General features: G+C 49.0%; 91 protein-coding genes and 1 pseudogene (2 of these 92 running past the window's edge). 57 read left to right on the top strand and 35 right to left on the bottom strand.

Going from position 1 to position 115343, the window contains the following annotated elements:
* Positions 1 to 861 carry the start of a T9SS type A sorting domain-containing protein gene (locus H6629_03135; protein ID MCB9066793.1) on the bottom strand. Its footprint begins 1569 nt before the window's first position, so the window shows 861 of its 2430 coding nt (coding positions 1–861); it begins with the start codon at positions 859 to 861; the stop codon falls past the left edge of the window.
* A 159-nt stretch (positions 862 to 1020) separates the two neighbouring features.
* On the opposite strand from H6629_03135, the gene H6629_03130 reads away from it, so the two are divergent.
* The 20 genes from H6629_03130 (at position 1021) to H6629_03035 (ending at position 24755) form a co-directional block, all read left to right on the top strand.
* The gene (locus H6629_03130; protein MCB9066792.1) at positions 1021 to 1482 is read left to right on the top strand and encodes a hypothetical protein; all 462 of its coding nucleotides are present in this window, start codon (positions 1021 to 1023) and stop codon (positions 1480 to 1482) included.
* A gap of 81 nt (positions 1483 to 1563) precedes the next feature.
* Positions 1564 to 2325 (top strand): MBL fold metallo-hydrolase, encoded by a 762-nt coding sequence (locus H6629_03125; protein ID MCB9066791.1) that lies wholly within the window; start codon positions 1564 to 1566, stop codon positions 2323 to 2325.
* Positions 2326 to 2337: 12 nt separating this feature from the next.
* Positions 2338 to 3810, top strand: coding sequence for an oligosaccharide flippase family protein (locus tag H6629_03120; protein MCB9066790.1), 1473 nt, complete (start codon positions 2338 to 2340; stop codon positions 3808 to 3810).
* 19 nt (positions 3811 to 3829) lie between these two features.
* Positions 3830 to 5977 (top strand): hypothetical protein, encoded by a 2148-nt coding sequence (locus H6629_03115; GenBank protein ID MCB9066789.1) that lies wholly within the window; start codon positions 3830 to 3832, stop codon positions 5975 to 5977.
* Between the two features lie 12 nt (positions 5978 to 5989).
* Complete coding sequence (locus tag H6629_03110; GenBank protein ID MCB9066788.1) at positions 5990 to 6493, top strand: hypothetical protein; 504 nt, start codon at positions 5990 to 5992, stop codon at positions 6491 to 6493.
* 28 nt (positions 6494 to 6521) lie between these two features.
* On the top strand, positions 6522 to 7460 hold the full coding sequence (locus tag H6629_03105) for a DUF2156 domain-containing protein (protein ID MCB9066787.1): 939 nt from the start codon (positions 6522 to 6524) through the stop codon (positions 7458 to 7460).
* Positions 7461 to 7550: 90 nt separating this feature from the next.
* A complete protein-coding gene (locus H6629_03100; protein ID MCB9066786.1) occupies positions 7551 to 7883 on the top strand; it encodes a DUF983 domain-containing protein in 333 nt (110 codons plus the stop codon).
* A gap of 47 nt (positions 7884 to 7930) precedes the next feature.
* Positions 7931 to 9076, top strand: coding sequence for an alanine--glyoxylate aminotransferase family protein (locus tag H6629_03095; GenBank protein ID MCB9066785.1), 1146 nt, complete (start codon positions 7931 to 7933; stop codon positions 9074 to 9076).
* Positions 9077 to 9275: 199 nt separating this feature from the next.
* The gene (locus H6629_03090; protein ID MCB9066784.1) at positions 9276 to 10808 is read left to right on the top strand and encodes a Ppx/GppA family phosphatase; all 1533 of its coding nucleotides are present in this window, start codon (positions 9276 to 9278) and stop codon (positions 10806 to 10808) included.
* A gap of 142 nt (positions 10809 to 10950) precedes the next feature.
* The gene (locus tag H6629_03085; GenBank protein ID MCB9066783.1) at positions 10951 to 11277 is read left to right on the top strand and encodes a gliding motility protein GldC; all 327 of its coding nucleotides are present in this window, start codon (positions 10951 to 10953) and stop codon (positions 11275 to 11277) included.
* A 300-nt stretch (positions 11278 to 11577) separates the two neighbouring features.
* Positions 11578 to 13158, top strand: coding sequence for a DEAD/DEAH box helicase (locus tag H6629_03080; protein ID MCB9066782.1), 1581 nt, complete (start codon positions 11578 to 11580; stop codon positions 13156 to 13158).
* A gap of 155 nt (positions 13159 to 13313) precedes the next feature.
* Positions 13314 to 14921 (top strand): M28 family peptidase, encoded by a 1608-nt coding sequence (locus tag H6629_03075; GenBank protein MCB9066781.1) that lies wholly within the window; start codon positions 13314 to 13316, stop codon positions 14919 to 14921.
* A gap of 355 nt (positions 14922 to 15276) precedes the next feature.
* Positions 15277 to 18216, top strand: a complete 2940-nt coding sequence (locus H6629_03070) for an FAD-binding protein (protein ID MCB9066780.1) — start codon at positions 15277 to 15279, stop codon at positions 18214 to 18216.
* A 159-nt stretch (positions 18217 to 18375) separates the two neighbouring features.
* The gene (locus H6629_03065) at positions 18376 to 20769 is read left to right on the top strand and encodes a PQQ-binding-like beta-propeller repeat protein (protein MCB9066779.1); all 2394 of its coding nucleotides are present in this window, start codon (positions 18376 to 18378) and stop codon (positions 20767 to 20769) included.
* A 157-nt stretch (positions 20770 to 20926) separates the two neighbouring features.
* Positions 20927 to 21613, top strand: a complete 687-nt coding sequence (tsaB, locus tag H6629_03060) for a tRNA (adenosine(37)-N6)-threonylcarbamoyltransferase complex dimerization subunit type 1 TsaB (GenBank protein MCB9066778.1) — start codon at positions 20927 to 20929, stop codon at positions 21611 to 21613.
* A complete protein-coding gene (rimI, locus tag H6629_03055; protein MCB9066777.1) occupies positions 21610 to 22050 on the top strand; it encodes a ribosomal protein S18-alanine N-acetyltransferase in 441 nt (146 codons plus the stop codon). The genes tsaB and rimI overlap by 4 nt, the downstream gene beginning before the upstream one ends.
* A 143-nt stretch (positions 22051 to 22193) precedes the next feature.
* The gene (locus H6629_03050; GenBank protein ID MCB9066776.1) at positions 22194 to 22643 is read left to right on the top strand and encodes a hypothetical protein; all 450 of its coding nucleotides are present in this window, start codon (positions 22194 to 22196) and stop codon (positions 22641 to 22643) included.
* Between the two features lie 78 nt (positions 22644 to 22721).
* The gene (locus H6629_03045; protein ID MCB9066775.1) at positions 22722 to 23927 is read left to right on the top strand and encodes a molybdopterin molybdotransferase MoeA; all 1206 of its coding nucleotides are present in this window, start codon (positions 22722 to 22724) and stop codon (positions 23925 to 23927) included.
* A gap of 14 nt (positions 23928 to 23941) precedes the next feature.
* Positions 23942 to 24151: a DUF1232 domain-containing protein gene (locus H6629_03040; GenBank protein MCB9066774.1), complete on the top strand. Its 210-nt coding sequence runs from the start codon at positions 23942 to 23944 to the stop codon at positions 24149 to 24151.
* Positions 24152 to 24374: 223 nt separating this feature from the next.
* A complete protein-coding gene (locus H6629_03035) occupies positions 24375 to 24755 on the top strand; it encodes a hypothetical protein (GenBank protein MCB9066773.1) in 381 nt (126 codons plus the stop codon).
* A 116-nt stretch (positions 24756 to 24871) separates the two neighbouring features.
* Here the strand turns inward: H6629_03035 and H6629_03030 are convergent, their stop codons facing one another.
* The 4 genes from H6629_03030 to H6629_03015 all read right to left on the bottom strand — a co-directional run bounded on the left by H6629_03030 (position 24872) and on the right by H6629_03015 (position 28347).
* Positions 24872 to 25426 (bottom strand): HDIG domain-containing protein, encoded by a 555-nt coding sequence (locus H6629_03030; GenBank protein ID MCB9066772.1) that lies wholly within the window; start codon positions 25424 to 25426, stop codon positions 24872 to 24874.
* A gap of 122 nt (positions 25427 to 25548) precedes the next feature.
* A complete protein-coding gene (locus H6629_03025) occupies positions 25549 to 26529 on the bottom strand; it encodes a hypothetical protein (protein MCB9066771.1) in 981 nt (326 codons plus the stop codon).
* Positions 26530 to 26611: 82 nt separating this feature from the next.
* Entirely contained in the window at positions 26612 to 27433 is an 822-nt protein-coding gene (locus H6629_03020) for an ABC transporter permease subunit (protein MCB9066770.1), read from the bottom strand.
* Positions 27430 to 28347: an ABC transporter ATP-binding protein gene (locus tag H6629_03015; GenBank protein ID MCB9066769.1), complete on the bottom strand. Its 918-nt coding sequence runs from the start codon at positions 28345 to 28347 to the stop codon at positions 27430 to 27432. The genes H6629_03020 and H6629_03015 overlap by 4 nt, the downstream gene beginning before the upstream one ends.
* Positions 28348 to 28674: 327 nt before the next feature.
* On the opposite strand from H6629_03015, the gene H6629_03010 reads away from it, so the two are divergent.
* From H6629_03010 to H6629_02965, 10 genes are all read left to right on the top strand, one after another.
* On the top strand, positions 28675 to 30006 hold the full coding sequence (locus H6629_03010; GenBank protein MCB9066768.1) for a sigma-54-dependent Fis family transcriptional regulator: 1332 nt from the start codon (positions 28675 to 28677) through the stop codon (positions 30004 to 30006).
* Positions 30007 to 30457: 451 nt separating this feature from the next.
* Positions 30458 to 32074: a malate synthase A gene (gene aceB, locus H6629_03005; protein ID MCB9066767.1), complete on the top strand. Its 1617-nt coding sequence runs from the start codon at positions 30458 to 30460 to the stop codon at positions 32072 to 32074.
* Between the two features lie 60 nt (positions 32075 to 32134).
* On the top strand, positions 32135 to 34390 hold the full coding sequence (locus H6629_03000; protein MCB9066766.1) for an isocitrate lyase family protein: 2256 nt from the start codon (positions 32135 to 32137) through the stop codon (positions 34388 to 34390).
* A 480-nt stretch (positions 34391 to 34870) separates the two neighbouring features.
* The gene (locus tag H6629_02995) at positions 34871 to 36085 is read left to right on the top strand and encodes a hypothetical protein (protein ID MCB9066765.1); all 1215 of its coding nucleotides are present in this window, start codon (positions 34871 to 34873) and stop codon (positions 36083 to 36085) included.
* Positions 36086 to 36214: 129 nt separating this feature from the next.
* A complete protein-coding gene (locus H6629_02990) occupies positions 36215 to 36472 on the top strand; it encodes a DUF4212 domain-containing protein (GenBank protein MCB9066764.1) in 258 nt (85 codons plus the stop codon).
* Between the two features lie 66 nt (positions 36473 to 36538).
* A complete protein-coding gene (locus H6629_02985; GenBank protein ID MCB9066763.1) occupies positions 36539 to 38278 on the top strand; it encodes a cation acetate symporter in 1740 nt (579 codons plus the stop codon).
* Positions 38279 to 38357: 79 nt separating this feature from the next.
* On the top strand, positions 38358 to 40283 hold the full coding sequence (gene acs / locus H6629_02980; protein ID MCB9066762.1) for an acetate--CoA ligase: 1926 nt from the start codon (positions 38358 to 38360) through the stop codon (positions 40281 to 40283).
* 272 nt (positions 40284 to 40555) lie between these two features.
* Positions 40556 to 42460: a propionyl-CoA synthetase gene (locus tag H6629_02975; protein MCB9066761.1), complete on the top strand. Its 1905-nt coding sequence runs from the start codon at positions 40556 to 40558 to the stop codon at positions 42458 to 42460.
* A gap of 685 nt (positions 42461 to 43145) precedes the next feature.
* A complete protein-coding gene (locus tag H6629_02970; GenBank protein ID MCB9066760.1) occupies positions 43146 to 43841 on the top strand; it encodes an adenylate kinase in 696 nt (231 codons plus the stop codon).
* 408 nt (positions 43842 to 44249) lie between these two features.
* Positions 44250 to 45440 carry a thiolase family protein gene (locus H6629_02965; GenBank protein ID MCB9066759.1) on the top strand — a complete coding sequence of 397 codons (1191 nt, stop codon included), beginning with the start codon at positions 44250 to 44252 and terminating at the stop codon, positions 45438 to 45440.
* A gap of 43 nt (positions 45441 to 45483) precedes the next feature.
* On the opposite strand, the gene H6629_02960 is transcribed toward H6629_02965, so the two are convergent.
* The gene (locus H6629_02960; protein MCB9066758.1) at positions 45484 to 45651 is read right to left on the bottom strand and encodes a hypothetical protein; all 168 of its coding nucleotides are present in this window, start codon (positions 45649 to 45651) and stop codon (positions 45484 to 45486) included.
* 55 nt (positions 45652 to 45706) lie between these two features.
* Between H6629_02960 and H6629_02955 the strand changes: the two genes are divergently transcribed.
* Positions 45707 to 47608, top strand: a complete 1902-nt coding sequence (locus tag H6629_02955; GenBank protein MCB9066757.1) for a cyclic nucleotide-binding/CBS domain-containing protein — start codon at positions 45707 to 45709, stop codon at positions 47606 to 47608.
* Between the two features lie 145 nt (positions 47609 to 47753).
* Positions 47754 to 48365 carry an inorganic pyrophosphatase gene (locus tag H6629_02950; protein MCB9066756.1) on the top strand — a complete coding sequence of 204 codons (612 nt, stop codon included), beginning with the start codon at positions 47754 to 47756 and terminating at the stop codon, positions 48363 to 48365.
* A 3-nt stretch (positions 48366 to 48368) separates the two neighbouring features.
* On the opposite strand, the gene H6629_02945 is transcribed toward H6629_02950, so the two are convergent.
* The 3 genes from H6629_02945 to H6629_02935 form a co-directional block, all read right to left on the bottom strand.
* Complete coding sequence (locus tag H6629_02945) at positions 48369 to 50519, bottom strand: DNA polymerase III subunit epsilon (protein ID MCB9066755.1); 2151 nt, start codon at positions 50517 to 50519, stop codon at positions 48369 to 48371.
* A gap of 21 nt (positions 50520 to 50540) precedes the next feature.
* Entirely contained in the window at positions 50541 to 50912 is a 372-nt protein-coding gene (locus tag H6629_02940; GenBank protein MCB9066754.1) for a response regulator, read from the bottom strand.
* A 98-nt stretch (positions 50913 to 51010) separates the two neighbouring features.
* The gene (locus tag H6629_02935; GenBank protein ID MCB9066753.1) at positions 51011 to 53791 is read right to left on the bottom strand and encodes a histidine kinase; all 2781 of its coding nucleotides are present in this window, start codon (positions 53789 to 53791) and stop codon (positions 51011 to 51013) included.
* Between the two features lie 282 nt (positions 53792 to 54073).
* Between H6629_02935 and H6629_02930 the strand changes: the two genes are divergently transcribed.
* From H6629_02930 to H6629_02890, 9 genes are all read left to right on the top strand, one after another.
* Entirely contained in the window at positions 54074 to 54292 is a 219-nt protein-coding gene (locus H6629_02930; protein MCB9066752.1) for a hypothetical protein, read from the top strand.
* A gap of 138 nt (positions 54293 to 54430) precedes the next feature.
* Complete coding sequence (locus H6629_02925) at positions 54431 to 55000, top strand: hypothetical protein (GenBank protein ID MCB9066751.1); 570 nt, start codon at positions 54431 to 54433, stop codon at positions 54998 to 55000.
* Positions 54978 to 55535, top strand: a complete 558-nt coding sequence (locus H6629_02920) for a hypothetical protein (protein ID MCB9066750.1) — start codon at positions 54978 to 54980, stop codon at positions 55533 to 55535. The genes H6629_02925 and H6629_02920 overlap by 23 nt, the downstream gene beginning before the upstream one ends.
* 35 nt (positions 55536 to 55570) lie before the next feature.
* Positions 55571 to 56125 (top strand): hypothetical protein, encoded by a 555-nt coding sequence (locus tag H6629_02915; GenBank protein ID MCB9066749.1) that lies wholly within the window; start codon positions 55571 to 55573, stop codon positions 56123 to 56125.
* A 72-nt stretch (positions 56126 to 56197) separates the two neighbouring features.
* Positions 56198 to 58477, top strand: a complete 2280-nt coding sequence (locus H6629_02910) for a hypothetical protein (GenBank protein ID MCB9066748.1) — start codon at positions 56198 to 56200, stop codon at positions 58475 to 58477.
* Positions 58478 to 58604: 127 nt separating this feature from the next.
* A complete protein-coding gene (locus H6629_02905; GenBank protein MCB9066747.1) occupies positions 58605 to 58817 on the top strand; it encodes a DUF4266 domain-containing protein in 213 nt (70 codons plus the stop codon).
* A gap of 276 nt (positions 58818 to 59093) precedes the next feature.
* Positions 59094 to 60215 (top strand): DUF3570 domain-containing protein, encoded by a 1122-nt coding sequence (locus H6629_02900; GenBank protein ID MCB9066746.1) that lies wholly within the window; start codon positions 59094 to 59096, stop codon positions 60213 to 60215.
* A 154-nt stretch (positions 60216 to 60369) separates the two neighbouring features.
* A complete protein-coding gene (locus H6629_02895; GenBank protein MCB9066745.1) occupies positions 60370 to 62793 on the top strand; it encodes a T9SS type A sorting domain-containing protein in 2424 nt (807 codons plus the stop codon).
* Positions 62794 to 63345: 552 nt separating this feature from the next.
* The gene (locus H6629_02890) at positions 63346 to 65454 is read left to right on the top strand and encodes a T9SS type A sorting domain-containing protein (protein ID MCB9066744.1); all 2109 of its coding nucleotides are present in this window, start codon (positions 63346 to 63348) and stop codon (positions 65452 to 65454) included.
* Between the two features lie 304 nt (positions 65455 to 65758).
* On the opposite strand, the gene H6629_02885 is transcribed toward H6629_02890, so the two are convergent.
* The 3 genes from H6629_02885 to H6629_02875 form a co-directional block, all read right to left on the bottom strand.
* Positions 65759 to 67210 carry a glycogen synthase gene (locus tag H6629_02885; GenBank protein ID MCB9066743.1) on the bottom strand — a complete coding sequence of 484 codons (1452 nt, stop codon included), beginning with the start codon at positions 67208 to 67210 and terminating at the stop codon, positions 65759 to 65761.
* A gap of 111 nt (positions 67211 to 67321) precedes the next feature.
* Positions 67322 to 68620 (bottom strand): fumarylacetoacetase, encoded by a 1299-nt coding sequence (fahA, locus tag H6629_02880; GenBank protein MCB9066742.1) that lies wholly within the window; start codon positions 68618 to 68620, stop codon positions 67322 to 67324.
* Positions 68621 to 68706: 86 nt separating this feature from the next.
* Positions 68707 to 69702: a hypothetical protein gene (locus H6629_02875; GenBank protein ID MCB9066741.1), complete on the bottom strand. Its 996-nt coding sequence runs from the start codon at positions 69700 to 69702 to the stop codon at positions 68707 to 68709.
* Between the two features lie 410 nt (positions 69703 to 70112).
* Between H6629_02875 and H6629_02870 the strand changes: the two are divergent.
* Positions 70113 to 71438: pseudogene (locus tag H6629_02870) on the top strand (lysine 2,3-aminomutase).
* Between the two features lie 274 nt (positions 71439 to 71712).
* Positions 71713 to 72579, top strand: a complete 867-nt coding sequence (locus H6629_02865; protein MCB9066740.1) for an HDOD domain-containing protein — start codon at positions 71713 to 71715, stop codon at positions 72577 to 72579.
* 11 nt (positions 72580 to 72590) lie between these two features.
* Here the strand turns inward: H6629_02865 and H6629_02860 are convergent, their stop codons facing one another.
* The 5 genes from H6629_02860 to H6629_02840 form a co-directional block, all read right to left on the bottom strand.
* On the bottom strand, positions 72591 to 73004 hold the full coding sequence (locus H6629_02860; GenBank protein ID MCB9066739.1) for a dTDP-4-dehydrorhamnose 3,5-epimerase family protein: 414 nt from the start codon (positions 73002 to 73004) through the stop codon (positions 72591 to 72593).
* A gap of 6 nt (positions 73005 to 73010) precedes the next feature.
* The gene (locus H6629_02855; GenBank protein MCB9066738.1) at positions 73011 to 73967 is read right to left on the bottom strand and encodes an SDR family oxidoreductase; all 957 of its coding nucleotides are present in this window, start codon (positions 73965 to 73967) and stop codon (positions 73011 to 73013) included.
* A 348-nt stretch (positions 73968 to 74315) separates the two neighbouring features.
* Positions 74316 to 75002, bottom strand: coding sequence for an ABC transporter ATP-binding protein (locus H6629_02850; GenBank protein ID MCB9066737.1), 687 nt, complete (start codon positions 75000 to 75002; stop codon positions 74316 to 74318).
* A gap of 73 nt (positions 75003 to 75075) precedes the next feature.
* Positions 75076 to 75765 carry an ABC transporter ATP-binding protein gene (locus H6629_02845; protein MCB9066736.1) on the bottom strand — a complete coding sequence of 230 codons (690 nt, stop codon included), beginning with the start codon at positions 75763 to 75765 and terminating at the stop codon, positions 75076 to 75078.
* A gap of 21 nt (positions 75766 to 75786) precedes the next feature.
* Entirely contained in the window at positions 75787 to 77040 is a 1254-nt protein-coding gene (locus tag H6629_02840) for an efflux RND transporter periplasmic adaptor subunit (GenBank protein ID MCB9066735.1), read from the bottom strand.
* A 301-nt stretch (positions 77041 to 77341) separates the two neighbouring features.
* On the opposite strand from H6629_02840, the gene H6629_02835 reads away from it, so the two are divergent.
* The 9 genes from H6629_02835 to H6629_02795 all read left to right on the top strand — a co-directional run bounded on the left by H6629_02835 (position 77342) and on the right by H6629_02795 (position 88449).
* Complete coding sequence (locus H6629_02835) at positions 77342 to 77803, top strand: MarR family transcriptional regulator (GenBank protein ID MCB9066734.1); 462 nt, start codon at positions 77342 to 77344, stop codon at positions 77801 to 77803.
* Positions 77804 to 77975: 172 nt separating this feature from the next.
* Complete coding sequence (locus tag H6629_02830) at positions 77976 to 79124, top strand: efflux RND transporter periplasmic adaptor subunit (protein ID MCB9066733.1); 1149 nt, start codon at positions 77976 to 77978, stop codon at positions 79122 to 79124.
* The gene (locus H6629_02825; GenBank protein ID MCB9066732.1) at positions 79121 to 82282 is read left to right on the top strand and encodes an efflux RND transporter permease subunit; all 3162 of its coding nucleotides are present in this window, start codon (positions 79121 to 79123) and stop codon (positions 82280 to 82282) included. Before H6629_02830 ends, H6629_02825 begins: the two co-directional genes overlap by 4 nt.
* Positions 82283 to 82307: 25 nt before the next feature.
* Entirely contained in the window at positions 82308 to 83639 is a 1332-nt protein-coding gene (locus H6629_02820) for a TolC family protein (protein MCB9066731.1), read from the top strand.
* Between the two features lie 3 nt (positions 83640 to 83642).
* Positions 83643 to 84023 carry a fluoride efflux transporter CrcB gene (gene crcB, locus H6629_02815; protein ID MCB9066730.1) on the top strand — a complete coding sequence of 127 codons (381 nt, stop codon included), beginning with the start codon at positions 83643 to 83645 and terminating at the stop codon, positions 84021 to 84023.
* A 162-nt stretch (positions 84024 to 84185) separates the two neighbouring features.
* On the top strand, positions 84186 to 86582 hold the full coding sequence (locus H6629_02810; protein MCB9066729.1) for an alpha-glucosidase C-terminal domain-containing protein: 2397 nt from the start codon (positions 84186 to 84188) through the stop codon (positions 86580 to 86582).
* A 272-nt stretch (positions 86583 to 86854) separates the two neighbouring features.
* A complete protein-coding gene (locus H6629_02805) occupies positions 86855 to 87061 on the top strand; it encodes a hypothetical protein (protein MCB9066728.1) in 207 nt (68 codons plus the stop codon).
* Between the two features lie 265 nt (positions 87062 to 87326).
* Positions 87327 to 87929, top strand: a complete 603-nt coding sequence (locus H6629_02800) for an ISAs1 family transposase (GenBank protein ID MCB9066727.1) — start codon at positions 87327 to 87329, stop codon at positions 87927 to 87929.
* Entirely contained in the window at positions 87880 to 88449 is a 570-nt protein-coding gene (locus H6629_02795) for an ISAs1 family transposase (protein MCB9066726.1), read from the top strand. Before H6629_02800 ends, H6629_02795 begins: the two co-directional genes overlap by 50 nt.
* Before the next feature lie 25 nt (positions 88450 to 88474).
* Here H6629_02795 and H6629_02790 read toward each other — a convergent pair whose 3' ends face one another.
* The 4 genes from H6629_02790 to H6629_02775 form a co-directional block, all read right to left on the bottom strand.
* A complete protein-coding gene (locus tag H6629_02790; GenBank protein MCB9066725.1) occupies positions 88475 to 90952 on the bottom strand; it encodes a PIG-L family deacetylase in 2478 nt (825 codons plus the stop codon).
* A 150-nt stretch (positions 90953 to 91102) separates the two neighbouring features.
* On the bottom strand, positions 91103 to 91927 hold the full coding sequence (locus tag H6629_02785) for a segregation/condensation protein A (protein MCB9066724.1): 825 nt from the start codon (positions 91925 to 91927) through the stop codon (positions 91103 to 91105).
* Positions 91920 to 92912, bottom strand: coding sequence for a tryptophan--tRNA ligase (trpS, locus tag H6629_02780; protein MCB9066723.1), 993 nt, complete (start codon positions 92910 to 92912; stop codon positions 91920 to 91922). Before trpS ends, H6629_02785 begins: the two co-directional genes overlap by 8 nt.
* A 175-nt stretch (positions 92913 to 93087) precedes the next feature.
* Entirely contained in the window at positions 93088 to 93594 is a 507-nt protein-coding gene (locus H6629_02775) for an HNH endonuclease (protein ID MCB9066722.1), read from the bottom strand.
* A gap of 348 nt (positions 93595 to 93942) precedes the next feature.
* Between H6629_02775 and H6629_02770 the strand changes: the two genes are divergently transcribed.
* Together H6629_02770 and H6629_02765 are read left to right on the top strand one after the other, a co-directional pair.
* Complete coding sequence (locus H6629_02770) at positions 93943 to 95376, top strand: sigma-54-dependent Fis family transcriptional regulator (GenBank protein ID MCB9066721.1); 1434 nt, start codon at positions 93943 to 93945, stop codon at positions 95374 to 95376.
* 297 nt (positions 95377 to 95673) lie between these two features.
* A complete protein-coding gene (locus H6629_02765; protein ID MCB9066720.1) occupies positions 95674 to 96381 on the top strand; it encodes a LysM peptidoglycan-binding domain-containing protein in 708 nt (235 codons plus the stop codon).
* A gap of 353 nt (positions 96382 to 96734) precedes the next feature.
* On the opposite strand, the gene H6629_02760 is transcribed toward H6629_02765, so the two are convergent.
* From H6629_02760 to H6629_02715, 10 genes are all read right to left on the bottom strand, one after another.
* Positions 96735 to 97526: an enoyl-CoA hydratase gene (locus tag H6629_02760; protein ID MCB9066719.1), complete on the bottom strand. Its 792-nt coding sequence runs from the start codon at positions 97524 to 97526 to the stop codon at positions 96735 to 96737.
* Positions 97527 to 97603: 77 nt separating this feature from the next.
* On the bottom strand, positions 97604 to 98281 hold the full coding sequence (locus H6629_02755) for a metal-dependent hydrolase (GenBank protein ID MCB9066718.1): 678 nt from the start codon (positions 98279 to 98281) through the stop codon (positions 97604 to 97606).
* A gap of 145 nt (positions 98282 to 98426) precedes the next feature.
* Entirely contained in the window at positions 98427 to 98684 is a 258-nt protein-coding gene (gene rpmA, locus H6629_02750; GenBank protein MCB9066717.1) for a 50S ribosomal protein L27, read from the bottom strand.
* Positions 98685 to 98699: 15 nt separating this feature from the next.
* Positions 98700 to 99011, bottom strand: coding sequence for a 50S ribosomal protein L21 (rplU, locus tag H6629_02745; protein ID MCB9066716.1), 312 nt, complete (start codon positions 99009 to 99011; stop codon positions 98700 to 98702).
* A 200-nt stretch (positions 99012 to 99211) separates the two neighbouring features.
* On the bottom strand, positions 99212 to 99568 hold the full coding sequence (locus H6629_02740) for an Hpt domain-containing protein (protein ID MCB9066715.1): 357 nt from the start codon (positions 99566 to 99568) through the stop codon (positions 99212 to 99214).
* A gap of 104 nt (positions 99569 to 99672) precedes the next feature.
* Positions 99673 to 100161, bottom strand: coding sequence for a response regulator (locus H6629_02735; protein MCB9066714.1), 489 nt, complete (start codon positions 100159 to 100161; stop codon positions 99673 to 99675).
* A gap of 1 nt (position 100162) precedes the next feature.
* Positions 100163 to 100873, bottom strand: a complete 711-nt coding sequence (locus tag H6629_02730; protein MCB9066713.1) for a response regulator — start codon at positions 100871 to 100873, stop codon at positions 100163 to 100165.
* Positions 100874 to 101003: 130 nt separating this feature from the next.
* On the bottom strand, positions 101004 to 102923 hold the full coding sequence (locus H6629_02725) for a PAS domain-containing protein (protein ID MCB9066712.1): 1920 nt from the start codon (positions 102921 to 102923) through the stop codon (positions 101004 to 101006).
* Between the two features lie 5 nt (positions 102924 to 102928).
* Positions 102929 to 105010 carry a PAS domain S-box protein gene (locus H6629_02720; protein MCB9066711.1) on the bottom strand — a complete coding sequence of 694 codons (2082 nt, stop codon included), beginning with the start codon at positions 105008 to 105010 and terminating at the stop codon, positions 102929 to 102931.
* Positions 105011 to 105083: 73 nt separating this feature from the next.
* On the bottom strand, positions 105084 to 106826 hold the full coding sequence (locus H6629_02715; GenBank protein MCB9066710.1) for an EAL domain-containing protein: 1743 nt from the start codon (positions 106824 to 106826) through the stop codon (positions 105084 to 105086).
* Positions 106827 to 106978: 152 nt separating this feature from the next.
* On the opposite strand from H6629_02715, the gene H6629_02710 reads away from it, so the two are divergent.
* A complete protein-coding gene (locus H6629_02710; protein ID MCB9066709.1) occupies positions 106979 to 107359 on the top strand; it encodes a DUF309 domain-containing protein in 381 nt (126 codons plus the stop codon).
* 131 nt (positions 107360 to 107490) lie between these two features.
* Here H6629_02710 and H6629_02705 read toward each other — a convergent pair whose 3' ends face one another.
* From H6629_02705 to H6629_02695, 3 genes are all read right to left on the bottom strand, one after another.
* On the bottom strand, positions 107491 to 108696 hold the full coding sequence (locus H6629_02705; protein MCB9066708.1) for an MFS transporter: 1206 nt from the start codon (positions 108694 to 108696) through the stop codon (positions 107491 to 107493).
* 21 nt (positions 108697 to 108717) lie between these two features.
* Complete coding sequence (locus H6629_02700; protein MCB9066707.1) at positions 108718 to 109716, bottom strand: EamA family transporter; 999 nt, start codon at positions 109714 to 109716, stop codon at positions 108718 to 108720.
* Positions 109717 to 109787: 71 nt separating this feature from the next.
* On the bottom strand, positions 109788 to 110375 hold the full coding sequence (locus tag H6629_02695; GenBank protein MCB9066706.1) for a pyridoxamine 5'-phosphate oxidase family protein: 588 nt from the start codon (positions 110373 to 110375) through the stop codon (positions 109788 to 109790).
* Between the two features lie 215 nt (positions 110376 to 110590).
* Between H6629_02695 and H6629_02690 the strand changes: the two genes are divergently transcribed.
* The gene (locus H6629_02690) at positions 110591 to 112078 is read left to right on the top strand and encodes a PLP-dependent aminotransferase family protein (protein MCB9066705.1); all 1488 of its coding nucleotides are present in this window, start codon (positions 110591 to 110593) and stop codon (positions 112076 to 112078) included.
* Between the two features lie 174 nt (positions 112079 to 112252).
* Here the strand turns inward: H6629_02690 and H6629_02685 are convergent, their stop codons facing one another.
* Complete coding sequence (locus tag H6629_02685) at positions 112253 to 113923, bottom strand: phosphodiester glycosidase family protein (protein MCB9066704.1); 1671 nt, start codon at positions 113921 to 113923, stop codon at positions 112253 to 112255.
* 184 nt (positions 113924 to 114107) lie between these two features.
* Between H6629_02685 and H6629_02680 the strand changes: the two genes are divergently transcribed.
* Positions 114108 to 115343 carry the 5' portion of an alpha-glucosidase C-terminal domain-containing protein gene (locus H6629_02680; protein MCB9066703.1) on the top strand. 648 nt of this gene lie beyond the right edge of the window, so only the first 1236 of its 1884 coding nucleotides appear in the window; the start codon lies at positions 114108 to 114110; the stop codon falls past the right edge of the window.

Raw genomic sequence — 115343 nt, 5'->3', positions numbered from 1 at the left:
GCCGCCAAAAGGAACACGCAGTGTATCCCAGCTTGCACCGTTGTTATCGGAAAATGCAACCCGCTTAAAATGATTGGGCTCAACGCCGGTGCGCCCACCGATATACAACCGCCCGTCCGGTGCAATGCCGAAAGATCGGTAATTGTCTGCAACACCCAGTCCTGTGGTATCAAGTTCGGTAAAAAGGGAGGCGCTAGTCAAACTGTTGTAAGTTGTGTTCGAACAAAAAATTTGAGACGGGGAGCCTTCGAGAAACACGTAAATGCTGTCGTTCGCTGGATTTACGCGAACAGCTGTGTTCTGCTGAGGTGGTGTTGAAAATGAGCTGGCAATCGAAATCGGGCTATCCGAGTGTTCAGAAAACACGCCGGAGGCCGGGTTAATAGCGCCAAAATGGAGCTCCAATCCACCACCTATTTCTTTCACGAAATACAAATTACCGTCGTACGTTTCAATTGCCAAAACACTGTTGTTCAGCATTGAAAGCGAGCCGGCAGTTGTTGAAACGGAATAAATATTGCGTTGATGGGTAAAAAATATTTGCCCGGATGCGCCATCTGCGCGAACAGATTCGATATTTTTGCCAAATCCATCGTTGGTGTCAACATCGGCAATGGTCGTAAATGCACCAAAAACCGGTGTGCCGCTGGAATGGTCAACATCTGCATAAAACATCGAATTTGCGCTTTCTGTGGTGATAAAAATCCGCGAAGTTACCGGATTGAGCGCGACAACTTCGATATCCGTGATTCGTCCGCCGTAAACTTCCTCTACTTGCGGTAATCCGAGCTGTGCGTTAATCGGGAAAAATAGTGCGGAAATGATTAAAATTGTGAAAATTAAATGGAAGCGATTCTTCATAAAACCTCCGTGTTGTGAAGAATTAACGGGTTTAACTTTGCTAATAATGTATTTTCGGCAGAAGAATTCAGATGTAAATTAATTAGTGCCCGATTTTTTTGACAATTTGAAATTTCTGAATAGGGTTTATAAAAAAATTATGACCAAATGGAGCAGAAAATGTTGAAAGCCATTCCAAAACATGCTTTTTCCGGTGATTTTCATATTTTTCGTGAAGATGGCAGCGAGATCGCGTTTTTGGATATCGCCACATTTAAAGAAGCAGCGGATCTGATTATCGAGGGTGAAACCTACCGTTTCGAGCGGGAAAAAATGTTGAAAGGTGCATTTTTGCTAAAAATGGGCGATGAAGTTTTCATTAAAGCAGAAAAACCGAGCGCTTTTCGCAATCAATTTGAGTTAACCATTCACGGTGATGCATATTTGCTAAAACGCGTGTCCGTATGGAAACGGGAATATGTTCTCGAAAAAGATGGCGAAATAATCGGCAATATTCGCCCAACGGGTGCGTTTTCGCGAAAATCGGAAATCGATTTGCCGGAAAATTGGCCGGTAGTTGTGCAAATTTTTATTTTCTGGTTGGTGCTGATCATCTGGAACCGGGAAGCGGCAGCAAGTTAATCATCGCCCGATCTGAAAAGCAGTTGTGAATACACCCAAAGCGGTTTAAATTTTGGCTTTTCGGGAAAATACAGGAAAATCATGAAAATAGAAATTTTGGGCAGTGGCACTTCGATGGGCGTTCCGATGGCTGGTTGCGATTGCCGGGTATGCCAATCGCAAAATTCCAAAGATAAACGATTGCGAACTTCCTGTTATATCCAAACCGGCGACCGGGAAATTTTGATCGACACCTCCGCTGATTACCGTCAGCAAATGATTCGGTCTGGCATTAAACGACTGGATGCCGTGCTTTACACCCATCATCATGTGGATCACGTTTTGGGGATGGACGACCTGCGGAGCTTCAATTTACTGAACAAAATGAGCATTCCTTTATATGGCATGAGCGAAACAATCGCGAATATCCAGCGCATATTCCGCTACGCATTTGAGGTTCACGAATATGTTTCCAGCCTGCCGCGCTTAACTGTAAATATTATTGATGAACAACCGTTTTCAGTAGCCGGTGTGCCGGTAATTCCCGTGCCGTTACTGCACGGACGGCTTCCGGTGTTGGGCTTTCGTTTTGGCGATTTTGCATATTGCACAGATGTCAGCGAAATTCCAGAAGCATCTTATGTGCTGTTGAAAGGATTGAAAATATTGATTTTAGGTGCGCTGCGCCATAAGCCGCACCCGACCCATTTTACCATTGATCAGGCGATAGTGGAAGCGCAAAAAATCGGTGCCGAACAGACGTATTTCACTCATCTTTCCCACGCCATTTTGCACGACGAAACCGAAGCCGAGCTGCCGCCAAATATCCATTTGGCGTATGACGGTCTGAAATTTGAGCTGTAAGGATCGCACTGAATGAGCCTCCGTCGCCAGATTTCCAACCTCGCCCGCCATTCGGCAATTTATGCCATCAGCACCGCCATGCAGCGATTGCCCGGGTTGCTGCTGATCCCCATTTACACCAATTTCGATTATATCCCGTCCACATCAGATTTTAGTAATTATGTGCTGGTTTATACCTTCATCGCGTTCATGAATTTTTTCTATTTGTTGGGACTGGATTCCGCGATGATGCGCTATTTTTTTCTCGATAATCAGGATCGTAAATCGGTGTTTTCCGCAACATTCTGGATGCTGTTGGTCACTTGCTCCGCGATGAGCGCAGTGATCTGGCTGATGGATGAACAGCTCGCCGCATTGCTGATGGACGACCCGACACAGGTTGGATTGATTCACATTGCTGCAATTATTCCGTTGGTGGATGCTTATGCGAATCTGGCGTACAACGTGCTCCGCGCAGAAGAAAAATCCATTCAATTTACATTGTTCAAAAGCCTGCGATTTTTGCTGGAATTAGGGCTTAATGTGTTGTTTGTTGTGGTTTTAAAATATGGCGTACCGGGCATTTTTTACACCAGTTTGGGCGCTGCGCTGATTAATTTGCTGGTGATGCTGCCGGTGTTATTTCGCTACCTTCGCCCGAAAATTGATTGGCAATTGGCAAAATCGCTGCTGGCTTTCGGGCTGCCGCTGCTGCCCAACGGTATTGCGTTTATGACCATCGAACTGGTGGATAATTTTCTGGTAAAATCGCTGCTCAGCAAAGAGGCTGTTGCTGTTTATCGCGCGAATTACCGTTTCGGTGCCATTTTGCTGATGCTGGTAACCGCGTTTCGCAATGCCTGGCAGCCGTTTTTTCTCAAAATTGCCAACAAACCGGATGCCCGGGATGTTTACGCGCGGGTGTTCACCTATTATGTGACCAGTATTGGGTTGTTTACGTTGGTCGTAAGCTTTTTTATCGGCGATTTACTGACGTTCCCATTTTTTGGGGAATACTATATTTTGAGCGAAAAAGCTTATTGGGCAGGCACGCCAATTATTCCGATCATTTTGTTATCCTATTATTTTTTCGGGATTTATGTGATTCTGACACCCGGATTTTATATTCGCAAAAAAACCCAATACATGATCATTTTTACCGGAACCGGTGCGGCTGTCAATATTTTGGCGAACCTTTGGTTGTTGCCGTTGCTGAACAGTTTTTGGGGAGCGGCGTGGTCTACTTTATTCAGTTATCTGGCAATGACGATCGCAATCTATCTGTTTGCCAACCGGATTTATCCGCTAAAAATTGAATGGGGGCGGGTTTCCCGGATGCTGTTGCTGATCGCCGCAGCTTTTGCGATATTTTATTTGTTGCAACCGGGATTTGGCTGGCGGATTCTGTTGATGACTGTCGCCGTTTTTTATTGTATATTTGGAATACTCAATCACCGGGAACGCCAACTCGCTGTCGGATTTTTGAAACGTCAGCGCTCATCTTAGCTTTCGGAAAATTATTGTTATGGCAAACCATCCGTTGCAAATTGCCTTTTTGTGGCATTTTCACCAACCGTATTATAAAAATTCGCAGGGTGTTTTTCAAATGCCCTGGGTGCGATTTCACGCCACCCGGGATTATCTGGATATCCTTTTGATTGCCGAAAAATTTCCGGAAATTCGCCAAACGTTTAACATTTTACCGTCACTTGCACAGCAAATTCTAGATTACGCACATAACAATACCCGCGATCTTGTGTGGGATTTGAGCGAACCTTCTCCGGAAAAACTCGATGATTCTCAACGATTACAGATGTTGAGCACATTTTTCCTGGCGTATGAACCGTATATGATCGATCCATATCCGCGATACCGCGAGCTGTGTGACCGCTATCGATCCACCGAAGCCACAGATGCCGCAAGGTTGGCTGCGTTTTCTGTGCAGGATATTCGCGATTTGCAGGTGTGGTATAACCTCTGCTGGATGGGGCCGATCAGTCGGGAGCGACCGGCAATCCAACAATTGTTCGAGAAAGGCAGTCAATTTAGCGAAAGCGATAAAGCGCTGTTATTTAACGAAATACGCACGATACTGCAGGAAATTGTGCCGCGATATCGGGCGGCGTGGTTGGAAAAACGAATCGAGTTGGTAGCCGCACCTTTTTATCATCCCATATTGCCGCTGCTGATCGACAGTGGCATTGCCAACGCATCCGGACAGGAAATTGAGCTGCCCGATCCGCCGTTTCGTCATCCGGAAGACGCGCGGGCGCAAATTCAAATGTCACTCTCATTTTTTGAGCAACATTTTGGCAAAAAACCGACCGGGTTGCTCCCGCCGGAAGGCGCGCTTTCTGCGGATACCATCAAATTAATCGCTCGTCAGGGCATTAAATGGGTGGCGACAGACGAAAGTATTTTTGTTCGAAGCACTTTTGGAAACGCGCCGGAGCATCAGTTGCACCAACCGCATTGGCACGATAAAACCGGCGATTCCATCAAAATATTTTTCCGCGATGCATATTTGTCAGACGCCATCAGTTTTGTTTATGGCAACTGGGATGCGGACGATGCGGCAACCGATTTTTGCCAGCGCCTGCACACCATCCGGCAGGAAATTATCCACACCGCCGGCGAGGCGCAATTGCCGGATCATCTCGTTAGCATCATTTGCGATGGCGAGAACAGTTGGGAATATTACAGCGACGGCGGACGCACTTTTCTGGAATCACTGTTCGCAAAAATCAGCGCCGATCCCTTGCTGAAAACCCTTACCCACAGCGATTTTTTGGCAACCGCACCGCAAAGCCAAAAGCTGGAGCAATTGCATCCCGGCAGTCGGCTGAACGCCAATTTTAACATCTGGATTGCCGGGGAAGAGGACCGGAAAGCCTGGCAATTGTTAAAAGAAGCCCGCGATTTTTTGGTGATGCGCGAGTCCAAAGGCGTGCTTTCCGGCGAAACCAGCGCAGCGGCGTGGGAGCAGATTTACATCGCCGAAGGCTCCGACTGGTGCTGGTGGTATGGCGACGAACATGCATCATCGCAGGATATGGAATTTGACCGGCTGTTTCGCGAACATTTGATGAATGTTTACAAACTGGCGGGTGGCGAAGTGCCTGCAGCGCTGTATCAAACCATAAAACGTACCCATTTTGACCGGTTTGCCGCGGTTCATCCGCTGTCGCAAATTCAACCGAAAATTGATGGCGAAGTGCACGATGTGCAGGAATGGAGCGGCGCAGCGGTTTACGACAGCGATCATGTGCATGCCGCAAATTTACCGCGTGCGCAACGGGTGATTCGCAAATTATTAGTGGGATACAATGACACGCAATTTTTTTTCCGCATCGATTTTTTTCAAATGCCGGACCCGTTTTACGAATTTCTGGTATCGATAAAAATGCCCCAAAATTTCAACCTGCTATTTTCGCCGTTGCGCGGAATTTTAGAGAAGCTTGAACCGCGCACCCGCCAAACCAAAAGGGAATTGCTCGAGCCAAAATTCCGCATGAAATCGGTTTTTGAAGCGGCAATTTCGTTTGCGGATTTACAAATAAATCCCGGTGAAACCCTCGGATTTCAGATTCAGGTGCGCCAGTACGGCAAAAATCGCGAGGTGTTTCCGCCTGCGCAGCTCATCGAAGTGCCAATTCCCAAAATAGCCAAATAACAGGACATTATATTGCCAGAAAAAACATCGCTAAATATTAACAAAAGCACGATTTACGGAATTGTGATCACCACCTTTTTATGGGTGGCATATCTGCTGTTTTTCCCCGAACGTTCCGTTGAAAATTTAACCCAAATGGTGTTGACCGACGCCAAAATTGAGCAGGAAGGCGTGAGCCCGACGCTGACCATCAGCGGTGAAAAAATTGGCGGCGATATCGTGTTGATCGAATCGGGGAGAGGCTATCATTTTCCGCCAAAATTGTGGCAAAATTACATCAGCGCGGACTCGCTGTTGAGCGCGCTCCGGCAATCGGACAACATTCAGATTTGGCTCCCCCGCCCGGAAAGCCCCAACGTGCTCGGACTTCGCGCCGGCAACGTTTTTCTGTCCCCGGAAATCGGCGTAAACGATCTCAACCAGATTCGTCGCTGGTTTGGCTATCTGGTAATTTTTCTCTACGCCGCGATTGCGCTGGATTTGCTGCGCCGCTGGTTGGTAACATTTATCCGGTGAGCGGTTTCCCGCCATATTTTTTCTGCAAATGCCACAATTAAACCAAAATTACCCCGAAAACGAACTGCCGTTGAGCTGGCTGCGGCAACCGGTTGCACAACCGGATGTGCGGGAATTGCAATTGCGATTTTCCTGCTACCGCTGGCTGTTTTTCGCTAATTTACCGGACGGACAAACGTTTCGCGAATTTTACCGGACGCAGCTTGAGCATCGCGAAAAAATATATTTGCGTGGCTGCCCACCGCAAATTGCAGATTTTTTGGCGAAAATGAAATGGCAAACGCTGCCCAATGGCAGCGAAGCGCTGTTAAATTTGCGCGGTAATCACTTCGATAAACGATCATTACGTGATTTGGTGCGCCGGGGGAACCGCTGGGGAAGCGCCGCCGAAGTTGCAATTTCAACCGAAAATGCCGGAAAATTCGCGGCGTTGCAGGTGCACTCCCGGCACGGGTTGGAACCACAATTGCGTTATTTATTTCGCAGCGATTTGTTATCCGGGCAACGGTGTTTTGTGTTTCAAACGCAGCAAAAACAATGGCTTGGCGCTGTGCTGCTCACAGCATCCGCTCCGGGTAACTGGCACACGGAACTCATTTTGAAAGCCAGAAAATCACCGGCCGGAATTATGGAAGCGTTGTTTGCGGCCATTTTTGAGCAACTTCGGGATGAGGGACATTTTCGCTGGAGCCTTGGCGAAGCGCCGTTTTTTTACACCGCGCCGCCAATGTGCCGGACAGCAAAATTGGTAAAATTTGCCGGTCAAACGGTGCGCTTTGCGTACGATTATCGCGGTTTATATCGCTTCAAAAATAAATTTTTGCCGGAATGGCGACCGGTTTTTTTGTGCGGAAAACCGGAAATTCCTGTTACTTTGCTCGCAGATGTGTTCATGCAAACCCGTTTGTTGCAACTGGTTGCATTTGCCGCCGGGCGGCGACTGGTGCTGCCGTTTCGGAAAACCTAACTCGTGCATTTGTTCACTTTTCTAAAAAAAGCTTTTTTCAATCCAGCCAAATACGCTTAAATTGAACGATAAAAAAACAGAGTTTGCGAAATGAACATTTTTGGATTATTGACCCGCCGTTGCCCAAAATGCCGGAAAGGCAAGCTGTTCAGCGGCATTTTTCGGATGAATGACCACTGCATTAATTGCGATATGAAATTTGATCGCGAGCAGGGATATTACACCGGCGCAATGGTGATCAACTGGCTGTTTTCCGTTTTTCTGATCACGCCAATTTGGGTGACGCTGCTGTTCAAAGGCGTTCCGATCGGCACAAATCTGGCAATTGTTGCAGCAATTTTAGTGATTTGCGTGCCGGTGTTTTTCCAGTATTCCCGCACCATCTGGCTGTATATCGATTTTACCTATTTTCATCCCGAATAAATGTTTGAAAAATATATCGACAAATTTGCATTGAAGGGGGAAAAACCATGGCAAATTTACCCATCAACGACACACACCGGCTGAAAGCCAAACAACTGGACATCACGCCGCGATATTTGTTCGGTCCGGGACCGTCCAATGCGCATCCGCGTATTTTGCAGGCGATCGGCACGCGGCAGGTCGGGCATCTCGATCCGCAATTTTTGAGCCTGATGGACGAGGTGCAGGAATTGCTGCGATACACATTTCAGACAGATAACACATTTACCATTCCCGTGAGCGGCACCGGCAGCGCCGCAATGGAAGCCAGCATTGCCAATTTGATTGAACCGGGCGACAAAATGCTGGTTGCGGTGAACGGTTATTTTGGGCTGCGGATGATTGACATGGCATCGCGATACAACGCGGAAGTGGTGCGCATCGACAAACCGTGGGGCGAAGTGTTTTCCGTCGAAGAAATTGAAGCTGCGCTGAAAGAACACCGTCCGGCGGTGATGGGCATCGTTCATGCGGAAACCTCCACCGGCGCCCGCCAGCCGATGGAAAAGCTCGGCGAATTGTGTCGCCAATACGACTGTTTGCTGCTCGCGGATACCGTCACCAGTCTCGGCGGTGTGCCGCTGTTTATCGATGCCTGGAAAATTGACGCTGCATACAGCGGCAGCCAGAAATGCCTCAACTGCCCGCCCGGCATCGCGCCGCTGACGTTCAACGAGCGCGCGGTCAACAAATTGCGCAATCGCAAAACGCGGGTTGCCAACTGGTATCTGGATATGACGATGCTGATGAACTACTGGGGCGGCAGCCGAACCTACCATCACACTGCGCCGATCAACATGAATTACGCCCTCCGCGAAGCGCTGAGCGTGGTTGCGGAAGAAGGGTTGGAAGCCCGTTGGCAACGCCACCGCGAAACGGCAGAGCAATTCTGGAGCGGATTGGAAGAGATGGGACTGCACTGCCACGTTGCACCGGAAAACCGGCTCGCCAGCCTCACGACCGTAAAAATTCCCGATGGCGTTAACGGAAAAGATGTGCAACGCCGGCTGCTCGAAGAATTCAATATCGAGATTGCCGGAGGATTGGGCGAACTCGGCGGCAAAGTGTGGCGCGTCGGGTTGATGGGCTACAACTCCCGCCCGGAAAATGTGATGATGTTGCTCAGTGCACTGAAAATTGTGCTGGCGAAGTAAACAAGTGTCGTAAAATTAATTATTTATGGGGCGAACATTTGTTCGCCCTTTTTTGTTTGCGCGGAATAGAATCTTTACAGAAAGATTGATTCCAGCGGATCGTCTGCGTAAGCTTATCCATTCGCAACTTTTTGCCGAATGTGGTAACGGGCGGTATTGCAATCGTTCGCAGACCAAAACTTGGGAGAGCAACGGGTTTATGAAATTGGCAGCCATCGACATCGGTTCAAATTCCATCCATATGGTGATCGCCGAAGCCACCGCGCAGGGCGGTCTGGAAATCATCGATCGCGAAAAAGAAATGGTGAAGCTGGGCGCGGGCGTTTTTCGCACCCACCAACTCAGCGAACGCGCGTTCGAAGCGGGTGTGCAGGCGGTGCGCAAATATGTGAAGCTGGCGGACAGCCACGATGTCGATGAAATTTTAGCCGTCGCCACCAGCGCCACCCGCGAAGCCCAAAACGGCGGGCGTTTTCTGGATCAGATTGTGCAGGAAACTGGCATCGAGCCGCGAATTATTCCCGGTTCGGAAGAATCGGAGCTGATTTTTCTGGCGGTTCAGCAGGCCATCAATCTGCAAAATGAGAATGCGTTGGTGATCGATATCGGCGGCGGCAGTGTAGAATTTGCCGTCGGCAATCGCAAAGAATTGCTGATGGGCGAGAGCACAAAACTGGGCGTTCAGCGATTGCTGGATTTGGTAACCCACGACGGGGCGTTAAATGCAGATGTTCGCAAAATTCTCGAAGGGCACATCAAAGCGATGGCCGGCGATATTTTGAAACGCGCCCAAAAGGTAGGATTTACAAAAATTATCGGGACATCCGGCACGATCCGTACTCTCGGCGAAGCCACGTTGCGGATGACCGGCCGGGACAATGTGATTTCCGTAAACGCGGAAGTAATCCACACCAAAGATTTGCGCAAACTGGTCGGCAAGCTGGCGAAGTTGAAACCGGCCGATCGCACCAAATTTTCGCCAATCGGCATCGAGCGGACGGACACAATTCACCTCGGCGGCGTGCTGCTCACCCAATTGCTGAAATCGATCAAAGCCGAGCAGATGACGCTTTGCGACGCATCGCTGCGCGAAGGTGTGATTCTGGATTATCTGAAACGGCATCCCAAAATTGATATTTTTCCGTCGATCGCCAATGTGCGCCACCGCAGCGTGGTGCAACTCGCCCGCAAATACGAGCGCAACGGCCAACGGGAAAAACACATCGCCGGAATGGCGCTGGAAATATTCGACCAAACTCAAAAATTACACGGACTTGGCACACCGGAACGCAGCCTGCTCAATTATGCGGCGCTGCTGCACAGCATCGGGCAATACATCAATTTTAAATCGTATCACCGGCATTCGAAATACATAATTTCGCATGCGCAACTGCGCGGATTTACCGATGAAGAGGTACTGCTCATCGGCAATATCGTCCGGTTTCACCGGAAATCCGAGCCGCAAAAAAGCGACGAAATAAAGGAATTTAGCAAAAATCAACGCCGAATTTTGCAAATTCTTGCGGCAATGTTGCGGGTTGCCGTGGGGCTGGATCGCGGGCAAACGCAATCGGTCAAACAATTGGCGCTGGAAATTGAGGATAAACAAATTCACATTTTTATCAGCGGAAAAGGCGATCTGGAACTGGATTTGTGGGGCGCGCGCCGGTTGGTCGAACCATTGGAACGGGCGTTAGAGCGCAAAATTGTCATCGAAAAAGCGGGGGATTAGCGGTCAGTTTTCAGCCGATTACATTTTCTCCTTTATCCTTTATCCCTTATCCTTTCACTGAAGTAATTGGAAATCCGTTTGCAGCATTGCCGTTCGCGAATTACATTGGGTGCAAAAAAATGAACCAAAAAGAAGATGAGCGATGAGCCAAAAAGAGATCAAATTCAAAATTACGCTGGATGAAAATAAAATGCCCGCCCAAATTGAATGGAGCGCAGATGACGCCGATTTTGAAGGCGAAAAAGCGGTTCAGGCAATGATGATTCACCTGTGGGATAAAGATGCCAAAAGCAGCCTGAATTTCGAATTGTGGACGAAAGATATGCTCATGCAACACATGACTGTCCATTATTTTTACAGCCTGATGAGCATGGCCGATACGTATGAACGCGCCACCCGCAACAAAACCGCTGCAGATATGCTTCGCCAGTTTGCCCACCAATTTGCTCAGGCCACAAAAGAAAAATAGAATACAGCCAGGGTGCCGGCTGTTTTTTGGTAACAAACACCGAAAATTCTGAAATTAGCTGTCATTTCGCCATGTTTTTTATTAAACATGCAGAAATCTTTCAAAAGTTATGTAACTTGCGCAGCTATTGTTTGAGGCAATGGTTAGACGGCAACGCCTGAATAGCGTAGAGTAAAGAGCATCGATTAAAGATTTGACAATTCAATAATTCCTACCTCGTTTTTCTCTGCGAAATCAGCGCCCGCTGCGGTTAACAACCGTTACCTTTTTGTAAGATTTATTTTAGAAGATTGGACGTAAATGGAAAATTTTGACGGATTTGCAAAGTTCCGGTTATCAACAGAAATGTTGAGCGCCTTAAAGAACAAAGGATTTGAAATTCCCACTCCCATTCAGGAAAAAACAATTCCCCTTATTTTGGACGAAAATCGTGATTTTGTCGGTATGGCACAAACCGGAACCGGCAAAACCGCCGCGTTCGGTATCCCGATTATCGATAAAATCAGCGAGCGGAGCAACTTCCCGCAGGTGTTGGTGCTGGCGCCAACCCGCGAGCTGGCCATCCAGGTTTCGGAAGAATTGAATTCGCTGCGTGGCAGAAAACGGTTGAGTATCGTGCCGATTTACGGCGGACAATCCATGGGATTGCAACTGAAACACCTGCATCGCGGGGTGGATATTGTGGTGGGCACGCCCGGACGGATCATGGATCACATGCGCCGCGGCAGCCTCATTCTTAACCAGGTAAAATATGTGGTTTTGGACGAAGCGGACGAAATGCTCAACATGGGCTTTATCGACGATGTGAAAACGATTCTCACCGAAACCAACCCGGATCGCACAACGCTGTTGTTTTCGGCAACCATTCCGCCGGAAATTCGCGAAATCGCCCGGAAATTCATGAGAAACCATGAAATTATCCGCACGGAAGAGCAGAAAATTACCACCGATCTGACCGATCAGATTTATTTTGAAGTGTCGGAATCGGACAAATTTGAGGCACTTTGCCGCATCATCGACATCGAAGAGGCGTTTTACGGGCTGATTTTTTGCCGCACCAAAAACGATGTGGATAAAATTGCCGCGCATATGATCGATCGCGGATACGATGCAGAAGCGCTGCACGGCGATGTATCGCAAACGCAGCGGGAAAAAATTCTCGAGCGGTTTAAAAAACAGCACATCACCATTTTGGTGGCGACAGACGTTGCCGCTCGCGGAATCGATGTGCAAAACCTGACACACGTGATCAATTACGCGCTGCCGCAAGATCCGCAATCGTATGTTCACCGCATCGGGCGAACCGGACGCGCGGGCAACGAAGGCACGGCAATCACGTTTATCACACCGCAGGAATACCGCCGGCTGATGTTCATCCAAAAAGCTGCAAAAACGGATATTCGTAAAGAGAAATTGCCCAAAATTCAGGAAATTATCGATGTAAAAAAATCCCGGATTCGCTCGGAAGTGGATCGTTTGTCCCAATCGGACATTCCGGAAAATATTTACAATCTCGCCCGGGAAATTCTCGAAGAAAGCACGCCGGAAAAAGCGCTTGCCGCTCTGTTGATGCACTCTTTTGCGGATGAACTGAACCCGGAAAATTATAACGAAATTCGCGATGTGTATCCGAAAATTCAGGGCAAAACGCGGCTGTTTATCGGCATCGGGAAAAAGGATAACATCAGCAAACGCAAGTTGGTGAACTTTATCCGCACCCGTGCACAAATCGACGATCGCAAAATTGACAACGTGCAAGTGCTTGATAATTATTCGTTTATCACGGTCCCTTTCCGGGAAGCCGAACGCATTTTGCAGACGTTCCAAAAGGAAAATCGCGGAAAACGCCGCTTTGTCGAAGTTGCCGGCGGAAAAAATTAACCGGTAACCAAAACAGATGTTTTTTCAAAAGGGAATGCGAATGGGTATTCCCTTTTTTTGTTTTAACGAAAAAATCCGTTTGAAAAAAAATGGAATTCCCGTACAATCGGTAGCCAAATTAACCTGTGTTAAAATTTTTAGCGTTGGAGACAGAAATGAAGTTCACCGGAAACAATTTTATCAAAATATACCGGTTTGTATTAATTGGTGTGCTGTTGGCAGGCGCAGGTTTTGCGCAGTCGGGCGGCGGTGTTGCGTCGATTACCGAACATGAAATTTCAGCGCATATCAACTATCTCGCATCCGATTTGCTGGAAGGGCGGGAAGCCGGTGAAAAAAGCAGTGATTACGCTGCCGCATACATCGCCGCGCAGTTCGCGGACGCCGGATTGCAGCCGGTTGGCGATGACAACAGCTATTTTCAGAATTTCCAGCTCACTTACAGCGATCTCGGCGAAGCCAATTTCATCGAACTGAGCAGCAATAATAACGGTGCGAACATCACCCGTTTTTTTCAAATGAATGACGATTTTTTCATCTTTCCATTCTCCGCCAGCCAAAAAGTGGTTGCGCCGCTGGCATTTGCCGGATACGGTATCACCGCGCCGGAATTGGGCTATGATGATTACAAAAATATCGATGTTCGCGGCAAAATTGTGCTGGTGATGCGCCACGAACCGCAGGAACGGGACAGCACCAGCGTGTTCGACGGCAGGGCGTTCACCAAATATGCCGGATTTGAGGAAAAAGCGAAAACTGCCCAAAAACACGGCGCTGTGGGCATGTTGTTGGTCAACGATACCGGCAATCATCGCGATGATCGGATTCCCGGCTGGCTGAAATCCTGGCCAAAATTATCGGATGAGAAAATGGACATCCCCTGCGCATGGATTACCGGCGAACTTGCCAATACGATACTTTCCGGCAGCGGCAAAACAGTCGATGAATGGCAAATGGAAATCGACAGAACCGTAAAGCCTAAGTCGTTTATTATCAACAATCAAACGGTAACGTTTCAGACGCAATTGACCGAGAAAAAAGTGGATGTGAAAAACGTGGTCGGATTGCTGAAAGGCGAAACCGACGAAACCGTTGTGGTTGGCGCACATTACGATCACGAAGGTCGCCGGGACGAAGATATTTACAACGGCGCGGATGACAATGCTTCCGGCACCACCGGTTTGCTGGAACTCGCGGAAGCCTTTGGCAACGGCACGAAACCGCAGCGCAGCATGTTGTTTATCGCGTTTACCGCCGAGGAAAAAGGGCTGATCGGCTCGCGGTATTATGTAGCACATCCGCTGGTACCGCTGAAAAATACCAAAGCGATGGTCAATCTGGATATGATCGGCAGGAACGAAGATACGGCATCCATGAGCGAACGCGCCCGACGCGGATTCCGGACGGTGACTGCGGAGGAAAGCAAAAATTCGCTGTATGTGATCGGCACCAGCCGCAGCGCAGGCATGAAGAGCGTCGCGGATAACGCCAATAAAAACTACGGGTTGGAGCTGCTGTATGATTATGACGATGCACAGGGCGTTATCCGTCGCAGCGACCAGTACCCGTTTATCGAAAAGGGGATTCCGGCGCTGTTTTTCTCCACCGGTGCGCACCCGGATTACCACAAACCGACCGACACGGCTGATAAAATTGACATCCCGAAGATGACTAAAGTGGTGCAACTGGTGTATGAAACCACCAACGCGCTGGCCAACGATGCCGATATTCCCGTGCTGGATGAACCGCTTTCGACGAAATAATAGTTGCAACAATTTTGTTTAATTTTAAAGCCCTGTGTAAGCGGGGCTTTTTTTGTAAAAACAGATTCAAAAACCGCTTGCAAAATATTGCTTTTCGCCAAATTTTGAATTGGTCTGTTCGCGGAAAACTGTTAATTTTCTGCCTGTTATGGGTAACCGCAGAGATCGCAACGAACGCAGAGAAAAAACGGTGATGAATTTTTGATCGAAATTGGATGCAATTGATACTCTCAAATCCACGTTATTTTTGGGGTTTTCTCAATAATTTTTCTCTGAAACCTCTGGGCACTCCGCGACCTCTGCGGTAAAAAAAGATTCTGCACCGTTACAAAACAGGAAACAAAAGGCAAAACCAATGAAGCCCGCACCATCTGCACTTCCCGATTTTTTGAATGAACTTCGCCCGCGTATCAGTGGCGATTTGCGCACGGACGATTACAACAAAGTGTTGTACAGCACCGATTCCAGCATATTTCAGGTGATGCCCTTCGGTGTGCTGATGCCCAAAACCATGGAAGATGTGCACGCGGCGGTGGAGCTTGCCGCCAAATACCGCATCCCGTTGTTGCCGCGAACCGGCGGCAGCAGCCTGGCCGGACAGGCGGTAAACGCCGCGCTGGTCGTCGATTTCACCAAACACCTCGATGATATTCTGGAAATCAATCCCGAAGAACAATGGGTGCGGGTGCAGCCCGGACGTGTACTGGACGAGCTGAATATCGAACTTGCGCCGCACGGATTGCAGTTCGGTCCCGATCCGGCCAGCGGGCAACGCGCGGCAATGGCCGGCATCGTTTCTAACAATTCCACCGGCGCGCACTCCATTTTATACGGGATGACCGTTGAGCATGTGTTGGAAATAAAGGGGTTTTTGAGCGACGGCAGCCCCTTCCATTTTCGTCCGATGGACGACGGCATGTTTGCCCAAATGCAACAGCGCAGCGGGCTGGAAGGGCAAATTTACCGGGAAATCGGCGATATCATCACCAACCACAAATCGACGATACAGACAGCCACGCCGCGACACTGGCGACGCACCGGCGGCTACGGGCTGGACCGTTTGGTGGACGGCGTTTCCCATCGCTGGACGCGCGATTCGCAAATCAATCTGGCAAAGCTGCTTTCCGGCGCGGAAGGCTCGCTGGCGGTAATTTCAGAAATCAAATTGAATCTGGTGCCCAAACCGAAAATGACGGCGCTGGCGCTGGTGCAATTTCCCAATCTGCATTTGGCGCTGTCCAGTGTTCCGACGATGCTCACCGCTGACCCGTCTGCCATCGAACTGCTGGATAATCTGGCACTTACGCTCTGCAAAAATGTGCCGGAATACGCCCGTTTGCTGAAAACCTTTGCGCACGGCGATCCGAACTGCATTTTGATCACCGAATTTTACGGTGAAAGCGAAGCTGAACTGAAAAGCAAAATCGCCCGATTGGAAGAGATTCTTCGCCAAAACAAAATCGACTGCGTTAACGTTCCGGCGTATGATCCGCGCATGCAAAATAATGTGTGGACAGTGCGAAAAGTGGGACTCGGGTTGCTGATGAGCATCAAAGGTGACCAAAAGCCGCTGCCGTTCATCGAAGATGCGGCGGTGCCGCCGGAGCATCTCGCGGAATACATCGACCGGCTGGAGCGCTTTTGCGCGGACATCGGCACGAAGGTCGCGTATTATGCCCACGCCAGCGCCGGTTGTTTGCACGTTCGCCCGGTGATCGACGCGAAAGTTGCCGGCGATCTCGAAAAATTGCCGAAAATCGCCACTTTTTCCGCGGAACTGGTCGGGCATTACGGCGGCTGCATCAGCAGCGAACACGGCGACGGTCGCACCCGCAGTTGGCTGCTGGAAAAATTTTACGGCGAGGAAATGTTCAACCTGTTCCGTCGGGTGAAAAATGCGTTCGATCCGCACAATTTGCTCAATCCCGGCAACATTGTCGATCAGGATTTTATCACCGAAAATTTGCGCTACGGCGCGGATTACCGCGTTCCCGAAATCAAAACGCACATCGATTTTACACCGGATCAGGGATTTGAACGCGCGGTGGAATTGTGCAACGGTGCGGGCGTTTGCCGCAAACGCACTGTCGGCACAATGTGCCCCAGTTTCATGGTTACCCGCGAGGAAGAGCACAGCACGCGCGGTCGCGCGAATGCGCTGCGGGCGGCGATGTCCGGCAAATTGCCCGCGGGCGAACTGACCAGCAAACGCATGTACGAGGTGATGGAGCTGTGCATTTCCTGCAAAGCCTGCAAAGCGGAATGCCCGTCATCAGTGGATATGGCGAAAATCAAGTTTGAATTTCTGGCGCAATATTACGACGCCAACGGCACGCCGCTGCGCGCGAAATTGTTCGCCAACATCCCCAAAATCAATCGGCTGATGACCAAATTACCGGGTTTCGTGCGGTCTTTTATCAACTGGAAAATGGGTTTGGCGCCGGTTCGCTGGTTCAACGAAAAGCTGCTCGGCGTGAGTGTTCACCGGGAATTGCCCGCTTTCGCACCGGAAAGTTTTGTGGAATGGCACCGCAAAAACCGAAAACCGGCGAGCATCGATCCGGCGAAAAAACAGGTGTTGCTGTTCAACGATACGTTCAATACCTACAACGATCCGCACGTTTCCGTTGCGGCGCTGGAAGTGCTGGAAGCTGCCGGATACGAAGTGCTGCTGCCCGGAAATGTCTGCTGCGGTCGCCCGGCAATGTCCAAAGGGCTGGTGGATCTCGCCCGCGAATCCGCCCGCAACACTATCGATAAATTGTTGCCGTTCGCGGAAGCGGGCATCGCAATTGTGGGGCTGGAGCCGAGCTGCCTGCTCTCGATGCGCGATGAGCATTTCTCGCTGCTGCCCGGCGATGCGCGGGTTGCCACAGTCGCCGCGCAATGCGTCACGTTTGAGGAATTTGTGGCGGATCTCGTGGAAAAAGGCGAACTGAAGCTGAAATTCTCCGGCAACGGATCGCTGAAAAAAGCGCTGTTGCACGGGCATTGCCACCAGAAATCGCTGGTCGGCACGAAACCCAGTCACCAAACGCTGAACGCTGCCGGATTTGCGGTCGAAGAGGTCGATTCCGGCTGTTGCGGCATGGCCGGTTCGTTCGGTTACGAAGCGGAGCATTATGACGTTTCGCAGCAAATGGCCGAACGGCGGTTGATGCCTGCCATCCGCAAACAGGATGACGACACGGTGATTGTCGCCGCGGGAACCAGTTGCCGCCACCAGATTGCCCATTTCGCCGGGAAAACGGCGCTGCATCCCGCAGAAGCTGTGCGCAAAATGATCGCAGACTAACGCGATATCAACTATTTTTTCAACACATTGCCATCCCCGCAACTTTCCGGGGATGGCAATTTCAAAATGTAACCTTCCGCCAAATCTTCCGTTAAAACTGGATTAGCGTATCTGTCTAATTTTCTGCAATCTGTTTTCGACAAACCGAAAGGGAAAATCATGCAATATAGTCACATCGCATTTGTGAAATATGTTGTTCGTGCAGGTGTTCTGGCTGGCTTTTTGTTCGCGACACAGTTGATCGCGGAGGAAGAATGGCCGAATTTGCGGGGCGTCAACTTCGATGGCGCTGCACAGCAACAGATTATCCAGCCGGGAAAAACTTATCGGTTGAAAACCGTCTGGAAACAGGCAACCGGCTCCGGTTATTCGGGCGTTTCCGTGGCTAACGGAGTGGCTGTTGTGCTGTTTTCCGGTGAAACATCCGATTTTGCCGCTGCATTTGATGCACATTCCGGTGAATTGCGTTGGAAACAACCGCTGGATTCCGTTTACAAAGGTCACGACGGTTCGCATGATGGCCCCATTGCTACACCGTATGTCAGTAAAAAACAGGTATTTGCACTCAGTCCTTGGGGGAAGCTGGCAGCGTTCGATCTGCAAACCGGACGGGAAATGTGGTCAACCCAAATCCGCACGGATCACGCGGCGGAAAAGCCATTATATGGATTTTCGAGCTCACCGTTTTTGTTCAATTCAACGGTTATTCTCGAAGTGAACGGTCAGGAAAACAACGCAATTATGGGATTTGACGCGGAAACCGGCGCTGTTCGCTGGTCTGCGCTGAAGGACACGGTAATGCATCAATCGCCGGTGATGATGGAGATTGCCGGGCAAATGCAGCTCATCGGAATCACCCGGAAACACCTGTACGGCATGAACCCGGAAAGCGGCGAAGTGCTTTGGCAATACAAACACGATGGCGACGGATACGCGATCAGCAGCGGCAGCATGATTCCGGTTGACGCCGGCGAAAACCGGTTGTTTCTCACCCACAAAGCGCGCGAATCGAAAATGGTTCGCTATCAAAAAAATGCGGAAACCATGCAATTTGACGATTTATGGGCGAACAACACCATCCGGATGACGTATGCGATACCGGTATATCACGATGGCTATTTGTTCGGTTACAGCAACCGTTTCCTCACCTGCATCGATGCGGAAACCGGCGAAAGCGTCTGGAAATCCCGCGAGCCGGGCGACGGTTTTATCTCGATGCTGGACGGACACCTCGTGCTGATGACCAAAATTGGCGGGCTGCACATCGCCAAAGCAACGCCGGAAGGCTACAGCGAACTGACTGCGATGAAGGTTTTCGACAATCACGCATGGACTGCGCCGAGCTTTGCATATGGCAAAATTTATGTTCGCAGCCACGGCGAATTGGCTTGTCTGGAACTGGCAGAAGCTGAATCGGAAGTGACGATTGCCCAGACAAACGGGATGATCGAATCATCGCTGATCGATAAATTGGTGAAAAATGTCGGGCAATCGAGCGAAAAATCCCGGCTGGTCGATGAATTTATGGCGTCGCAATCGCAATTCCCGATTATCGAGGGTAAGGAAACCATTCATTTTATTTATCGCGGTTCAGCAAATGATATTTCCATCGTTTGCGATTATTTTGGTGACAGACACGAAGAACCGATGCACCGAATAGCGGGCACCAACCTGTTTTATTATTCGCTGAAACTGCCATCCGATGCGCGGCTGGATTACAGTTACATGCTCAATTTCGAAAATCGGGTTGCCGATTCGCTCAACCAGCGGCAATTTGACGGCGCATCCTGGTTTGCGATGCCGGATTGGCGCGAAGCCGCTTTACCGCAAATTGCGGAAAACCAACGCGGCACGCTGGATTCGCTCCAACTGGAAAGCGCGGTAACCGAAACGGGGCGGAACCTCAAAATTTATCTGCCGAACGGCTATGCGGAAAGCGGTGGGCGATATCCGGTTGCCTACATCAATTGGGGCGATGAAGTGCTCGCCAAAGCGGATGTGACGAATATGCTCGATCGAATGACCGGCACACAAATTGATCCGCTGATTGTCGTTTTTATCCCGCTGGTTCCCGGTCGGCGCGGCGAATTATTGGGACCGAACGCGGAAAAATATTCACAAATGGTTGCGGAAGAAGTGGTTTCGCTGATCGACAAAACCTATCGCACCATTCCCGAAAGCGATGCCCGGCTGATTGTCGGGCAGGGCGATGCCGCACATTCGGCGTTTTACACGGCGTTCAAATTTCCCGGTGTGTTTGGTAATGTTGCTTCGCAATCGATGATGGCGCTCACCCGTCACGAAAACGAGCTGCGCGAAATCATTAAAGCATCGAATGTTTCCAACATGCGGGTGTATATGGATTGGGGAAATTACGATATGCGCAGCACGGTAGAGGGTTGGGATATGCGCACCGCCTGCACGGATCTGGCGGAATTTTTGAAATCCCGTGGCTATTCCGTGAACACCCAAACCGTGAACGACGGTTACAGCTGGCTGAGCTGGCGCAACCGGACGGCGCAACTGCTGGCAACGTTTTTTCCGAAAAAATAACAGCAGCAATTTATTGAATCAACATCCGAAGGGCGTGACACCACGCCCTTTTTTTGTGGCGCAATGTGCAAAAGATATTGATTTCGCGTTCATTCATTGCGATAATTCCCCAACCTAAATCTGATAATCAAAACTGTTCTTTTTGGAATCGCAATAAATGATCAAACAACCGGCGTATTTGTTAGGAATTGAAACCAGTGGCATCACCTGTGCGGTGGGCATTGCCAACAACGACCAACTACTGATCGAATTGGCGGCGGGCATCAAAAACATTCATTCGCGGGTGCTCTCCCGTTTTGTAAATGAGGCCTTGGAAATTGCCGGAATTGAAGCCGGTGATTTGGCAGGTGTCGTCGTTTCCGCCGGACCCGGATCGTTTACGGGATTGCGGATCGGTTACAGCGTCGCCAAAGGCGTGGCGCATGCGCTGCAAAAACCAATCATCGAAGTGCCAACGCTGGATGTGTGGGCGTATCAAACCGGTGCACAATCGATGCCAGTTTTGTCGGTGATCGATGCGCATCGCGGTGAAATGTTTGCGGCACGTTATTTATGGAAAAACAACGTGTTAAATCGCGAAAGCGAATACGAGATGCTGGCACCGGAAGCGTTGCAATCATTTTGCCAAACGCCACATCTGGTTGCCGGAAACGATGCAAATTCAATGGCAGCGGAGCTGCTGAACAATCTGCCGAATGGCTCGCAGCTTGCAAATCCGGCGGCAGCCTATCCGCAGCTGTGGGCGCTGCATTCCCTCGGATTTCAGCGATTCCAAAACGGTGAACTAAGCGATACCGCAAGTTGCGAACCCATGTATATCCGCGCATTCAAAGGGGCATCATGAACGGTCAGCCGCTGATCCGCACGATGCGTCTGGAAGATCTGGACGCAGTTATGGCCATCGAACATCAGATTTTTTCGGAAGCCTGGACGCGCAAAAGCTACATTTACGAAATAAAGGAAAACCGTTTTTCGCTGCCAATTGTGCTGGAACTTGAGGGCGAAATTATCGGGCATGCTGTCGCCTGGCATGTTTTCAACGAATTTCACATTGCAACCATTGGCATCCGGCAGGAAAATCAGGGAAAAGGCTGGGGCAAATTTTTGCTGAAAGCCATTTTGGGAATGAGCGACGGTGCAGATTACGTGTTGCTGGAAGTGCGTAAAGATAATGACACTGCCATCCGGATGTACGAATCGTTCGGGTTTATTCCGTTGCGCATCCGGCGCGGCTATTACCGCGACGGGGAAGACGCTATTGTGATGCGCAAACAGTTGTAAATCCAACTCTCTAAGAAATAGGTTTCCATCCGCAAGATTATCCCTTATATTGAATTTTATGAAAAATCTGCATCAACCGATGGGTTCATGCAGTAAATTGCGGTGTTGAACTATTGGTAAATCCAACCGGAGATATTGGCAAAATGCCGGAATCATCTTCTGAAAAACCGTTGAAAGTGTTGATCGATATTCACATTATCGAAGACGTTCTGGAAAAAAAACCGCCGCACAACACAACTTCGTCAGAGTTGGTTAGCAAAGTGCTATCTCGCGAAATATTGGGCGTTTTGCCCGGATTCGCGATTGTTTCCATCTACCGGAAATTGCGTGACAACGCTGCCGCACAGCAGGCGGAAGATGTGATCGACTGGTTTTTGGCAAATTTTGAGATCGCATCGCTCAGCAAAGAGTTGTTCGTTGCTGCCCGCAGCTCGGAAATGGAAGATTTTGATACGGCGCTGATGCTGTATTCAGCCATTTTCAGCCACTGCAAAATGATCGTAACGCGTACGCCGGAACATTATCCGGATGACTCAGTGAAGGTGGTTTCACCGGAGGAATTGCTGTATCAACTTAGCCGTTCGGCTGAGTAGATTTCGGTGTTCCCGTATCTGCTGAGCAACTAAACATCGCAAATTTAACGTATTACAATTTGTTTTTGGATTAACTGAATGATCTCAATTCAAGAGGCACTTGATCTCGTTAAAACCGTCCTTCCTCAACCGCAAACTGAAGATATTTCGCTGGAAGATGCCATCGAACGGGTGTTGGCGCAGCCCGTTTTTGCAACAGAACCGATGCCCCAATTTACCAACAGTGCGATGGATGGTTTTGCCGTTCGTTGGGACGATGTGCAGTTTGCCACGGAAGCACAACCGGTGAAGCTGCAAATAACCAGCGAAAGCCGGGCGGGCGTTCCTGCCGCTGCGCATCTGCAATCCGGCGAAGCCATGCGCATCAGCACCGGCGCGATGGTTGGCAACGGTGCGGATACGGTGGTGCCCATTGAGAATACCGAAATTCATGAGCAAACAGTGATCGTCAAAAAAGTGAACAACCGCCACCAGCATTTGCGGTTCGCCGGAGAAGAATACACCGCCGGAACAGAATTATTGCCCGTCGGAACTGTGCTCAATCCGGCGCAAATAGCGGTTGCCGCATCGCAAGGCGCAGCAACGGTTGCCGTTTACCGGCGTCCGCGAGTGGCAATTATCGGTACCGGAACCGAGCTGGTTGATGTTGCGCAGACACCGGCTGCGGGGCAAATCCGGGATTCCAACGGTATTATGCTGGCTGCTGCCGCCCAAAAATTTGGCGGAAAAGTAGTCTCGCGCCAACGTGTTGGCGATGATTTTTCCGCAACGGTTGCCGCAATCGAACATGCATCGGCTGTTGCAGATGTCATTTTGTTCAGCGGTGGCGTTTCTGTTGGACCGCACGATTTGGTCAAAAAAGCCGCTCAGGAATGCGGATTTGAAACTATTTTCTGGCGTGTCCGTCAAAAACCGGGCAAGCCGCTGTATTTTGCCAGAGCTGCCAAAACACTGTTGTTCGGTTTGCCGGGGAATCCGGTTTCGGCGTATATGTGTTTTTTATATTATGTTCAACCCGTTTTGCGGTTTGCCAACGGAACAGGATTCAGTCACCGGCGTTTTACGGGTGTTCTTGCGGCACAATTGGAAAACCGATTGGACCGTGACCAACTTTTCCGCGTGAACTGCCAATATCCAACAGACAGTTTGCCGATCGTTTCGCCGCAGGAAAAACAGGCGTCGCATATGCTGACATCCGTGAGCAATGCCAGCGGATTTATTGTGTTGCCCGCTGGCCAAACCCTGCAGAAAGGGGTTCAAACAGAAGTCCTTAAAATGATATAAATAAGGAGTTTATGATGGCTGCAAAAGCAGAAGAAGTTTTCCAGAGCGAACCAAAAGTGGTGAATAAACCTCGCAAAAGTTTGTTGGGATTAATTGTTTTGGTAGCGGTTTATGTGCTTTCGCCGATCGATTTATTGCCGGAGGCGCTGATCGGACCGCTCGGTTTTCTGGATGACGCCGCACTCGTTACTTTTCTGGTGCGAAAAATTCTGAAACGTCAGTGATTCCTGAAAACGATGTCGGGCAAAAGCGGTTGTAGATCACAACAAAATCAGGTTTTTCTATTAAATTAATCTATTGCACAAACGGAATTCTGCTCCACTGCCTTTTAAAATACACGGACGGAAAAATCAGAAATACGGTTAGTTACGAGGGTTCTTGACGAAATCTCATTTGACGGAATGTCCCATGGGAAAAGTTTAATTTACGTAAAGGAGATCGATGCAAATGACCAAACGAAAACTTCGTGAACGATTGTCCAATTACGTTCGGAAGGAGAATTGTGTGATTGCCACAAGCCACACAGCTTCGAAAATCGCCGGAGAGTTGGGTTGTACCAAAGATGAGCTGGACATTTTTATTCGTGATGAATATGATATGTCCTTTAGCGGCTGGAAACAGGATCCGGGGATTGTTTTAGGATATCCGGAGTGCGAAAGCTGCGGAAAACACCGGCGAGGTCGGCCTTACGGGCACAAAGGTGAAATGTATCAATGCCTGGTTTGTGGAAATATTGGTGAAAAACGGAAGCTCAAATATAATTCCAATGGAACCGTTGGTGTGAGTGACCAGGCGCCGATAAGCCTGCCAACTCTCAGAGGGCGTTAACCTTTTGGTTTTTCATAGTTTACAAAAAAGGCATGTTCGCACATGCCTTTTTTGTTTTATGAATATCTGCATTTTGTGTTAATGCGAAACTTTTTTGTTCGCATATGTGAACCCGTTTATGAATCTTCCACTCCAAAAAAGTCCAGCCAATTGTTCAATGTCTGCAATTTGCTTTCACCGTGTTTTGCGATGCTGTTGCGCACTTTTGCCAGCGATTTTTCATTGCGTAATTTAGCGGGCGTTTTCGAATAAAATTTATCCGCCAAACAAATAATCTGTTCTTCGATAGAAACCGGCAGTAAATCGCGGTCGGGAGAGGGGCAGTTTTTGGCAGCGATATCTGTCCGCGAAATACCGACGCCGGTGTGCCGTTCGCAAACCAGCGCGTGTTTTGGCAAGCCTTCTTTCTCCAATATTTCCCGCCCGATAATGCCGTGTTGAATATACGGCGCGTCCCCAAAACAGGCGATGCCCGGCGCGTTTGTGTGGATAATCCCGATATCGTGCAACATCGCGGCTTCGCGGATAAACTGTACATCCGGCGATAAATGCGCCACTTTTTTGGCCAGCCATAATGCTTTTTGGGTAACCAGTTGGCTGTGGATCAGCAAAATTTCATGCAGCTGCGATCCCGGTTGGTAATATTTATTGATGATTTCCAGTGGTTCCAACGCTGTTCTCCATAAATTCAATTCGCAATAAAACGCAAAATTGTCGGGGATACAATAAAAAAAGAAACCCGGCACATCATCGCGGAAATGCCGGGTTTGCAGGTTTCTAACGGGAAAACGGGTTAGTGCATGGCGTAACGCTGGCGCTGTTTCGCCAAGGTCTGGATGTCATTTTGCGTAAATTTGGCGTTCATTCGAACAGAACCATTTTCTGTGGTGATGTCAATTTTATTGATAACATCGATGGCTTCGCGATTGCCGTCGAGCGACAATTTGAACCCGGCGAGTGCGCCTTTCGCCATATCGCGAACAAGTTCAGCATCCTGATTATTTTTGAAAAATCCAACGCCGTCAATACTCATCGACTGATCAATTGCCGCTGAAAAAGCTACCTGATCAACCGAAAATAGGGTGCGCAACCGCTCTTCCGGTAAATTTTCCGGCATGTTATCCATCATTTCATCGATCATCGATTGGGCGTTGGCGGTCATCCACATACCGCTTTTGTATTTGACATTCGCGAGCCGGTTGGCGATGGCATCTTTCCGCGCCGGATCGGGATTTTTGGCGAGATTCAGCCACTCTTTCACCAAATCTTCGTTGCCGAAAACCACGTGGTTGGCATCTGCAAAGCAAAGCGCTTTCTGGCGTTCTGCCATCAAAAACAGCTTGTGATTACCAACGGTTGTTTCTGTCAGGCGGTCTTCGGAATCTTTTTCGCGAATAAATTCGGAAAGGCGTTCTGCGTTAAAATTACCCACCGCAACCACCAGCATTTTTGGCTCTTTGTGCACCTGCGGCATTATCGATACGTAAACATTGTCCACATCTTTGCGGACATCGAATTGGGTTTCGGTGAGAAAATCGCGGAATTCGTTTTCCCGGTCCATTTTGGTAAAAATGGAGTCGCGGATTTCCGCAAACATGCTGCTTTCACGCAGTTCTGCGAGGTTGGCAAATCCTAACGCCATCTCGTCCTGCAAGGGCATCCGGGAAAGTTCGGTTGTCATTTCTGAGCTCAATTGTTCGGTTTTATCGGTTGAACATTGCCAGAAAAAGACTGCGGCAATTGCCAAAAAAGTTATTTTCATTAAAATTTTCATCGTAAAACTCCTTTTCAAAAATGGGTAATTTCAACAATGTATTCGTTTACGGAACGATGCGGGAATTGTTGCCGGAAGCAACTCAGAAATTTTTTCGCTGAAAAATAAGCACTGCCACACCCAGCATAAATACACCGAAACCCGTTGAAGTTGCCAACGGTACCCACGAATGAACCGGCACGCCGCGAACCAGATCGCCGGTAATTCTGCCGAGTTCCGCCACTTTTGGCAGAAAATGATACAATCCGTCCAGCACGTAACCGTAATATTTACTGGATAATAGCGCATAAATTTGATCGCGTTGCAACAGCATCGGGCTGAAAAATAAAATCATGTAAGTGAGCATCAGCGAAAACGCACCGCTGCGCACAACGATGCCCAAAAATGTCATCAGCGAAAATAAAATCGAAAATGTTACTACAATCATCACGGCGGCAAGCAAAAATCCCCAATTCCAGACACCAGTTTTTAGTGATAAAATCAGCCACGAAAAAAGCACCAGATAAAAAATATTGAATGCGACAATCGAAACTGCGCCGAGGTAGCGACCGAGCAAAATTTCCCAGCGTTTCAACGGTTTGGAAATGAGCAGATCGATCGTTCCTTTTTCCAGAAAACTGGGCACCAAACCGCTGGTTGCAAACAGTGACATAAAAACGCCGCCGGTAAACAGCGCAACCGCGATGATGCTTTGTGCAATAATCACAAATTCTGCGATGTCCACACTTTCATTTATTTCCTGACCAAACAGCGAAATGCCGGTGGTCAGCCCGTCTACAATATCCAGATTCAGCGCGAAAATAAACAACAGGCAAACCAGTGTGGAAATTGCCAAAAACGCCAGAAAAGTTTTTTTGGCGAGCGATTCCCGAAATGTTAATTGAATGATAGCGAGCAGTTTCATTGCGATTCCTTTGATTCGATAACTTCAATAAAATAATCTTCCAGCGAAATTTTTTGGGGGATGATGCCGCGAATTTTCACGGCTGCGCTGCGCAATTCATCGATCAGCGCATTCAGTTGTGCCGTATCTTTTATCGCAATTGACAAATGCCCGTTTTGTGCGGTGACGGGCACAGAAAGTTGTTCGCAAATGGGCGTAACAGCCGAAGGTTCGCTTTCAACCAGCAAATCATAATGGTGATCGCGGGAAATCAGCGATTCCAGGCTGCCCTGCCGCACCAGTTTTCCCTTTTTCAAGATAGCGATTTCATCGGAAATGCGTTCAACTTCCGAAAGCAGATGGGAATTCAAAAAAATGGTTTTGCCCTGATCCCGCAGCTTTTTCAACAAATCGCGCACTTCCCGGCGTCCCACCGGATCGATGCCGTCGGTCGGTTCGTCCAAAAACAGCATTTTGGGTTCGTTGATCAACGCCTGCGCAATGCCCAGACGCTGCAACATGCCTTTGGAAAACTTGCGGATTTTGGTGTTTTCCCACCCTTCCAGATTCACCAGCTTGAACAATCCCGGCATTCGCTGATGCAAAGTTGCTTTGTTTAGGCCGTTCAGTTTTCCGTAATAATACAGGATTTCGTTGGCTGTCAAAAATTCCGGGAAACGGTGATTTTCCGCCAGATAGCCAATATCGTTATGAATTGAAATATCGCTGATCGGTTTGCCAAAAATCGTTGCATTGCCGGCCGTCGGAAAAACGATGCCCAGCAACAGTTTGATGAGGGTTGTTTTACCGGCGCCGTTGGGTCCTAACAGGCTGAAAATGGTGCCAGCCTCGGTTGTCAACGACACACCATCCAACGCTTTTATGTTACCTTTTTGATAAAACCGGCTAAGGTTTTGGGTTTCAATAGCCTTCACAAGTTTTCCTTTCTTTATAACGCAACTGCTTACGGCAGAGATAGAAATGATGTTTCGAATTTAATCATTATCGCAGTGAAAACAGAAAAAACATGACATTAAATTTGCGAAAAACCCAATATATTGTTTAATTATGGCAACCGAACGATATAAATAGATCACTGAATGATACATTTTTTGCCGCTTTTCAAGCGGATATATTTGTGACGCTAAGAGAGTGTTTTTATGGATGTTAAGCGTGATCAGTACTCAGGCAGTCTAACGACACATGAGTATTTGTCAACCCTGAAAGTATTGTTCGTTGGCTCAGGACGATCAACATATGAGTTGATTAAGCTGCTTTTTCAGGACCCAACCATTGTTGTTTCCGGTATCGTCGGAACAAATCCGCATCCCGAAGTGCTCGCATTCACCCAATCGCAAAATATTCCCATTTACAACCAATTTGAACAAGTGATCCGCGATGAAACGCTCGATGTTATTTTTAATGTTGGCGGCAACGCGGAAGTCCAGCAGCAAATCAGCCGCGATAAAAATAGCAGTACTGTTTTAATCGGCAAAAAAAGTGTGGAATTATTGCTGTCGGCGTGGTCCGAAACTGAGCAGCAACAGCTGTTGGAAAGTTTGCTGCAACCCGCCCGCCGGGATATGTTGGAGAGCGGGGAAAGTAGTTTTATCATCGGGAAAACGGAAAAAATGCAGGAAATTTCCAACATGATCAACCAGGTTGCACCGACGCCGACAACCGTTCTCATTCGCGGAGAAAGCGGCACCGGAAAGGAACTGGTTGCAAAAATGATCCACCAGCGCAGTCCGTGGCGCGTTCGCCCGTTGATTACGGTAAACTGCACGGCATTCAGCGCAACATTGATCGAAAGCGAATTGTTTGGTTACAAAAAAGGTGCGTTCACCGGCGCAAATTCCGACCGGACCGGATTGCTGGAATTGGCAAATAACGGCTCCATTTTTTTGGATGAAATCGGCGATATGCCTGTGGAAATGCAATCAAAATTATTGCGTTTTTTGCAATCCGGCGAAATTCGGCGGGTGGGTGATTACGAAACCCGTAAAGTAAGGGTCCGGATCATCGCTGCAACTAACAGGGATCTGGAAGAAGCGATGCGCCGGGGCGAATTCCGGCAGGATCTGTTTTACCGATTGAACGCGTTTACCATTTACAGCCCTGCCCTTCGCGAGCGGCGCGAGGATATACCTGATCTTGTGTTGCATTTTTTAAAAATTGTCAGCGATAAAGTAAACAAGCGGGTAACCCGAATTTCTACGGCAGCAATGGCAGCAATTTGCGATTATCAGTGGCCGGGGAATATCCGGGAGTTGAAAAATGTGATGGAACGCGCCGTGGTAATGACTCAAAATGACGAGATCGATACCCTCCATTTGCCGCACGATATTACCGGTGCCAACGATTCCGCTGTTCAGTTAAATGCCATCGATCTGAACGAAGGGCTGATGTTGCTGAAATCCCAAATGATCGATCGTTTTGAATACGAAGTGATTTGCCGCTATCTAAAAGCAAACGAGGGAAATATTTCCCGTGCGGCCGAAAATGCCAAAGTGCCGCGAAGAACTTTTCAGCGATTGGTCAGCAAACACAATATCTCTACTGACGATTTTAAACATCGTAACGGAACACTGTAATTCCCCAAAGTGTATCTGGCACAATAGCCATCCAAACATCCCACAAAGCTTTCTCAAAACAGCGTAATGTTCAAAAAAAGACAACGATGTCGCACCAAGTGCGTCACTGATGTCACACTGAATTTTCTTAAAAAAAGCGATTTGGGCGATATTTTGAGCGATTCATCAAAAAAAGCCGTTGGGTTTGCACGAAGTAATATTGTGATCGGCGTCAATTTTGAAAAACACTCGTGCGAACCAGCAAAATTCACCAAAGTGCGACGCGGGTGTCGCACTTTATCGCAGTTGTTTTTTGCTTTACTTCGAAGAATAATTTATCTAAATATAACAAAAACAGACGTTTTGGATCATTTCGCCGGGATGCTGAAAAATTGGCATCATATTGGCAAAAAACATATTCACATCCTGGCGGATTGAAGGAAAATCACTAATTCAAACAAAGGGGTTTAAAATGTCGAACTTGCCAAAAGGCATCGCAATCAACGGTGAAATGTCGCAAGGTTACAGCGATATTCTTACCCATGATGCGCTTCAATTTATCGCCGGGTTGCACCGCAAATTTAACACGACACGCAAACCTTTACTCGCCAATCGCAACATTCGCCAGCAAGCAATCGATGCCGGAAAGTTTCCTGATTTTCTGGAATCGACGCGCGACATTCGCGAAGATGATAGCTGGAAAGTCGGCTCCATTCCGGATGACTTACAGGATCGGCGGGTGGAAATCACCGGACCGACAGAGCGCAAAATGATGATCAACGCGCTGAATTCCGGTGCAAAAGTGTTTATGGCGGATTGTGAAGATTCCTGCTCCCCAACCTGGGCAAATGTAATTGAAGGGCAAATTAATTTGATTGATGCTGTCAATCGAACCATTTCTTTCAAGAGTCCCGAAGGTAAATCGTATGAGTTGAATCCGGAAATTGCCACTTTGCTGGTTCGCCCGCGTGGCTGGCATTTGGATGAGCGGCACATCGAGGTTGATGGCGAGCCAATGTCCGGATCGCTGGTCGATTTCGGGTTGTATTTTTTCCACAATGCCAAAAATTTGCTGGAAAAAGGAAGCGGCCCATATTTTTATTTGCCCAAACTGGAAAATCATCAGGAAGCGCGGTTGTGGAATGAGGTGTTTAATTATGCCCAACGCCAGCTTGGGTTGGAAATTGGCACAATCAAAGTAACAGTGCTGATCGAAAATATTCTCGCCGCATTCGAAATGGAAGAAATTTTGTATGAATTGCGCGATCACATTGTCGGGCTGAACGCCGGGCGCTGGGACTACATTTTTAGTGTGATCAAAAAATTCCGCAATCAGGCGGATTGTTTGCTGCCGGATCGCGGGCAGATCGGGATGACCGTGCCGTTCATGCGTGCCTACACCGAACTGTTGGTAAAAACCTGCCACACGCGTGGTGCACACGCCATCGGCGGAATGGCTGCGTTTATTCCCAGCCGTCGCGATGAGGCAATCAACCGCATTGCTTTGGACAAGGTGACGGATGACAAAAAGCGCGAATCCAACGACGGGTTCGACGGCACCTGGGTTGCGCATCCGGATCTGGTTCCGGTTGCACAGCGCGTGTTCGACAGCGTTCTGGGCTCCAATCCGCATCAAAAATCGCGGTTGCGCAGCGAAGTGAGCATTGCTGCAAAAGATCTGCTGAGCTTCAACATTGCCGGTGGAAAAATTACCGAAGACGGATTACGAACCAATATTAACGTGGCAATTTTGTATCTGGAATCGTGGTTACAAGGCGTTGGCGCGGCGGGTATTTATAATTTGATGGAAGACGCCGCAACCGCAGAAATTTCGCGGGCACAGCTCTGGCAATGGATTCACCACCCAACCGCAACGGCGGAAATGAGTAACGGTGATCAGCCAAAAGTTTCGCTCGAACTATACAACAAACTGGTTCCGGAAGAAATGACCAAAATCCGGCAACTGGTGGGTGACGAGCGGTTTGATTCCGGGAAATTTGACATCGCCAAAAATCTGTTGGATGAACTGGTGAGCAACGACGATTTTGTCGATTTCCTGACGCTGATTGCATATGAAAAATTAGACTAAAAAATTTAAAAAAATATGGGCAGCCGCATCCCGGATTTGCCCATTTGGGAGCGATTAAAAATGAGCACCTTCGAAAAAGAAATTCAAAAAATGCAACAATGGATGGCCGGCGAACGCTTTCGCGCAGTTACCCGGCTCTATTCTGCCCGGCAGGTGGTTGAACAGCAGGGAACCATTTATAACGATTACACACTTGCCAAAACAGCAGCAGCAGAATTTTATGAATTATTGAGCGACCTTTTCGCCAAAGGCGAATCGATAACTACTTTTGGACCGTATTCGCCGGGACAGGCTGTAATGATGAAGCGAATGGGCATCAAAGGTATTTATTTGGGCGGATGGGCAACATCTGCCAAAGGTTCCACATCGGAAGATCCGGGCTCGGATCTCGCGAGTTATCCGCTGAGCCAGGTGCCGGATGAAGCGGCAACATTGGTCCGGGCATTGCTTGCTGCGGACAAAAATCAGCGCTTTGCGCGGATGCGCATGTCCGACGACGAACGGAAAAAAACACCGGAAATCGATTTTCGTCCGTTTATTATTGCCGATGCTGACACCGGACACGGCGGCGATGCACATGTGCGAAACCTGATCCGCCGGTTTGTGGAAGCCGGGGTTACCGGATATCACATCGAAGATCAGAAACCCGGAACCAAAAAATGCGGTCATCAGGGCGGGAAAGTTCTGGTACCGGTGGATGAGCAAATCAAACGGCTGAACACGGCGCGGTTCCAATTGGATATCATGGAGGTTCCGGGAATTATCGTCGCCCGAACCGACGCGGAAGCCGCAAACCTGCTGGAAAGCAGCGGCGACGAACGCGATCAGCCATTTATTCTGGGCGCCACAAATCTGGATGTTCCGGGATACAAATATTGTTATCTGGCGCTGATGAAACGCTTTTACGACGCCGGAATAACCGAAATTAACGGACATCTGCTGTATCAAATTTCTGATAGCGCATACGCTGAAGCCAACAACTGGTTCGAGCAAAATGGACTGATTCCGGTATTTGATGAAAAAATTGTCGCGATTACAAAAGCCGGTGGCGGCAATGTTGAAAAAATGTTCGATGCAGCGGTGAACAGTTTTGTGGAAACCTGGGAAAAATCTGCCGGCATCAAATCTTATGGCGAAGCCGTGGCAGATCTGATGGCTTTCCGCAGCGAAGAAGGTGCAACGCTGGAAATGACGACAGACGAATGGCTGGCATTTGCCGGAAAAGCATCGTTTGACGAAGCACGCAAAAAAGCGTTAGCGATGGGCATCGACGCCGATTGGGATTGTGAAATCGCCAGAACGCCGGAAGGTTATTATCAGGTTCGCGGCGGTATTGAGTATGCAATTGCCAAATCGCTGGCTGTGGCGCCATTCGCAGATATTTTGTGGATGGAAACCAAAACGGCTGACCTGAAAGATGCCAAAGAATTTGCAGATGCGATTCATGCGGTTTATCCGGAAAAAATGCTGGCGTATAATTTGTCGCCATCCTTCAATTGGGATACCACCGGCATGAGCGACGATGAAATGCGCAATTTCCCGAAAGAAATGGGCAAAATGGGATTTGTGTTCAACTTCATCACCTATGGCGGACACCAGATCGATGGATTGGCAGCGGAAGAATTTTCGACCGCGCTGATGCAGGATGGCATGTTGGCACTGGCAAAAGTCCAGCGCAAACTGCGATTGCTCAATTCAACCTATAAAACCCCGCAAACCCTCGTTGGCGGCAACCGTTTGGACGCCGCGTTGACCGCATCTTCCGGGCGAACCGCAACTACCAAAGCAATGGGCAAAGGCTCCACCCAGTTCCAGCATCTGGTGCAAACCGAAGTGCCGGTAAAATTGCTGGAAAGCTGGCTGGAATTGTGGACAAAACAGAACAAAATTGCGGTACCGTTGCACATTCAGTTGCGCCCGCACACTGCCGGATCGGAGTTGTTGGAACTGCGAGTGATGGACGAAAATCGCAATTTGGCTGCGAATGTTATCTTTGCAACCATTCACGATCGCACCGGAAAAAGCATTCTGTCCATCCGCGACCAAAACACGTTGAACGAAAGTTTCCGCAAAAAACGATTGATGACGCTGCTGCAATTGTTCCTGATTCATCGTTACAAAAGCGTTTCCCTGCATTACGTTACCCCGACGCAGGACAACCAAAAGCAAACCGCCGGTATGAAAAAAATGGGTATTTTTAACGAAGTGAACACCGAGATCGGCGATATAATTGTGGCAACCGTGAATACGGAACATGTAAAAGTGCTGCTCGATGCCGGCGAAGTGGAATTGAAAAAACTGATTGCCAAAAATTAATTCATCTGGCAGAAACAATGAAAAGCAACATGTTTAACAAGAAATCAAAAAGTCCAGGAAAACCTTCACGGCAAGGTTAACAGGGGGCAGTTCCCGCGCGGTGGTATCGGCAACCGCCGCGCGAGGTTTTTAACAATCGACCGATCTGCATTTGTGTGTTTACCTTTTTAAGCTTTCTTTTTTTACCTCAGTATTTCCAAATATTTAACAGGATTTTTTTACGATCACGGAAGACCTGCGATTTACACAGCAATTTTAGGTGATACGATAAGTGATTTATTGTTTAACCAGCAAAGGAGGATTCGCATGTGACTGTGGCAGGAGTATGGGTTGAGGTGTCTTATCATTGATGAAAAGTCATTTGTAATTAGTATCTGTTTCGGTAAAAAATGAGATTTGTGATGGACAGGGCCGCTGTAAAAAATCCAGCACAAATTTCAGATAACCAAATCCTAAACAAGCTTAGTGAGGAGAATTGTTATGTTGCGTAAATCTACGTTGGTATTTTTTGCGCTATTGGTTTCTGTATCTTTCGCCATTGCACAGGATGGTGATTGGGGAATCAAATTCTCGGGTTTTGTGAAATCCGATCATTTTTTTGACACCCGCCAGACAGTTGCGGCGCGTGAAGGTCATTTCCTGCTTTATCCGGCTGCTGAATCAATGGATGAAGATGGAGATGATATGAATGCCACCCCAAATTTCAACCAGTTGGCAATCCAAACCCGCCTGACGGGTAAAATCACCGCACCGGATGCCTTTGGAGCCAAAGTTTCGGGTGTTTTAGAAGGTGCATTTTTTGGTCATAGCGATCCGGACATCAACGGATTTCGTTTGCGCCACGCATTTATGAAAATGGTTTGGGATAACACAACCATTATTGCCGGACAATATTGGCATCCGTTATTTGTTACCGCTGTTTTCCCCGGCACTGTTTCGTTCAACACCGGTGTGCCATTCCAGCCGTTTTCGCGTAACCCGCAATTGCGTTTGGAGCAGAAATTCGGAACAGCTGTGTTAACGCTTGCAGCATCTTCCCAACGCGATTTCGCCAGCCCCGGTGGCAGTACGCCGTTGCGCAATGCCGCATTACCTAACCTGAGTGCACAAATTCAGTTAAATCCTGGCAAAAATGTTATCGGCGCAACCGTCGATTTCAAACAATTGCGCCCGTCGTTGGCAGATGACGGCAAGGTTACCGGCGTTAGCTTGCAGGCTTTCGGTAAAGCAGATCTTGGTAGTGCTGCAGTGGAATTGGAAGCAACACTTGGTCAAAACCTTTTTGATCACCTCATGTTGGGTGGATTCACTGTTGCTGCAGAGGGTTCCGAGCCGGGCAAAACTGAATATACTACGATGAACGTGTTATCTTTGTGGGGCGAAGTTTATGCTACATCCGGCAATGTTCAGCCCGGTATTTTCTTCGGTTATTCCCAAAATCAGGGTGCCAGCGACGATGTTGCAGCAGTTACGCCTTCCGCACGCGGCTTCAATATCAAAGATTTGCTACGTGTATCGCCCCGGGTGGTTATCAAATCCGGCAAAGCGCAGATCGCCGGTGAAGTTGAATTCACCAAAGCCGGCTATGTGGATACTTCTGTGGAAGATGCGTTCGACGATAAAGGAAAACCGGGAAATTCTGATCTTAGCACGTCAAACATCCGCTTGTTGTTATCGTTTATTCTGGGCTTTTAATCGCAAACAAGTGATTGTGTAGTCGTTAGGCGCATGCGCCTGAAGAAGGAAAACGTCTCAAATTTTACCGGTGCGTGTTTTAAACCGCATGCACCGGTTAACCTTAAACTGTTTTTGGAGGAAGTAATTATGGCGTCCAAAAGTATGCAGGAATACTGGAAAAGGAACCTCACTTATGTGGGCATTCTGCTGGCTGTTTGGTTTACGGTATCCTACCTGTTTGGTATTATTTTAGTTGAACAATTGGATACAATCAAATTTTTCGGATTTAAACTTGGGTTCTGGTTTGCCCAGCAAGGTTCGGAAATTGTTTTTGTGATACTGATTGTTGTTTACGTTAAGCTAATGAACAAGCTCGATCGCGAGTTCGATGTTCACGAAGACTAACTGCACTATAACTGTCTTTTGAATGAATTAATGTTGAATAAACTTAAGAAAATTAAGGAGTTATAAATGTCAATTTTAGTCTGGACCTGGATTATCGTGGGCATTACTTTTGCGATGTATATCGGTATCGCGTTTTGGACACGTGCCCGCTCTACCGGCGATTTTTATGTAGCCGCAAAAAGTGTTCACCCTGTTTTAAATGGAATGGCAACCGGCGCTGACTGGATGTCCGCAGCTTCGTTTATTTCAATGGCAGGTATTATCTCATTTCTCGGTCGCGATGGCGCTGTATATTTGATGGGATGGAGCGGCGGTTATGTGCTGCTGGCGATGTTGCTTACACCCTATCTGCGTAAATTTGGTAAATTTACCGTGCCAGATTTTGTTGCAGAACGTTACTATTCCAAAGGCGCCCGGGTTGTGGCGGTGATTTGTGCAATCTTCGTATCCTTTACCTATGTTGCCGGTCAAATGCGCGGTGTAGGTATTGTATTCTCACGCTTTTTGGAAGTGCCGATTAACTCCGGTGTGTTGATTGGTATGATTATCGTTTTCATTTATGCAGTGTTGGGTGGAATGAAAGGTATTACCTATACTCAGGTTGCTCAATATTGCGTTTTGATTATTGCTTATTTGATTCCGGCAATTTTCATTTCCATTTTGATGACTGGCAACCCCATTCCGCAATTGGGTTTTGGTAGCGAACTGGCAGATGGCAGCGGTTATTTGCTGGATAAACTGGATACCTTGCAACGAGATCTTGGGTTCGCGGCATATACCGGACGAGGGGCAAAATTGCCGATAGATGTGTTTGCGATAACCCTCGCATTAATGGTCGGTACCGCCGGTTTGCCACACGTTATCATCCGTTTCTTCACCGTTCCCAAAGTGCGCGATGCCCGTTCTTCCGCTGGTTGGGCGCTGTTTTTCATCGCATTGCTATATACAACTGCACCGGCAGTGGCAGCATTTGCACGTACCAATATGATTCAAACCCTTAATGATAGAAGACCGGAACAACTTCATGAAGCTGCTATCGCTGCAGGTCAGGAGCAACATTGGTTTGAATCCTGGAAAACAACCGGTTTGATCAAATGGGAAGATAAAAACAATGATGGTATGATCCAGTATCGCGGCGCGAATGCACCGGATGGTATCGCAAACGAACTGACCGTTGACCGCGATATTATTGTGCTGGCAAACCCGGAAATTGCTCAGTTGCCCAACTGGGTTGTTGCGTTGGTTGCTGCCGGTGGCTTGGCTGCTGCGCTTTCGACTGCTGCGGGATTGCTGCTGGTTATTTCCACATCCATCTCACACGACCTGATCAAAAATGTGTTCGCCCCGGAAACAAACGAGAAAAACGAATTGATGTATGCGCGAATTGCAGCCGGTTTTGCAGTTGTGCTCGCCGGTTATTTCGGCATCAACCCGCCGGGATTTGTGGCGCAGGTTGTGGCATTTGCGTTCGGTTTGGCTGCGGCATCTTTCTTCCCGGCTATCATTTTGGGTATTTTCTCCAAACGTACCAATAAAGAAGGTGCGTTGTCGGGTATGGTTGTAGGTATCGTATTTACAGCAGCTTACATCATTTATTTCAAGTTTGTGAATCCTGCTGCAAACACCACAGCAAACTGGTGGTTCGGAATTTCTCCGGAAGGCATAGGAACTGTTGGCATGATACTGAACTTTATTGTATCTTTTATCGTTTCTAAATTCACGCCGGAACCGCCGGCTGAAATTCAGCAACTGATTGAAGATATCCGCATCCCGCGCGGCGCTAAAGGTGCGTCACATGTTCACTAAATGTATTTGTTGAATTATTGCAGGATCGGGTTTGTGGTAAACCCGGTCCTGTTTTAAAACCTGCAGGAGGGCCGAAAGTATGAAGTATCATCCTGATTCGAATGCATCGAAAAATGCACATATCAGTTCATTGGATCAGTACCGGGAAATGTATGAGCGATCCATCGCAGATCCCGACAAGTTCTGGAGCGAAATAGCCGAACGGATAGACTGGTATGAGAAATGGCATACCGTTCGCGAATTCGATTTTGTAAATCCTGAAATTGCATGGTATAAAGGCGGAAAGCTAAACATTACCTATAACTGCCTCGATCGTCATGTGAAAGCCGGTAACGGCGACAATACCGCCATCATTTGGGAAGGCAATAATCCGGATGAAAGCGTATCTTTTTCCTATGCGCAAGTTTTGGCGGAAGTTCAAAAATTTTCGAATGTGTTGAAAGCGCACGGTGTAAAAAAAGGCGACCGCGTGTGCATTTACATGCAGATGATCCCGGAATTGGCTTTTGCCATGTTAGCCTGCGCACGAATCGGCGCGGTTCACTCCATCGTTTTTGGCGCATTTAGCGCAGAAGCATTGGTCGATCGCATCAACGATTCCGAATGTGTCGCACTCATCACGCAAGATACCGCAGTTCGTGGGGCAAAAAACAATATTCCCATGAAAGCGAATGCAGATGCAGCCGCACCCAGATGCCCGTCTATCAAACATATTTTTGTAGTTCAACGCACCGGCCAACCCGTAAATATGCAGAACGGGCGTGACCACTGGTGGCACGAAGAAATGGCCAAAGTTTCAGAAGTTTGCGAACCCGAAGTAATGGACTCGGAAGATCCGTTGTTCATTTTATACACATCCGGCTCCACCGGAAAACCCAAAGGCGTGCTGCATACGACCGGCGGATACGCAGTATACACATCATTTACGCACGAATTAATATTTGACTACAAACCCGGCGATATCTATTGGTGCACCGCCGATATCGGCTGGATTACCGGACATTCATACATTATTTACGGACCCATGTGTAACGGTGCCATTACAATGATGTTCGAAGGTGTACCCACCTATCCTGATTACGGCAGATTTTGGCAAGTTGTTGAAAAACATAAAGTTAACCAGTTTTACACAGCGCCAACCGCCATCCGTTCGCTGATGAAAGAGGGCGACAGTTGGGTGAATAAATACGATTTATCCAGCGTGCGGATATTGGGCACCGTTGGCGAGCCCATCAAAGAGCCGGAATGGAAATGGTATCAATCCGTCGTCGGGAAAGAAAATTGCCCAATCGTAGATACCTGGTGGCAAACGGAAACCGGCGGCGTGCTGATTACGCCATTGCCCGGCGCTACCCCCACAAAACCCGGTTCTGCAACGTTGCCGTTTTTCGGTATCGAGCCGGTTTTGCTCAATGAAAAAGGTGAAGAGCAGGAAGGCGCAACGCAGGGATTGCTGGCGATCAAAACATCCTGGCCGTCCCAGATGCGCACCGTTTACGGCGATCACGAACGATTCAAACAAACCTACTTTGCGATGTATCCCGGCTACTATTTTACCGGCGACGGCGCTCGCCGCGACGAAGATGGCTATTACTGGATCACCGGGCGCGTGGATGACGTGCTGAACGTTTCCGGTCACCGGATCGGTACCGCCGAAGTTGAAGGCGCGATCGGTCATGCGGAAGGCGTTGCCGAAGCCGCAGTTGTGGGTTTTCCGCACGATATCAAAGGGCAGGGCATTTACGCATACGTCACGCTGATGACCGGCGTAGATCCGAGTGACGATTTGGTGAAAGCTATCAAAAAATCTGTCCGGGAACATTTGGGACCGCACGCAATGCCGGATAAAATCCAGTTTACACCAGCGTTACCCAAAACCCGTTCCGGCAAAATTATGCGCCGCATTTTGCGCAAAATCGCCGAAGGCGAACTCGATAAACTGGGAGATACCTCCACACTGGCAGATCCGGCTGTGGTCGATTCTCTTGTTGAAAACCGACTATAAACCTGGTGCAAGCGCAATTTCGCGCAACGTCGATCCAGGCTTTTTAACCGCAAAACGGCGCTCTCTTTAACGGGCGCGCCGCTTTGCAAATGTTTTACGATTACAGTTTTGTTCAGAAAAAGGGGAGATGCCGACAACTTTCCGCAGGCTGATTAACCAGTTAAAATCAATTTGAATTTTATTCAGTCGTGTAAACCGTCCGGTGTTTTTTCTGAGTGAATTCTGGCTCTTTGCGCCGGACAGATTCGATTACAAAGAGAGGTAATACTAACATGAATTACCAAAAAGAATACCTGCATTCCATTCAAAATCCGGAAGAATTCTGGAAAGAAAAATCAAAAAACATTTATTGGTACGAAGCGCCGCGAAAAATTCTTTCGAAAGATGAAAAAGGATTTTACCGGTGGTTTCAGGGTGGGAAACTCAACACTGCATATCTTGCATTGGATCACCATGTGAACAACGGGCGGGCCGATCAGCTCGCTTTGATTTACGATTCGCCATCCACAAATTCAAAAAAAACATACACTTTCCGCGAGCTGCGCGATGCCGTAGCAATGTTTGCCGGCGTTTTGGCCGATATGGGCGTAGCCAAAGGCGATCGCGTGGTCATTTACATGCCGATGGTGCCGGAAGCGGCCATCGCCATGTTGGCAACTGCGCGGCTGGGCGCTGTGCACTCTGTTGTGTTTGGCGGATTCGCACCCAACGAGCTGGCGATCCGCATCGATGATGCACAGCCGAAAGTGATGGTTTCTGCATCTTGCGGTATCGAATTCGACAAAGTGATACCCTACAAACCTTTGCTCGACGAAGCTATTCGGCAGGCGAAACACAAACCGGAAAAATGCGTCATTCTGAAGCGTCCGCAACAAAATGCGTCGCTGGAAACCGGTCGCGATTACGAATGGAACGAACTGATGTCCAACGCAAAACCGGCAGATTGCGTTGCGGTTGATGCAACCGATCCGTTGTATATTCTCTACACCTCCGGAACCACCGGCAAACCCAAAGGTATTGTGCGGGATAACGGCGGTCACGCCGTTGCGCTGCGATACAGCATGGAAACCGTTTACAACGTAAAACCGGGCGATGTGTATTGGGCTGCATCTGATGTGGGCTGGGTTGTCGGACATTCCTACATCGTTTACGCGCCGCTCATTACCGGATGCACAACCATTTTGTTCGAAGGAAAACCCGTTCGCACACCGGATGCCGGCACGTTTTGGCGAGTCATTTCCGAACACAATGTAAAAGCTTTTTTCACCGCGCCTACGGCATTTCGGGCAATCAAAAAGGAAGATCCGAAAGCGGATCACCTCAAACGATACGATATTTCCTGCCTCAAACAACTGTTTTTGGCCGGCGAGCGGCTCGATCCGCCAACCTACCACTGGTTGAAAGATATTTTACCGGACACCATTCCTGTGGTCGATCACTGGTGGCAAACCGAAACTGGCTGGCCCATCGTTGCCAATCCGTTGGGATTGGAACAATTCTCGGTTCGTCCCGGCTCGGCAACCAAATCCGTTCCGGGTTATGATGTGCAAATTCTCGATCCTTCCGGCAAAGAACTGGGCAGCGACGAAGAAGGTGCCGTTGCGGTGAAATTACCGATGCCGCCCGGTTGTCTGCCAACGCTTTGGAATGACGACGATCGATTCCAGCAATCATATATGGAGCGTTTTCCCGGCTATTACCTCAGCGGCGATGGCGGCTATAAAGATCGCGATGATTACGTTTACATTATGGGCAGGATAGATGATGTGATCAACGTTGCCGGTCACCGGCTGTCCACCGGGGAAATGGAAGAAATTGTCGCATCGCACCCGGCAGTGGCGGAATGCGCCGTTATGGGCATCAACGATGAGATGCGCGGACAAGTGCCTATCGGATTGGTTGTTTTAAAAGATGGCGCAACATTGGATGAAGCAACACTGGAAAAAGAGCTGGTGGAAATGGTTCGCAAAGAAATTGGTGCGTTTGCATATTTTCGCCGGGCAGCGGTGGTTAAGCGCTTGCCAAAAACCCGTTCCGGAAAAATATTGCGGCATATCATCCGTAAAATAGCTGATGGACAGGAATACACAACGCCATCTACAATTGACGATCCGAAAATTCTGGATGAAATTAAATCTACAATGTCTGAACATCGGATTGGACAAGGTAACACCTGATCTCTATACTGAGATTAAAATACGAATCTGCTGGCGATGCCGATCGGTCGGTCGGTATCGTTTGCAAAATAAATTACAGTCTGTTTGCATTCGTCGATTATTTATTGTGTGATCCGGCTGTTTTTAGATTTACCGCACAGGTTTCCGGTAAAAAAGTGATTGCGGGAACCGTTTTTAGCAAGTGACAAACAATTCATAATTTGCAATCGGATTCAGAAATTTTCGCTAAAAAGCGGATAAATTATTGTCTAATGAAATGTGAAAAGTGTAACAAAAAGCTTGCTTTTTCTGAAAAAAATGCTATAATAAAGAGATTGCAATTGTGTTTTTTTCGCAATCGGTCATCGTAAAAAGCCCGAGGAAAAAATGAGATTAAACCGGAAACAGTCCATCATATTTTCGGTATTCTATTTTATTTTCACGTTAGTATTGCGTTTTGTACTCGAGCCCTATTTGTTGGGCTATTATTGGATTTCGATCGGTATCGGGCTATACTTCATTCTCCTGTTTTGGTTATTGTATCACAAAAAAATTCTCAATTTCCATACTGAAGCCAGCGCAAACGAAGGCAAAACAGCAAAGAGCAGAAATCGATAAAGGTAGAGGGGTTGCCGGCACGCCCGGTAACAATGTAACAATCGCGACTTGCCGAAAGGCATTATGCCGCTTTACAGGAGGTCTGAAAATGAACCTGATTTTGTTAGGAGCACCCGGTGTCGGAAAAGGCACCCAGGCTAAAAAATTGGTGAAGGAACTCGGGATACCGCAAATCTCAACTGGAGATATGCTGCGTGCCGAAATCAAAAACAGTTCGCCCCTGGGCTTGAAGGTGAAAGGCGTAATGGAAAAGGGAGAACTGGTTTCTGATTCGCTGATTTTGCAGATCGTGGAAAAACGTCTTCATGAAGAAGACTGCAAAAATGGATTTATTTTGGACGGATTCCCCCGGACAATTCCTCAGGCGGAAGGCTTGGAAGGCATTCTGGTTCGCATGAATATTTCGCAACTGAAAGTGTTGGACATTGCCGTGCCCGACGAAGATATTATTGCCCGGTTAACCAGCCGCAGAATATGCCAGCAATGCGGAACACCTTACAGCACAATTGCAAATCCGCCCAAAGTTGATGGCGTTTGCGATGAATGTGGCGGTAAAGTGGTTCACCGTGTGGATGATTGTGAAAATATTATCACCAATCGTTTAGCCGTTTATCGCAAAAATACGGCACCGCTGATCGAGTATTATATTGCCAAAGGCGTTTATACCGCAATTGATGGAACAAAAACCGTTGAAGCGGTATTTTCTGGTGTTATGGAGCAACTATCCGTTGGAAAAGTGCAGCGCAAACGGAAAAATATGCAGTTCAGTGAGCAAGCGATCTAATGCCCGATCAACAGAAATCCTGATTTGTTTCGGGATTTCGAAATAGGAATTACCGGTTCCGGTGTTTCGAAATTTTGGCAACACCGGAACCGTTGCAAGAACCCTCTGAAATTTTGATTCGCAACGAATCTGCAAATTAATCTCACAAAATTTTTTTTATGAAATTAGCTACCCGCAAAAATTCTGCAGGGGAAGCCGGCAAAAGTATGCTGTCAATTTTCATCAACAGCTTGCGGAACTGCTTTCTTGCTTTCGTGTGTTGCACCGGGCTATATTACGGATGTCAAAAATATGTACAAACACGATCAAAAATGAAAAAATGAGCCCAATGCAGGCGTGACAGAAAACTGCGCTGCGGTTCTCAAAATAGAAATACCCTCATTTTGAGCGGCAAACGGAGGATCAATAATGCAAGATGTATTTGTGATTTCAGCAATAAGAACGCCGATTGGCAAATTTGGCGGCGCATTGGTCAACACCTCGCCGGTGGATTTGGCAGCACATTCCATGAAAGCGGCGTTGGAAAAAGCCGGACTCCCGGCAGATAAACTCGGTTTTTACATTTACGGCAATATTCTTAAACACGGACACGGACAATTGCTGCCGCGAAACGCCGCGTTGCGTGCCGGAATTCCCGCACATGTTGACGGTTACGCGCTCGATATGCTGTGCTCCTCCGGAATGATGAGTTTTATGAATGGCGTAAATATGATTCGCCTCGGTGATGTGGATACTGTGCTCGTTGGCGGGGTGGAATCGATGTCGCAAGCCGGTTTTCACCTGTCGCACAAAGCCCGTTGGGGATACAAATATCTTTCCGGCGGCGGTGAACAGGTGATCGACGAACTGGCGCATGACGGGTTGACCGATTCCACCAATGGTCGTTCCATGGGCGACGAAACCGACCAGCTTGCCAAAGAACGCGGCGTTGCCCGCGAACAAGTGGACGAAGTTGCGTATCTCTCGCATACCCGTGCGGCTGCGGCAACCGAAAAAGGCTATTTCAAAAAAGAAATCGCGCCGATGGAATTGAAATCCCGGAAAGGCACGGTGGTGATGGACACCGACGAAGGCATTCGCCCGGAAACCACGCTGGAAACCTTGGCAAAACTGCGCCCGGTGTTTAACGCAGATGGCGTAATTACCGCCGGAAACGCCAGCCAGATTTCCGACGGCGCCTGCGGATTAGTGCTCGCCAGCGCAAAAGCAGTGAAAGAATTCGGGCTGAAACCGATCGCGAAATTCTGCGGTGCGGAATGGGTTGGTGTGGAATCCTACAAGTTTGTCGAAGCACCGGTGCCCGCAATTCAAAAGATGCTCGGCAAATTGGAATTGAAACCCAACGATATCGACCTTTACGAAAACAACGAAGCATTCGGTTTGAACAACGTTTTACTCAGTCGTGAACTTGGCGTAAGTTATGATAAAATAAACGTTTACGGCGGCGCGATTGCGCTCGGACATCCGCTCGGTTGTTCCGGTGCCCGCATCATCGTAACCTTACTTAATGCGCTAAACGAAAATGATGGCAAATTTGGTGTCGCATCGTTGTGCCACGGTGTTGGCGGCGGAACGGCTGTGACTGTCGAACGCGTTTAAGTTTGTGGCAACAAAGAAATGATTGAAAATTAGTGCAATAAAATTATTTCCAATGAAGAAATTCAACTGTCGGGAACGGTGTTTTTTTGGCAACGTTTCCGACAGAATTTTCCGGCTGCAGAAATCCCCGGAATTCAGCTGTTTTGTTGGGTAGCGATCGATTGCTGTTGTAATAATAAACCTGTGATTCCTGCATTCTCAGGAATGGCATCGCACCCCTTTCCAAGCGATCACAATTTACACGTTCAAATAAACGGTTGATCGAAATGAGCCAAAAAACGCTGTCTTTTTTGCAGAAAATTGCACCTTTCGATGCTTTACCCCAAAAAGAAGTGGCGGATATCGCCAAAAATGTTCGCATCGCTGAATATCCGGCGGATACGCTGTTATGCACCCAGGGAAAATCAAAACTCGACAGCTTGTACGTGATCGAGAAAGGCGCGGTGGAGCTGTTTTTTGAAGAAAACGGCGTCAAAAAACTAAGCGGATTTTCCAGCGAAGGGGAAACATTTGGCGGCATTGCGATGCTGGTGAATCAAGGATTCGCCATCCGCACAATTCGTGTTCACGAACCCTCCCGATTTTTCATGATTGACCGCGAGCGATTTTTGGCGCTTTGCGAAAAATATCCAGATTTCTCCGATTTTTTCACAGACAGTTTTGGCAAAAAATTGCTCGACAAATCGTATCTGGCAATTGTTGCAAATGTGGCGGCGCAACGCAGCGATTCTGATATGCCGCTGTATAATCAAATGGTCAAAACCGTTACAAATTTTGAGCTTTCCGTTTATCATCAATCTGCCAGTATTCAGGAAGTTGCCCGTGCGATGAACAAATTGTCGCATAGCGCAATGCTGATCACCGATGACGACGGCAAATTTGTGGGGATCGTAACCGACAAAGATTTTCGCCAAAAAGTGGTTGCCGATGCAATGGATGTCGGCCATCCCGTGAATGAAATCATGTCATCGCCGCTGTTGAGCATTCCTCAAGATGCGCCGGCCCTGGAAGCTATTTTGATGATGGTGCAGAAAAATATCAAACATTTGGCAGTGACAGACGCCGCCGGAAAAGTAGTGGGAATGACCAGCAACCGTCGCCTGCTGATGTTGCAGGGACTTTCGCCGGTGATGCTGATGCGGGAAATTCGCTACGCCCAACGCCCGGAAGATTTATTCGGAAAACAAAAAGAATTGGCGCCGATCGTAAAAGAACTGGTGCAGGGCGGCGCACGCTCTGACCACTTAAATCGGATGATTACGGCAGTTGCAGACGGTGTTTTGAAAAAACTGATCCAGTTTGCAATCGATGAAATTGGCGAACCACCCACTCAGTTTGCCTTCATGATTTTGGGCAGCGAGGGACGAAAAGAGCAAACGCTCAAAACCGATCAGGATAACGCGATCATTTACAAAAATCCGCCCAAAAGCCGCGAAAAAGAAGTTCAGGATTATTTTCTGAAATTTGGTGAAAAGGTATGCGGCTGGCTGAACAGTGCAGGATATAATTATTGCAACGGCAATATTATGGCCCAAAATCCCAAATGGTGCCAACCGGTTTCGGTGTGGAAAAATTATTTTTACCAATGGATACAAACACCTGAGCCGATGGCAGTCATGCACTCTACCATTTTTTTTGATTTTGAGGGTGCATATGGTGACGCATCGCTGACGCGGGATTTGCGCAACTATTTGTTCGATTTACTGAACAAGCGTGCCGGGATGTTCTACTTCCATTTGGTGAGCAACTCGTTGCAAATAAAACCGCCACTGGGTTTTTTCCGCAATTTTGTGGTAGAATCCAAAGGCGATCACAAAGATATGTTTGATGTTAAAAAAGCGATGACGCCCATCGTCGATTTTGCCCGGATTTATGCACTGGAACACAAAATAGAGGCAACCAATACGTTGGACCGGTTGGAAGTATTGCATCAAAAAAATGTGCTTAAAATCAAAGAATACAGCGAGTTGGAGCAGGCGTATCGCTTCCTGATGCAAGCCCGATTGGTGCGGCAGGTGCAGGCGATTACCGAAGAAAATGCCGCGCCATCCAACTACATCAACCCCGAAAAACTAACCCAGATCGAGCAGCGGATGCTCAAAGAAATTTTTAGTCTGGTGCAGGATTATCAGGAAAAAATGAGCGTACATTTCCGGGGGATGATGTGATTTGAACATTAAAAAATGCGCCGCATCGGGCGTTTCACGGTGGGTTGATGAATCACTGATCGGTGTTGTGAAAATCGAAAATTGAAAATCAAACAAAGTTCTGCGACTTATTTTTGTAAAACACATTAAACTTCAGGAGTTGAGAATGTCATTTCCCCCGCCGTTTTATCGTTGGCGTCCGCATCCGTGGCATGGATTGGAAACCGGACCGGATGCACCAAAAGTTGTGCATGCATATATTGAAATAACGCCGTTTGACTTTGTGAAATATGAAGTGGACAAAATTACCGGCTACATTCGGGTGGATCGTCCGCAGCGCAGTTCTTCGCAGCCGCCGGCGCTTTACGGGTTTATTCCGCGAACCTATTGCGGGCGTCGGGTGGGCTCACTTGCGCCAAAAGCAAATGGTGGCGACGGCGATCCGTTGGATATTTGCGTGCTCAGCGAGCGTCCCATCAATCGTGTGGAAATTATTTTGAATTCGCGGGTGGTTGGCGGATTGCAGTGTATCGACAAAGGCGAGGCGGATGATAAAATTATCGCTGTGCTGGAAAACGATAACATTTGGCAAAATGTGCACGATATATCCGAACTGCCGGAAATTTTGGTGGAGCGATTGCGGCATTATTTCAGCACTTACAAAATGGTGCCGGGATCACCATCGCAACTGGATATCGAAGAAGTTTACGGCGCGGAGCGGGCATTGGAAGTTGTGCAAGCTGCAATGTCGGATTACGACGAAGAATTCGGGCGCTAACAGTTAATATTTTAGTCGTGCGTAAAATGTTTTTTGAGAGGCTTCGCGCGCTTCACGGAGTGTGCGAACGCCTTTTTTGGCCAGCAGTGGCAACAATTTCAGAAAAACCTCTGCTGTCACCAGCGAATCCCCCAAAGCCGTATGCCTGCCGATAATCGTTACGCCCAACCGTTTGGCAACCTCATCCAAACTGTGTTTATCCTGATTTGGGTGCACAAATGCAGAAAGCAGCAATGTATCCAGCACCGGATTGACAAATTTCACACCGGTATTTTCTTCCTTTATTTGCAAAAATCGCATGTCGAAAGCGGCGTTGTGAGCCACCAGCACGGTTTTTTTTGCGTAATCGTGAAATGCCGGCAACACTCTGTCGATGGTCGGTTGGTTGACCAACATCTCCGGCGAAATGCCGTGAACTTTAATCGATTCGCGCGACAACGTCCGGCGCGGGTCCACCAGCTGATCGAATACTTCCCGGCGAAGCATGCGCCCATTGACGATCCGGATCGCACCCACCGAAATAATTTCGTCGCCATCCGATGGGTTCAAACCGGTGGTTTCGGTATCGAAAACCGTAAAACTCAATTCGGAAAGCGGCACATCGTCCAGTTCGCTCATTTGTCCGGGGCGATTGAACAGATCGAAATCATAATATTCCGGGCGGCTTTCGGCGTCCGGCATTATTTGCACCGGTTTTGAAACGGGTTCGGGAATAGCGGGTAACAACAACCGCAAATAAAATTCGTTGTTTTCGGGATCGGATTTGGACCAGATTTCCGCATCGTGGCGGTCGAGCACTTCCTGCAATGTGAGCATGATTCCTTCGTTGTCGATCAGCAAAAATTGCGATTTCCAGTCTTGCATTACATCTCGCGGAAACTTTTTGGATTGCCATGCCAGATCGACATTAACGAAATGATTTTTTCGCTCAATCCGGAAAGAAAAATCAGTGATTTCCAGTTGTTTAAGCTCGTGTAAAATAAAGAGATACGCCTGAGTTAGCGAATAGCTGTCTACATTAATCCAGATGCTCTCCTCACAACTTTCCAACGCAATATTGATGTTCAATCGCTCCGTTGCCGCACGCTGAATGGCTGCCAGCAAATCCGGGCAAAGCATCTGTTCCAGCGGCCAATGTGCTTTAAAATGTTCGGAAAAATCGCTGGTTGTTTTGTTGATGAGCGTGCTGAGCATCAGCGATTCGCTGTGGATGGTTTTCTGGAAATTTTCGCGCTCTGCCGCAGACATCGACGGATAATCGATGACGGTTTCGATCGCCGCGCGAATCCCGGCTACCGATGCGCGGATGCCTTCGCTCAACACCTGCAACAGCATATCGCGCTGGCTGTCGCGTTTTACTTTTTGGGTGATGTCGTAAAGCACCAGCAAAAAACCGTCGAAATTTTTTTGATTATCGAGAATCGGGGCAAGCTGAACCCGCAACAATTGGTTGCTGCTGCCGGTGGTGACAAATTGGGAAACCGGTGCGCTGTTTTCGCGGCTGATGCGGTGCATCACTTCATCCAGCGCATGCTGAACCAATCGCGGATCGATAATGCCGAGCAGCGAACGCCCCAAGCCGATCATGCTGCCAAACTGCGATTCCGACCCGCTTTGGGTATCGGTTCGCATAAAAATTTGTCCCGCACGTTCGTTATACAATAAAATGTTGCAATCGCGGTTGCAGACCAAAATGCCTTCGTTGAGCTTGGCGATGAGCGTCAGTAAAATATTTTTTTCTTCGGCCAGCGCTTCGTTGGCTTTTTCGATGTTCTGCTCGATATTTTGGCGAAGTTCGTCAAAATGATCTGCCGTCGCGTTGATGGATGCGGCTAAACGCTGCAATGTCTCGCTTTGCGGAACGGTGATCCGGTGGGATGGGTTGACAACCAGAATTCCGGTATCTTCGGTGATTTTGTTGAGCGGCACCAAATAACGATCGCCAAACCAGTGGACTGCCCAGCCGAGCAACAGCAGCAAACCCGCCGGCGGCAGCACCACAATCCAAAAATGTTTGTGCACAAATGTGACAATCAGTTCGTATTCATCCGGTGGCTGCATTTGCGCATAAATGAGGATCGCAAAAAAAATAATCAGCGCCAGCGCCAAAACCGCCAGCCGGATGGTCAAAATAAAACGTTGTTTGAGGTTCATTAGAATTTTTGCGGGTATTTTTTAGGGTTCATTGATCAATATGTTCACCTTTTCCACCAACTCTTTTGTGGAAAACGGTTTGCTAACATAATCGTCAGCACCCAGGGAAAGCCCTTTTGTGATGTCCATTTCCCGCCCTTTGGCGGTCAGCAGCACAATTTTCAGTGATTTCCAATCCGGGTTTTCGCGGATCGTTTGGCACAATTCAAAACCGGATTTGTGCGGCAACATCACATCCAGCAACACCAGGTCGGGTTGGAATTCAGCCAAAGCGGTTTCGGCTTCCCGCCCGTCTCGCGCTACGCGAATCTCATATCCGGATTGACGCATCAGAAATTCCAGAGAAATCACAATGTTCGGTTCGTCGTCTACGATGAGTACTCGTTTTGCCATGTTGTGGACCCCCTTTGGCGCAACAGCTTTTTAATACAAAATTTGTAACTATATAAAAAATAACCACCTAACTCGTTTTGAGTAGATAAAAAAACACATTATTTCTGATCGCCGGCACTTTGGTTTACTTCTGTTTCAGCCGATTGATCCGCACGGGACAGCGTAAATGAAAACGTTGAACCTTTGCCGGGAGCGCTTTTTACCCAAATTTTGCCCTGATGAAATTCGATAATTCGCCGGGTGATTGCCAGCCCCAATCCGCTCCCGCCGGGCTGGCTGCCCACCTCGCCGTGAACCTGATGAAATTTTTCGAAAATAATTTCCTGATCTTCCCGTCGAATGCCGATGCCGTTATCCTGCACATCAATCTGCACATGATCGCTAATTTGCTGCAGCCGCAAATTTATTTTACCGGTTTGGCTATCGCAAAATTTTATGGCGTTGGAAATCAGATTCAGCATCACCTGCATCAGCCGGTCGCGGTCGCCGCGAATGAATGCCGGTTTTTCCGGCAAATCCACCGCCGTTTTGATGCGCTTTTCCGCCAGCAACTGGCTGGTTGCGGCCATTGCGTCGCGGATCACTTCGGAAATATCCACCTGGCTGATCTTCCAATCCAGCGTATGCGATTCCATCTTTTGCAGATCCAGCACCTGATTGATCAGCCGGGTCAACCGTTCGCTTTCTTTGATGATAATGCTCAAAAAATGCTGGCGCTGGTTGATATCCAACTCCGGATTATCGTATAAAATTTCCGAAAACGCCCGGACGGAAGTGAGCGGTGTCCGCAATTCGTGCGTTACGGTGGATACAAAGTCGTCTTTCATCCGGTCGAGTTCCTGCAGCCGTTGGTTGGCAGCCTGCAGTTCGCCGGTAAGTTCTTCCAGTTCGCGGGATTTTTCTTCCAGCTCGCGGGTGTGGGCGAGCACTTGCTGGGTTTCGTTGAGGATTTCGACCACTTCGTCCAGGCTGAGCGGCTCCTCTTTCACCACTGCGCCGATCAATCCGCGGGCAGTTGCGGAACCCACAGCGCCGGCGAGCACCTGCTCGGTGTGATTCACAAAATCGGTATCGGCGATGATCGATTTTTGCCAGTTGATTTTGTGAACCTCGGCGTATTCGGTGAACACTTCATCTGTGCGGCGTTTGCCCAAAAATCTGCGGAGCAGATCGTGCAGGTCGCGCGCCGATGCCGATGCCGTTCCGCGCCAAATGGATGAAACTTCCACACCGCCGGTATATTTGAAAATATCCACAAACAGTGACGCCTGATTCAGTTCAATGCCCGATTGCCGGCTGAACAGCGAAACGGTGACGTAGCCGATTGTATTCAACAGCAAACTCCAGAACACCGAGTGGCTGATTTGCCCGAAACCCTCCAGCCCGAACAGATGAAACGGGCGGAGCAGCTCGATGCCGAACAACCCCTGGGTGATGATTGTTTCCGAAAACAATCCGGCACGCACCATCGACGGAAAGGGGAGGGTAAATGCCCAAACCGCAAATCCGATAATCAATCCGGTCATTGCACCGTGGCGGGAGCCCTGTTTCCAGAAAATGCCGCCCAAAATTGCCGGTGCAAATTGGGCAACCGCCACAAATGAGGTTAGCCCGATGGACACCAGCGAGAAAAATTCGCCCACAAAATGGAAGTAAAAATAGCCCATCAACATCACCAAAATGATGCTGCCCCGGCGGATCGCCAGCAGCAATCCGGTGAGGTCCTTCCGTTCGGTGAGGCGCAGGAATTTCAAACGCAGCAGCAGCGGCATCACTAAGTCGTTGCAAATCATCGTGCTTAGGGCAATCGTTTCGACAATCACCATTCCGGTTGCGGCGGAAAGTCCGCCGATAAACACCAGCAACGTCAGCCATTCCTGTTGGGCGATCATCGGAAGGGTGAGCACAAAGGTATCGGCGTCCACATTTTGTCCGGCAAAATGCATCAGCCCGCCGAGGGCAATCGGCAGCACAAAAATGTTGATCACCAGCATATAAAGCGGAAACAGCCAGATGGCTTTTCCGAGATGTTTTTCGTTGACATTTTCGATGACCGTGACCTGAAACTGGCGCGGCAGGAACATGATCGCCATCATCGATACGATGAGCAGGAGAATCCAGTCTGCCTGTGAGCCGGAAACATCGCTGAAACCGAACAGCTTTTGCAGATCATCGTGTTGCGCCGCCCGTTGGAAAATATCGCCGAAACCATCATACATACTATAGGTTACGAACAGTCCGACTGCCAGAAAAGCGATCAATTTCACCACCGATTCAAACGCGATGGCTGCAACCAACCCTTCGTGTCGTTCCGTGGCATCGAGATGCCGGGTGCCGAATAAAATGGTGAAAACCGCCAAAATCATGGCGATGGAAAGAGTGGTATCGTTTAATCCGAGGCTGGATGATTGCGCAGGCATAATCACATTCGGATAGCCGCTGATGATCTGAAAACTGATGGAAATCGCTTTCAACTGCAGCGAAATATACGGCACGATGCCGATCACTGCGATGACGGTAACGGTTCCGCCCAATAAATTGCTTTTGCCGTATCGCGAAGCCACAAAATCGGCAATGGAGGTGATGCGGTTTTTTTTACTGATTCGAATGATTTTGCGCATCACCACCCACCAAAGGGTGATGATCAGCGTTGGACCGAGGTAAATCGGCAAAAACCCGACGCCGCTGTTTGCTGCCCTGCCAACGCTGCCGTAAAACGTCCACGCTGTGCAATATACCGCCAGCGACAGTGCGTAAATATACGGGTTGCTGATGACGCTGCGTTGCATTGATGCGCGCCGGTCGCCGTAATACGCAATGGCAAACAGTACCGCAAGATATCCGAATGAAGTAAAAATGACCACCCAGTTTTGCAGCATAAACCTCTCAATCTTTTGGCCACTAGCGCGATGATGCGCTGCTTTTTTCGATGATAAATGCCTTGATCAGAATAATGCCGAACCATACACTAAACAAATAAAAATAGAGTGAGGGAATACCTGCAACGGTGCCATTTTTGAATAAGGACAGGATTGGACCATTCAATAAAATGAATCCCAGAAAGAACAGTGCAATCAGTTTTTGGCGCTTTAGCGAACGTGTATCCATAAGGCTTTTGGGTTAAGTTTATTCAATTTAAATGTACAAATAATGCAGGATTTATGAAAGGCTTTATCGCCAACAAGCTCAGAAAAATTGCGCTGAGCGTTTGTAAAATTATTTTACAAAGCATGCCCGCTAATCTGTTCCCGCAACAGTTTTTTCTGATTATCAAATCAGGAAAAGATCGATTGATCGATCCCTTAAGTATAATTGAAACAATGGTTTGCGATCATGGTGAACCCCATCCCCAAAAAGTTGGCCCGCCTTTTGCCAAATAAGCAGACAAGGTGGCCGGGGTAGTTAACGAAGCGAATAGTGGTTCAGCCGGTCGCTCAACATTTCAACGGTTCTTTGATCTCCAACAAATATCCTGGCACTGTAAAAACATCACGCAATTGGCAAAGGAGTGTGTGCAATTGATAAGGAATGTTGTGTTTTGGCTGGTGTGTTTTGGATGCGCGATCGTAAATGCCCAGCAATTACAAATGGCTGCGCAGATGCAATTCACCCGTTTCGATGCAGCAACCAACTGGCAATCATCGGTTGGCTGGCGCAGCGAAACGGCAGTCGCGCTGCCGGAAAATTTTCGCATCGGCATACAATTCGGGTATCAAACAACCCACGAGATATTTGACACCATTGGCGGAACGGGCAAACTGGCGGTGGCACTGCTGCCGCTGGCGATCATCACCGGATGGACGTTTGCAAAACTGCCGGGAAATGCGAGTAGCGAAGTTTTGGCGGCTGCCGGTGCTGTTCGGTTGCACCGCGATGCGCAACGGATTGACCTCGGCGCCATCGGCGAAACTGAAATTCCGGCAGAAACAAACTGGCACCGGCAACTGCAACTGGGCGTTCGTTTTCGGCGGGAGTTCAACCGGTGGGGTGTGCAATTTGGCGTGCAGTCGCAGTGGATGAAACTTCAACAAACGGTTCAACATTGGGAAATAACAGGTGGGATTCATGCGAATTTATTCAATTTATAAATATTTGTTTTTAATGACGTTGTCGCTCACTTTTCCGGTGACGGTTGGGGCACAAACGGAAAGCGCACCGCAACCGGCAACGCAACTGGATTTCCGCAACGGCACCGTTTTCGAGGTGAATCCCTACACCGGCGCGATGGGCGGCAGCGGGCTGTTTGGTATGCGGTTGGGGATGAATTACGGTGTCATCAAACTGGAATTGGGGCTGGCGCAAATCATCGGCGAATCGGCGGATATGTATCCGGTAACCGCAAATGTCGCGTTCAATCTCTCCACCAACGGAAAGTGGTTGCCATACGGCACCATCGGCGGCGGATTGCTGATGACAGTGCCTACCGAAGCGATCGGCGCGAACACGGTTTCGTCGATGGCGGTGAATGTCGGCGGCGGCACGCGGTTGTTTATCGCCCGGAATTTGGGCATTTCATTTGAAGCGCGGCAGTATCTCACGCAGCTTCGCAACGACATCGCCGCAGAAAATGAGCTGCTGTTGTTCCGCGAATTTAATGTTGGGTTCACATTTCTATTTCGTTAAAAAACAAAGATTTAATCTGAGTGACGGAGAAAATAATGTTCAAAAATAAACGATTAAGATTGCTGATTTTATTGTTGGCGGGTTTCATTTTCAGCCCGGTTGTTGCCAACGGACAGGCGAACAGTTTGGGCGTTAGCAACGGCATTTACACGGCAGAAGGGTTTGGCGCAAACTACTATTTCGGTGCGCGATACGCCAAATTTTTTAACAATGCACATTATTTTGTGGAAGGCACCGTTGGCATCAGCAGCCTGGAATCGCGGGTGCTGAACGAACTCTCCGCGTTTCAGGTGTTCGATTCCAATCGCCTGATGACCTACGAATTTGTGTTCGGCTACGACAAATTTCCGGCGGGCGGCATGCCGTTTTTCGTGATGGGCGTCGCCGGGTTGAAACAGGGTGGGCAATCAAAATTCGCGTATGTGCTCGGCATCGGCAAACAAATTCCGCTGTCGCAATTTTTTGATGTGAAACGGATTGCGGTTCGCTACGATATCCGCGATCATATTTTCCGGCAGCAAATTAATGATAATCAACGCTTTACGTCACATAATTTATCGTTCACACTCGGGTTGCAATATTACTTTTAAAATGGACTTGGGGCAGATGGGCAAAATCAATCGGTAAACGGATTTTGTTCAACAAACTGTGAGGATTTGACCATGGATTGGCCAGTATTTCGGCAAAAAATATTAGCGGGAAAAACAGCAATGTTGCGTCACACCCGCTCCCATACAGACTGGATTCGCATCAAATGTTATGTTTGGCTGATTTTGTTCGTCGTGCAATTGTTCACCGGTTGCGGCGAGGCGCCGCCGGACAGCATTCTTGCCAAAGCGGGGCAATCGGCGGTGATTTTTGTGAAAGAAAACAGCCGCGCAAACAACAACAACAACGCGATGAAAAGCAATCGCGATGAATTTTATGCCGGCAGCGATCTGTTCTTGCTCAGCCCGGTTTCCCTGACCGGTGAATTGACTAACCTGACCGAAAAATATACTCGCGAAGGAAAAAATGATCCGCGCGATTTTGGTGCAGCCGCCGATCCGGAAATTTCATTCGATGGCAAAAAAGTGCTGTTTTCCATGAAAATCAGTCGCCAGAGCCGTTGGCAGTTGTATGAAATGAACATCGACGGCAGCGATTTGGTGCAGCTCACCAGCCAGAGCGACGGCGATGACATGGACCCGATTTATCTGCCCAACGGGCAAATTTTGTTTGCCTCCACCCGTGCGGGAATTGTGGACGAATACGAACGCCGCCACTCGCCATTGCTGCACGTTGCGGATCGCGCCGCAGACGGACGGCTGACCAACATTCGCCAGATTTCTTTCAACCAAAGCCACGACACCAACCCGATTGTTCATTCCAGCGGTAAAATTATTTACAGCCGTTGGGAGCATTTGGGCGACCCGAACAAATTTCCGCTGTTCGTGATGAACCCGGACGGGACTCGCCCATTCGTAATGTATGGCAACCACACGCCGCGCGAGAGCGGAAGCCGCGTTTTTCTGGAGCCGCGCGAACTTGCTGACGGTGGCATTGTTTGCTCGGTGATGGAGCGGAATTCCCCGTTCGAGGGCGGCGCGATTGCCATTATCGATATCTCCAAATCGGATGACAACCTCACGTTTATCTCGCCGGAAACATCGCCATTTAACAATAATAACCGCTATTCGCGGGCGGTGTTCAAAACGCCGTATCCGATTCTCGATCCGACCGCATCAACAGATCGCCGGGAGAAAATTCTGGTGGCAATGTCGCCGTATCCGGTGAACACCGGCGAAGAGGAAAGCGTGGATTACGGGCTGTATGTGATGGACAAAGATGGCAAAAATCTGCGTCTGATTTACAACGATCCCGATTTCAACGAGGTTGATCCGGTGGTGGTGGCGCCCCGCGAAAAACTATCCGGCGGATTGCCGCAGGTGATCCCGATGGATGCGAAAGTGGAAAATGCCATCAACAGCGGGCAGCAAACGGGTTTCTTTTTCGATGCGAACGTGTACGACCGCGCCACGAACGACGGGCAAATGCGACCCGATCCCAATTTTGTGAATCGCGACGGCAGCATTGGGCAGGTAAAATGGCTGCGCATTCTCGAAGCTGTTCCGATGCCGACAGACGGTCGACGTCGCGGCGGTCCGCTCGGCGATACCAATCTCGAAAAACAGCGGGTGGTCGGATATGCGCCCATTCGCGCCGACGGCTCGTTTTCGGTAGAAGTGCCCGCCAATCGCTCGCTGCATATGCAAACGCTCGACGAAAACGGTCATTTACTGGTGAACCAGCGCACCTGGGTGCAGGTGATGCCCGGCGAACAGCGGCTGTGCACCGGTTGCCACGGCGATCACGATCGCGATATCATCATCGATGATCTGGAAATCCAGAGCGATCAAACTGTTATAAATGCCGCACTTAGCAAGGTTTATAATTCCGGGTTCAACAATGCGGAAAACGTGGAACAGCACGCTGCCGCAATTCCCGACACGCTGGATTTTTTCAACAAAGAGAATCCCAACAAATCGCATACGGTACAGGGCGTTTTCAACCGGATGTGCATTTCCTGTCACGGAAATGCGGTGCCGGCCGGCGGATTATCGCTGGAAATGACCGCCGCGGATCTGAGTGATCCGGATGCAACCACATCGGTTTACGAGCGATTGACCGATCCGAATTACCGCACCGTCAACGGCGACACTCGCGATTATGTGCGCCGCGAACGCTCCCGTGAAAGCCCGCTGCTGTGGGTGCTCTACAATCGCCAGCTCGACGGCGATAACGATGAATATCGCCCGATGAATTACGATCATTCGCAACTGTTCACCAAAGATGCAACCGGATTGATTCCGCCGTTTCATCCCCAAAATCGTGATTTACTGACGATCATCGAGTGGATCGACGCGGGGATCCAATATTCGAACACCACCGAACAGCGCTGACGCGCCGAAGGATAAAGGTTAAAGGATATAGTAAAAAATGTAGGGACACGGCACCGCATGCCCAAAACATCGCAGATACGAACCTAAAACCAACGGGACGACGCACCCAAAAACCGGAGAAAAAGACATGAAAAAAATAGCACTGATTATTTTGGCAAGCATCGCACTCAGCAGTTGTGCAAACGTCAAAGCCTATCAACGCGGATTGCTCGGCGACCAAATTATGGACCCCGGCAGCCAGTTCGCCAAACAAAAGCTCGATGAAAAATTTTTCAGCACCCGCGAAGGCAGCATTGGCGGGGAAACAGGCATCGGTGGCGGCTGTGGCTGCGCGAAATAATGAAACTTGCCGCGAATATGGGTAGCGTCCAGAATTATGTGTAAACAGTTAATCGAAACCGGAGCTTCTCAAAAAAAGCATTCAAAGCAGGAGCTTTGAACGAGAATGTGAAAAAACAACACTAAACCGCAGAGATCGCGAAGTTCACAGCGAAAAGATTTGGTAATGAAAAAAACAATTCAAAAAACGGCATTTTTCAGAACTTCAGCCCCGGGAATTTCAGCGTTCTCTGCAACCTCGGCGGTTAAAAAAAGGAAATCATCAACCCGAAATACCATGAAACGAACCATTTCGACCATCATATTTTTGCTGATTGCGCAGCAGTTGGCATTCTCGCAGGAAGAAAAATTGAGCTTCACGACCTACTATTTTTCTGATAGCGGGAGCAACAGCGTCACCACCAACGCGCTGAACCTGGCGAAACGACTGTTCAGTAAAACCATGTTTTTTCTGGATTTGGAGCTGGACAATGTGTACGTGCCGCCTGTCGATGGCGTGTCCGGCGCAACCCGTCCGGCACGGCAGAAAAACGAGCCGTTCGAGAAATCGCGCGGACAAATTATCCTCGGCGTGGAGCAGGGCATTGACGATGTGACCAATATCGCGGCCAATTTTTACCACAGCCAGGAGCTGGATTATCGCTCCAATTCGGTCATCGGTTCGGTTTCGCGGGAGATGTTTGAGAAAAACACAAAATTGATGCTGCGCGGTCAGTTCACGCAGGACGAAGTCGGGAAAATTCTCGAAAATGGCGATCTCGAAACATTCGACAAATGGACGGTTTCCGGCAAAGCCGCGATCGGGCAAATTCTCTCCCCGACCACCGTGCTCGATCTCAGCTACGATCTGGTGATCCACAATGGCTATTTGAGCGATCCGTATCGTCAGGTGAAGGTTTTTGATGCGCTGAACGCGTTTGAAACGGTGGCGGAAAGCCATCCGGACACGCGAATCCGGCACGCGATTTCGGGGAAAATCAGCCATTTTCTGGAGCCGGTAAGTGCATCAATTTCAGGAAATTACCGCTTCTATTTTGACGACTGGAATGTCAGCTCGCATACGGTTGAAACGCAGTTCAACAAATACGTTTTTGAGGATTTGATTTTGCGGCTGAACTACCGGTTTTACACACAGGGCGCAGCGGAATTTTGGCAGGAGCGCTATTCGGATGCGGTGGTGGAAAACGGCGATTTCCGCACGGCGGATTACAAATTGCAGTCGTTCAATTCCAATAATTTCGGGCTGAGCCTGACCTATTTATTGAGCGGCATTGCCGAATCGCGGCGGGATTTGCAGTTTCTCGAAAATGCCTCCATCGAGGCACGTTACTTCAGATATTTCAATACGTTAGACTTTTCAGCGAATATCGTTCAATTGAATCTCAATTTTGGATTTTAACAATAAAGTGCTCAACCGCAGGGTCTGCGAAGTTCGCAGAGCAGACGGAAATCAAGGGAAAAAAAGCATCGTTTTCTTTACGCTCTCAGCGCATCCTGCGGTTGGCTTTTATTGAAAATTTTGGAAAAATCATCCAACAGGAAAGAAGGGTATCATGAAAATACGGATGTTCATTTTGCTGGGCGTGTGTGTTTGGGCAGGGTTTTCAGTGAATGCACAACCGAAAAACGGTGATCGCGGCGCATTTTTTGCCAAATTGCCGGATGATGCGGTGTTGGAAATGTTGATTGATGAGTTGCAGCACGCAGCGCAACACAGCCGGATGGACCTGCTCGCCAATCACCGGGCGGTGCAGCAACTGGTGGCAAACCAGCCGGAAATGTTGAATGAATTGAGTTTGGTGCTGGCTGCAAATCGTGGAAAAATAAATATTTATCGCGCAGAAAGCGCGGCAGTGATTGAGTTGGAAAACGGCAGCCGGATGAATCTCGCCAAAACCAACGGCGGTTGGCAGATCAGCGATTTTCAATCGCTTGCGGCGCAGGCAGCAACGGCGCAATCGGTTGCCGAACACAGTTTTTTTGATGCGACCGGTCCGGGATATTCCGCCGGTCAAACCTTTCGCAGCGTCGCGATTGACAAAGATTTGGGCATCCGGCGACTCAACCGAACGGTTTCGGAAAACCGGATCAACCGGAAATTGTTTGGCGCACCGGAAAAAAGCGCATCGTATTATCGCGCCACTTACGCCAAAACCGCGCCGTATGTGCGCAGCAATTATGTGCAGTTTGTGATCGATAGCGAATGGAATCGTGTGGTTTACGGCAATCTCGGCAAGTGGATCAAATCGTATGACGATGTGATCGGTCCCGCAGCCATCGCGGTGGACACCGACGGTCGTGTGTTCATCGGCGAAAGCGGGCGAAACCGCATCAGCGTGCTGCAACTCGATGTTGCGAACGGCGACGGTGATCTGCGATTTTTATTCGCCATCGAAGGCATCGGCGATCCGGTGGCTATCGCAACGGATGATGCCGGCACGCCGCTGGATGTTTCCGACGATGCGTTGATCGTTGCGGACGCCTCCAAAAATGAATTGATTAACTTCAAAATTTACAATAGTTACGCTGAGAGAATCGGTGGGACATCAGTCGTTGAAAATCCACAATCCATAGCGGTAGGAAAGTGGAACGGCGTCAGCAGCGGGCTGGTTTATGTCGCTGATGACGCCGGTCAACGGCTGAAAATTTTTGCCCCGGAAAACGGCGAATTGCGTGCGGTTCGCGAATTGCAAATGGCGCCGGGCACTATTCTTCAGCAGATCAAATCAGATCATTTTGGAAATATTTTTGCAGTCGATGCCAATCGCCAACGATTGTTGAAATTTGCACCGGATCTCACTTTGCTGGACGAAATGAACTCGGAAAGCGGCGGATTTTCCGGTCTCGCCAGCGTAGAAATTCCGTTCGGCAGAATTTTAGTTGAGGGCGAAGGTGAATATTGGAGCGGTTTCGACCAGCTATTTACGGTGGAGCGGTGGCAGGAAAACGCCGGCGCGCAGCGGATGCAGCTCGGCACCGCCATTCACGATGCCCGTTTTGCCAGCGACGACCGCACCGGCGATGTGCTCACCCGTTTTACGGTAACGGATGCAGCGCATCTGCGTGCCCAAATCTGGGATGCGGAAGGAAATCCGGTGCGGGATGTCGCGAATTCCTGGATTTCCGCCGGACAAAAAACGGTGGCGTTCGAGCGCCGTGATGACAACGGGCAATTGCTCCCGGGCGGGAATTATCAATTGACCATCAGCGCGAAATCACCCTATCGCGATGAGCAAACCGAGCTGGTTGCGGATGTGTATCTGCCACTATTTTACAGCCTGAATTGCGGCGATGACGTTGCGGAAGCCGCATTTCTGCAGCGCGGCGACGCCGTAAAATGGGGCGATTTGCCGTCGCAATCCGCAACCCGCGATGCCGAGAGTGTGGTGTATCATTTCGCAGGGCTTGATCCGAACGGCGAATATGCGTTGAATCTGGCAGCCGTTGCCAATGACGGAAAATTACGACATCAGCGGGTGTTTGTAAATGATAATATTGAACTTACGTCGCTATCGTTTTCGGAGAAAATTCGGGAAACCGGATTCGTCGATTTGCCAAAAGCGGCATTCGCCGATGGCGCAATCACGATTTCGGTGGAAAGAGACGGGCAAAATGATGTGTGGGTCAGCCAGATGATGCTGAAAGAAACCGGGCGCAGTTTCGCGGTGATCAGCGCTGGCGATAAATCCGTGTTGCCGGAAGGCTACGAATTGGCGGACAACTTCCCGAATCCGTTCAACCCGGAAACCACCATTCGTTTTCGCACACCGCAAACCGGCGTGGTGCGTTTGGAAATTTTCAATATTTTGGGACAAAAAGTGGCGGAATTGGTCAATCGCGAATTGCCGTCCGGCGAACACGCTGCGCGATGGAACGGTGCCAATTCAGCGGGTGAGCAGGTTGCCAGCGGATTCTATTTTTATCGCCTAACTGCCGGCACATTCCAGCAAACCCGGCGAATGCTGCTGCTCAAGTAAGGTCACGGCGCTGCCGTTCCCAAAGGATAAAGGATAAATTTATTCGGTTGTAAACAATTGAAATACTTTGTTTTATCCCCATCGTTCGGGCACGTCGGTGCCGTGCCCCTACATTTTGTTTTTTATCCTTTACCCTTTATCCTTTTTACTTAAAAAATCTCCTCTCCTCGCTCCCCCGCAGGATGCTTTGGAATAGAGTGTCCTGCGGTTTATTTAAAATTATCATCAAAATAACAGATCTCCTCTCCTCAGCGGGGCGTGTAGTGCGTGGCACTGCGCGTCTCGTTTTTTATAACATTCCATCTCGTTATTTCTCCAAAAATTTTAGGTGCATTTTGTGCATTGTAATGCAATTTAAATCTCCTGAAATTTATCCGAGATCATGTTTGTTTGATAATTAAATGCTGTAAATTATTAATTTTTAATTGTTTATGACAGTATAGAAAAATCGATTCGTTTTGGTATGTTAGTTGCCTTCTCCATAAGTGGTTGACATTGCTCATGTAATTTTCTCAGTATTATTTTCTTATACTATCTACTTATGGAGGATTTATGTTTAAAAAGATTATTGGACTATTTGGAAAATTACTGCCACTAATTATAACAACAAGTTTGTGGTCACAAAGCTGGGTACCGTTACAAAATCCAACAGGACAAACGTTGCGCTCCATTTCGATGCAAACAAGTACCGATGGATGGATTTGTGGCGATGCGGGAACTGTTCTTCACACAGCCGATGGCTGGAACACTTGGTCATCGCAATTTCTGGGTGGGAACGATTTAGGTGGTTTGGCTTTTTTTGACAGTGCGACAGGTGTTGTGGTTGGGGATGGCGGTAGAATATTTTATACACACGATGGTGGGAACCAATGGACTGAGACAAGTGCATCGGGATTTTCAAGAAAATTACAGGCGGTAGCCTGGGGAAGCAATCAGGTTGTTTGGGCAGCTGGGCGGGATGGTGCAGTTTTAAAATCTGCGGATTCCGGAGTTAGCTGGAGCTTGCAAAATACCGGGATTCAGGAGCGCCTGTATTCTGTCGCTGCAATCGGATCAGATAGCGTTTGGGCAGTCGGTGATGATGGAATGATCATTCACAGTTCTGATGGTGGGGCAACTTGGGTAACACAAGCTTCAGGGATCAATGGGCAGTTAAATTCTATTCATTTTGTTTCCAGCTCACTCGGTTATTTATGTGGCGAATCACAAGTTAAATATACCTCAAATGGCGGTCAAACCTGGGTTTTTCGATCCACCGGGATTCTCGAACCATTGAACAGTGTGTTTTTTCTCGATGAAATTAGTGGATGGGCTGTTGGTGAAGCCGGAACGATTTATCATACAACCAATGGTGGCCAATTCTGGGCACAACAACTCAGCTCTGTTGCAGACGAACTGCACGATGTTTGTTTTGTCAGCCCAAATGTCGGATGGGCAATCGGAGATTTTGGCAGGCTGTTGTTTTATGACACCAGCACACCGATTGTTCAAAAATGGATACCGGGAACCAGCCAAATTTCATCGCCATTGAGTGGCACATATATGATCAACGATCAGGAAATTTGGGCTTGTGGTGAGGGTGGAATGTTGCTCCACTCATTAAATGCCGGTTCGAATTGGAGTGTCACAAATATTAACGGAAAAGATCTCAACGATGTTGTTTTTCGTGATATTCAAACTGCAATCGTTGTGGGCGATACAACAATTCGTACGGCAGATGGTGGTGTTTCATGGGATGCCGTTGCGGGTTTGGACACTGTTGAGCAACTGCGCGGTGTTGCGTGGGGCGATGGCGATATTGTTTGGGCAGCAGGAAATAATGGCGTCATCACTCGCTCAACAGATGCCGGACAAAATTGGACAGTGCTCAACAGTGGTGTTTCCGTTCGGTTCCGGGCAATTGCTGCAAGTGGTTCGGATCTCGCATGGGTAGCTGGAGAAGAAGGCGTTGTTCTGCACACATCTGATGCAGGAAACAGTTGGTCACTTCAAAATACAAACACGCTCAAAAAGTTTGATGATATTCAGTTCCTCTCAGCAACAACCGGTTATGCGTGTGGCAGTGGGTCAAATGTAATTTATACTTCAGATGGTGGGCAAACTTGGGTGCAACGGGATAATGGTATCCTTACTGGACTGAACGGAATCCATTTTTTGAATGAACAAAAAGGATGGGCAGTTGGCAGCTTCGGAACGATTTTCGCAACAACAGACGGTGGGCTGAACTGGATTCAGGAATACGGTGGTGTTTCCCAGGATTTGAACGATGTCAATTTTTCATCAGAGGGGCATGGCTTGATCGTTGGAAATTCAGGTATTGTTCTGCGATATGATCCATTGGCAACAGCAATTGCAAATGAACCCGAACAATCAATGGTAAAAGAGTTTGAGTTGCTGCAAAACTACCCAAACCCTTTTAACCCGACAACCACAATTCCATTGTCGATCCATAACAATTCTCGGGTTAAGTTGAGTATATACAACATTTCCGGTCAGCAAGTGAAAGTGTTGTATGAAGGTACATTGCAATACGGGCAACATGAATTCCATTGGAATGGCGATGATCAAAATAACAATCTGGTATCATCCGGAATATATTTTTATACACTTACTATGGATTCTCGTGAATCTGTGTCAAAAAAATTAATTCTGATTCGCTGACAAACTACCAAAATCTGGCAAATAAAAAAAACCACCGGAAAATCCCATCTCCGGTGGTTTTTATAAAAAAATATTTATAAATACTTATTATCTGATGTTACGCTGGTCAAAAACATCTCGGAACCAGCATCCTGAGTAACGCCGAAGGCGTGTATCGAAGGGTGCGGCATTTCATTGATAGACCGCACCCCTTCGACAAGCTCAGGACGGTGCTTCGATACGCCCGAAGCGGGCTACTCAGGATGCTAATTTATCGATAATCGGATGCTTGTGCGTAACATCAGTTATTATAATCAAGCTTTAACTACTGTCGAGCCAGCCAGTTATAAATAAATTCATATCGCAAAATCTGGCGATCCCACGAATAATCCTGCGCCATGCCGTTGCGCATCAACTTCAGCCAGGCATCTTTATTTTGATAGGTCGAATAGGCGTAATCCATCGCCCAGCGGAGGCTGTCGCCGTTGAAATATTCGAATACAAATCCGGTGCCGGTTTGGTGCTCCCAATCGTAAAGCTCGACCGTGTCCGCCAGCCCGCCGGTTTTGCGAACGATAGGCACTGTGCCGTATTTCAGGCTGTAAATCTGGTTCAATCCGCAGGGTTCGTATCGCGAGGGCATCACAAACATATCGCTGCCCGCTTCGATGAGATGCGCCAATGCCTCGTTGTAACCATCATAAAAACAGAGCTTTGTGGGAAAATGATTTTGGGCGCTGTAAAAGAAATTGGTGTATTTCGATTCGCCGCTGCCGAGCACGGTAAAGCGCACATCGTGATTCGCCAAAAAATCGAACAGCGTTTCGTACAGCAGCTCAAAGCCTTTTTGCACGGTCAACCGCGAAACGATGCCGTAAACCGGTACGTCCGGGCTGTATGGTAACCCCAATTGCTGCAGTAAAAATTGTTTGTTTTTCTGTTTGCCGGAGAGGTCGTCCGGGGAAAATTTATAGGGAATGTGCACATCATTTTCCGGGCTCCATTCGTGGTAATCCACCCCGTTGACGATACCCACCAGTCGGTTACTGCGCTGCCGCAAAATGAAATCCATGCCCGCACCGTATTCCGGCGTCTGGATTTCTTTGGCGTAAGTATCGCTCACGGTCGTGATGATATCGCTGTTGAGCAACCCGATTTTCATGAAATTAATCATATTGCCGGCGAGATCGTCCTGCGGCAGCTTATCGCGAAATTCGCCGAGTTTCAGTTTGTCCACCGTTTCTGCAGAGAAAACGCCCTGATAGCCGATATTGTGGATCGTCAGCACGGTTTTGGTGCGCTGAAACAGCCCGTCCCATGCGTACAGCGTTTTGAGATATAGCGGAATCAACCCGGTTTGCCAATCGTTGCAATGCATGATTTCCGGCGACCAGCCCATGCGCTGGCAGCTTTCGATTGCAGCACGCGACAGCATCGCGTAGCGTAAATATTCGTCGCCGTCATTTGTATAAATTTTGCCGCGATTGTAAAGCCCCGGGCAGTGAATAAAATAAGTTTCTGCGCCGGAACCGGGTAATTTTGTGGTCAAAACGCTAAAATTGAGGGTGAATCCGCCAAATTCAACCGGGATATTTTGCAGAAAATCTACCGGGTGAAAATCCTGTCCGGCGTGTTTCAGCACATCGTAATAGGGCATGAACAAACGGATATCGTGACCGCGCTGATTCAGGTATTTGCCCAACGCACCGGAGACATCCGCCAGTCCGCCGGTTTTGGCAAATGGCACAATTTCGGAAGATACGAAACATATATTCATGAGGATCTCGATTCTGTAGTTGCAATTCGCTGTTCACTGATGAAATGTGGTGCAAAATAACACAACGCGGCGTAAAAAACAAAGGTGTCCGGTGAAAAATATTTGGTCACGTCAGCCTTGTTTCGTTACGGAAACTGCCGGCAAAATTTTTCCGCTAACCTCACCAAAACCAACCCGATAGCCATCCCCTTTACACCAGCCGGTCAGCGAGAGTGTGTCGCCATCCTGCAGAAAACTGCGCGTTTCCGACGGCGATATTTTCAGCGGTTTTGTGCCGCGCCAGGCGAGCTCCAGCATGCTGCCGTAGCTATCCGGCGTCGGTCCGCTGATGGTGCCGGAAGCCATCAAGTCGCCCGGGCGAACGTTGCAGCCGCTCACCGTGTGATGCGCCAGTTGCTGCTCAACGCTCCAGTACATGTATTTCAGGTTCGATTGGCTGATTCGCGCTGCGTCGGGCATTTGCGCAGATTTGAGGCGCACTTCGAGTGTGATATCCACCGCGTTGTCGCCGGACTGCCGGAGGTAGGGCAGCGGCACCGGATCTTGCACCGGGCCCGCGCATCGAAACGGCGCCAGTGCCGCCATCGGCACCACCCACGGCGAAATGGAGGTAGCAAAGTTTTTCGCCAAAAACGGACCGAGCGGCACATATTCCCATTTCTGGATATCGCGGGCGCTCCAGTCGTTGACAATCACCATCCCGAAAATATGCTCGGCGGCGTTTTCCGGCGAAATCGGTTGTCCGAGCGCATTTCCCGGACCGGTGAAAAATCCCATTTCCAACTCGAAATCCAGCAAACGACAGGGTCCGAATGTCGGTGCGTCCGCGTCGTCTGCTTTCGATTGCCCGTTGGGGCGATGCACCGGCGTTCCACTGATCACCACGGAGCTGGCACGCCCGTGATAGCCGACCGGCACCCATTTCCAGTTGGGCAACAGCGCGTTGTTTTTGTCGCGGAACATCGTTCCAACATTTGTGGCGTGATATTCCGACGAATAGAAATCGGTGTAATCGCCAATATTTACAGGTAGTTGCATCTCGGTATCTTTTTGGGGAATCAATACGGTTTCGCGCATTTTCTGGTTGTCACGCAGTGTTGAAACATCGTGCCGAAGCAACTCGCTGATGCGTTCGCGAACGGATTGCCAAACGGCATTTCCCGCGCCCATAAACTTGTTGAGCACAGCCTCGCCGGCAAAATAGCGCGTTTTCGTGTTCAGCAATCCGGCGGATTCGAGTTCGGATAAATCCAGCACAAATTCGCCAATAGCAACGCCGATGTGCGAATCGCCGCCGGATTTCCGGCGAAACACGCCATACGGCAAATTCTGGATCGGGAAATGCGAATCGGGTGAAACATCGATGAACGATTTCAGTTTCGGATCGGTTGTCGCGTCATATTTTTTCATAATCAACTATCTGTTTTTGGTTTTTGGTGATGATTGTTTCCGGAATGCCAAAAATGCAGAATACGGTCGAGACGGTTCCGCACAGATTACAACAAATTCAACGCTGCCAAATCCTCGCGCGGTTCGTCAAAACTGCAACTGCCGAAAGAGGTGAAGCCATTTTCGCGGTTTTTGCGGATGTCGCTTTCGGAGGCGCGCATGCCTTGCCAGGCAAACGCCCGGCGGGTAAAAATAAAGTTTCCGGCATCTTCGTCGGCGATGATTTCCTCAATTTCGCCGGTGTCCAAACCGTGCACATCCGCCAAAACCATTGCGCCGATAACGTTCAAAAATCCGTGCATTTTTACGCCGGCCGCAGCGTTGAAATGGCGAACCGGGTGGTGCAATCCCGCTGTCGCTTTCAACGGAACGTTGAATCGCAAACAGGTGTTGATCACCGTGGCGATCTGCTCGGCGTCCGGATACATCTGCGGCTCCACGCCACCACAGCGAATTTTGAATCCGGCACGTTGGGCGGTCGGAGCATCGCCATCTGAATCTTTCAGGGATAAATTAAACGCCGTGATTGCGCGAATTGTGGTGCTCAACGCTTCCCGCCAATTGGATGTGAGGGTGATTTCGTAAAACGGAATGACGGCGGAATGGCTTATTTTTGCCAATGCCAGCGCGTTTTCTTCGATCAGCGATTGCAGCGTAGCCACATCCGGTTTGGCAATGAGCGCATCCGGCAGCCGCGTTTCGTAAACTTCCACAGCCACGCGGTTTTCGTGAAATGCCAGAAATGTGTTGATATCAGCAACATCTTTTGCCAGCCGTGCGGCAAACAGTTTGGTATCTTTTCCGCCGCTGCCCAACACGGAAAAACGGAACGGTTCGTCCGTTTCGAAAAGGGAATTTTTATAGGCATCCAGTTCGCGCAGCCGGCTGGCCGGGCAAATAAAGCGACCAAGCATCCAGGCGTCGTCAAGGGTGCGGTAGTTGGCGTATTGGGTGATTGCGGCATCCATTCCCAGTTCTGCCGGTGGAAAAAGACCGGCAAAATCGATAGCGCCGGACATCATTTGCTGAATAATTTTATGCATTATTGTTGATTTTCTCCAAACAGGTTTTTGCGATTGTGCCGCAAAATTTAAGAAAGTTTCCATGCAAATCAAACCGGCAAACAAATTGTTTGTTCACACAAAAGCCGTTGTTTTGAGTCGTTTTTCACCCACCGGCGTATAAAAAAGGGAAAATACTTGCATTATCGCGGATCAATTTTATATTGAAAAACTGCCAACTGAAAATACCTGCGAAATTTTCTTGGCTTAGACTTCTCCAAATTTGTGGTCTGGTCGCTGAGGACGATGCTACTTCTGAAAACCTTACTGAAGCCGGATAACTCCGCAAACTGCAAATGATTGATGTTTTTTTTGCCCGTTATAATCAGGGTTTAACCAACTCAAAAGGAGGATTTGCAAACATTAACCGTTAACTAAAAAGGAGGTTGCCAATGAAACCGTTGACAACTAACCTGGGTGAAAAGAAAAGTTATAAAGCATATTCGCTGCATAACTTTCGCCAAATTCCTCAACTGCAACGCCTGTCTGAGTCCGATATTTTTGATATCGAGGTTGTTGGGCATGTATTCCCGTTTAAGACCAACCAATATGTTGTAGACGAGCTGATTGAATGGGACAATGTTCCCAACGATCCCATGTTTGTGCTTACTTTCCCCCAAAAAGGAATGTTGGAATCGCATCATTTTAATGAAATGGCCGATGCGATTCGGAAAAAAGTGGATAAGCGCACACTCAACGAAATTGCCAACCGGATCCGCATTCAGCTCAATCCGCACCCTGCCGGACAAATGGATTTTAACGTCCCGCAACTGGATGGGCAAAAACTCACCGGAATTCAGCATAAATATCAGGAAACCATGCTGTTTTTCCCGAAACAGGGGCAAACCTGTCACGCATATTGCACCTTTTGTTTCCGTTGGCCACAGTTTGTTGGCATCGATGAATGGAAATTCGCGATGAAGGAAACCGAACTGGTGATCGAATATTTGCGTCGCAATCCGCAGGTCACAGATATCATTTTCACCGGTGGTGATCCGATGGTGATGAGCCCCAAAATTATTGCCGGATATATCGATGCGCTGCTGGATGCCAATTTGCCGAACTTGCAAAATATTCGTATCGGCAGCAAATCGCTGAGTTATTGGCCATACAAATTCACCACGGACAAAGGCGCAGATGACGTGTTGCGTGTGTTCGAACGGGTTCACAAAGCCGGCAAACACCTTGCATTTATGGGACATTTTTGCCATCCGCGTGAATTGCAAACACCCGCTGTTCAGCAGGCGATACGCCGAATTTTGGATACCGGCGCTCACATTCGCACCCAGTCGCCATTGCTCCGGCATATTAACGATACATCCAAAGCATGGGTAAAAATGTGGCGCGAACAGGTGCGTTTGGGCTGCATTCCGTATTATATGTTTGTGGTGCGGGATACCGGCGCGCAACATTATTTTGGCGTTCCGCTGGTGCGGGCGCATCGCATATTTAAGGAAGCTTACCAAAGCGTGAGTGGTATTGCCAGAACCGTTCGCGGTCCGAGCATGTCCTGCAATCCTGGCAAAGTGCAGGTGCTGGGCGTTGAGGAAATCAAAGGGGAACGTGTGATTGCACTCAGTATGATCCAGGGTAAAAATCCGAATTGGGTAAACCGACCGTTTTTCGCGAAGTATGACGAAAACGCCATTTGGCTGAACGACCTGCAACCCGCATTCGGAAAAAGCGCTTTCTTTTTTGAACGGGAACTGGCGCAGATAAACCGTGCCCGCAGCCAAACTTACGAAACCGGAAAGGCTGTTGAGAAATCCGGATATCCGGAGTACTTGATTACCAGTTGAGTTTTTCCCAGCCGGTAACTTTATAAAATATATCATCTGATCACAAAAATTCAGCCAGATTAACGGAAAATTTACCGTTTTATCTGGCTGTTTTTTTTGTGGCGGCAGCCTAAAGTCACTAATTCTTTCGCATCTTTCGCCGATGATGAATGTTGAAAAGTAAGTTTTTTAATGAATGTTGAGGGGTAAAAAGATGTCCCAGTCGCTGAATAGCGTGGATGCAAAAAAGAAGCTATTTTCAATAAAACGGTTGCCGGCCAGTCCGCGCATCGTTCAGGAAGTTATCGATTTGTGGAAAGATCCCAATACATCGATGAAGCAGTACGAACAGACCATCGGGAAAGATCCCGGATTGACTGCCGAAGTGCTGAAAGTGGTGAACTCTCCATATTACGGACTCAAAAACCGGGTGAGCAATTTGCGAATGGCGTTATCGATGCTCGGGCTACGGGAAGCCTACCGGATTGTGGCAAACCGGGGATTTTATGCCGTTTTCAAATCGGTTTTCAAAAATGCCAAATTTGATATCAATCTGGTTTGGCAGCATAGCCAAACCACTGCAAATGTTGCATTTGCGTTGGCAGAAAAATTTTTGCCGAACCAATCATCCGATGCATACGTTGCCGGATTGCTTCACGATGTCGGCAAGTTATGCATGGCGCAGTTTTTCCCGGAAGAATGGGAAGAATTGATGGCGGGATATGTCTGGCAAAAGGATGAAGGCTTGGACATGGAGGAAAAATTTTTCGGGATAACCCACGCGGAACTCGGTGCTGTGTTAATGGTTCGCTGGAATATTCCCAAAGAAATTGTTCTGCCGGTGCGTTACCATCACGACCCGTATTCAGCAACGGACATGCGAGATCTGGTAAACATAATTTATTATGCGGAAAAAATCTCAACGCACATGATGACGGAAGTTAACCGCAGCCAGATCAATGAGTATTTTGTGGAAAATTCAACCTGGTTCCGGATGCGCGAGGATTTTCCAGAAATGAATTTGCTGGAAAACGAAGCGTTGTTCGAAGAGCTCCAAAAATCAATTTCTCAGGAAATGTAACACCCGTTTTTTTACCACTCAAATGGAATGAAATTGCAGTCCGGCGGGGGCACCTCGCCGGATTTTCCTTTTTTAGCACACATCAGCCAGGCTTCGCCACTGCCCACATTCTGATAACCGAAATAAACGCCGGCAGGAATCACCAGCCATTGCGGCTGTTGCTCACCGAAAAATAATTCGTTAATTTCACCAAACGTTGCAGAATCGCGGCGCGCGTCGAATAACGCAACGCGGATATCGCCACGGATGCAGGCCACGCAACAATCCGATGGATGCACCAGCCATTGCCGGATAACGTTTTTGCGCAGAATTTCCATCCGGGAAGGCGCATCTGCCGCAAAAGAAAAGCCCGGAGCGAGCGCGATTTCTCTACCCCGGGCATTGTAATTTATTTCAATCAATTGTTGTTGAATGCCATCAATCATAAACGTTTAAACCAATGCTTCTTTAGCGGATTCTGTCAGAACTTCGTCAAAATATTCGATGGTTTTTACCAAACCTTGTTCCAATTTAACCGTCGGTTGCCAATTCAGTTTTTCTTTTGCCAGTGAAATATCCGGTTTGCGTTGGGTGGGATCATCCTGAGGTAGCGGTAAATTGATAATTTTTGAACGCGAATTGGTCAGTTTGATAACCTGTTCCGCCAATTCCAGAATCGTAAATTCATCCGGATTGCCCAAATTCACCGGTCCGATAAAATTATTTTGCTCCATCATTTTCAGCGCACCATTCACCAAGTCAGTTACGAAACAGAACGAACGGGTTTGCTGCCCCTGTCCGTAAACCGTAATATCCTGATTCCGCAACGCCTGAATGATAAAATTACTTACCACCCGACCATCGTTCACAGCCATTCGTGGTCCGTAAGTGTTAAAAATGCGGATGATACGGACATCAACGCGGTTCTGGCGATAATAATCCATCGTCAGCGTTTCGGCAACGCGCTTGCCTTCGTCGTAACAGCTGCGCGGGCCGATCGGGTTGACATTTCCCCAATAGCTTTCTTTTTGGGGATGCACCGCCGGATCGCCGTAAACCTCGGATGTCGAGGCTTGCAAAATGCGTGCTTTCACCCGTTTTGCCATTCCCAACATGTTTATGGTGCCCATCACGTTGGTTTTCACAGTTTTCACCGGATTGTATTGATAATGAACCGGTGATGCCGGGCAGGCAAAATGGAAAATCCGGTCCACTTCCAGAAATATCGGCATGGTGATATCGTGGCGGATCAGCTCAAAATTTTTATTATCCATCATGCTGATAATATTACGTTTACTGCCGGTAAAAAAATTATCCAGACAGATAACATCGTGACCCGCTTTCAGCAATTCTTCGCATAAATACGATCCGATAAAACCGGCGCCACCCGTAACCAAAACTCGCTTCATATAATTTCTCCGTTGTTCAGATATAAAGATTGTCGAAAAAATGTGTGAAAATCAAGTGATTCTCAAAATTTGAAATGCACAAAAAGCTGCACTCATACTTTAAACACTGGAAAACCGGTGTCGCCAGTCCTTTGGCAGCGGATTGTGACTCACAAACTCATCAGGTTTGATGGGATTAATTTTTCTAATACAAACTTATCATCGGGAGAAAACCTGAAAAAATAAGCGTGTTTTTTAATTTACGGTTGTGGCGGGTAGCTGTTTTGATTTAAAACAATAAATTGATAAAAAAATATATGTTCGGAGGGGAGTAAAAAATTGCAGATAAACGGTTAGGCAAAATGCCCGTTAACTTGCGTTAACGAGCAATTCTTCTTTATTGGTTCTGCCATCGAGCAGGTGAATAATTCGTTGACCGTATTGGGCATTTTTTTCGGAATGGGTGACTTGCACGATGGTGGTACCCTCGCTGTGCAATTTTTTGAAAACATTCATTATTTCTTCACCCTGAGCGGAGTTGAGATTGCCGGTTGGTTCGTCCGCCAGCAATAATTTGGGGCTGGATATCAGCGCGCGCGCGATGCCGACCAACTGTTGCTGTCCGCCGGAAAGCTGGTTGGGGAACAAATCCTTTTTGCCAACGATGTTGAAACGGTCGAGAATATCGCAAACCATGGCTTTGCGCTCGCCGGATTTCACTTTTTTGTAGAGCAGCGGCGTTTCGATGTTTTCGTAAACGGTCAGCTCGTCGATGAGGTGATACGCCTGGAACACAAACCCGATATGGTTTTTGTGCAACTCCGAACGCTGGCGTTCGCTGAGCTTGTGCACCGGCTCGCCCAGAAAAGTGTAATCGCCGCCGTTGGGCGAATCCAGCATGCCTAAAATGTGCAATAATGTCGATTTGCCGGAACCGGACGGACCCATGATTGTCACAAATTCGCCCGCGTTGATTGACAAATCGATATCCTGCAACACATACGTTTTCACGAAGTTGTTGGAATAATATTTGAAAATGTTGCGCAATTCTATCATTGAAAATCCATTGATTGTTGTCCAAAGCATGTGCGGCGATTTGCGCCGCGATTTTTTGTATTTCCAAAATATTTTAAATTTGGAAACGCTCTTTGATGTTTTCGGTAACCACATGCCCGTCGAACAAATGGATGACGCGGTGGCTGTATTCCGCATATCCCGGGGAGTGGGTAACCATGATAATCGTTGTGCCTTCTTCATTGAGCTGGGTGAGCAGGTTCATCACTTCGTCGCCGTGGGCGGAATCGAGGTTTCCGGTCGGTTCGTCTGCAAGAATCAGCTTTTGTCCGCCAACAACTGCCCGCGCCACTGCCACGCGCTGCTGCTGACCACCGGAAAGCTGCTGCGGAAAGTGGTTCACGCGATGCATAATTTCCATTCGTTCCAGCACTTTGTTCACCCGTTCTTTGCGTTCGGCTGTGGGCACGCCAAGATACAACAGTGGTAATTCCACGTTTTCGAACACCGTCAATTCGTCGATCAGGTTAAAACTTTGGAAAATAAAACCGATATTTTCCTTTCGCATATTCGATCGCTGGCGCTCGGTATATTTGGATACTTCTTTCCCGAGAAAATGATATTCGCCTTTGCTGGGATTGTCCAACAGCCCCAAAATGTTCAGCAATGTGGATTTGCCACAACCGGATGGTCCCATAATCGCGACAAATTCGCCATCCTTAATTTCAATATTTACAGAGTTTAAGGCAGTTGTCTCGACCTCTTCTGTGGTGTAGAGTTTCTGTAAATTGACGGTTCGTATCATAATGTTTCTCCTGAAATGTTATCAGTCTTTGATGACCAGTTTATCAATATCGCCATAGTTATCGTATGAAGAGGTGATGACCTTTTCGCCGGGTTGCAGCCCTTCGAGCACTTCAAAAACCTGGGTATTTTGCCGCCCGAGCCGGATGTTCCGTTTGGTGGCAACTTCACCGGAAGGATCGACAACATACACCCAATTCCCGCCGGTTTTCTGGAAAAAACCACCTCGATCGAGCATCACAGCTTCGGAAAGGTCGCCCAATTCCAGCCGGACGCGTGCGGTTTGTCCGCGCCGGATGCCCTCCGGTTCTTCCCCGTCAAATTCCATATCCACTTCAAAGCGACCGTTGGTCACTTCCGGATAAATTTTACGTGTCGTCATCTGATACGTTTCACCGGCAAAATCAAATGCGCCGGATTGCCCGATGCCGATCCGCGCAATGTAGTGTTCATCCACCGCGACGCGAACCTTAAATCCATCCAAAACATCAAGTTGCCCGATGCGCTCACCTTGCGATTTTGATTCACCGATTTCGGCATTCAACGAGGTGAGCTGTCCGCCGATCGGTGCGCGAATGGTCAAATTTTCCAGCCGTTTCTGCGCAATGCGCAGATTGTCATCCAGCCGGTCCAACGAACTTTCGAGCTGTTTGAGCTGCACATCCTGAAAAATGGAGTCGCGTTTAAACGCTTCCAGATTCAGTTTTTGGCGACGCACTTCAAACTCAAAATCATCTTTTGCCTGCAAATAATCATCTTTGGAAATGAGGTTGGCTTCGTGCAATTCTTTCTGGCGTTCGTAAATGCGCTGCAATCGCCGGATTTCGTACTCGCGATTGATGAGCAGTTCGCGACCGCGGGTGCGGTTTTGGTCGAGATTGAAGCGGGTGTTGGTGAGCAGGTTGCGCTGTTCTACCACCTGCGCATCCTGATTGGAAATTTGAATGAGCAAGCTGGTGTTTTCCAGCCGTAAAATCGGGTCACCGGCTTTGAGAAGCGTGCCGGCTTCGCAATAAATGGTGTCCACCTGCCCGCCTTCGATGGCGTCCAGATACACTGTTTTGATGGGCATAACCGTACCGGTCACCACAATAAATTCCTGAAAATCGCCGCGATACACCGTGCTGATGCTCAGTTTTTCCTTCTCAACATTCAGGCGCGAGCCGTAATCGCCAAACCCGATGTTGTAAATCAGAAACAGCAGAAACAAACTGCCGAGCGCGAGGTAGGTTATGCGTTTTGTCGTCCAGGTTTTTTTTTCGATCTTTCGATCCATGGAAATGTAGCCTTGTTTTTAAGTTTAACCGTTTCGCCGAAAATATGGCTGCCAATTACTTAAACCAATTTCGTGCCAGCGATGTAATTGCTTGTTAAAATTGAGCTTAGCCGCAATTTGATTTCGAGGAAGTGTTCGCTCGATACACATACACTGTTCGAAAACGGACATCCGCAAGTTACTTTTCAATCCTTATAAATCAAAATTCGGGTGAAATAAAAATTCAGTTGACAAATTGGCATAGTTAGTTAACTTTGAAACTGTTGCAAATGTAACTAATGTTTAAACGTGAAAGTGTTGAATGGATTTTAAGTTAAATGATTCGATCGGGTATATTGTGAACCTGGTCGGGCGGGAAATGGCGCACACGCTCCGGAAAGCATTTTTGGCGGAAAATTTGGATATCACGCCGGAGCAATGGGGCGTTTTGGCCATGCTGAAAGAGCAGGACGGGCGCAACCAGATGGAAATCGCCTGCCTGCATTTCCGCGATAAAGCCAATATTACCCGGTTGCTCGACGGGCTGGAACGGCGCGATCTGGTTCGCCGCGAACAGGATCCCAACGATCGCCGAAACAACCTGATTTTTCTCTCCCAAAACGGGAATGTGATGTTCGATCGATTGTTACCCATCGTAAAAAGAACCCTTGAAAAAGTGGCCGAACCACTATCTCCGGAAGAATTGGCGTTGCTGAAATCTTTATTGCATCGCTTACACGACCATCTGTATGAGGATTTAAATGTTGCGGCAAAAAAAATATAATTGACACGATAGGCAACATTCACTATTGTGGGTGCTCACTGGAATAATCAGATTTGTGATAATTTTTGAATAGTCGACCCCAAATACGATTGAATATAGAATTGCCGGACAATCTGCAACGATTGCAATTGCCGGGCACAAAAACAATATTAACCGATGCGAAGGTACGGTAATGAAAACAGTTGTAAAAATATTAATTTCTGTGGCAATTCTTGCCGGTGGCGTTTTTCTGATGCAGGTTTTGGCCAGTTTTAAAACCGATCCGCCGGTGCGCCAACCGCAGATCCGTCCAAAATTTGTGCAAGCGCAAGTTGTGCAATTGAGCGACATCCCGGCGTCTGTTTCGGCGTTCGGGCGAATTTCATCCGCTCAGCCCATCTCGCTGATCAGCGAAGTGAATGGCGAAATGCAGTCTGGCAACATTCCGTTCCAGCCCGGACAATCCTTTAAACGCGGTCAGTTGATTGCTAAAATTGACGATCGGCAAATCCGGCTGGATTTGAACAGCGCCAAAAGCGATTTGCTGAACGCACTGGCGCAGGTGCTTCCGGAAATCAAAATCGATTTTCCCGGCGAATTTCCCAAATGGCAACAATATTTTGAAAGCATCGAATTTGGTAAAAAACTGGCACCGTTGCCGGAAGTTGAAGACAGCAAAATTAAGTTGTTTCTGGCGCGATTCAACGTGTACAAACTTTATTTCACCGTGCAGAATTTAGAAATCAATTTGCAGAAACACTTTTTTTACGCGCCGTTTGACGGTGCGATAACCACCACCGGACTTCGGGTTGGCGCAACGGCACGCAACGGCACGCAACTCGGTGAAATCATCAATTTGGAAGATCTGGAAGTGGAAGTGCCGGTGAGCACCAACGATCTGCGCTGGGTCAATCGCGGCGGAACCATTCGGTTCACATCCAACGAGTTGCCCGGCGAGTGGTTTGGGAAAATCAAACGGATCGGCAAAACCATCGATCCGCAAACACAGACGGTTCCGGTGTATATTTCCATCACCAAAAATGCCGGCGATGTGGTTTACGACGGTATTTTCCTCAATGCCAAAATTCCCGGGGAAATTGTCGGAAATGCTTTTGTTGTGCCAAACAACGCACTATACGAAGAACAATATGTGTATCTCGTTAAAGATGGCAGACTAAAATATCAGCCGGTAAATGTGGTGCGTCATCAAACGGAATCTGTAATTGTAAACAGCGGATTGCAAAATGGCGATACCTTGGTGGTTGAGTTGTTGCAAGGCGTTGCACCGGGAATGCCCGCGACAGCGGAGCTGTTAAGCATGGCTGAAAGGAGTGGCAAATGAAGCGGCTCATCGCTTTTTTTGTAAAATATACCGTTTGGGCGAATGTGCTGATGCTCAGTGTGTTCGTTTTCGGGTTGATTTTTTTGAGCGACATGCGCTATTCGTTTTTCCCGGAAACGGAGTCGCGGAATATTGCGATTCAGGTGCCTTTTCCGGGCGCATCGCCGGAGGAGGTTGAGGAAGGCGTAGTGCTCAAAATCGAGGAAAGCATCGACGGGCTGGAAGGCATCGAGCGCATCACCTCAATTTCCAGGGAAAATATCGGCACGATTAACATCGAAGTGCTGAAAGGCTACGATGTTGAAAAAGTTCTGACGGATGTAAAAAATGCAGTTGACCGAATCAACTCATTTCCGCAGGACAGTGAAAAGCCCATCATTTTTGAGCAGGATGCTTTTTCGCGTGCGGTTGAAATTGTGGTGTATGGGCAAGCCGATTTATACAACATGAAAGTGATCGCCGAGGAATTGCGCGACCGTTTGCTGGCGACACCGGAAATTTCGCAAGTGCGCGTCTCCGGTGTGCCGAATCTGGAATTTTCCATCGAGCTTTCCGAAGCGAATATGCGCCGTTACGGATTAACGTTTAGCGAAGTTTCCAACCAAATCGGTGCGGCAAATGTGAACATCTCCGGCGGTAAATTTGAAACCGAGGGCGAGGAAATTCTCATTCGCGCCTACGGCAGAAATTATTTTGCGAATGAACTGAAATCAATGGTGATTCGCGGTCGCAGCGACGGGCAGGTGATTCGCTTGCAGGACATCGCTACCATCACCGAAAAATGGGAAGACGTGCCCGATCGTGTGTATTACAACGGGCAAAAAGCGGTGGTGCTGAATGTTGAAAAAACGCTCGATGAAGATATTATCGCCGTTCGCGATAAAGCGTTTGAGCTGGTTGACGAGTTCAATCTGCAGAATGGACAGGTTCAGGCGGTGGTGTGGGTGGATCAAACCGTATCGTTGCGCCAACGGCTGGATTTGCTGACATACAACGGATTGTTCGGCTTCTTTTTGGTAGTGGTTATCCTCGGGTTTTTTCTCAACTTACGATTGTCTTTTTGGGCGAGTATCGGCATTCCGTTTTCATTTGCGGGGATGTTCATTATCGCCGGATTGGTGGGAATTACCATCAACGTCATTTCGCTATTCGGGATGATTCTGGTGGTCGGTATCATCGTGGATGACGCAATTGTGGTGGGGGAAAATATTTTCGCCCATTACGAAAGCGGGAAAACAGCGCTGCAAGCCGCCATCGACGGGGCGCTGGAGGTGGTTGGTCCAGTGTTTACTTCCATCGCGACAACCGTTATTGCCTTTGCGCCATTCTTTTTTCTGGATGGATTTATCGGGCAATTCATTTGGAACATGGCGTTGGTGGTTATCGCATCGTTAGTATGGTCGCTGGTTGAGGCATTCCTGATTTTGCCGGCGCACCTGGCGCACTCCAAAGCGTTGCAGCCCAAACAAAGGGAAAGCAAAACCCGCCAACGCATCGAAAAATGGCTGAATGCCTTTACTTACAAATTTTACCAACCGGTTTTGGAAGCTGCGTTGCGCAATAAATCAATTACGCTGGTTGTGCCGGTTGCGCTGGTGTTTATCACCGTTGGGTTGGTGAAGGGTGGATTTATTGGATTTACGCCGTTCCCGTTTATCGATCGCGATACGCTGCCGATCAACCTGACGCTCGTCACCGGGCGACAGGAAGCGGATACCGATTCCATTTTGGCCGAAATTGAAAAAGCCGTTTGGGAAGTGAACGCCGAAATGACCGCTGAACGGGAAGACAGCCTGACCGTCATCGAGGGAGTGAAGCGCGATGTCGGGCAAAATTCACTCGGCGAAAGCGGCAGCCACGCCGGAATGCTGACCCTCAAACTGCTCGATGGCGAAGCGCGGCAGATGGACAGTTTTATTATCGCCAATCGCATTCGCGATAAAGTGGGCATTGTGCCGGAAGCCCGCACCGTTACGTTCACCCAAACCAGTTTTTTCGGGCGCGATGTGTCTGTCAGTTTGCTCGGCAACAACCTCAGCGAGTTGGACAAAGCCCGCGATCTGCTGGTTGCCGAACTCGAAAATTTTAGCAATTTAAAAGATATCACCGATTCCAATCAGGAAGGCCGCCGGGAGATCAACATTCAGTTGAAACCGCGTGCCTACGCGTTGGGGCTTACCCTCCGCGATGTTGCCGGGCAGGTTCGCCAGGGATTTTTCGGGCAGGAAATCCAGCGTATCCAGCGCGGTCGCGATGAAATCCGGGTGTGGGTGCGTTACCGCGAACAGGATCGTTCGGCGCTCGGTTTTCTGGATCAGATGCGCATTCGCATCGGCAATCAGGAATATCCCTTTACCGAACTGGCAACCTATTCCATCGATCGCGGCATTGCCGCCATCCAGCGACTGGACGGTATGCGCGAGATAAAAGTGGAAGCCTCCCGCGCAGATGCCACGGAAGACCTCCCGCCGATCACCGACAAAGTGCAAAACGAAGTGATTCCCCGGGTGCTGTCGCAGGTTACCGGTGTGCGCGTTTCGTTCGAAGGATCGTCGCGTGATCAGGTTAAATTCCGGCGCTCGATGCAGCGAGCGTTTCCCGTAGCGATGCTCATCATGTTCATCGCGCTCATTCTGGTGTTCCGTTCATATATTCAGGCGATATTGATTTTCGGGATCATTCCGCTGGCCGTGATGTGCGCCGTTTGGGGACACGGCATTCAGGGTATTCAGATCAACACGCTCTCAATTTACGGTATTATTGCACTTACGGGAATTGTCATCAACGACAGCATTGTGCTGGTCGATAAAATCAATCGCAATTTGCGCGATGGCATGCCCATTTTCAAGGCAGTGCACGATGGTGCAATATCGCGTTTGCGACCGATTTTGCTCACCACATTCACAACCGTATTTGGGCTGATGCCGCTGATTTTCGAAACGAGTCGTCAGGCGCAATTCCTCATTCCGATGGCAGTATCGGTGGCTTACGGCATTTTGTTCGGCACGTTTGTGATGTTGCTGGTGGTGCCTGCGGGGTATCTCGTCATCAACGATTTGCGGGTGTTGTATGCACGATTGGTCAAAAAGGAAACACCGACACCGGAATCTGTCGAGCCGGCAGTAAAAGAAATGGATTCGCCGGCACTCGGTGTGTAATCGATTTTTTAGAAATGGTAAATCAATGAAAAACAATACGTTCGTTCGCACAATTGCGATACTTTTATTTGCACTTCCGGCGTTGGCGCAGCAGGCGCTGAGCATCGAAGATGCCATTCGTTTGGGATTGCAGAACAATTACAGCATCCGGATCGCCCGGGCAAATGCGGACATCGCCCGGAACAACGCCGGCAACGGCACCGCCGGATTTTTGCCGACGCTGAACGCCACCGGCAGCGTTGCCCTCGCCACCAGCGATCAGGAGAGCAGCAGTTCCAGCCCGGTCGCCGGGGTCGGGAAAACCGATACCGAAACGCTCAACGGGCAGATCGCACTGAGCTGGACCGTGTTCGACGGGTTTCGCATGTTTGCGGCCAACAGCCAGTTCCGGGCGTTGGCAAATCTGGGCGAAACCAGTGCGCGCGCTCAAATTGAGGGAACGGTCGTCGGCATTTTGACGGCGTATTTTAACCTCGTTCAGCAGCAGCAATTGTTGCAGGTGCAGCAGCAGGCGCTGGAAGTATCGCGCCAGCGGCTGGAAAAAGAGAAAGTGCGCCGGGAAGTGGGCGGCTCGTCCTCCACGGATTTGTTGAATGCACAAGTGTCGTTCAACAGCGATCGCTCCAATTTCATCAACCAGGAATTGGCGGTGCTCACCGCGCGCCAAAACCTCAATTTGCAATTGGCGCAGGATCCCGCAACCGAGATCACCGTCAGCGATGAAATGATTATCCCCGATTTGGGAATGAATTTCGATGCGTTGTTTGAACTCGCCGAACAGCGCAACAGCGCGTTGTTGGCCGCCGATTACAGTCGTCGCGCCGCAGCAGCGGGTGTGGGAACCGCCAATTCTGCGTTTCTCCCGCGCGTTAATCTGAACGCCAGCTACGGCTACACCGATCGCACCACCAAAAACGAAGTGACCAACCAGTTCCGCCCGCCGGAAACCAACACCACCAGCAAGGATGGCGCAGTCAGCCTCGGGCTGTCGTGGAATTTGTTCAACGGATTTCGCGATAACATCACCCGGCAGAACGCCAAAATCGAGGAAAAAATCAGCCGGTTGCAACTGGAAAATACCCGGATTCAACTGAACGGATCGCTGCGCGAAAAATACGAAACGTTTCGCAAACAAATGGAATTACTGGCTTTGGAACAGGAAAACGTGCAGGCTGCCCGCCAGAATTTGCAACTGCAACAAGAGCGTCTGCAACTCGGTTCCGTTTCGTCGCTGGAGTTCCGCGATGCGCAAATCAACCTCATCCGCGCCGAAACCGCGTTGATCACCGCCCGTTTCCGCGCCCGGATCACCCGGCTGGAAATCGACCAGCTCACCGGACAACTGAGTATCGAGTAACATATGGGCAAGTTTCTGGCAATAGGTTTGGGCGGATTTTTCGGTGCGGTTCTGCGATACTGGATATCCGAATGGGTGTTCGAGCTGTTTAAAGGCAGGTTTCCCGCCGGCACGCTGGCGGTTAACCTCGTCGGCTCATTTGTGCTCGGGTTGCTGATGGCGGTGTTCGAGAATTACCCGTTGCATCCGTTGCAGCCGAACATCAAGTTTTTTCTGGCAACCGGATTATTGGGTGCGTTCACCACGTTCTCTACTTTTTCGTTTGAAACACTGGTACTGCTGCAGGCCGGTTCTGTCGGCAAAGCCGCGTTGAATATTCTGTTGAGCGTTTGCATCGGTATCGCTGCGGCGCTCGCCGGTTACGGGTTGGGCAAATACATTTGATGGGTTTGTCATAAATTGTAGAGGCAATTCATTATGTAGTAGAGACAATTCATGAATTGTCTCTACAAATTACCGTTCCCGATTTAGCATTCATTTTGTTTCCTCCCCGAATAGCAATAAATTATCGCCAATAATCGAACCAAACAATCAGGGGTAACACCGGTGAACTTACGCCAAAATGCCGTTGCTATTTTATTGATTCTGTTCAGCTTATCGATGCAGGCGCATGACCTGCGATCACCCGAACTCATCCAGCCGTTGCGGCTGACCGCCGGGCAAACCGACACGTTGCTGATCAGCGATATCTTTTTTGCGGAAAGCTATCCGTTAAAATTTGCCGAACATCCCGACCTGAAAACCGCGTTCGACGCTGCAACGCTGCAACTGGTCATCACGCCTGCCGCAACCTTTGAGGGCATGACGATTCTCGAAGCGCAACTTGACGATTCGCTGATCGCGTTTCCGGTGATTGTGGCGCAGCAAATTACCCACACCTTCCGTTTTCGTGCGGCAGGCCAGCCGCAGCACCTGAGCGTGTTCGGTGCGTTCAACGCATGGAATCGCGACGAACTGCGCCTGCGCGACGCCAACGGCGATGGCGAATACGAGATCACCATTCCCATCGAGCCGGGGCGTTACGAATACAAATTTTTTGTCGATGGCGCAGAAGTTCTCGACCGCGCCAATCCGGACAGCATCGCCAATCCTTTCGGCAGCTACAACTCCGTGCTGACGATTCGTCCGCGCCATACCGATCAGGCGTATGTGCACATTTTGGGCAAAAGCATCGATGCCGATACGGCGACCGTTTCGCTGTATTACGAGCGGGAGAATCAGCCCGGAGCGATTGCCGCAAGCAACGTGATTGCGTTGCTGGATAATCAGCCGTTGCCGCAATCGCTCATCAAAATCAGCGGCAACAATATTGACGTTCGCATTCCCCAAACGCCGCAAACGGTGCACCAAACCCTGCGCGTTGGCGTTACCCAAAACGGACAAAATACATTATTGCAAACGATACGATTGTATCACCTGCAGCCCTACGCCAGCTACCTGCCGTTTTACTGGAACGATGCGATCATCTATTCGGTGATGGTCGATCGCTTTTTTGATGACGATAGCAGCAACAACCGCCCGGTGGAACACCCGGAACTGCTGCCGCCGGCCAATTTTATGGGCGGCGATTTGCGGGGCATCATCCAGAAAATCCGTTACGGCTATTTCGATTCGCTGGGCGTGAACACGCTGTGGATTTCGCCGGTCAACCAGAACACCACCGAAGCCCATCGGGAATATCCGCCGCCGCACCGCTACTATTCGGCGTATCACGGCTATTGGCCGGTTGAGCCGAAACAGGTAGATTCGCGTTTCGGCGATATGGCGATGTTCAAAAAACTGGTGCGAACCGCCCATCTGCACGGCATGCGCATTTTGCTGGATTTTGTGTCGAACCACACCCATCAGGATCACCCGTTTTTCCGCGACCATCGCGACTGGTTTGGCACATACGACCTGCCGGACGGGCGCAAAAATATGCGGCTGTGGGATGAATACCGGCTGACCACCTGGTTCGAGCCGTTCCTGCCCTCGTTCGATTATCTCGGTTCGGAAGCAGCGCTGGATACGATGACCGACAACGCCGTGTGGTGGTTGCAGGAAACCGGTATCGACGGATTCCGGCAGGACGCGGTGAAGCATGTGCCCAACAAGTTCTGGCGGACGCTCACCCGAAAAATAAAATCGCAGGTGCACCCGCAGCGCACCCGGTCCGTGTTCCAGATCGGCGAAACCTTTGGCGGTTACGACCTGATCAGCTCGTATGTGAACAACGGGCAGCTCGATTCGCAATTTAACTTCAACCTCTTTTACACGGCGCGACAGGTGTTTTTGACGCCGCAGGCGAACTTCCAGAATCTGGTGGACGAACTTGCCAAAACACACGCGGTTTACGGCATGAACCATACCATGGGCAACCTGATGGACAGTCACGACCAAACCCGTTATATGGCGTTTGTCGATGGCGATCTGGCGCTGGATTCGCAGGATGCCGCGGAAGTCGCGTGGACACATCCGCCGCAGGTGGACGATTCGCTGAGCTATCGCAAAGCCCGGCTCTATCTCGCGTATATGCTGACGATACCGGGAATCCCCACTATTTATTACGGCGACGAAATCGGGATGACCGGCGCGTCCGACCCGGACAATCGCCGGATGATGCGCTTTGGCAGCCAACTGGACCATCACGAAAAAGCGATGCTGGCCAATACCCGCGAACTGGTCAATTTCCGGCGACGTTCCTCGGCGCTCCGGCAGGGCGATTTTCTGCCGCTGTTCGCGGATCAGAACGTCCTCGCCTATATGCGCAGCGATGTCAGCCAGCGTATTCTTGTGCTGCTCAACAAAAGTGCCGCACCAAAAACGCAGCTGGTCCAACTTCCTGAATTTTATGGGGTTAGCGAAGCCGTTGACCTGTTCAGCCGGGAAGCTGCAACCGTTGAAAGCAGCCAACTGTCCGTTGATATTCCCGCGTATGGTTACCGGATGTTTTTGTTGCGGTAGTTTCGGCTACGCTCAACTACCGGGGAAAACAGATGGAGCCCCTTGCATACGTTCGGTAGAGCGGTAGTTTCGGCTACGCTCAACTACCGGTGTTTGTGGTTAACCTTTCCCATTCTCACCCGTCGGTTTCATCCGTAAAACATCCCCTTTTATCCCGACCGATCATGCACCGCGTTTTAACGGCTTTTTGGCGCATTTCGGGCAATGGGTGAAGTCGTCAGGACGAAACATTCAACTCATCAGGACGAGTTGAACAAGTCATCAGGACGAAATTGGCGGTTTCACCTGATGATTTTGGCGGTTTTTCGGCGCAAAACACAGAGATATTTGGGTGGTATCATGAGGATTGGAAACAGGAGCGATGGGTGCACGCGCTGTGCATCGGGGAAGATGTTCGTTCGGGGCAGGTGGGTGTAAACTGTTGGGCGCTGCTGCGCCCGGTGATGGTTTTATTATCTGCAATTATGGGGGAAACTTGAGGGGGAAATTGGGTACGTCGGCGCCGTGCCGCTGCGCCGCAGATTTCCCTTTTGAGGGGGAATAGGGTATGGCGTTGTTGTGTTTTGTGGTTTTGTGTGGGTGTGGTGGTGTTACGCAGCAAATTTCCCCCTTTTAAGGGGGATAAAGGGGGATTTTGTTGTGTGCTGGAGTGAACATACCCCCTGCCCCCCCTTCGAAGGGCAGGGCTGTTAAGTTCTATTGAATCTCGCTAATTTTTTTTATATTTAGCGAAAAAGGGTGTTTATGGATTCAACAACTGTCTCTCGCAAAACCCTGCTCGATTATCTGGCAACGGTGCCTGATTTTCGTCGCGCCGAAGGGAAACGTTATCAGTTATCAGCGTTGTTAGTAATGAGCATCATGGCAATTATGAGCCGCTGCTTTGGGTATCGTGAAATCGCTCGTTTTTTAAAAGCCAATCAATCGGCACTTGTTGAAACGTTTCAACTGAAGCGAAACAAAATGCCTTCACATGTTACGATTCGCACGGTATTAATAAACCTGGACTTTAAGTCTGTGAGCGCTGTTTTTAGCCAATGGGTCACCGATTGTCATCCAGTCAAGCCGGAAAGTTGGGTTTCTATTGATGCCAAAGCGTTGGCATCGACGATTGTCAGCTATGATAGCGCCTATCAGGATTTTGTCAGCTTTGTAAGCGCATTTGCTCAACAGGAGAATATTGTCATAGCCGTTCAGCGTTTTCAAAACAAAGAATCAAGTGAGATTGAAGTCGCCCGTGAGCTGATCAGAGTATTGACCGAAGTGCTTGGATTAACAGGAGTTACCTTTACGCTTGATGCCCTGCATTGTCAAAAAAACGTTACAGCAAATCCGCCAAAGTGGTAACCATTATCTTGTTAAAGTCAAGGGCAACCAAAAACGTTTATACAAGACGCTTCGAAAAACAGTAACAGAGCAGCGACCATCGGACACCTTTGAAGCCCAGGAAAAACACCGTGGAAGAATCGAAAATCGAACCTATCGTGTGTATCTATGCCCTGAAGATGTGGACGCTGATTGGATAGACATCAAACGCGTCATCTATTGTTACAGAAGCGGCAGGCGTCAGGGAAAAGCTTACCAAACCCACAGCTACTATATCAGTAGCCGGGAGCTAAGTGCCGCCGACTTTGCAACAGGCATTCGAGGTCACTGGTATATCGAAAATAAACTCCACTGGGTGAAAGATGTCAACTTTAATGAGGATGGCTCGTTGATCAAAACCGTTTCGGCAGCATCCAATCTCTCACTATTGAAAAACATTGCGATGAACATATACCGTATCAATGGATATCACTCAATGAAAACAGCAACAATATTTTTTACCAATAAAATTGAAATCCTCCTTGGTTTTATGAGAACTTAACAACCCTGCCCTTCGAAGGGGGGGATTAGTTACCTACGGACAATAAATTTACGAACAAACGGAAGGCACCGGGCACACCGGCGGGCAACTGCCGGAAAAAGGAAATACCGGTGTAGATGTAATGCCCTTTGCCGTAGGTGGCATACAACAGGCTGCCGGTTTTTGGGCTTTCGCCGGGGTCGTTGCTGCTGAACAGTGCGGTGTATTTGTCGTCCCATTCGTTGGGGAAGTAGAGCCCGCGCTCCTGCACCCAGCCCTCAAAATCGGCGGGGGTAATAGCATTTGGCGCGGTGAGCAACGGGTGGTTTGGCGCGAGGATTTCCATCGGCGCGTCTTCCAGCGTCACCCGGTCGCGGGAGAGTTTGAGGGGGTAGGGTCCCAAATCTTCTGTTACCAATCGGTGCGAGGTGTTGTACTGGATCACCAGCGTGCCGCCGTTGTTGACGTATGCCAGCAAACGCGGTTGATCGGCAGCCAGCCGGTCGCGGGTGTTGTAGGCCCGGACACCGGCAACGATGGCATCGAACTGCGACAGATCGGTTGTGTTCAAATCGTCATCGGAGAGCATTTTAACGGTGTAGCCGATCTGGGTCAGCGCTTCGGGAATATCATCCCCGGCGCCGGCGATGTAGCCGATCAGCTCACCTCTTTTGGCGATATCCAGCCGGACAAGCTGCAATCTGGCGGGCGGCGTCAGCGTCTGGATGGGAATGTGATCGTAATCGATACGCGACAAACTGTGCGCCGGTTGGCGATTTCCGCCGGTTTCCACAGTTGCGCTCAGCCAGCCTTCACCGGATGTTGCGGTCGGTGTAACCGTAACGGATTGACGGATTTCACTGCCATTTCCGCTGAAGTCAACCGCGATGGACGCGGGCGAAACCTGCCAGCCCTCCGGCACGCTGAGGTGTACAGTTGCTTTGGTTTCCGGGGCAACGCTCTGGAAAATCACCGGTACCTGCCGCGATTCGCCGTTGCCGAACACCTGCAATCCCGCCCCAAAATTGACGGTCACCTGCGGCAGAATTTCCATCGATCGATAGCTTTCGCCATCGGTTTCGTCATTCCATTTGTATTGTACCGGCGCTATGGCGATAACCTCCTGCCCGCCGATCTCCAGAAAAAATCGCACCGGTTGAACAGCAAATTTCTCCGGTAAACCGATGTCCAGCGGTTGGGGAATCGTGAACAGACTGCCCTGTTTTTCCGAGCGCAGCCAATAGGGATTGGACAGTTGCGCATCCGCCGGAATCGCAATGGTTTTTTCGGATGTCACCGGTTCGTTGGCGGGCAAGGGCTGGCTGCCGGAGGGCATGCCGTTTTCGAACGGATAGCTGATGCCCCGCAGGGTTACGGGATAGCCGTTTCGGTTGATCAGCGTTGTGCTGATGGCTACGCTGCTGCCCGGCGTTGCCGATGGCGATGGCACGGTGGCGCTCGCCCAGATGCCGCAAAGTTGCAGCAACAGTTCGTCCAACTCATCGCGTTTAATGGCGACATCGTGGGTTTGCGGGAGCAAGCTCATTTCCGAACGGGCTTTCAATAGCGTCGGGATAATTGCGGTCGGCTGTTGCGGCTGGAAATTCTCCAGCGCTTCGGCGAGCAATTTGCCGACCTTTTCACCGCGCGGCACCCGTTTCCAGCTCAGCTCCACCCCGTCGAACAGCGATGTTGTTGCGGGATCGCCCAGCGTGTGCTGGAAATATTCGCGGTAGCCGCCCCGTTGCGGCGATGCGCCGAAACCCTGGCATTTGTGCATGCTGCGGCTCAGCGCGGCAATTTCCGCATACGATTTGCCGAGCAGCGGATTGTATTTACCGACGTTTACACTCACGAAACCGGTCGTGTCCAGATTCATTTGCGAAATGGCGCGCGTCCACACGTCCCACAGCAGCCGCTTCGGTTGCCAGGGTTTTACCAACGCCAGTTGTTCGGGAAATTGGTTTGGATCGCCGGCGGCGGCAAAGGCTTTTTCCGCCAGCCACGCGGAGGCCAGGTGCTGTCCGTGCCCGCCGATTTCCGGTGTGAAACGGGTGATGATCACATCGGGACGAAACTTGCGGATCACCCAGACAACATTTGCCAATATCTCGTCGTTGCCCCAAAACTGCAGCGCTTCTTCGCGGGATTTGGTGTAGCCGAAATCGACCGCGCGCGAAAAGAACTGCTGTGCGCCATCGATACGCCGGGCAGCCAGCAATTCCTGGGTGCGGATCACGCCGAGCAGATCGCCGATTTCCGGCCCGATCAGGTTTTGCCCGCCATCGCCGCGCGTCAGCGACAGATAAGCGGTGCGCACCTGCGCCTCGTTGGCGAGATACGATAGCACGGCGGTATTTTCGTCATCCGGGTGCGCCGCGATGTAGAGTGCGCTGCCCATCACGGATAATTTTTTGAGCGCCTGTTGCAACTCGCCGGCGTTCCAACTGGCCGGTTTTTGGGCGAACAGGAGGCTGGTAGCCAGCAGCAAAATGGCAACTATGCGCGGGTAAATTGAATTCATGGGTTGTTCCGTTGCAGTTTTTGGGTTATCGGTTGAGTTGCGAATAACAGGATCCGGTAAGGAACAGTCGCGACCGTTCCAAAAATATGACCGCCAAAGGATGCGTTACGCTGAACCCTGAGCCTGTCAATGGGCAAGTTTCCGTTCCGGTCAGGAATCCAGTGCCGGTTGCTCGTTTTCCGGTGGTGTTTCCGGCTCGTCGCTGAGGTGCAACTGCTGTTCTTCGCGCAGCGATTGAAAATGGGACATGCTCAAGTCGGTCAGCGCAACCAGCCGGATGTCGCCGTATGCGTCGTCCTGTTTGCAGGTGATCATTTGCAGGCGCATCAAATCGAGAATGGACATAAACGTAACGATGACGTGAATTTTTGTCGGCAACGCTTTGGTAATTTCCCCAAAATGAACATATGTGCCCCCGGCAAAGCTGTCAAAGATAAACCGCACCTGGTCTTCGATGGAAATTTTCACCGGATTGACGCGGTGAACCGTTATTTTGGGCATATTGTCCAGCGCTTTTTTGAACGCGGTCAGCAGATCGAACAGGGTTGCGTCTACCACAAATTCTTCGTCCGGCGGCGTGAACTTTTTGAGTTGTCGCTGAACAGTGGACGCCCGCGAAAAGAACTGGCGGCGTTCCGACTCGATGTCGTACAGCTCTTCGGCTTTTTCTTTAAATCGTTTGTATTCAAGCAGTTGAAGGGTGAGCTTCAGGCGCGGATCTTCAGGGTCTTCTTCGCCTTCGGTGGCTTGTTGCGGCAGCAGCATGCGCGTTTTAATGAGAATCAGCGTCGCCACCATTTCGATAAATTCACCGGCGATTTCGAGATCGAGCATTTTCATCAGCTCGATGTATTCCAGATATTCTTTGGTAATTTGCGCGATGGGAATATCGTAAATATCAATTTCGTTTTTGCGAATGAGGAACAGCAACAGGTCGAACGGTCCCTCGAAAACCGGTAATTTTATTTTATACAAAACGCAGCAATCCTCCGGCTTTCCGCACCCGGTCCATCACAATATTGGCAGCTTCGCGGGCTTTCAGTGCGCCGTTGCGGAGCACTTCGGCAACGTAATCGCGGTTGTTGAGCAACTCCTCACGCCGCTCGTGATACGGTTCGAAGTATGCCCACATTTTTTCCAGCAGTTCTTTTTTGGCGTGACCGTAGCCGTATCCGCCGGCTAAAAATTTCTGGCGCATATCGGCCACTTCATCTGTTGTGGCAACCAATTTATACAGATCGATAATGATGGAATCGTCCGGATTTTTAGGATCTTCCAACGGCGTGGAATCGGTAAGAATACTCATGATCTTCTTTTTCATCTGCTTTTTGGACGCGAAAATTTCGATGATGTTATCGTAACTTTTGCTCATTTTCTGTCCGTCCAAACCGGGGACAACCGCCACATCGGGGATAATCAGATCCTCCGGCAATTTCAACGACCCTTCGCCGTAAGCGAGGTTGAATTTTTCGGCCATATCGCGGGTCATTTCGAGATGCTGCTTTTGGTCTTTGCCGACCGGCACATAATCGGAATCGTAGATGAGGATATCCGCCGCCATCAGCACGGGATAGGCAAACAGCCCGTGGTTCGGCGCAATGCCTTTGGCGATTTTATCTTTGAACGAATGGGCGCGTTCCAGCAGGCCCATCGGCGTAACGGTGGAGAGCATCCACGCGAGTTCGGTAACTTCGCGGACATCGGATTGCATGAACAGCACCGCTTTATCGGGATCAAAGCCGAGCGCCAGATAATCGATCGCGACCATCAAGCTGTTTTCTTCGAGAATTTTGTGATCGCGTATGGTGGTCATCGCGTGATAATTGGCGACAAAATAATAACAATCGTTGTTCGCCTGCAACGCGATATGCTGGCGAATTGCCCCAAAATAATTGCCGATGTGCAAAATCCCCGAAGGTTGAATACCGCTTAAAATCCGTTTGTTTTTAATATCTAACATGGGTTTCCTCTGCTAACGTGCTGCCGTTCATCTATTCGTGTTGTATTTTCGGGGAATAAGATGCAATAGAATCGCCACATTTTCAAGTCAAATCTCATATCGCGCCAACAAAAAAAGCTGCAGGTCGCCGGTTGACAAGCTGCAGCTCAAAATGATACTCTGATGTTGTCCGGACTCAATTTTCCATGAACAGGTAAGGCTTCCACGATTCATGGCGGGCACCAACCATATGTTGCAGAAAAAAGAATGGGTTCGGGCGTTTGGGCTTGGTTCGCAGGCGCATTTCCGCCTGTTCCGGGGTGCGGTTGCCTTTGCGATTGTTGCACGGCATGCAGGCGATCACCAGATTTTCCCAGGTATCTTTTCCGCCAAATTGTTTGGGAATGATGTGGTCGATAGTCATTTGCAACGTTCTGCGACCACAATATTGGCAACAGTGTTTATCGCGAATGAGCAGGTTTTTGCGGTTGAGCAAAATTTTGCGTTTCGGTGCCCGGGCAAACCGAAACAAACGGATGACATTCGGCACTGGCATTGTCGAGTTGACCGAATGCAGCACAACGGCTTCGCGTTCGATAACTTCAGCTTTGCCGAGATAAATTAAAATGATGGCCTTCTTTAATCCACAGACGCTCATAGGTTCATAATTCTGATTTAATAACAAAACACTACGGTTAAGCATCTGGTTCACCTCTTTGTTGCTAATAGAAGAAAACGCCCGCGGTTGAGAATGTCAAGCTGTTTTTTGTCCGAAACCTTGTTGTTCAATAATAAATCGATCGCTAAGTGAATATTAAATTGTAATTTATCACATTCTGGATACGCGATTGTTACAATATTGCATCGTTATTATGATGACGGAATGCATGAAAATGTTCCCGGAATTCGTGTGCATCAGTTGCTTTTGCCAAAGAAATTTCGGTTGACATCTTCAGCCGTTAACCGTAAAATGGACCGACTATCACAACCTAAAATTGCGCATCGATTGCCCAAATCGGGGGCAATTCCAAGACGTTGCAGCGGGAGAATAATGAGCAGAATTCTGATAATTGATGATATGAAAACCATCCGCGAACAGTTTGCGTACGACATCCAGCGCAAAACCGGATTCGAAGTGTTGACCGCTGCCAACGGGCAGGAAGGGCTGGAAATGCTCCACAAAAACCCGGTGAATCTGGTAATTCTGGATCTGGAAATGCCGGTAATGGATGGTTTGCAAACCCTCGAAGCGATGAAAAAAGAAGGATTGGACAACATTCCCGTTCTCGTTTACACCGGAAAAGGGAATTTCCAAACCTGCGTTCGGGCAACGCGGTTGGGTGCCTACAATTTTTTTGCGAAAGATGAGATCAGCACGGAGCAATTGATTCACCAGATCCGCATTACGCTGGAACACCGGCAATTGCTCGATCAGGATCGTGAGATGGTTAAAAACAATGATCGGGAATCCGGTTTTATCGGCGAAAGCCCGGTCATTCAGGAAATGCGCCGGCTGATTGCCCGGGTCGCCCGGGTGCCCAGCAATGTGCTCATCACCGGCGAAAGCGGCACCGGAAAAGAGCTGATCGCCCGGGAAATTCACCGGATGAGCCCGCGTTCGGTGCAGCCGTTTATCGCAGTCAACTGTGCGGCGATTCCCGAAAACCTGGTTGAAAGCGAGCTGTTCGGTTTCGAAAAAGGCGCGTTTTCCGGGGCGATGCGCACATCCAAAGGCAAATTTGAGCTGGCGGATGGCGGCACGCTGATGCTCGACGAAATCGGCGATATGCCGCTGGCAGTGCAGGCAAAGTTGCTGCGCGTATTGCAGGAAAATGAAATTACCCGGTTGGGCGGGGAACACAAAGTTATCAAAATTAACGTTCGGGTGATTGCGGCAACCCACCGCGATCTCGAATCGGAAATCGAAGAATCGCGATTCCGGCAGGATTTGTTTTACCGGATTTGCACGCATATCGTTCGGGTGCCGCCGCTGCGGGAACGGTTGGAAGATATTCAGCCGTTGACCGTGCACTTTGTTCAGCAAATTTGCCAACGGTTCGAAATGCCGGTTCCGGCAGTTCACCCCTCGACCATCGCGGCGTTGCAACAATATCACTGGCGCAAAAATAATGTTCGCGAGCTGGAAAATGTGGTGGAGCGGATGATCGTTCAATGCGATGGCGAGCAATTGTTGCCCCGGCACATTCCCAAAGAAATCCTCGCTGCAGATGTCTTTTCGGAATCGCCGGAAACCGGGCAGGCGAATGAAAAATTGTCCGGCGCGCTATCTATCGATCTCGATCCGGAAAGTGGCAAAAGTTTTCAGGAATTAAAACAGGACGCCGAACGGCAGATTGTGCAACAGCATCTCGAAGAAAATGAATGGCACATCACCAACACCGCAAAAGCGCTGGGAATTGCCAATCATTCCAACCTCATCAAAATTATGAAACGACTGGGCATCAAAAAGCCGAAAGATGAATAATCTTTTCGGTTTTTTCTGCAATTCTGTTACAAAATTATACAGACTTCCCGGTTGTGTATTTCGTTACACCTGTCGATATCGTTCTCTCCAAATCAAATAAAAACAGGTTGTTATCGGCGATAACATCGATAATCCGGTGTGTTGTGTAACACAATCCCGCAGAGATTGAAAACATTGCCAAGTATATTATTTTATTGATGTTTACGAAATATTAAAATGTTTTGGCACGGTGATTGAATAATTATTCCTCAAATTCAAGATTGGCGAGAATGTTCAATCAACTCACAGGAGAATGGCATGCGTAAGATTTTCATGATAGTGTTGGCAACCGGGGTGATGTTGGCAATTTTTTCCAGCGAATTAAAATTGCTGGCGGATGTTTATTTGGGAAAACCGCGGACACATGTGATCCAAAAAGGCGAATCGCTGAGCGAAATTGCCATCCAATATTACGGCAATGTTGAATATTGGCGCGAACTGGCGTTGGTGAATATGGCGCCGGATCCAAACTTGATCTGGGTTGGCGAAGAAATTCTCGTTCCCGACCGGGAAACCATTGTTGCGCTAAACCAGGCGAAAACCCTCAGCACCGTGAAAGATTTGGTGATCCAGCAGGAGCTGGCGTTGGAAAATAATTCACCGCGTCAACAACCGGATGCAGTCACCGAACCTGAGGAAACCCAACCGATTGCGGAAGAATTCTCGGAGCCGGTGCAAACTGTGCAACCTACGCTGCCAACCGCCAGAACAAAAACAGCCGAAAGCAGCAGCAATTGGGTGCTGTGGCTGGCAGTGTTTTTAATTGCATGTGGTGTTATCGGTTTTTGGTGGATGCGCAGCCATCGTCCAAAAGTGGTTTTGGTAAAGCCGAAAAATCCTAAAACTGCTGATCCCGAAACCGCAAGACGACGCACAGAAGCAACTGCAACTACCAACGGTAACGGCACATACCGCAGACCGGTTACGCCGCAACGCCGCGAAGTTGCAGTGCTCGATGAGAATTAAAATTTTGCGTTAAAATCACGACACACTTTTACAAATAATTGAGAAAAATTACCCTGCGAAGCGCTCAGATAAAGAGACGGCAGTTGTGTTTAACTGTCGTCTCTTTTTTGTGACCGGCAACATTTTTTATTTCCGAAAGGTTGGATTTCTTCGGGGCAGGATGTTGTAATCTATGGATAAATAGCTGGAATTGCTATATGTTATGGATGCTATTTTGGTGCCTTCTGTTGCTTTGGTTGATTGTCACTGTCATCGGTGTTTTTTCGGGTGCACTTGGTAATTTGCTGTTGGTTGCAGCCTGCGGTGTCGGATTGTTCCGGCTCATTCACGATGATGCGTAACATTTTTCCTTTTTAAATTTTACCCGCAAATTTGGAAAAATCCGGGCGGCGCTTTTCGAAAAATGCACTCAATGCTTCGCGATGTTCATCGGATTGCAACTGCTCCGCAAAAATAATGGATTCCCGGGTGATAACATCGTGCAACCGTTTCCGCTCTTCCTCCGGTGTAATCAGCCATTTGGTTGCTTTTACGGAAATTGGCGGTAGCGCTACAAGTTTGCGGCAATAGCTGAGCGCGGTTTCTTCCACTGCTTCGTTATCAACAATCCGGCTGATCAATCCCATTTCGTATGCAAAATGGACATCAAACGGTTCACCGAGCATCAGCGCAAGGTTGGCGCGAGCTTTTCCGGAAATGAGCGGCAGCAAATAGGAACTGGCAAATTCCGGCACGAGGCCGAGCGGCACAAACGGCATCTGGAAGGTCGCCGATTTTCCTGCAAAAACCAGATCGCTGTGCAACAACACCGTTGTGCCGATGCCAACCGCCAATCCTCTAACTGCCGAAACTAGTGGTTTGTCCAAGCCCACTACCAATCGCAGCAAACGCACCACCGGCAGATCGTCCAATCCGCGCGTGCCGTCGTTTACTGCGGCAAAATCTTTCAGATCGTTGCCGCTGGTAAAATCCTGGCTGTTTGTGGACAGCAAAATTACCCGGACATCGTCGTTGCTTTGTGCATGAACAAGGTTCTCGCAAAGCGATTCGTACATCGCGTTGCTCAGTGCATTTTTTTTCTCTGGGCGATTGAGCGTAAGTTTCAACACGCCGTTTTGTAATTCTGATAAAACATGGTTAGACATTTTCATATCTCCAATAAAATCAATAGTTAAGAAAAAGTGCGCCCGAAAATTACCCTGACGCACCAAAATTTTCGAAATTAATATTCGATAGTCTCACCAATTTCCATGACATAGCCCTTGTGTCCCTGTTTTTCCAGCTTTTGGATAAATTTTTGCGGGTTTACCTCAATCACTTCAAAAGTGTTGAAATGCATTGGTACATACATTTTTGCCCGTAAAAAGCCGGCAGCTATAACAGCGTCGTCGATGCCCATTGTAAAATTATCGCCGATTGGCAAAATTGCGAGATCCAGTTTGTTCAATTCGCCGATCAGCTTCATATCCAGAAAAAGCGCGGTATCACCCGCGTGATAAAGGGTTTTGCCATCCATTGTAATGAGTAAGCCGCCCGGCTGTCCCATGTAAGTGCCATCGGGTGTGGAAGATCCATGATGGGCGATAGTATATTTCAATCTGCCGAACGGGAAATGGTGGGCACCACCAATGTGCATGTGGTGAACTTTGGCGCCTTTGGTGCTGCACCAGTTTGCCAATTCAAACGGTGCAACCACAGTTGCTTCGTTGTTTTTGGCAATTTCGATGGTATCGCCAACATGATCGCCGTGTCCGTGGGTGAGTAAAACATAGTCTGTTTTAATATCGGACGGCTTTAGTTTTGCCAGCGGATTGCCACTTAAAAATGGATCGATGACAACCGTGCCCTGTTGACCCTGAATGAGAAATGCGGAATGACTGAGATAGGTGAGTTTTGGCATGATTTCCTCCTGTAAATAATGAAACATACAGTTGATCGTTTCAGAAATATACATTCAATTGCGATCAAAATCATGCCATGAAATACAAAAAGGGAAACCCCGGTTGGAGCTTCCCTCGTTGTATCAAAATTGTGTTTGTGTTCGGTTACGCTTCCGGGTAAACGCTAACTTTGCTGCGTTTTTTATCTTTGCGTTCGAATTTCACGTGTCCGTCGATGAGCGCGAACAATGTGTCATCACCGCCGCGTTTAACATTTTCGCCGGGATGAATTTTCGTTCCGCGCTGACGAATGATGATGCTGCCGGCAGTAACAAATTCACCACCGAAAGTTTTAACACCAAGTCGTTTAGATTCGCTATCGCGACCGTTCCGGGAGCTACCAACACCTTTCTTATGAGCCATGACTTACCTCCGGTCTTATCCTTCGATTGCTTCGATTTTAATTTTGGTAAAGTGCTGACGATGACCATTTTTCTTCTGGTAACCTTTGCGGCGCTTTTTCTTGAAAACGACCACTTTTTTATCGCGGCCGTGCTCCAGTACTTTGGCGTCAACTTTGGCGCCGTCAATTAACGGGCGACCAACTTTGACATCATTGCTTTGGTTTACAAAGAGCACTTTGTCGAAAGATACAGATTCGCCCACTTCGGAGCTCAGAAACGGTACCTTCACCACTTTGTCTTTTTCGACACGAAACTGTTTTCCGGCAATTTCTACGATTGCATACATTTTTAACACCTCTGACTGAATGTGGAATTCATGTTACAGCCGGGGAATATACATTACCAGTGGTGAAAGGTCAAGATGAAAAATTATTTTGCGAGAGAAGTTTTACAAAATTTTGGATGAAAATAGTAGCTTTGTGTTGGTTAAGGAAATCTGCCGGAAGTTAAGCCCTGCCAGTGCAGACAGGGCTATCGAAAAAATAATTATTGGCAATATTCCCGGGAAATTTCCTGAAGCGCTTTGGTTACATTTTGCATTTCTTGCTGCAATTGTTGAAAATCGGCTGCAACTGTTTCGAGGTTACCTTGTGCGCCAATTGCTTCCAGTTTGCGGGATGCTTCAAATGCACCTTCGGCACAAAAGTTACCCACTGCGCCTTTTAATGTGTGTGCTGCTTTTTTTAAGGCGATCGCATCTTTTTGTTGAATAGCTTTTTCTATTTCTGTAATTAAATCCGGATAATCTTCCAAAAAGAGCTCGATCAATTCGCCGAGTAATTCCACATCGTCATCTACTCTGGCAAATAATTCTTCACGATTCAATACGTTGTTTAATTCCATTGTTCCTCCTTGAAACTATACGCTTTCCATTAGCATTTCTTTCGATATTATTATCGATAATAACGGGGCATACATTACCCGCTTTCCTATAAAAATCAGTTAAGTTATAATGAATTGAGGGAGTTTTGGTTGGTGCGGTAGGGAAGGCGGGCGGTTTTAAACCAAAAATCATCGATGCATTTTACGATGTTTATTAACCCGTCAAACGTAAATGGCTTTACGATATACGAATTTACGCCCAAATGGTAAAGTTTCGAAATATCATCCTGTGAATTGGAGGTTGTCAGAACGATGACCGGAATCAGGCGCAGGTGCTCATTATTTTTTATCTCGCGGAGTGTTTCCCGGCCGTCTTTTTTTGGCATATTCAGATCCAGAATGATCATATCCGGTGGCGGGAAAGCGGATGGATCAGCATATTTTTCCCGTTGAAAAATATAATCCAGCAACTCCTCGCCATTTTCTACAAAATGAATGCTGCTGCCCAAATTGTTTGCTTCAAAAGCATCGTGAATGAGCATTTGGTCATCCGGATCATCTTCTGCTACTAAAATATGAAGCGGATGATTCATTCGGTTTCTTTTAATGTTCATTCTATTCCTCATTACCCAACATTTTGTTGAGGGAATTTTCCATTACTTTGCGCGGTTGGGAGGATGCATTGAGGTCAATTATATGATGATCCAGATACGATTGGCTTTTGAGATCGGTTATGTTGCGCAGTTTGTGAACCAACTCGCCAATTCGGTTTACCATGTTTTGGCAGTTCTGGATATGCATTTGCTCCTCCGGCTGGCTTTTCAGCAAGGTTAGCGATAGTGATAAAATTTGCAGCGGCTGAGAAAACTCGTGGCAAACCGTTCCGGCTAATTCTTGGGCTGTTTTCAGCTTTTCTGCATGACTGATGGCCTGGTTCATTTTTTGGCGTTGAACTGCGTACCGCAGCGCTCGCTCCAGGCTTTGTGCATCAATTTTACTTTTGATGAGATAATCTGCCGCACCGGATTCCATTGCCTTCAGGTCGATTGCCGAATCGCCCTGACCGGTGAGAAAAATAATCGGCGAATCGCAACCCGCATTTTTGACTTCGCACATCAAATCCAGTCCGGTGCTGTCTGGCAGGCGGTAATCTACCAGATAAACATCGTAGGTATTCGCTTTCATTTGCGATGCCGCTTCCTTCGCCGTTTCGATCCAATCCAGATGGTATCGGCGCCCTTCAATTTCGTTCAATAAATCTCTGGTGATGATGTAGTCGTCTTCGTCGTCATCAACCAATAAAACCCGCAGTGTTTCATCTGTCATCGGAATCTCCGTAGCTTTCAATTCGGCTATAATTCTGCGTTTCAGTTGTGATGGTTATCGACGAAAATCCGGCAATCTTAAGTGACAGATTCGCTGGGTTTACGCTGGCAAATCAATATGCGATGTGCCGTTATGTATTTATTTCTGTTTCGGTAAGCAAAGCTATCTTTTTGTCAGGCTCTTTTTGGGGAACAATATGCCGAACCGGCAAAACAATTTCAAAACGGCTGCCTTTTGCAGCGCTTTCGGAAATGTTGATGGTGCCACTGTGGCGATTGACAATTTTTTGGCAAATTGCCAGCCCCATTCCGGTTCCTTCGTATGTGCTCCGGCTGTGCAATCGCTGAAACGGCTTAAATACCTGTTCCCGATGACTTTGGGGAATGCCAATGCCGTTGTCCTGTATGATCAAAATACATTGTCCATCGTCGTTGTCGGGTGGTGTTTCGGTAAAAATTTCGACAATTGGCGGTGTATCCGGCTTGTGAAATTTGAGCGCATTTCCGATGAGGTTTTGGAACAACTGATGCATTTGCAGTGCGTCTGCATCAATTGTCGGCAAGGGTGCCATGCGCACTTCGCCACACGTTTGTTCAATGCGGATTTCCAGATCTCGCAGCACTTCTTTGCACACATTTTCCAAATCCACCGGTACAAATGGGCGCGCTTTGGTGGTTACCCGGGAGAGTGACAGCAGGCTGTCGATAAACGTCTCCATTCGTTTGGCAGCGTTTTCCATCCGGGAGAGATAATCCATTGCGCGATCATCCAGTTTCGATTCGCAATAATGCCGCAGACGGTCGCCAAAGGTTTGCACTTTTCGCAGCGGCTCTTTCAAATCGTGCGATGCGATGGAAGCAAATTCATCCAACTCGCGATTGGAGCGCTTCAGTTCATCCAGCGTATTGCGCAGGGTGTATTCGATGGCTTGCCGTTCAGACACCTCGATTTTTAGTGCCCAGTTGGTTTCTGCGAGTTCGGCGGTGCGCTCCAATACCCGGCGTTCCAGCACTTCGCGGGCATGTTCCAATTCGCGTTCGGCTACTTTCCGGGCGGTAATATCTACCACGCTGATCAATATTTTTTGCCACGATTTTTGGCTGCCCGGCGCAATTGCAGCCCGAAAACTGACGTAAATTGCGTTGCCATCCGGGAGCGTGGTATCAAATTCGGCAACAAATGGCGATTGGCTTTTCCAAAACGCCTTTAATTGGCTGAGCAACATTTTCCGGGAATCTTCGCTGTTGAACAACGTGTTTTCTGGTGTTAGCTCGCTGGGAAAGTTTGCGCCATACATTTGCAGGGCTACTTTGTTGGCGTTTTCGATGTGCAGCAGTTGCAGCCATTCTGTTATCGCCTGCGGATATTTTGCCAAAAAAGCTTCCGGTGCAAAGGGTTGGTAGTTTTCAAAAATCCCCAATAAATGTTTGCGCAGCTTGCCGTAATGCACTTCAAACAATGCAGATGGCACATTTTCGAACAATGACCGATAACGTTCATCCGATGCAACCAAAGCCGCGGTGCGTTTGATAAAATGCAACCCCAATTTCTGGTTGAGTCGCTGAAATTCTTTCTCATCATTTTTGTCGAGAAACGATGTGTTTCCCGTATTGTTTTTTTGATTAATCCGGTAGCTTTGCAATCGTGCGGAAAATGCACTCATTTCCTGAATAATAAATAGTGCGGCGTTTTCGCCGGCTGGCTGAATGGCAACCGGCGTCACGGAAATTTCCTTTTCGCCGAATGCGGATTGCGAATAAAATCCCGGTTTTTCCGGTTGCGGAGCCATGCAGGATGACAGCACCACAACGGATGATCCATTCTCAAATACCGGCGTCAGCTGTTGCTCGCACCAGTCATCTGTAAATGCGGGAAAGAACTCGGAAATATGGCGACCTTGTATTTCATTTGTCGATATGTTTGTCCATTCCGCAATTCGCTGATTCCAGAAATGCACAACCCGTTGTTTATCCAAAACAAACGCCCCAAACGACAGCGCGTTGAGCAATGCCGCTTCGCCAATATCCAGTTGTTGAATCTGCTTTTCCAAAACACTCACCTACTGTTTGATTCAGATGATAGCTCATGTTGACTGTCCCGGTCAGCCTGTTTTACCGGCAGCGTAACAATAATTTCCGTGCCTTTTCCCGGCTCGCTTCTGGCGCGAATATAGCCGCCGTGGCGTTCCACAATTTTTTGGCAAATTGCCAGCCCCACACCCGTTCCCGGATATCGGGAGTGGCTGTTCAATCGCTGAAAAAGCATGAAAATTTTTCCGATATATTTTTCATCAAAACCAATGCCGTTATCGCGAATGGAAAGCTCGACGAGACCATTGTTTTGGGATTGTCCATTGTTTTCGTGCTGACTGTCTGGCAACCATCTGCCGCTGATGTTAAGTTTTAAGGCGTTGTTATTTTTGAACTTGATAGAGTTTTGAATAATGTTGTGCAGCAATTGCTGAATTTGCTGTGAATCAGCCTCGATGTTGCGAATGCCGGAAAAATGCAACTCAGTTTGCGCCGGAGAAATATGTTTTTCGAAATCGCTGAGAACCTCCATCGTCACCTTGTTGAGATCCACCGTGCTAAATGGTTGGGCGTTAGTGGTGATCCGGGAGAATGTGAGCCAGTCGTTGATCAACTGCTGCATACGCTCTGCCGCGCTTTGTATGCGATTCAGATAATCGCGGGATTGTTCGTCACCGGCAACCTGCTGCTCAATGCGATCGCTGAATGCACGAATTTTCCGCAACGGTTCCTGAAGATCGTGCGATGCGACGTTGGCAAATTCTTTTAATTCCTGGTTGGTACGTGCGAGCTGTGCCGTATACGATCGCAGCCGTTGTTCCGATTTTTTCCGGGCTGTAATATCGTGAATGATGGCAGTGTAAAGCAATCGATCATTCAGTTGAACTTCGCTGAGCGCCATAGACAGCGGAAACAAATCGCCGTTTTTGCGCCTGCCGTGCAGCTCCCGGCGGCGATTGTGCTGGTTGAGCGTTTCGCGGATAAAATTATTGAAATCCGAATGATTTCCGGAATCATTCAAAACGGGAATCAGTTTTGAGAAATTTTCCTGAATCATTTCCGCAACCGGGAAATTGAACATCTTCAGTGCGGCCTGGTTGATCGTTTCAATTTTGCCGTATTCATCGATGGTAATAATGCCGTCTGCCGCTGTGTTAAACAACGCCTGCAACCGGCTTTCGCTTTCTTGCAATTTTTTTTCGGCGTTTCTGCGCAGTTTGATTTCCAGTGCCAGCTCTCTGTTGTTTTGCTCCAACTGGCGTTTGCGTTCCAGCAATTTATCCCGCGAATGGCGGAGTTCGCGGAGCATCCGTGCTTCTTCTTTCTGAGCGGCTACCAGTCGCATCGCACGGTATCGCGCGGTTTGAACGAATCTGGCCATTATGGTGAGGGTTACCGTAAACAATCCGGTGATCACCAAAAAAATGCCCGAAAGCACCGGACGCGACACATGAATGAGCATCAACCAGATAAACAAACCGGTTACAGCTGCCGTCATTCCCGCAACGTTTGGCTTCCAGCGCGGAATAAAACCGGGACGCTGGCGACCGTATTCCCGGGTGTAAATCATCAGCGCGTTGCCGGTTAACAGCAAAATCAAATGTCTGGTGAAAATTTCCCAAACAGAAGCAAGATCGGGCAGGGTAATTTCGCTGGAAATGATGAGCAGGCTGCAACTGGTGATGCCGCAAATCCATACGCTGGTGTTTCCCAACAAATTCACGGAATTTACCAGCCGTTTGGAAAGTAGGATTGCAATATTGGCTGTTCCAACGCCGCTTAACACAATTGCAAATGTCAAAAATTCGCTGTGTTTTTCCGGCCAGCTTTGCGTCAGCAGCGCAAACAATCCTACCGCAACAGTTCCGGTTAGTGTAGCGATGGCTATCCGGTTAGCAACCGGCTGCCGGTGTTCGCCCCACAGCAATAAACCGGCACCGTTCATCATTAATAAAATATCGATGTATAAAAAAATGCTACTGTTGTTTACCGCCGGAATTAACTCCGGTTGTTGAAGAACAGTATAGCCGGTAATTATCATTCCCGCAAGCGTGCCCAAAACGCACAACATGCGAAAAACATATTTCCAGAAATCTGAAAGTATCAAAAGCTAATCCCTCAGCAATTAATAATTTATGCAGTGAATTGAATTTCAAATCCTGCGACATATAATTGAAAAATTAAGGTAAAATTTTACACAACTCTTCAAACGATAGCGGTTTACTGAAATGATATCCCTGCATCTCATCGCAATGCATGGATTGGAGATAAGAGAACTGCTGCTGGTTTTCCACGCCTTCGGCGATAACAGCGAGATCCAGATTGTGTGCCAGATTAATAATTGCGGCAGTAATGGAGGTGTCATTGCGATCTTCCGGAACACCGTCGATAAAGCTGCGATCGATTTTGAGGATATCCGCCGGCAGTTTTTTCAGATAACTCAACGAAGAATAGCCTGTTCCGAAATCATCCACCGAAATCTGGACACCCAGATTTTTGAAATGTTTGAGAATCTGGATGGTGTATTCCACATCCTGCATTGCGCTGGATTCGGTAATTTCCAGTGCCAGAAATTCCGGATTCAGCCCGGACGAATCCAATGCATCGTGGATAATTTCGCGAATATCGCGTTGTCGGAATTGTTTGGTCGAAAGATTGATTGCCACCCGAACCGGTGTGTAGCCGTTGTCCTGCAACACTTTGTTTTGATGACACGCTTTGTTGATAATCCATTCGCCGAGCGGATCGATCAACCCGGTTTCCTCGGCAATCGGAATAAAGCGAACCGGCGAAATAAAGCCCATTTCGGGATGCTGCCAGCGCACCAGCGCTTCCAGCGATGTGATCGAATTTTGTTCAAAATTTAACACAGGCTGGTAATGCAGGCTGAGTTCTGTTTGGGCATCTTCCGCGAGCAGCCGACGCAGCTCATTTTCCAGCCGCATTTTTTCCTGCGCCTGTGCTTCCATCGATAAATTGTATAGTTGGTAACTGTTATTGCGATCGCTTTTGGCGCGATACATTGCGATATCCGCATTTTTGACGAGCGATTCCACATCGCTGCCGTCAAACGGATACAGGCTAACGCCCATGCTGGCTGTCATGTAAAACCGGTGTTTGCTGATTTCGTACGGCTGGGACAGCGTTTTCAGAATTTTTTCGCAAACGACCAGCGCATCCTGTTCACGGGTGAGGTTATCGATGATCAGCATAAATTCATCGCCGCTGATGCGTGCGACAGTATCGCTTTCGCGCACAGATTCCCGCAGCCGGCCAGCGGCGGTTTTTAGCAAATTATCGCCGGCGGCGTGTCCCAACGTATCATTTGTTTTTTTGAACCCGTCGAGATCAAGGCTTAGCAGCCCAACCAAATGTTGCCCGCGACGGGCACGGCTGAGCGATTGGTGCAGCCGGTCCAGCAGCAATTTGCGATTCGGCAAACCGGTCAGCGCATCGTGATATGCCAGATATTGTTCCAGTTGCCGGGCTTTTTCCAATTGGTGCAACATCCGCTGCCGCTCGATGGCGTAACGGATCGCCCGTGCCAGCGTTGTGGTTTCGATGCTTCCTTTCACCAGATAATCCTGCACGCCTTCACGAACGGTTTTCATGGCAATTTCTTCGTTATCCAACCCTGTAAGCACGATGATGGGAATTTCCGGCGCGTTGGTTCGCAAAGGATAAATGACATCTGTGCCATAGGCATCCGGCAACGTGAGATCCACCATTATCAGATCAAAAACGGATTCCTGCAGCCGCTCAAGTGCATCGGCCAAACAACATTCGTGATCAATTTCGAAGCGGATGTGTTGCAGTTCTGCAAGTTTTTCCTGCAACTGGCGAACCGGCGTATCGTCATCGTCAACCAGCAAAAGACGAATTATTTCTATCGATTTTTCCTGTTCGGGATGTTGCGTTTCCACCAAAGAACCTCCGCTGTATGCTGTTAAATTCCCTTATAATGAGCCTTTATTCGTCGTGCAATTATGCAGAACATTGTCATTATCGAACAATTAAGAAAGGACTTGATGATTTCGGCAATTGACCGGAAATTGCAAACAAAAACTGTTGGAACATGAAAAATCATCTGCAAAACGGCTGGCAATGCCTGCAAGCTGGCAATTTTTTTGACGCGCACGAGCATTGGGAAATCCCGTGGAAAACCATGTGCGGACACGAGCGCAGCTTTTGGCAGGCGATGATCCAACTGAGCGTCGGTGCGCATCATTTTGAAAACGGGAATTTGACCGGTTGCAGAAATTTATGGGGAAAAGCGTTGCGGCACTGCAACACAATTATTGCGTATCGATTAGCGATCGACGAAACCGCCGTTTTGCAGCTCCGCGATGCGATTTGCGATTTCCTGAAATCGGTGGAAAAAGGAGAAAATCCGCTGTTGCAGGTTCGGGAATTTGCCAATCGGACCATCACGGAAAAATGGCTGGCATTCAGGTGAGGAGGGAGAGTGTTATCGTGTTATTGTGTTTAGGTGTTATAGTTTTTTTTGATGGTATTCGACGAAGTTAATTGAGCCCTGAGCCTGTCGAAGGGCGGACACCGTTCGTATATAATCACCCATCCATCCAATCAACTTCCCGCAGGTTTGAAAAACTTTCGCTGCGAAAGCAGCGGCAAACAAATCACAAAAAATAGCGCCACATACAGCCAGCCCATTCCCTCAAAAGCGCTGCCGTATCCGAATGCATCAATTCCCCAGCCCAAAAATGGACCGATACCCGCAAACGCCAGCCGCACGCCCAAACTGGCAACGGAATTTGCGGTCGCCCGCATGTCCGCTTTTACGCGGGAATTCAGCGCATCGCGGAGCACTACCTGATTCAACCCGCGCGAAAATTGGAACAGCAGACCAGCGGCAACGCCGATCAATCCGGGTAACATTGCCATTCCCAAATAACCGGCAACGGGCAACAGCGCGATCAGCAAAATTGCGGTTGTGCTGCCCAATTTTTCTTCAATAATATGCGCCGCACGCCCGGAAAGCGCCACCGTCAGGTTGAATCCTGCCCACAAATAGCCAAACCAACTGAGCGGAATATCCATCGATTGCCAATAGCCCTGATACGCCCAAACCGCCAGTAGCGTTGCAACGCCGTAAATCACCAGATTTAAAATGATAAAAGTGAGCAGCTTGGAATGCTGAAACAGGGAACGATAAATATAGCGAATATTTTCCGCATGCTTTTGGCGATCCATCAATTGGCGCGGCGGTTCGAACAGCGTCAGCCCGATGACAAACGGCATCCACGCGGTTACCGCGTTGATTTGCGCCGGCAGATACAACGATACCGCCGCAGCCGCTCCGCCGATGAGCGCGGCAATGGTTTCGCCGATCTGGCTGTAAAAAACTTTTTTGCCCAAGATTCTGTTTTGATTGAACTTGCGGTCTTCCAGCAGTTCGATGGAATCGTAAATCAGCGCGACATCCGTTCCGGAAATGAGGCTAACGGCAATTGACATCGTGATTTCGAACGTGCAAAATCCCGCGAAACTTTCGCTCATCATAAAAATGGAATACGCCGTGCCGCTGAAAATCCCGGCGGCAACGATCGTATTTTTTCGTCCGAGCAAATCGGAAATGTAGCCGGAAGGCACTTCGAGAATCACAACCGAAATCGCAAAAATGGATTGCAGGAGGTAAATGTCGCTCATCGAAAGCCCGTGCATTTGCCAATACGGCACGATCACGGGGATGATCACCAGAAACATGTAAAAAAAGTTTAGCAGCAAAATTTTGGGAATATTCGCCTGCAAACGACGCTGTTGATCATCCATTGTGGCGCTTTCATAAAGCGGTTACGGTTCAAGTTCTTCCAGTTGAACCGGTTTTCTGCTGCTGATTTTTACGGGCACGACCGCCGGTTTTACCGCCTCAACTTGCGGTGCAGACGAGCGTTTCCGGTTGATGATCAACACTACTGAAAGAATAATTATCGCGCTGGCGATGGCTGTTTGGGTCGTTACGGGTTCATCCAAAAACAGCCAGCCGAGGAACACCGCAACTACCGGATTGACGTATGCATAGGTTGAAACGCGATCTGCCGGCGCAACTTTCAGCAGCCAAATATAGCAGCTAAAACCGATCATCGAACCGAAGATAAGCAGATACAGCCACGCCAAAAAAGAACTTTGTGAGATATTTGCGAACGAAAATTCCGCCCATTCGCCGCGCGCCAGTCCCGCGAGAAAAACCATCCCGCCACCGGCGATCATTTGCATGCCGATGCCCTGCAGCTTCGATTTCGGCAAATACGCGTTCCGCGAATATAGCGATCCTGTGGACCAGAGAATCGCCGCCAGCATCAGCGCAAAAATACCGACAGGTTCAAATGCCATCAGCTCGCCGCTGTTTTGCGGACGCACCAGCAACGCGATGCCCACAAATCCGAGTGCGATGCCCGCGAAAACCCGTCCGCTCGGTCGCTCCTGTTTTTGCCAGAGCCAATCCATCATCACCATCCACAGCGGCATGGTTGCGATAATCAGAGAAGCGATGCTCGACGGCACATGCTGTTCCGCCCACGCCACGCTGGCATTGCCGCCCAGCAGCAAAAATCCGCCGACGATAGCGGCGCTGCGCCAGTGTCGCAAGTTCGGGCGTTCCGCACCTTTCAACACTGCCCACGCATACAAAATCAATCCGGCGACAATAAACCGCGATGACGACATAAAATATGGCGGAATTGTCGCAATTGCGTATTTTATACCGAGATATGTTGATCCCCATAGCAGGTAAAGCGTGCCGAGTCCCGCCGCGATCCGTACCGATAATTTTGAAAAAAATGTATTGCTCATGATATTTTCCTCAGTTTTCGCGCTCCAAGCTAACGCGATTTTTAGACATAAACCACCCGAAAGTTGCGCACCTAAAAATTGTTACCGGTGATCAAAATTTCCGGCAGCGATTCGTACCGGAAAGCGCCGGGAAAATCAGCTTCAACCTGTTTCTGTTTGCCGCTCCATTCGCGAATTTCCAGCCGGTAAACCGTGGTGCGTTTCAATTCCTCCGCCACCACCGGACGGTAATCCTTTCCCGGCTGCAGATGCGGGAAATACTTATCCAGCAACAGTTGCAACGCGTTTGCGGCTTCGTTTTCATCATCGATAATGTGCAGCTCGCCAAACACCGCCACCCCGCGATATTCCACGCTGAAATGCAACGCCTCTTCCGCCGGAAGCAGTCGCCCCATTTCGCTGACGCTGAAACAGACCTGCGAATGTTTCTGCACGTTGCTGCGGGTGCGCCCGGTTTTGGCGGTGTGAAAATAGATCGCGTGTGCTGCCGCATCGAACACAAAAATATTGCTGTTGATAAACGGCTGATCGCCGGAAATTGTGGCGAATGCGCCCATCGGTGCGCGTTGCAAAAAATCGCGAATCCAGCCGTCGTCGGTGACCGCGCGATCCGCACGGCGCACTTTGCTGATCGGTTGTTCGCTGGCAGGTTTCGGCATCTGTTTCTCCTTTTTTTAATCGATGCAGGCATATTCTAAAATAAAATCGGCTTGATTACAAGAGCCATTTTTGATAAAATGATGATACCAATTTATTAGGGTGAATAGGTGGATGAGTGGATGAGGGATAAGGCATTTCGTCCGCCCTACGACAGGCTCAGGGCTCAATGGGCACCGTCGAATCAAATTAAAAAACACAAAAACACAATACTGACATGCCAAAAACCAAACGCGAATTTGCGCTCGCCGGACTGAAACTGGACGCTTCGGCGAAAAAATCGCTGTATCTACAATTATATGAAGCGCTGCGGCAGGCGATTTTGGAAAAACAACTCCGTCCCGGGGAGCAGTTGCCGCCCACCCGCGAGCTGGCAACGGATCTCTCGGTTTCCCGAACGACCGTGCTGCTGGCGTTCGATCACCTGCTTTCCGAAGGCTACATCGAGGGGAAAAGCGGTGCCGGAACCTTCGTCAGCGAAACGATTCCCGAAGATTTGCTGGAAGTCTGCACCGATTCCGTCGCGAAAACCGCGCCGTTCAGCGTGCTGCCGAAAATTTCCGGTCGCGGTGAACGGATCAAACGCGTTTCTGTTTTCACCCGGAAAATGCGGGTAAATCTGCAACCGTTTCGCCCGGGAATTCCGGCGCTGCGCGAATTTCCGCAGCAATTGTGGACGAAATTGCTCGCTCGAGAAAGTCGTTCAATTTCAATGGAAACATTGGGTTATGGTGATCCGTGCGGCTTCCGTCCGTTGCGGGAGGCAATTGCCGATTATCTGCGGATTTCCCGCGCGGTGCGCTGCGATGCGGATCAGGTGATCATCACCAACGGTTCGCAGCAAGCCATCGATCTGGTCAATCGCGTGCTGCTCGACGAGGGCGAAGCCGCATGGACGGAGGAGCCGGGATACAGCGGATTCAAGGAATCTGTTGCGTCGCTCGGCGGTCGGTTGATTCCCGTCAAAGTGGACGAAAAAGGGCTGTGCACCACCACCGGAAACGCTGCCGATCCGGCGGCGCGGCTGGCGTATGTGACGCCTTCGCACCAATATCCGCTCGGCGTAACGATGACTCTTTCGCGGCGCATCCAGTTGCTCGACTGGGCGGCGAAATCCCGCGCATGGATTTTGGAGGACGATTACGACAGCGAATATCGCTACACCGGTCACCCGATTTCCTCGCTGCAGGGGCTGGATCGCAACGGCTGCGTCATTTACATGGGCACGTTCAGCAAGGTGCTGTTTCCGGGGTTGGGATTGGGTTATCTGGTGGTGCCGCATTCGCTTGTGGATGCGTTTGTCTCAGCGCGATCGCTCAGTGAGCGGCAGGGCAGCGTGATCACGCAAGCGACGCTGGCGGCGTTCATCGAGGAAGGGCATTTTGCCCGGCACATTCGCCAGATGCGCATGTTGTATCACGAGCGGCGGGAAATGTTGCTGGCTGCGCTGGATCGCGATTTGGGCGGTGCATTGTCCATTTTTCCGACCGAAACGGGATTGCAGGTTACTGCAAAACTGCATCGCGGCAGCGATCTGGATTTAACCGAAAAAGCGGCGAAAATCCCGCTGGATGTGCGGGCGCTTTCCACCTACTATCACGATGAAAAACAATCGGTTAACGGGATTGTTCTGGGCTTTGCCGCATTCGACGAAACCGAGATTGCCAACGGCGTGCAATCGCTGGCAAAGTTGATTTCCGGGTGATTTTCGATGGGAATCCCCGCGTGTGTTCCACAAATTTTCTTTGATAAAAAAAGTGAAAAACTTTAGCCACAGAGCCACCGAGGGCGCAAAGGAGATACGTTGTTCGTTTTCAAATCTCTGTGCACTCAGTGTCTCCGTGGCATTGGTTTATGAGATTTTAAGGAATGCCAAAAATTATCGAACCAGCAGCATTTTCCGCTGCTCGGAAAACCCGCCGACGTTCAGCCGGTAAATGTAAACACCGCTGGCAACTGCTTCGCCAACATCGTTGCGGCCGTCCCACTGCACGGTTTTGAATCCGGCAGGTTGAGCGTCGTTCACCAATGTTCTGATTTTCTCGCCTAAGCTATTGTAAATTTGCAACTTCACATCGCTGGAAATAGCGAGTTGGTAGCTGATTTCCGTTACCGGATTGAAGGGATTCGGGTAGTTTTGATACAATTTGAATCGCTGCGACACCGGCAGTTTTTCCGGCGAAATGCCCACCACTGCGCTGCTGTCGAAAGAGGTAAACCGCACGCCGTCCGCAACGATAAACGTGCCGTTATTCGCCGCGTTGGAGATGATCACTTCGTCCGCGGATGTGCCGCTAAAGCTGTATTCGCCGATGAGATTCCACTGCGCCGTGCTGCCGGTTTGGTCCACCCGAACCGTGTCTGTGCCGTTGGCGTGGCGCACCACAACCGGCGTATCCGTGCAGCGATTGGACGACGCCACCCACCACGCATACACCTGATAAGTTGCCGCCGCCGGCAAATTCGGGCGAAACACCGCGTAATTGCTGCCATCGCCTTTGCTGTTGAGTTGCGCAGGCGTGCCGCCCCAAAATCCGGGATTGGCGGACGGAAACCAGCCGATGCCTTCCAGCGATGCGTTATCATCTTCCGTGTCGATAATTTCTTCAAAAACAGGTATTTGCGGCAAATTTAGCGAATCGATGTGGGTGATCGCCAAAATCGATGGCACTGCGCGCTGGAACGTGCCGCCCTCCGGGCGATTGATCAGCGTGCCGCCAACGGCCATCTGCGATGAGCCGCCGCCATCGAGATTCATCGCTTCAACGCAGCCGAGTTCGATCATGATATTCGCCAATTCCGGCAAGCTGACGCCGTTGCTCCAAGTGCTGCTGCGCCCGTCCGCGACCAGCATAATGACGCGATTATCAGCAGTGAATCCAACCGCCGTTCGCGGATCGCTATTATCGAAACCCACGCCGGAACCGAAAAACACTTCCTGATTGTAAGTGATTTCCTGCATCCCGTTTTTTACGAGCGTTGGCCCGCCGCCGATGCCAATCAGCGCATCGCGATATTGGATGCCATCGCTGGAATCGGGTGGCGGGGCAGGGGAGCCGGGCAAATTTTGGGTGGGCGCGTCAAAGCGATACAACCCGCCGATGGTTCCGTCAAAATGGAAAACCCAGTCAACGGACGGTTCGAATTGATCGTTGAATCCGAAAAAGCTGCGCGTGAGCGTAAATTGCTGCCCGTCGCGGTTGACGACCGCGATATTTTGTGCCAGCACTTCTCCGGGATAAACCACAGTAGATACAGAGCTTGTGCCGCCAAAATATCCGCCGTTGACCGCCGCGTACGCGCCAACCGATTGGGTGAAACTGGTTAACCCTTTTAGCGAACCGAGATACGGTCGGACGATCAAATCCGGTTGGTTCAAATCAGCTTCCAGATACCACGTTTTCAGCAACGGACTGCTGCGCTCACCGGCGAATAACTTAACGCCTGCGGGCAAATTGTGCTGGCTGGTCACGTCTGTCCAATTGATATTCGATTGGGCACCCAAAAAGCTGCTCAATATCAACAAAAACAATAGTTTAAAGTATTTCATAGTTTATCCCGAACACAATAGAAGTTGACAATTGTTTAACTCGTTTTTCTGCCCTAAAATACGGTTGATTTGCCCAAAAATCCTCCAAAATTCAATTTAAAACCACATCAGAATTAGCCATTTGAAAAAATCTTGTTTTATCGAAGCGGGTACGGTATGTTTTTCGCTGAAACCGGGAGACGCCATGACATCCAAAAAATATCCACAGTTGAGTGGCTTTTTTTCGCTGATTTTTGCAATTGCCGCGCTGCTGTTTACCGCCTGCCAACAGCCGGAAAATACCAAAAATCCGGTGCCGGAATGGGCGAAAAGCGCCATTTGGTATCAAATTTTCCCGGAACGATTTGCCAACGGCGATCCCGCCAACGATCCCAAACCGGTCGATTTTGCGAACAGTTGGCCGTATGTCGTTTCCGAAAACTGGCAAACGCATCCGTGGACATCCGATTGGTACGCGCTGCAGCCGTGGGAGGCGGAAGTGCAGTGGAAACAGCACTTTACGTGGGCAAAACCCGGTGCACCGAATCACAATATCAACGCCGGTGCGCGGCGCTACGGCGGCGATCTGCAGGGCGTGATCGACCGTCTGGATTATCTCCAAAAATTGGGCATCACTGCCATTTATTTTAATCCGCTGTTCGAATCGCCATCGCTGCACAAATATGACGCGGCGATGTATCATCACATCGACAACAATTTTGGCCCGAACCCGGAAAAAGACCGGGAGATTTGGGCAACCGAAAATCCCGCCGATCCGGCAACCTGGCAATGGACGAGCGCAGACAGCCTGTTTTTGCAACTCATCCAAAAATGCCACGATCGCGAAATCAAAGTGATTATCGATGGCGTGTTCAATCACACCGGCAATAATTTCTGGGCGTTCCGCGATGTGCTCGAAAATCAGGAAAAATCGCCGTTTGCGGATTGGTACATTGTCCATAAATGGGACGATCCCGCGACGCCGGAAAACGAATTCGATTACGGCGGATGGGCTGGCGTAAAGGATTTGCCGGAATTTCGCGAGGACGAAAACGGGCTGGTGAGCGGTCCGCGGGCGCACGTTCGGGCGATCGTTCAGCGCTGGATGGACCCGAATGGCGACGGCGATCCTTCTGACGGCATCGATGGCTGGCGGCTGGATGTCGCGGAAAAAGTGGACATCGCATTCTGGAAAGATTTTCAAAAATGGGTGAAAGCGATCAATCCGAATGCCTACACCACCGGCGAAGTCTGGTGGGAAGATTGGCCGAACAACCGCATGTTCAATGCGGCGCCGTGGTTCGATGGCGCGTTCGATGCCGTGATGAATTACCGCGTTGCCCGTGCAATCAAACATTTTGTGATCGACCAAAAAACCGGCACAAACGCGACCGGATTTGCCGATTCGCTGCGAACCATTTTGCGCGATTACCCGTTCGAA

This window comes from Calditrichia bacterium, from assembly GCA_020634975.1.
Lineage (GTDB): Bacteria > Calditrichota > Calditrichia > RBG-13-44-9 > J075 > JACKAQ01.
Note: the sequence above shows the minus strand (reverse complement) of the source record. Positions and strands in the feature narration are given on the sequence as shown.

Excerpts from the sequence above, each read along its gene's own strand:
- H6629_02895 (MCB9066745.1), top strand. The coding sequence starts at position 60,370 with ATGAAAATACGGATGTTCATTTTGCTGGGCGTGTGTGTTTGGGCAGGG.
- H6629_03040 (MCB9066774.1), top strand. The coding sequence starts at position 23,942 with ATGGCTGCAAAAGCAGAAGAAGTTTTCCAGAGCGAACCAAAAGTGGTG.
- H6629_02975 (MCB9066761.1), top strand. The coding sequence starts at position 40,556 with ATGAATTACCAAAAAGAATACCTGCATTCCATTCAAAATCCGGAAGAA.
- H6629_02885 (MCB9066743.1), bottom strand. The coding sequence starts at position 67,210 with ATGAATATATGTTTCGTATCTTCCGAAATTGTGCCATTTGCCAAAACC.
- tsaB (MCB9066778.1), top strand. The coding sequence starts at position 20,927 with ATGATCAAACAACCGGCGTATTTGTTAGGAATTGAAACCAGTGGCATC.
- rimI (MCB9066777.1), top strand. The coding sequence starts at position 21,610 with ATGAACGGTCAGCCGCTGATCCGCACGATGCGTCTGGAAGATCTGGAC.
- H6629_03125 (MCB9066791.1), top strand. The coding sequence starts at position 1,564 with ATGAAAATAGAAATTTTGGGCAGTGGCACTTCGATGGGCGTTCCGATG.
- H6629_02955 (MCB9066757.1), top strand. The coding sequence starts at position 45,707 with ATGAGCCAAAAAACGCTGTCTTTTTTGCAGAAAATTGCACCTTTCGAT.
- rplU (MCB9066716.1), bottom strand. The coding sequence starts at position 99,011 with ATGTATGCAATCGTAGAAATTGCCGGAAAACAGTTTCGTGTCGAAAAA.
- H6629_02875 (MCB9066741.1), bottom strand. The coding sequence starts at position 69,702 with ATGCATAAAATTATTCAGCAAATGATGTCCGGCGCTATCGATTTTGCC.
- H6629_02830 (MCB9066733.1), top strand. The coding sequence starts at position 77,976 with ATGAAAACAGTTGTAAAAATATTAATTTCTGTGGCAATTCTTGCCGGT.
- H6629_03050 (MCB9066776.1), top strand. The coding sequence starts at position 22,194 with ATGCCGGAATCATCTTCTGAAAAACCGTTGAAAGTGTTGATCGATATT.
- H6629_03070 (MCB9066780.1), top strand. The coding sequence starts at position 15,277 with ATGAAGCCCGCACCATCTGCACTTCCCGATTTTTTGAATGAACTTCGC.
- H6629_02710 (MCB9066709.1), top strand. The coding sequence starts at position 106,979 with ATGAAAAATCATCTGCAAAACGGCTGGCAATGCCTGCAAGCTGGCAAT.
- H6629_03000 (MCB9066766.1), top strand. The coding sequence starts at position 32,135 with ATGAGCACCTTCGAAAAAGAAATTCAAAAAATGCAACAATGGATGGCC.
- H6629_03020 (MCB9066770.1), bottom strand. The coding sequence starts at position 27,433 with ATGAAACTGCTCGCTATCATTCAATTAACATTTCGGGAATCGCTCGCC.
- H6629_02835 (MCB9066734.1), top strand. The coding sequence starts at position 77,342 with ATGGATTTTAAGTTAAATGATTCGATCGGGTATATTGTGAACCTGGTC.
- H6629_02755 (MCB9066718.1), bottom strand. The coding sequence starts at position 98,281 with ATGCCAAAACTCACCTATCTCAGTCATTCCGCATTTCTCATTCAGGGT.
- H6629_02965 (MCB9066759.1), top strand. The coding sequence starts at position 44,250 with ATGCAAGATGTATTTGTGATTTCAGCAATAAGAACGCCGATTGGCAAA.
- H6629_02790 (MCB9066725.1), bottom strand. The coding sequence starts at position 90,952 with ATGAATTCAATTTACCCGCGCATAGTTGCCATTTTGCTGCTGGCTACC.
- H6629_02775 (MCB9066722.1), bottom strand. The coding sequence starts at position 93,594 with ATGCTTAACCGTAGTGTTTTGTTATTAAATCAGAATTATGAACCTATG.
- H6629_02735 (MCB9066714.1), bottom strand. The coding sequence starts at position 100,161 with ATGAACATTAAAAGAAACCGAATGAATCATCCGCTTCATATTTTAGTA.
- H6629_02695 (MCB9066706.1), bottom strand. The coding sequence starts at position 110,375 with ATGCCGAAACCTGCCAGCGAACAACCGATCAGCAAAGTGCGCCGTGCG.
- H6629_02860 (MCB9066739.1), bottom strand. The coding sequence starts at position 73,004 with ATGATTGATGGCATTCAACAACAATTGATTGAAATAAATTACAATGCC.
- H6629_02800 (MCB9066727.1), top strand. The coding sequence starts at position 87,327 with ATGGATTCAACAACTGTCTCTCGCAAAACCCTGCTCGATTATCTGGCA.
- H6629_03115 (MCB9066789.1), top strand. The coding sequence starts at position 3,830 with ATGGCAAACCATCCGTTGCAAATTGCCTTTTTGTGGCATTTTCACCAA.
- H6629_02940 (MCB9066754.1), bottom strand. The coding sequence starts at position 50,912 with ATGGCAAAACGAGTACTCATCGTAGACGACGAACCGAACATTGTGATT.
- H6629_02935 (MCB9066753.1), bottom strand. The coding sequence starts at position 53,791 with ATGCTGCAAAACTGGGTGGTCATTTTTACTTCATTCGGATATCTTGCG.
- H6629_02995 (MCB9066765.1), top strand. The coding sequence starts at position 34,871 with ATGTTGCGTAAATCTACGTTGGTATTTTTTGCGCTATTGGTTTCTGTA.
- H6629_03105 (MCB9066787.1), top strand. The coding sequence starts at position 6,522 with ATGCCACAATTAAACCAAAATTACCCCGAAAACGAACTGCCGTTGAGC.
- H6629_02690 (MCB9066705.1), top strand. The coding sequence starts at position 110,591 with ATGCCAAAAACCAAACGCGAATTTGCGCTCGCCGGACTGAAACTGGAC.
- H6629_03085 (MCB9066783.1), top strand. The coding sequence starts at position 10,951 with ATGAGCCAAAAAGAGATCAAATTCAAAATTACGCTGGATGAAAATAAA.
- H6629_02825 (MCB9066732.1), top strand. The coding sequence starts at position 79,121 with ATGAAGCGGCTCATCGCTTTTTTTGTAAAATATACCGTTTGGGCGAAT.
- H6629_02890 (MCB9066744.1), top strand. The coding sequence starts at position 63,346 with ATGTTTAAAAAGATTATTGGACTATTTGGAAAATTACTGCCACTAATT.
- H6629_02855 (MCB9066738.1), bottom strand. The coding sequence starts at position 73,967 with ATGAAGCGAGTTTTGGTTACGGGTGGCGCCGGTTTTATCGGATCGTAT.
- H6629_02865 (MCB9066740.1), top strand. The coding sequence starts at position 71,713 with ATGTCCCAGTCGCTGAATAGCGTGGATGCAAAAAAGAAGCTATTTTCA.
- H6629_03100 (MCB9066786.1), top strand. The coding sequence starts at position 7,551 with ATGAACATTTTTGGATTATTGACCCGCCGTTGCCCAAAATGCCGGAAA.
- fahA (MCB9066742.1), bottom strand. The coding sequence starts at position 68,620 with ATGAAAAAATATGACGCGACAACCGATCCGAAACTGAAATCGTTCATC.
- crcB (MCB9066730.1), top strand. The coding sequence starts at position 83,643 with ATGGGCAAGTTTCTGGCAATAGGTTTGGGCGGATTTTTCGGTGCGGTT.
- H6629_03080 (MCB9066782.1), top strand. The coding sequence starts at position 11,578 with ATGGAAAATTTTGACGGATTTGCAAAGTTCCGGTTATCAACAGAAATG.
- H6629_02760 (MCB9066719.1), bottom strand. The coding sequence starts at position 97,526 with ATGTCTAACCATGTTTTATCAGAATTACAAAACGGCGTGTTGAAACTT.
- H6629_03035 (MCB9066773.1), top strand. The coding sequence starts at position 24,375 with ATGACCAAACGAAAACTTCGTGAACGATTGTCCAATTACGTTCGGAAG.
- H6629_02705 (MCB9066708.1), bottom strand. The coding sequence starts at position 108,696 with ATGGATGATCAACAGCGTCGTTTGCAGGCGAATATTCCCAAAATTTTG.
- H6629_02845 (MCB9066736.1), bottom strand. The coding sequence starts at position 75,765 with ATGATACGAACCGTCAATTTACAGAAACTCTACACCACAGAAGAGGTC.
- H6629_02730 (MCB9066713.1), bottom strand. The coding sequence starts at position 100,873 with ATGACAGATGAAACACTGCGGGTTTTATTGGTTGATGACGACGAAGAC.
- H6629_02700 (MCB9066707.1), bottom strand. The coding sequence starts at position 109,716 with ATGAGCAATACATTTTTTTCAAAATTATCGGTACGGATCGCGGCGGGA.
- H6629_02920 (MCB9066750.1), top strand. The coding sequence starts at position 54,978 with ATGCGAATTTATTCAATTTATAAATATTTGTTTTTAATGACGTTGTCG.
- H6629_02910 (MCB9066748.1), top strand. The coding sequence starts at position 56,198 with ATGGATTGGCCAGTATTTCGGCAAAAAATATTAGCGGGAAAAACAGCA.
- H6629_02850 (MCB9066737.1), bottom strand. The coding sequence starts at position 75,002 with ATGATAGAATTGCGCAACATTTTCAAATATTATTCCAACAACTTCGTG.
- H6629_02900 (MCB9066746.1), top strand. The coding sequence starts at position 59,094 with ATGAAACGAACCATTTCGACCATCATATTTTTGCTGATTGCGCAGCAG.
- H6629_02770 (MCB9066721.1), top strand. The coding sequence starts at position 93,943 with ATGAGCAGAATTCTGATAATTGATGATATGAAAACCATCCGCGAACAG.
- H6629_02990 (MCB9066764.1), top strand. The coding sequence starts at position 36,215 with ATGGCGTCCAAAAGTATGCAGGAATACTGGAAAAGGAACCTCACTTAT.
- H6629_03025 (MCB9066771.1), bottom strand. The coding sequence starts at position 26,529 with ATGAAAATTTTAATGAAAATAACTTTTTTGGCAATTGCCGCAGTCTTT.
- H6629_02740 (MCB9066715.1), bottom strand. The coding sequence starts at position 99,568 with ATGGAATTAAACAACGTATTGAATCGTGAAGAATTATTTGCCAGAGTA.
- H6629_02985 (MCB9066763.1), top strand. The coding sequence starts at position 36,539 with ATGTCAATTTTAGTCTGGACCTGGATTATCGTGGGCATTACTTTTGCG.
- H6629_02795 (MCB9066726.1), top strand. The coding sequence starts at position 87,880 with ATGCCCTGCATTGTCAAAAAAACGTTACAGCAAATCCGCCAAAGTGGT.
- H6629_02930 (MCB9066752.1), top strand. The coding sequence starts at position 54,074 with ATGAAAGGCTTTATCGCCAACAAGCTCAGAAAAATTGCGCTGAGCGTT.
- H6629_03075 (MCB9066781.1), top strand. The coding sequence starts at position 13,314 with ATGAAGTTCACCGGAAACAATTTTATCAAAATATACCGGTTTGTATTA.
- H6629_02960 (MCB9066758.1), bottom strand. The coding sequence starts at position 45,651 with ATGCCATTCCTGAGAATGCAGGAATCACAGGTTTATTATTACAACAGC.
- acs (MCB9066762.1), top strand. The coding sequence starts at position 38,358 with ATGAAGTATCATCCTGATTCGAATGCATCGAAAAATGCACATATCAGT.
- aceB (MCB9066767.1), top strand. The coding sequence starts at position 30,458 with ATGTCGAACTTGCCAAAAGGCATCGCAATCAACGGTGAAATGTCGCAA.
- H6629_02820 (MCB9066731.1), top strand. The coding sequence starts at position 82,308 with ATGAAAAACAATACGTTCGTTCGCACAATTGCGATACTTTTATTTGCA.
- H6629_02950 (MCB9066756.1), top strand. The coding sequence starts at position 47,754 with ATGTCATTTCCCCCGCCGTTTTATCGTTGGCGTCCGCATCCGTGGCAT.
- rpmA (MCB9066717.1), bottom strand. The coding sequence starts at position 98,684 with ATGGCTCATAAGAAAGGTGTTGGTAGCTCCCGGAACGGTCGCGATAGC.
- H6629_03130 (MCB9066792.1), top strand. The coding sequence starts at position 1,021 with ATGTTGAAAGCCATTCCAAAACATGCTTTTTCCGGTGATTTTCATATT.
- H6629_02685 (MCB9066704.1), bottom strand. The coding sequence starts at position 113,923 with ATGAAATACTTTAAACTATTGTTTTTGTTGATATTGAGCAGCTTTTTG.
- H6629_02970 (MCB9066760.1), top strand. The coding sequence starts at position 43,146 with ATGAACCTGATTTTGTTAGGAGCACCCGGTGTCGGAAAAGGCACCCAG.
- H6629_03095 (MCB9066785.1), top strand. The coding sequence starts at position 7,931 with ATGGCAAATTTACCCATCAACGACACACACCGGCTGAAAGCCAAACAA.
- H6629_02905 (MCB9066747.1), top strand. The coding sequence starts at position 58,605 with ATGAAAAAAATAGCACTGATTATTTTGGCAAGCATCGCACTCAGCAGT.
- H6629_02945 (MCB9066755.1), bottom strand. The coding sequence starts at position 50,519 with ATGAACCTCAAACAACGTTTTATTTTGACCATCCGGCTGGCGGTTTTG.
- H6629_02915 (MCB9066749.1), top strand. The coding sequence starts at position 55,571 with ATGTTCAAAAATAAACGATTAAGATTGCTGATTTTATTGTTGGCGGGT.
- H6629_03045 (MCB9066775.1), top strand. The coding sequence starts at position 22,722 with ATGATCTCAATTCAAGAGGCACTTGATCTCGTTAAAACCGTCCTTCCT.
- H6629_03065 (MCB9066779.1), top strand. The coding sequence starts at position 18,376 with ATGCAATATAGTCACATCGCATTTGTGAAATATGTTGTTCGTGCAGGT.
- H6629_02765 (MCB9066720.1), top strand. The coding sequence starts at position 95,674 with ATGCGTAAGATTTTCATGATAGTGTTGGCAACCGGGGTGATGTTGGCA.
- trpS (MCB9066723.1), bottom strand. The coding sequence starts at position 92,912 with ATGTTAGATATTAAAAACAAACGGATTTTAAGCGGTATTCAACCTTCG.
- H6629_02840 (MCB9066735.1), bottom strand. The coding sequence starts at position 77,040 with ATGGATCGAAAGATCGAAAAAAAAACCTGGACGACAAAACGCATAACC.
- H6629_03090 (MCB9066784.1), top strand. The coding sequence starts at position 9,276 with ATGAAATTGGCAGCCATCGACATCGGTTCAAATTCCATCCATATGGTG.
- H6629_03120 (MCB9066790.1), top strand. The coding sequence starts at position 2,338 with ATGAGCCTCCGTCGCCAGATTTCCAACCTCGCCCGCCATTCGGCAATT.